Origin of the sequence: Chryseobacterium nepalense, assembly GCF_023195755.1 — a bacterium.
GTDB lineage: Bacteria > Bacteroidota > Bacteroidia > Flavobacteriales > Weeksellaceae > Chryseobacterium > Chryseobacterium nepalense.
In genome coordinates this window covers 1,903,160-2,018,502 of record NZ_CP096203.1, presented here as the reverse complement: position 1 = coordinate 2,018,502, position 115,343 = coordinate 1,903,160, and the positions used below count along the sequence as shown (strand labels likewise).

Below are 115,343 nucleotides of genomic sequence, written 5' to 3'. Positions count from 1 at the left end.
TCGACAGAAAAGAACCTGTAGTATATGATATCCTTGAAAACGTGATGAAAGGTCACCCGGTACTATTGAACAGGGCACCTACGCTTCACAGACTGGGTATTCAGGCATTCCAGCCTAAGATGATCGAAGGTAAGGCAATTCAGCTTCACCCATTGGTAACGACAGCATTCAATGCGGATTTCGATGGTGACCAGATGGCGGTACACTTACCGTTAGGTCCGGAAGCAATCCTTGAAGCTCAGTTATTGATGTTAGGTTCTCAGAACATCCTGAACCCGGCAAACGGTTCTCCAATTACGGTACCTTCTCAGGACATGGTTCTTGGTCTTTATTTCATGACCAAAGAATTGAGCTCTACAGAAGATATGAAAGTAAAAGGTGAGGGTCTTGCATTCTATTCTCCTGAGGAAGCGGAAATCGCTTACGCTGAAGGAAGAGTATCTTTAAATGCTAAAGTAAGATGTAGACTTCCGGTTAAAGAAGACGGTGAAATCGTTACAAGACTGATCGAAACTTCTGTAGGTAGAATTTTGTTTAACCAGATTGTACCGAAGCAGGTAGGATATATTAATGAGCTTTTAACGAAGAAATCATTAAGAAACGTTATCGGTAAGATCCTTGCTGATACGGATTTCCCTACCACTGTGAAGTTCCTTGATGCGATGAAAGACTTAGGATATTCAAACGCATTCAAAGGAGGTCTTTCTTTCTCATTAGGTGATATCGTAGTTCCTGTTGAGAAAAAGCAGATGATTGCACAATCAATCGAAACTGTAGACGAAATTAGAGCTAATTATAACATGGGTCTAATTACCGATACAGAACGTTATAACCAGGTAATCGACGTTTGGACAAACACCAACGCAGGATTAACGGAGATGATCATGAGCAGAATGAAAGTTGATCAGGGTGGTTTCAACTCTGTATACATGATGCTTGACTCCGGGGCGAGGGGTTCTAAGGAACAGATCCGTCAGTTATCAGGGATGAGAGGTTTGATGGCAAAACCGCAGAAAGCCGGTTCTACCGGAGCGGAGATCATTGAAAACCCGATTCTTGCAAACTTTAAAGAAGGTCTTTCCATCCTAGAATACTTTATCTCTACCCACGGTGCCCGTAAAGGTCTTGCGGATACCGCTCTTAAGACGGCCGATGCCGGTTACTTAACGAGAAGATTGGTAGACGTTGCACAGGACGTTATCGTTACAGAAGAAGACTGTGGAACGTTAAGAGGAACAGAAGTTACTGCACTTAAGAAAAATGACGAGATCGTTGAAAAAATCTCCGAAAGAATCTTAGGTAGAGTTTCTTTACATAATATTTACGATCCTGAAAGTGATGAACTAATCGCTGAAGCTGACCAGGTAATCTCTGAAGCATTAGCTAAGAGAATCGAGGAAGCAGGATTAGAAGCTGTTGAAGTTCGTTCACCATTAACTTGTGAAGCTAAGAAAGGTATCTGTGCGAAATGTTACGGTAGAAACTTAGCAACAGGTAAAATGATTCACATGGGTGAAGCGGTAGGTGTAATTGCAGCACAATCCATCGGGGAACCGGGAACTCAGCTTACGTTGAGAACATTCCACCAAGGGGGTACTGCAGGAAACGTATCAGAAAACCCATCAATCGTTGCAAGAAGAGACGGTATCGTTGAAATGGATGAAGTAAGAACCATTACTTCTGAAGATGAAAACGGTAATACTGCTGAAGTGGTTGTTTCCCGTTCAACGGAATTCAGATTGGTTGCTGATAATGAGTCAAGAACACCATTAATGGTAGCCAACGTACCTTATGGTTCCATATTAGCAGTAAAACCTGGTGATAAAGTGAAAAAAGGAGATGTAATCTGTAGATGGGATCCGTATAACGCCGTTATTATTGCTGAAACAGCAGGTAAGGTAGAGTACGAAGATATCATCCAGGGGGTTTCATTCCAATTGGAAATTGACGAACAGACAGGATTTGAAGAGAAAGTAATTTCTGAATCCAGAAATAAGAAAGCCGTACCAACATTAAAAGTGGTAGATTCTAAAGGAGTTGAGCAGAAAGCATACAACTTACCGGTAGGAGCCCACTTAATGGTAAACGATGGTGAAAAAATTAAGGCTGGTAAAGTCTTAATTAAAATCCCTAGAAAATCTGCAAAAGCAGGGGATATCACCGGAGGTCTTCCGAGAGTTACCGAATTATTCGAAGCAAGAAACCCTTCAAACCCAGCGGTGGTTACAGAAATCGACGGGGTAGTTTCTTACGGAAAAATCAAGAGAGGTAACCGTGAATTGATCGTTGAAGCTAAAACTGGGGAGAGAAAAATTTATTTGGTTAAATTATCCAACCAGATCCTTGTACAGGAGAATGACTTCGTAAGAGCTGGTTCGCCACTTTCTGACGGATCTATCACACCGGACGATATCTTGAGAATCAAAGGCCCAACAGCTGTTCAGGAATATTTGGTAAATGAAATTCAGGAAGTTTACCGTTTACAAGGGGTAAAAATTGACGACAAGCACTTCGAAATCATCGTAAGACAGATGATGACGAAAGTATCTATCGTTGACGGAGGTGATACTCAGTTCCTTGAAGGTGCTCTTGAACATAAATATGATTTCTTGGAAGAAAACAACAGAGTATTCGGTCTTAAAGTTGTAGTAGAGGCGGGAGATTCTAAAGTATTCAAACCGGGTCAGATGATTACGGCAAGAGAATTAAGAGACGAAAACTCTAAGTTAAAGCGTGAAGATCAGGCTTTAGTGGAAGTAAGAGAAGCTTTACCAGCTACGGCAACGCCAGTATTGCAGGGTATTACAAGAGCAGCTCTTCAGACTAAATCATTCATGTCTGCCGCATCGTTCCAGGAAACAACGAAAGTTCTTAATGAAGCAGCAGTTGCAGGTAAGGTTGATGATCTGCACGGTCTTAAAGAAAATGTAATTGTAGGACACAGAATTCCTGCAGGTACAGGTCTTAAAGAATACCAGAATGTAATCGTTGGTTCTAAGAAAGAATTCGAAGATCTTAACTAAAATTTATAATTTGAAATTTGAGGTTTGAAATTATTTTTATACTTTCACAATCTCAAATTTCGAATTTTTTAAAATATAATTTATAACAAATGGACAACAATCAAAACCCACAAGACGGAAACATCAACATCGAATTAAACGAAATGGTAGCGGCTGGTATCTATGCTAATTTAGCTTTGGTAAACCACTCTCCATCTGAGTTTGTAGTAGATTTCATCCAGTTAATGCCGGGTGTACAGCAAGCGAAAGTAAGATCAAGAGTTATCCTTGCTCCACTTCACGCAAAAAGAGTACTTTCTGCTCTTCAACAGAATATTGCTAACTATGAGCAACAATTCGGAGAAATCAAAGAAGTTGAACCTTTCGTATTAGGAGGAAACAACGTAAACGCTTAAGATTTACTCATAAACATACAGAAGTGCTCCATTTTTAATGGGGCATTTTTTTATACTGATAGATTGCTGTTATATGATATAAATGCTTTATTTCATACGTTGCTACTAATTAGAATTGTATATTGTTTGTAATTTCCTATTATTTTATAATTCTTATTAATAGATTAAAAAAATATAAAATCCAAGTCACAATTTTATATCTTTGCTTCAAGATATGGTATTAGGATATGGTAAATAATCAGTTTGTTCGTAATAAATTTGGTTTTTTAGGCGAACAATTTTTAGGTGAACTTAATAAAAATGCAGTCGTCACAGAAGTAAAGGCAAAGACTGAAATTATTCGTGAAGGTCAGAAAAACAAATTTGTACCCTTTCTCATTAAAGGGTCTGTAAGGGTTTTTACATTAAATGACGGCCGTGAACTTATCTATTATTACATCAGAACTAATGATAGCTGTCTGATGACTTTTTCATCTATTTTTACAGACTATATCAGCAGGGTATATGCCGTAGCAGAAGAAGATTCTGAAATTATGCTTGTTCCGGTATCAATAATCCACGATTGGCTGATTGCATATCCGGAAATCAATCGTGTTTTTTACCATGAATATGACAAAAGATTTTCAGACGTCATGAGTATGGTAAACTATGCCGTTTTTCACAGACTTGATAAAAGAGTATTAAATTATATCCGGCAGCAGATTTCAATCACCGGCTGCAATCCTATAAAGCTTACCCATCGCGAAATAGCAAGCAATCTGGGGACTTCCAGAGAAGTAGTAAGCCGTGTTTTGAAAAAAATTGAGAATGAAGGCGACATTTCGCAAACCAAAGAAGGCATAAAATTGCCTCTTAATGAAAATGTTATACAAGGCTAATAAATTATATTTAATTAATTTAACAATTTGATTGATAAAAACAATCCGGTCGGTGACTTTTATCACGCACTTTTGATAGCATAAGTATATAAGTTTGTCATACTAAACTTTAATAGAAATTGTATGACAAAAACCTTACTATTTTTGTCGGTATTGATCTCAGGTTTCACCTTTGCACAGGAGGATCTGCTGAAAGATATTGACACCATTCAAACAAAAAATACCGATACTTCCCAGCCTGCTTTTAAGGCATTGCAGATTGTAACCGGACAATCTACTAAATTACCCGCAAAAAAAGAGTGGTACATTGTTGTGGCACACCGTTTTGGTGATGTAAGCAAAGGCTTCAAAGATTTTTTCGGACTGGATGATGCCTCAACCAAACTTGGGGTTATTTATGGAGCTACAGACTGGCTATCATTAAATTTATCAAGAGAAACCAATCAGAAAACTTTTGAGGGCGGCGCAAAATACAGATTGGTGAAACAAAATGATAATTTCCCGGTGGATATTGTAGGGTACAATGTATTGGCCGTAAATACAGATCTGAGCACGGATAATTATCCACATCTGAAGTTTGCAGACAGACTTTCTTATCTTACTCAGGCTTTGATTTCCAGAAGATTTAATGATGATTTTTCACTGCAGCTAACTCCTTCTTATGTTCATAAAAATCTTTACGAACCGACAATTGAAGATAAAGATCAGTTTCTGGCGGGTATCGGGGGAAGATACAAGATTTCAAAAAGAATATCGATTAATGCAGAATATTTCGTGAATTTTGATAACCACAGTTTTTATAAAAATCCTCTGTCTGTAGGGATGGATATTGAAACGGGAGGCCACGTTTTTCAACTGTTGTTTACCAATTCGCAAATCAATTCAGATATTGGGTATCTCACCAATGCTACGGGAAAGTGGGAAAAAGGACAGATTTTCTTCGGATTTAATCTTTATAGAGTTTTTTAATATGAAAAAGTTTGTATACATCATTTCAACGGCAGCAGTATTTATTGCCTGTGAAAGCAGAACCTATGAAGAGATATCGGATAACACGCCTATTGCTGAAAAAGTAACTTATAATAAAGATGTTAAAGCGATTATTGATGCCAACTGTGTGAGTTGCCATTCTCCCGGTGCTCTGGCTTTAACCAATTATAATCAGGTGAAAAATAATATCAACAATATTATAGACCGTATCAGCAGGCCCAATGGAGATCCTCTGAAAATGCCGCAGGGCGGAAGTTTGTCACCTGCACAAATCAATATCATCACCAAATGGAAAGCCGACGGACTTTCCGAAAACTAAATATCTATTATGAAAAAGCTGATTATTTTCATCATGTTAATGATAACGGGCAACTTGTTTTTTGCCCAAAAATATATGTCTAAAACAGGAAAGGTTACCTTTGAAGCCTCAGTTCCTCTTTTTGAAGATGTATTTGCACAGGACGACAATAATATTGTTGTTCTCAACGCCGATAACGGAGATGTTGCCTCTGTTTCAGTGGTTAAAAACTTTCATTTTAAAACCAAACTCATGGAAGAGCATTTTAATGAAAGCTATGCAGAAACGGCTAAATTTCCAAAAACTACATTTACCGGTAAAATTGTGAATTTTGATAAGTCGAAAGTTACGGCTTCACCTCAGAAATTTACGGTTCAGGGAACTCTTAATTTCCACGGAGTGGCAAAGGCTTACACCTCAACTGCAACAATATATGCCAAAGACGGAAAAATTTTTATGTCAGGAGGATTTACGGTAAAAGCTGCTGATCATAAAGTGACAATCCCTAAAATGGTAATGAAAAAAGTAGCGGAAACAGTGAATGTTGAATATAATTATATTTTGGTTAAACAATGAAAAAGATCATTATAATATTAAGTATATTCCTGGGACTTACTTTGACATTTGCCCAGGACAACGCAAAATCAATTTTTGATGTCGCCCGTACCGGAACTGTTGAGGAAGTAAAAGAACTGATGAAAAAGGACCCGGATGTCATTAACCAAACCAATGAAAACGGATTCTCACCACTCATTCTTGCATGCTATAGAGGAAATGTTGAGGTGGCCAAATTTCTGATTGATCATGTAAAAGATGTAAATTATAAAAGTAGGGAAGGTACCGCTCTCGCCGGACTCGCCTTTAGATACAATAAAGAATTGGTAGAATATATTCTGAAGAAAAATGCGAATCCTAATATTGCTGACGCCACAGGAATAACTCCGTTATTTTGGGCAGTAAAGTCCGGTAATAAAGAATTAACTGAATTGTTACTAAAGTACAAGGCTGATAAAACCTTAAAAGATTCACAGGGAATGACTCCTTTCGAGTATGCCTTGCAGACCAATAATAAAGAAATCATTAATCTCTTAAAAAATTAACATATGAAAAAAGTTTTACTTACTTTATCAATGGCTCTGGCATCTTTGATCGGAGCACAGACTTTTTCGACAGGAACAGTAAGTCTGCCGACGACAGGTATGACAGTAAGAATCGTTACCAATCCTACTACAGTGACTCTGGTACTCACAGGAGACAGCAATTCTATGCTGGCCATAGGTTTTGGAACAAGTGGAATGGCCTCCGGAGCAGACGGATTTATTTATAATTCTTCTGCAAACAGGGATTACACATTTAGTGGAATAGGTGTAACTCCTTCTGCTGACTCTTCCCAGGATTGGACTGTAACATCGGACACGGTTTCCGGAAGTACAAGAACGGTTATAGCCACCAGAAGCTTAGCAGGAGGTGCAGGAGATTTCGCATTGTCCAACACCAATTCAAATATTGATATTTTCTATGCAAGAAGAGCTGGTGCGTTAGGCCTTGCTTATCATGGTTCTTTAAGAGACTATGCTACTCTTACCAGAGCTTCAGCGCTGGCAACCGGAGAAGTTGTAGCGGAAAAACAGAAGATAATGCTGTATCCTAATCCTGCAAAAGAAACGGTAAGCTTCAAAAATGCTGATAAGATCAAATCGGCAGACATCTTTGATTCTGCAGGAAGAAAAATCAGAACCGTGAAAGTGGATGGGAAAGAAATCAATATTTCAGATCTGAAATCCGGAAATTATTATCTGGAAATCACTTTAAAAGACGGATCAACTACTTTTGAACAGCTTATTAAAGAATAATAACAAAACTCTTTATAAATAATTTCGGGGCGGCGGCTTTGCCGCCGAAATTTATCCCATCATTACCCATACTTACTACAGTTTTTTTTGGATAATATTATCAGTTTAATTTTTCAGACGTTATTTGTTTTTATGTGAATAAAGCCGTCTTTAGCTTTGCAGCAATAGACGTTCAGGTAAATAATTATTATCGTCAAGGCACTTTCATTGCAAATTTTACTCAACCATCTTTTACATATATCGAAAAAGAAATATCTTTCCGGCATGAAAACTACTCAAATCACTACCGCTGGGAGAATAAAAGCTATTGTAGGCGGATCCATCGGAAATCTTGTTGAATGGTACGACTGGTATGCGTACGCCGCATTTGCCATTTACTTCTCAAACTCTTTCTTCCCCGATTCTGATATGACGGCACAACTGCTGAACACAGCGGGAATTTTTGCCGTTGGCTTTCTTATGCGCCCTGTTGGTGGTTGGCTTTTCGGAAGTATTGCAGATCGGATCGGACGGAAAAAAGCCATGACGTTTTCAGTATTGCTCATGTCTTTCGGATCGTTGCTGATTGCAGTAACACCAACGTATGATGCAATAGGAGTTTTGGCTCCGTTACTTTTATTAACAGCACGTCTTCTGCAAGGTCTCAGTGTGGGAGGAGAATATGGTGTATCTGCAACTTACCTCAGTGAAATGGCAACTTCCGACAGACGCGGATTTTATTCCAGTTTTCAGTATGTGACTTTGATTGGCGGACAGCTCATCGCACTCGGAATTCAACTGATTTTACAAAAAATATTACTTACGGAAAGCCAGCTTGAAAACTGGGGCTGGAGAATTCCTTTCGTCATCGGGGCATTGCTTTCCGTAATTGCGTTGTACCTGAGAGCAAATCTCCACGAAACGGAAGCTTTTGAAAGTAAAAAAAAGATAGAGGAAAATAAAAAAGGGACTATAAAAGAATTACTGAAACATCCTAAAGCACTACTGACAGTAGTAGGTCTCACTTTAGGCGGAACGCTTGCATTCTATACCTATACTACTTACATGCAGAAATTTCTGGTAAATACTGTTCATCTTACAAAAGAAGATTCTACATTGATCTCTTTTGTTTCGCTCTTTATTTTTGCCTGTCTGCAGCCTCTTTTTGGAGCCCTCTCGGATAGAATAGGAAGAAGACCTTTGCTGCTGGGCTTCGGGATCTTGGGAACAGTATTCACTTATCCCCTGCTGGACGCTTTAAGTACGACCACTTCCATGTGGGGTGCTTTCTTTCTGATCATGGCTGCACTAATTATTGTAAGTGGTTATACATCTATCAATGCAGTCGTAAAGGCTGAGCTTTTCCCGTCTGAAGTAAGAGCTTTGGGAGTCGGGCTTCCATATGCATTGACGGTAGCGGTTTTCGGAGGAACGGCAGAATATCTGGCATTATGGTTTAAACAGCAGCATGTAGAGCATTATTTTTATTGGTATATTACCGGCTGTATTTTCTTTTCACTGATCGTTTACTCAAGAATGGGAGACACGAAGAAAACATCTTCTCTTGATAAAGATTAAAACAAAATATATAAAAGACCCGCGGCTCAGAGAATCTGAGCCGCGGGTTCTATTTAATGATAGGCTTGCTTAAATTTTTGGAGAATATTATCCAGATTATGTCTCTGAACATATACGCTCTTTACATCTTCATATCTCGGCGATTTGTAAAAAACTTCATGGAAATCCATACTGCCATTTCCAACTTTTACCACTTTCTGAACCTCAATATTCAACTTTCTCAATTCATCTTTAAAAACCTGAAATTCGTCTTGGATATTTTTCATCTATTTTTTGGATTTTAATTAAAACTATACTTTTATATCAAACACCCTACCAAAATTCAGGGGTGTAAATGAAAATCAGTATAAAGATAATGAATTTTTCTATATAAAAATAAGAAATGCTTATAATTTTAGCAATGAATTATTTGTTTTAAAATCATTTTAATAAATTTTTCATGAATTGAATAATGTTATTACCGAACAAAAAAATTAAACAAAAAATTTTATAATATGAAAAGTCCTTTAAAAATAAGCTTTGTACCTGGTTAACCGATCAATTAATACAGAAAATAAAATATGAATTAAAACAAAAAAAGGTTAAAATCACCTGAGATTCTAACCTTTTATTCTATATAGATTTCATTGTATTATTTTTTGCTATCCCTCTTCTTCCAGTTCAATTTCATGTCTCAGCTGGGCCTTGTACAAGGTAGCATAATATCCGTTTTTATCCAGAAGTTCAAGATGCTTTCCTTCTTCCACAATTTTACCGTGCTCCATAACGATAATTTTGTCTGCCTTTTCAATAGTGGAAAGCCTGTGTGCAATGATAATGGATGTTCTGTTTTTTGTGATTTTTTCCGTGGCTCGCTGGATCAGCTTTTCACTTTCATGGTCAATAGATGAGGTCGCTTCATCGAGAATCAGGATTTTAGGATCTGAAAGATATGCTCTCAGGAATGATAAAAGCTGTCTCTGACCCAGGGAGATGGAAGAACCTCTTTCGCTCACTACATAATCATAACCTCCCGGAAGGCTTTCAATAAACTCGTCAACTTCAATTTCCTTTGCTCCGGCTTTGATCTGCTCAAGCGTAATGGAATTATCACCAAACGAAAGATTTTCAAAAATACTTCCGTGGAACAGGAAAACATCCTGTAGCACTACACCAATATGACTTCGGAGGCAATAGAGTTCATAATCTTTAAGATCCACATCGTCAATAATGATATTTCCTGAATTAATGTCATACAATCTGGTGATCAGGCTGATAATCGTGGATTTTCCCGCTCCGGTAGCACCAACAATAGCGACAGTCTCTCCCGGATTTACTTTAAAATCAATCCCCTTCAATACTTCCTGTTTTTCATCATAAGCAAAATGTACATTTCTGAATTCAATTTTTCCTTCAAAATGATCTTTCTGTACGGTTCCTGTATTCGGCATCGAATTTTCCTCGTCCATTAATCCCAATACTCTTTCAGCTCCTACGATACCCCGCTGGATATTGTTGAACCGGTCTGCAATCTGTCTTAAAGGACGGATCAGCATAGAAATATACTGGATAAATGCTATAACCACGCCGGCACTGATCGTGATATAGCCTCCATAAAAGAGGATAAATCCGATGAAGAGCGAAGAGATTAATTCAACCACCGGGAAGAATAAGGAAAAAATAAAAACCGTTCTCAGTAATGCGCCTTTCAGTGTGATATTGATTTCATCAAACTTTTTAAATTCAGATTCCTGCCTGTTGAATACCTGAATGATCGACATTCCGGCCAGTCTTTCCTGAACAAATGAGTTCTGGTTAGACGTCCAGTTTCTTTCATCCCCGAATGCTTTTTTAAGTCTTTTCTGAAAAAATCGTGTAATAACAACCATTAAAGGAAGAATGGCCAGCGTAATGTAGCTGAGATGAACATTGGTACTGAACATCATCACCAATACAAAGAGAATTCTCAGAACATCCCCGAAAACCATCAGGAAACCATCCGTATACACCGTGGCAATGGTTTCAACGTCTCCTACTGCTCTTGTCACCAGCTGCCCGATTGGTGTTTTATCGAAGAATGAAGTTTTAAAATAAATAAGTTTATTATAAAGTCTCTGTCTGATATCCCGGATCACATTCTGTGAAATATAATTGGAAAAATAAACCAGGAAAAAATTTAAAACAGTTTCTGTGAAAACCAGACCTACCAAAATGTAGATATGCTTCATCATTAAAGCCTTATCTTTCAGCTTGGTGATGTCGTTATCTACCACTTCCATGGTGAGGTAAGGCCTGTAGGTAGAAACCATAGCCAGTATGATGGAGATGATCAGCGTAAGGATGAACCACGAACGGAATTTCATTCCGATAAAGAACAGCCTTTTGATAATTCCCCAGGTATCTTGTTTTTTCATTGTACGAATTGAAGAAAGAATTATATTGAAATTCTATGCAAAAATAAGATTTTAAAATTTGACAATCTTTACCAGCTATAGAAATAGTCATAGAAAATTTCAGATCGCTGTCATTTATGACATAGATTAATTATTCAAAATCATAGCCCACATCAACAAGATATAATCCGTGAGCCGGGGCAGAAGTACCCGCTGAGTTTCTGTTTTTGTTTTCAATGACTTTACGAAGGTCTTCAGGCTGTAATTTTCCGGCACCTATTTCTACCATTGTTCCTACAATGGCTCTTACCATGTTTCTCAGAAAACGGTTCGCTGAAACAGTAAATTTTAGCTCACTCCCGTTTTGTTCCCATCCTGCCTTATAGATTTTACAGAGGTTGGTTTTATTATCGGTATGAAGTTTGGCAAAGCTGGTAAAGTCTTCATATTCAAATAAAATGCTACAGGCTTCATTCATTTTATTAATGTCAAGCGGTCTTCTCCAGTGCTGCCAGGCAGATTCTTCCGTGAACGGGTTTTTTTCCAGAGAGATATAATATTCGTAAGTTCTGTAGGTAGCATCAAATCTTGCATGAAAATCATCTTTCACCGGAAAAATTCTTTTCACCGAAATGTCCGCAGGAAGAAAACTGTTTAATTTTCTTGGCAGATCTTCGTCAAGAACTTTCTCGGTTTCAAAATGTGCGAAAATTTTCTTGGCATGCACGCCGGTGTCCGTCCTTCCTGCGCCGGTAGTTTTAATTTCTTCTCTTAATATTGTGGAAAGTGCCTTCTCCATTTCTTCCTGTACAGAAACAGCATTGGGCTGGATCTGATATCCGAAATAATTCTTGCCGTTGTAGGAAAATTCTATAAAATACCTCACTGTGATAAAATAAGTAAGCAAAATTACTTTAATTAATGATAATCATCAACACAATTTAGAAACCGCTTTCAACTTTTCCTGAAATTTTCAATAAAGAGGCAAGAAATTAAAATTAAAAAAGAAATGGTAAAGGTTGACAAGTAAAACAAGTGGCGCAGCGCCCTATAAAATATCAAAGATATTTCCTTAATTCTCTTAAAACCTTTTAAAATCTTAATGTTTAAATAATTGCAGTTTGAATTCAGATTGAATACTTTTAAAAATAATCTCGAAAAGTAAGTACCATAGTAAGCTAAATCCATACGAAAATTCCTATTTTTGCAAGGTATGAAAAGATGGTACCTTTATCCCTTTTCCCTAGGTTATCGCATGGTAACGGGTATCCGAAACACAATGTATGATCTGGGAATCTTTAAGTCAACAAAATTCAAAACACCGATCATTTGTGTCGGTAACCTTTCTGTAGGCGGAAGCGGAAAATCTCCTATGGTAATGTATCTTGCGCAGTTTTTGTCAAAACATTACAGAACGGGAGTCCTTTCCAGAGGCTATGGAAGGCTTACAAAAGGCTATGCTGTCACCAATTATGAAAGCAATTATAAAATGGTGGGTGATGAAGCCATGCAATTGTTCGAACGTTTTAAGAACCGCTTTGTTATTGCTGTTTCCGAAGAGAGAGTTCCCGGCGCCAAAAAGGTAATTGCCGATATGGACCTTGATGTTCTGGTTTTGGATGATGCGATGCAGCATAGAGCCATAAAACCGGGATTCACCATTATGATGACCGATTTTAATGATCCTTATTTTAAAGATCATCTTCTTCCTGCAGGAGATTTGAGGGAGTCACGGGCCGGATCCGGAAGAGCAGACATTATCATGGTCAGCAAATGTCCGGATGAACTTACTGAAGAAACCAAGCAATATTATATTTCAAGAATAAGACCTACCGGACGTCAGAAAATATTTTTTTCATCCATAGGTTACGATGAAAATGTTTACGGGAAAGAAAAAATGCTTCCGGATAACAACCTGAATTATTACGATATTCTTCTGATCACAGGAATTGCAAATCCGAAACCTTTACTGAATCATCTTGCTAAATTTTCGCAGAGAGTAAAACATTTGAAATTCAGAGATCATCACAACTTTACGGAAGCGGATATTAAAAATATCGTGGCAGAATATAAAAAGATGGGCGAATATAAGTTGATTTTAACCACTGAAAAAGATTATGTACGCCTTAAAACTTTTGATTACCTAAGAGATATCGTTTATTACTGGCCTATCAATGTAATAATAGATAAGAAGGAAGAATTTAACCAAATCATCCTGGATTATGTTAGAAAAAATTAAAAAAATAGCAGCCTTCATACAAGGCGTCATTAACGATACTCCTGATTTTGCCATCGTTCTGGGCTCAGGATTAGGAAAACTCCAGGATGAGGTAGAGACAATTCATACCCTGGAATATGCTGAAATCCCTGAGTTTCCTCAAACAACAGTTGCCGGCCACAGCGGAAAATTAATCTACGGAATGCTGGAAGGCAAAAAAGTATTAATGATGAGCGGCCGCTTTCATTATTATGAAGGCCATTCTATGGAAAATGTAGTGTTGCCGATCAGGGTTTTTCATCTGCTAGGCATAAAAAATCTGATCCTTTCCAATGCTTCCGGCGGCGTAAACTCTGAATATAAAATTGCAGATATTGCCATCGTCAAAGATCATATCAACATGATGCCTGAACATCCGCTTCGTGGCAGAAATATTGATGCATTCGGTCCGCGATTTGTGGATATGAGCGAAGCATACAGCAAAAAGATGATTTCAGTGGCAGAAAAGGTTGCCTCGGAAAATAATATCAACATTCACCAGGGAATCTATGTGGCACTGCAGGGACCTACTTTTGAAACCCCTGCGGAATACGGAATGATAAAAGCCATCGGTGGTGATATGGTGGGAATGAGTACTGTTCCGGAAGTTATTGTAGCCAGACACATGGGAATAAATGTTTTCGGAATCTCCGTAATTACTGATCTGGGCGGACCTGATATCGCGTTCTCCGTTTCTCACGAAGAAGTTCTGAATGCTGCCAATAAAGCAATGCCTAATGTAATTACGGTGGTAAAAGGTCTCGTTAAAAACTATCCGCAACCGTTATAGAATTTTTCAATAGTACAAATTTCCGGCTGAGGCTTTCTAATTATTTTTCATTGTTTAGATTTGCAGAAACGATTTTTAAAATGAAGAAACTGTTTTTATTATTAACGATAGGAATTTTCGGTTTGGGCTGTTCACAACAAGCTCCCGAAGTTCTTAAAACAAGTTTTTCCAAAGAAGCATTAATTCAGAAGGTTGAAAATGAAGAGGGTAAAACAGTCACCATACAGCAGATCCTGGATCAGCATAAAGGAAAAGTTTTAGTGCTTGATTTCTGGGCGGGCTGGTGCAGGGATTGTTTAAAAGCGCTTCCGAAAGCCAAAGAATTAGAAGACAGCAATAAAAATATCGATTTTGTGTTCCTTTCATTAGACCGTTCCAGAGAAGGTTTTGAAAAAAGCCTGGAACGATTTGATATGAAAGACAAAGAAAATTACTGGTTCGCTTCCGGCTGGAAAAATGATTTCAACAACTATATCGATCTCAACTGGATCCCGAGATACATGGTGATTGATCAGAAGTCTGCCATTGCCAAATATTACGCCATCTCGCCGGAAGATCCGGATATTCAGGCAACCATTGATAAGCTTTTGAAATAAAATGACATAGGAAATGGAGACGTTAAGAAAATAAAATCAGCGAACGTTAAAAAAATTCTACTGTTTGAGCGCGACAATTAATTGAAATGAAGAACAGATTTTGATTCGCGCGAGTTTTAGAATTTTTAGAGAACAGAATTTATTTTTAGTCGGAGTTTCCAAGTCTTGAACTTTTGTTTCTTTTGTTTCAAGACAAAAGAAATTAGCTTGAAATGAAAACATAAAATGAATCCATATCTTTGCGGTATGGATTCTTCTTTTCTCCTTCGCAAAATTATTCATGTCGATATGGACGCATTCTATGCTTCTGTAGAACAGCATGATAATCCTGCATTAAAATGGAAAGCTATTGCAGTGGGTGGAGAGCATCGGGGAGTTGTCGCAGCGGCAAGCTACGAAGCAAGAAAGTTCGGGGTACGGTCTGCGATGCCGAGTAAAACTGCGAAAGAAAAGTGTCCGCATCTTATTTTCGTCTCACCCAGGTTTCAGCGGTACAAGGAGATTTCAAGGAAAATACGGGAGATTTTTTATGAATATACCGATCTGGTAGAGCCTTTATCATTGGATGAAGCCTATCTTGATGTTACGGAAAACAAAAAGGGAATAGAGTCTGCTAACCAGATTGCCAGGGAGATTCGCCAGAAGATTTTCGAACAGACAGGATTAACGGCTTCTGCGGGAATTTCTATCAACAAATTTTTGGCTAAAGTAGCATCAGATATTAATAAACCGAATGGCCAAAAAACCATACATCCGGATAAGGTAGAAAGTTTTCTTGAAGAATTACCAGTCGAAAAGTTTTACGGAGTGGGGAAGGTGACGGCGAATAAAATGTTTAGCTTAGGCATTTACAAGGGAAAAGATCTGAAAAAAAGATCTGTAGAAGACCTCACAAGGATGTTCGGAAAATCCGGAGCCTATTACTATAATGTCGTTCGGGGAATTCATCATTCTGAAGTAAAACCTCACCGGATCCAGAAAAGTGTAGCGGTAGAAAGAACCTTTTTTGAAGACCTTTTTGATGAACATCAGATCAACGAGAAATTACAAAGTCTCAGTGAAGAGCTCCAGAGCCGTCTTCAGAAAAATAATATTCTCGGACGTACGCTTACCCTGAAAATTAAATACAAAGATTTCTCCCTTTTTACAAGAAGCATCACCCGGGAAGAATATTTCTCTTCCGCAGAAGAATATTTTAATACCGGAAAACAGCTTTGGGAGCTACGCCCGTTCGACAAACCTGTTCGGTTACTCGGTTTATCCCTTTCCCAGCTCAATACTGAAGAAAAAAAACAGGTGTCGGTTCAACTAAAAATTCCGTTCAAAGAATTTGAAGACCAATAATCTCGAATATTTTCATTAAATTGTAGTAACCAAATTTTACAATTTTATGAATGAAACGATGATTCAATACTTCCACTGGTACTCGGAAGGAGAAGGGAAACTATGGAAAGAAGCAGAAAATAACGCACCATATCTGGCTGAATTAGGAATTACATCAGTATGGTTTCCACCCGCTTACAAAGGAACGGGAGGTGGTTGTTCTACCGGATATGATGCCTATGATCTTTTTGATCTGGGAGAATTTGATCAGAAAGAAACTATTCCCACAAAATACGGAACAAAAGACGATTATATAAAAGCCATAAAGGCTTTAAAAGAACACAACATCAAGATTATTGTTGATATCGTTCTCGGCCACAAAGCCGGAGGGGACGAACTTGAAACATTCAAGGCCCTGAAAGTAGATGAAGAAAACCGGGATAAAATAATTTCCGGCGAAATCGAGATACAGTCATACACCAAATTCACTTTTCCCGGCCGCGGAAAAAGATATTCGGATTTTGAGTGGAACTATACCTGCTTCAGTGGCGTAGACTATGCAGAAGGCATGGATTCTCATATTTTTAAAATTAAAAATGAATACGGAACCGACTGGGAAGAGATGATTGATGATGAAAAAGGAAACTATGATTATCTTATGTTTAATGATGTGGAACACCGCAATCCTTTCGTAAGAGAAGAGCTCAACAACTGGGCAAAATGGTATTTTGATCAGACAGATTTTGACGGCGTAAGGCTGGATGCCCTGAAACATATTTCATTTGATTTTTATAAAGAGTGGCTTACGCTGCTGCGTTCCAACTCCGGCAAAAATATTTTTGCGGTAGGAGAATACTGGGCTCCGGGATATCTGGGTCTTCTTCAGAAATATATTGATGTGACGGAAGGTTGTATGAGCCTTTTCGACAGCTCATTACAGAATAATTTCCATACCGCTTCCAATGAAGGGGATTCTTATGATCTCCGCAGAATCTTTGATGAAACGCTTACCCAGGCCGATCCGCTGCATTCGGTGAGCCTGGTTGATAATCACGATACCCAGCCTTTACAGGATCTTGAAGCACCGGTAGAACAATGGTTTAAACCATTGGCGTATGCATTAATTTTACTTCGTCAGGACGGATATCCATGTGTATTTTATCCGGATTTGTATGGAGCGCATTACGTTGATAAAGACAGGGAAGGGAATGACCAGGAAATATTTCTGGATAAAGTAGACGGTATCGAGGAGTTGCTGAAAGCCAGAAAAGATCATGCGTACGGAGAACAGCGGGATTATTTTGAAGACGCCAATTGCCTCGGATGGGTTCGTGAAGGAGATGATGAACATTCGGGATGTGCAGTTGTGCTCAGCAATAAAGAAGCCTATGAAAAGCCTATGGAAATGGGCGAAAGATACATCGGGAAAACCTTCTATGATGTATTGGGAAGATTTGAAGATAAAGTTACAATCGATGAAAATGGCTGGGGAAATTTCCCTGTTCCTGCAGGGAACGTAAGTGTCTGGATCGAAGAGTAGCCTTGTAACTGCAAAACCAACAATATTTATAATGATCATCCGTAAGTTTTGTCATTTACCGGCAAGAGTATAAAAGCTGTGTTGAATGACAAACCTTGCGGATGTTTTTTAGGATGAATCCTTTTAATTCTTAACTTTTTTAAGCTTAAGGATTTCAGGCCTTTCTGAATCTTCTGAGATTGAACCGGATCTCGCAAATTCTGCCCAGAGCGCCCGAAGCTTTTTCCCGTTTTCCTGAATATATTCCCATGGAACATCTTTCAGCAGCTCTGCTGATTGCCAGGCTTCCCTGTTTTCAAATAACAGAGGCAGATCTACACAGTGCGATGCGCCGATGTTATTGCTCTTTAGGGTAGACCGAATAACAAACTGGTATACATTTCCGCCACCGGCTGCAAGATTTTCTGCAAACGCCTTGGCCGGTTTTTCATAGATTGACGCCGTAGTTTTTCTTACAATCTTATTCAGAATTCTTTGGGGCAGATAAGTATAAATGCCTGTTTGCGAGGTTTTCACGTAAAAAGCCGTTTCATCCTGATTGGAGCCTATTAAAACATCATACTTCTTTGCATTTTGTTTCCAGTTCGCCATGGTTTCTTCTTCCCGGCATAACGGAGGATGGCCATATTGCGTGCAGAATGGCATGGAGGTCTTCAATCCGTATTTTCTGAAAGAAGGTAAAAAAGTGCGATACCCTGCTACCATTTTAAGCGCATCCGGCTCATCTTTTAAAATATCCGTCTTGAGGAAAAACTCATGGGACATCTTTTGCCTGTTGATCCTGAATCCCAGCGGAGCACTATGGATAATCACACGGCGGAATAAATTTTCCGTTTCTTCCGAGATCATGAGATGTGCAATGGCATCACCTCCGGATGACTGTCCGAACAGGGTAATGTTTTCAGGATCTCCGCCAAAGTCGCGGATGTATTGTTTTATCCATTGGAGAGCGGCAATCATATCATACAATCCCAGGTTGGCCGGCCTTTCTTCATTACCTCCCAAAAAACCGAAAAGCCCGAGCCGGTACGATACCGAAACAACAATGATGTGCTGTTCCTTTACCCACACGGAAGGATCAGACGTGGGAAGATCACCGCATCCGATTTCGTAGGAGCCGCCATGAATCCAGACGATAACGGGAAGCTTTTCGTTTTCATTAAAGTGTTCGGGGAGTGTAATGGTAAGAAACTGCGGGGATTCATCCGGTTCAAACTGTTCCACATCTGTTTTCTGGATCAACCTGTCCAGCAGAGGACTTACATTTTGTGGGCATACCGGGGTTTTATCAGGAATTTCATTATGCTCCGGATATGGTAAGGGTTCCGGCTTTTTAAATCTTTGAGAGCGGGCATAACGAATACTTTTCGCCCTGATGACCCCATTTTCCTTTAATGCCGGAATGGTTCCGAAAGAAGTATGAAAGGTATGGATTTTCTTGTGTTGCTGTGTTGTCATCCAACAAAATTATGATTACCTTAAATGTAGTAATTAATCTTTTTTAAGCCAAAAAAATACTTAATATCTTATCCTACTGAGATAATTATTGCAACGCTTTGTATGCGGTAGGAGATACTCCTGTTTTACTTTTGAATAATCTGGTGAAATGCTGCGGATACCTGAAACCAAGGTCATAAGAAATTTCACTGATGGATCTTGAAGGATCGGTGATCTGCCGTTTTGCGGCATCAATAAGCTTATTATGAATAAATTCCTGTGCCGAAATGCCAAGCTCCTTTTTCATGACATCTCCGAAATAATTGGCTGAAAGGTTAAGCTGTTCGGCAAAATAATGAACCATAGGAAAACCGATGGTCCTGGGCTTTTCAGAGTTCAGATAGTCATCCAGCAGTGTTTCGAATTTTCCTATCACGCCGCGGTTGATATGGTCCCTCGTGATGAACTGGCGGTCATAAAAACGCATGCAGTAATTGAGGAAAAGTTCAATGTTATTAACGATCAGGGACTTGCTGTGCTTGTCAATAGCCTGTTCCAGCTCAAGCTGTATGTTTTTAAAGCAATCCAGGATGATTTCTCTTTCTTTTTCGGAAAGGTGGAGGGCTTCGTGAACTTCATAAGAGAAGAAATTATAATCACCGATGGAAGTGCCCAGGCTGGTCCCTTTGATCAGGTCCGGATGGAACAGCAGTGCAAAACCTGCGGACTGTATAGGATTTCCGTCATTCGTTATTCCGTACTCCTGTTCCGGGGCAATGAAGACCAGCGTTCCTTCCTGGTAGTCGTAGTTATGTTTTCCGTAAAACAGATCTCCGCACAGGACATCCTTCAAAAAAACGGTATAAAAGCCGAAGGCTCTCCTGAACTGGCAGACAGGGCCGGATCTGGAAAAATCAATGATACTCACCAAAGGATGCAGCGTATCATGGTTTACCATTTTATTGTATTCGGAAATACTTTCGATAAAATTAACCTGATCTTTCATATATTTAATTCTTCAGAAACCAAAATTACCATATTTAAGGCGCAGATTTTGCGGTCACGGTAAAATTGGTATATCATTCTGTAATTTATATAAGCTTAATTCATCATAAACATACGATTTTTGCCATAACATTATTAATTTTAGTACAAACTTAAATACGATATGAATACATTCACAGTAAAAGCGTTCGGTGCAGAATCCAACACTGCGGACCTGGCCGAAATGAATATTGAAAGAAGAGAAGTAACCCCTAAAGATATTGAGATTGAAATCCTGTATTGCGGAGTATGCCATTCTGATCTTCATACGGCAAGAAACGACTGGGGAGGATCCATGTATCCCGTTGTTCCGGGGCATGAAATTGTAGGGAGAATTACCAAGGTCGGTAGTGAAGTTTCCAAATTTAAAGTGGGGGATCTTGCGGCAGTAGGATGTATGGTGGATTCCTGCGGAGAATGCGAGAGCTGTAAACATGATCTGGAGCAATATTGCCAGAAGGGGTTCACAGGAACGTACAACGGAAAAGATAAACATCTGGGAGGCCACACATTCGGAGGGTATTCCCAGAAAGTGGTGGTAGATGAAGGCTTCGTTCTCAGCGTTCCGGAAAACCTTGATCTTGCTGCAGTGGCACCGTTGCTTTGTGCAGGAATTACCACATGGTCTCCTCTACGACACTGGAACGTAGGTCCGGATTCTAAAGTCGCCGTAGTGGGATTAGGCGGGTTAGGACATATGGCCATTAAACTGGCTAAAGGATTGGGTGCTGAGGTCACCCTGTTTTCCCGTACGCCCGGTAAATCCGAAGATGCCAGAACGTTGGGCGCGGATCATGTTGTGATTTCAACTGAACAGGAACAGATGGATGCGGTAAGGGGTAAGTTTGATGTAATTATTGATACCGTTCCCTATGAGCATGATATCAACCCTTATATGCAGACCGTGGCATTAAACGGTACTTTAGTTCTTGTAGGTTTTGTGGGAGAATTCCAGGAAACCGAGCCCAGCACAAGACCGCTGATTTTCCAGCGCCGTTCCGTAGCAGGATCACTGATTGGCGGTATCGCTGAAACCCAGGAGTTGCTGGATTTCTGTGGCGAACACAATATCGTTTCAGACATTGAGCTAATCAAAATGAGCGAAATCAATGAGGCTTATGAAAGAATGCTGAAAAGCGATGTGAAATACCGTTTTGTAATTGATATGCAGTCTTTGTAATGATTGACAGGATATTTTAAAAGAACTCTCTCCGGAGAGTTTTTTTTATGCGGCATATCTGCGGAAGCTCTTTCTATCTGCCACAGGGTGAGTGTACGAAACTAAGGAGTTATAAAACAGATCATTGTAATTTCGTTGTTTCAATTATTTATCTATCTTTGTAAGAGAAAACAGTCAAATCCCGGGCTGTTTTTAAACACACAATGAAGACACCCGTGATGAATACAGTACAGTTTCCCTCGTTCCTGCGTTTCTGCGCAAGGATGATAGGGGTGCTGCTATTCTTTTCCGGGATTCCACAGTTCTTCCAGGCCTCTTCTCCGCCGGATTCCGTTATTTTTATTTCAGAAGGCAGCTTCCTGCATGGAGATTCAGCGGTATATGTGATGAAAGCGGAACGAAGAAACGTAGGCATAAGCCTTAGAAAGAAAGGCAAAACAGACACATCTTTACAGGGCGTTTCTGCTTCCCTGGCCTCTCCTCAAAAATATCATGTGAATCAGCATGTTCCGGCAATGTACAGAAACAGCCCGGAAGGCAGATTGTTTTTTGGAAATGCAGATGGCTCTTCATCCATAGCTGTTCCGGTAGATCCTCCTTCTTTCAGGAAACATCATAAAACGGCAGTCTCTGTGGTTTGGAACGTTCTTCTGCCACTCTGCCTGAAAGACAATCTCATCCATATAGCAATATACCCTTTTCGGGTTTCAAAGACCATAGCCTGTCATCTCAGCAGACCTCCTCCTGTTCGGTATTCTTTTACCGGCTGTAATCATAAATAATTTGTAACCAATAAAAAAATAACAAACAAAAACATATTTTAAATAACACACGATGAAGAAACTTATCATACTCCCTGTTTTACTAGTAAGCTCAGCTTTTTTTGCGCAGGTAGGAATCAATACAATACGTCCTCAATCTACGTTGGATATCGTAGCCAAAACAACAGACGGAAGCAGACCGGAAGGTCTTATTGCTCCGAGGTTAACCGGTGATCAGCTGAAAGCCGGCGACGCACAATACGGATCTGCACAGAAAGGTGCCATTATTTATGTAACCACCGTACCCAGCGCTCCGGACGGCAAAACAGCAGATATTACCAAAGAAGGCTATTATTTTTTCAATGGAAGCAAATGGCAGGAAATAGGGAGTGGTGCAGGAGATACCACGAATGATGCCTGGATCAATGACACCGGCACCGGTATGGTAAAGCTGGGCAGCCAGGCGGATGGTACGGCAAGAGCCGCCGGAACAGAGGTCGTAATAAAGGATAATGGTGCTGTAGGTATCGGAACAGGTGCTCCTGATGCCAGCGCTGCGCTGGATATTGTCTCTGCCGGCAAAGGGGTACTCATCCCGAGAGTAGCATTATCAAGCGCCACGGATGTAGTGACGATACCATCTCCTGCAACAGGATTGCTGGCCTATAACACGGGTGCCGGTACGCTCACCTATAAAGGCTTTGTATTCTGGAATGGTAAGGAATGGAGGAAAATAGATAATACCACCACGGTAAATCCTGTTATTACAGGTTTAAACTGCAACACGGCATTTATTACTCCGGCCGCATTTGCTGCAGGTACCGCCTATTCCGGGACTTTAACGGTTTACTATTCCGGGGGAAACGGGGGAAGCTATTCCGGCGGGACAACCTTTACCCAGAACGGTCTTACGTTCACTTTAGATGAGGGTACGCTTAACAAAGGGAACGGGTATATTACCTATTCAGTGACGGGAACCCCCAACTTTAGCTCCCCAACAACCATAACGGTACCGGTAAACTTCCTGGGTTTCAGCTGTAATGCAACGATCGGACAAAATACCACGCCTTTCGTGATCGGTGAAATAAGATCCGCGATCATTACCGTACCGGTATCGAAATTTTTATCCAGGGGCGGTAGCAGGGGAGAAATGACCGGAAAAGCGGTGAACAATACCACCAGCATTAACCGAAGGTCTGCGTATGATGAAACAACGGCCGCTCAGAAGGCAGATTTTATCTTTATTAATGGATTAAGGATGGATTTTATCGAAAGCTGGTACAATACCGGAAATACAAGTCCGAAGTTGTACAATATTACTTCATCCCCTGTTAATTATAATGTATCTTCCCTCTCTAGCCATGATGCCTATACCGATGGGATTGATACTACCATTGCATCCGGGTATTACAGTTATGATATTGATGGCGATGATAATTTCAGTACCGCGATCGGGCAGGGGGAATATGTTAATGCAATGCTTACCTTTCCAAATAAAGAATGGTATAACTGTACCTGGCATGCCAGGAGGGATGGTACCAATTATTATTTCTATTTTACGGCACAGCGTTTAAAATAATCCGATGTCGAAGGATTATATACAGTAAGACAAAGCCTGCACAGGTGATGGAAACTGTAAAGTATTAATTAAATAAAAATTACGAGCCAAGCTCACGTAACAAACAAAACCAACAACAATGAAAAATATCATTACCCTGGCTGCATCTTTATTCAGCCTTACCATATTTGCACAAGTGGGGATCAATAATAATACCCCGAAGGCTACTTTAGACATTACGGCACAGACTACAAATGGCAGCAAGCCGGAGGGACTTCTTATCCCAAGATTAACCGGCGACCAGATCAAAGCCGGTGATGCGCAGTACGGTACCGCTCAGGCTGGTACAATTGTTTTTGCAACTTCTGCGGCTTCACCAACAACAACAAAAACTTCAAAAATTACGGAAGCAGGATTCTATTATTTCACGGGCTCTGTTTGGGAGAGGATAAGCAGTACGGCGAGCACCGTAAGTTATACGACCGTCGTTGATCCTAATATTTTAGGATATGTACCCAGCACTACTGCAACTGCTTCTGTAGATGCTCCGGCAACCTTAGCTGTTGGTGCTACCACTGCAACCAGAAGAAGTATCGGTACTTATGGTGGACATACGTATGCAGCATATTCAACCAGTGGTGCAGTTACATGGTACCAAGCATATAATGCTGCTAAAAACATGGGTGGCTATTTAGCGACTTTTGCATCAGATGCAGAGTGGCAATATGTTGAAACAAACTTACTTACTCCTTTTGCTATATTTAATACGAATGGTACCTGGATCGGGATGGCAAAATTTTCATGGTTTGCAGGTGCAGCAATGACACCTGATCCAGAGATTAAATGGATTACAGGAGAACAACCAGGACATGATTATTCTGCTGGTGGAACTACTGCTGTAAGAAAAAGCAACTGGTTCCCAGGTGTACAGCCAGATAATTTATCAAACACCGAAGGATTTGTTCAATGTGTGGCTAAGAATAATAATTACACTAAGACTTATAATAGCTATACTACTACCCATGGATGGAATGACAGCCCTGCCAATTATTTTGATGTTGCATTTACCGGAGGCTTCATCGTAGAATTTCAGCAATAAATGTTAGAAATAGATTAAGATTTATAGTACGATATCGCGGATTTTTAATCCGTGATCAACTACAAGCAAACTTTCAGGGTTTCAAAACCCTGAAGGTTTTATAAAAGCAATCAAAGAATTATTATCATACGATACAGTTCAATATTCAACAGCAGCGCATGCACGTGCGCTGCTTTCATCAACAATTTAATATTAACCCTTTAACAAATGAAAAACAAAGATGTTTAAAAAATTATTTCTTTTATTAACGTTTTCAGCAGCGTTTACCGCAAAAAGCCAGATCACAAATCCGGCACCCTATTGTGCATGCACCTATTTTTCCGGTTATAATATGTTCAAGGACATTACCATCGGCGGAGTAACCCTTTCGTTTGGGAGTTTAGGCACGTACGGAACAGCCAATACGTATAAATATTTTAATACAACCGTCTTCGGAGACCTTACCAAATCAGGGAACAATACCATTACCATTAATCCGTATACGACACCGGACTTTGAGCCTATTTATTTTGCACTGTGGATAGACTATGACCACAGCAATACTTTTGAAACCTCTGAGATTGTACTGCAGAACAGCAATACCATCAATGCTGCGCTTCCTGCATTTTCTGAGACCGCCGTTCCTCTTACAAGAACTTTTACCGTTCCCGGTACGGCACTTACAGGAACTACACGGGCAAGACTCGTAAGAACGCAGGCGAGCTATCCTTATAGCAGTTCCGTAGTTTTAAGCCCCTGTTCCAATGGAAGTTTTGGATCGTTCGGAAATCCATATGACTTTAATGTCAATATTGTAACGTCATTATCAACAGCGGAAGCTGCCGTAAAAAACAGCTTCAGAATTTATCCTAATCCTGCCCATGATTTTATCATGATCGATACCAGCAGAAAGATTACTCAAGCCACGCTGTTCAGTACTGAAGGAAAACAGGTAAAAAGCTATCCTGGTGCAAACCGCCTTGATGTTTCTTCTCTACAGCCCGGCGAATATATACTGGAAGTCTATTATAAGGACGGTACTTCGGCTTCACAGAAAGTACTTGTTGCAAAATAAAAGGCAACAGAACTGTAAAGTTATCTGCCGGCACGGTATCACGCCCGGTCCGGTGGTTTACAACAATAAATATAGTAATCCCTAAAAATAACAATCGATGCTTAAAAAATTACTTCTTTTATTAACGCTTTCAGCAGCATTCACAGCAAAAAGCCAGATCACTCTGGTCAATCCACAGCCTGATTTTTCTTTTACGGCCGAGGCACCGCCTTTCTCAAACGCTTCACAAAATGATATCTTCCCGATTGATCTGAACAATGACGGCACCAATGAATACTCTTTCCGTTGGGATGCCTTTCACACGGTTGCATGGAATATCCATTTCTGCTCCAATCCGGGGAGTGATCCCACGAGGCAGTTTATTATGGAAAACAGTCAGGAGCTGAAAGCGCTGAGCTTCGGAGCGGCCATCAATTCTTCGGCCACGTTTTCGAATAGCTGGGATCCCTGGATTGATGATCCGGGGCAAACCAACTTCCGGAACCAGGGGAATAAATATATCGGCTTTAAAGCGACCATTTCCGGAACGGTGTATTACGGCTGGATCCTGGTAGAGCTGGTCAACAGAACGCTCACCATAAAGGAATACGCCTTTACCACAAACTCTGCCGGGCTTACCGCAGGGCAGGGAGGAACCTTATCGGTGACGGAAACGATGCAGCGTAATGAAGGATCCGCAACATTCGCTCCCAATCCTGCGGAGTCTTCCATAACCATAGACCACAGCAGACACACAGGGGCTGTCATAAAAATAACAGTGCATGATCTTTCCGGTAAGCTGATGATGAAACAGGAGGCACAATTTGGAAAGCCGGTGGATGTCAGCAGCCTGCAGAGTGGTACCTATATGCTCAGGATAGAGCATGAAGGGATTACTACCGTAAGAAAAATGATCAGGAAATAATGACCTGGAAAGCAGACCCGTCCAAATGGATTTGCCATCCGTAAGTACATCAAGCTGTCTTAAAGACTTCACCCCGTGAGGGTTCAGATAAATCAGTAACTAACATTAAATTTTAAAACAATGCCTATTTTACACAAAATTAAAGCGTATCTCTACGACAATGTTTTAACCAAAGACAATCCCAATGATTATATCGCGAGAACCGTGAGCGAACGTCCTCTTACGGTACAGCAGATCTGCGAAGCCGCCGTCAACAGGGGCGGTGCCGATGTCTCCGCTTCCGCGATGGCCCATGCCACGGAGCTTTTCCTGAAAGAAATGGCCTATCAGCTTTGTGACGGGTATTCTGTCAATACGGGCTACTTTACCGCCAGCACTACCATCCGCGGGGTATTCGACAGCCCTTCGGAGACTTTTAATAAGGATAAGCACAGCATCATCTTCCAGTTCAACCAGGGAGAGAAGCTCAGGGCAGAGATCCCGAATATTGAAGTCAACATCCTGGGGATCGCTGATGCTTCTACGGTGATCCTCCAGGTGAAAGATGTGAAAAGCGGCTCGGTAAACGACCTGCTGACTCCAGGAAGGAACCTCAGGATTTCCGGAAGCAAGCTCAAGATCGCCGGAGACGATCCTGCAGTAGGAATATTCTTCACAGACACTGTTTCGCAGGCCAGCACTCAGGTAGAGGTCAGCGATATCGTCACCAATAATCCTTCCGAACTGATGGTGGTTATTCCGGCATTACCGGCAGGAACGTACCAGCTGAAGGTGGTAACGCAATTCTCGGGGAGCATGATGCTCAAAGAACCGCGTACCGCATTATTGGATAAGGTGCTGACGGTACAGTAGAGCAGAGGGTCTGCATCGGTGCATGCAGAGGGTCTGCACCGATGCATGCAGGAGGTCTGCATCGACCGATGCAGGGTGTCTGCACCGTACGATGCAGACCACCCAAAGTTCGGGAACCTATTCCTGAACGTAATTTTAAAATACTCATCATGTTTTTGATTGCTCCGGCATGGGGTAAAGCGTCCACTGATTTTAAGTGTTTTTTTTCAGTCCGCTTTGCAATCCCGGCCGGAGTTTTTTTGTGACAAAGAGTAGTGGTACTGGTGGTTTCTAGGGCTGCAGCCACCCGGGGACTGAGGCTCTCGAAGTCCCCGGCTGTTGTCGTCGTTGTCGTTGCGAGGTGATTATTATTTTCACATTTGTCATCCTGAAAGGATCTAAACACAGATTTACCTCACTGACTTTACGAATAATACCTAAAAATTCCCAAGGAATGACAAAGAGTAATGGGTACCGGGGACTGAGGCTCCCGAAGTCCACGGTTGTTGTGGTTGTTTTTGTGGACACCAGTTAATTATTATTTTCGCATTGTCATCCTGAAAGGATCTCAACGAAGATTTACCTCACTAGCTTTACAAATAATACCTAAAAATTCCCAAGGAATGACAAGGAGTGATGGGTACCGGGACTGAGGTTCTCGAAGTCCACGGTTGTCATTTCGATAGTCGCTTCGTCACTTCGAGTGTTTTTTCGCAACAAAGTGGAGAAAAAATGTATCGAGAATGGAACCTGTCTTTAAAATTATAAGCTTCTCGATACGCTTTTTCAAAGCTACTCGAAGTGACGAAAAGAATCAAATGCACAACGGGTTTATTTTATGATCTGTTTCAGCACTTTCAGCTTTCCGTCCACGGGCTGGCGGATCTTTAAGCCTAAAATATCTGCAACCACCGGATAAACGTTTACATTTTCAAATTCACCAATAGTCCTATGGCTTTTGAATGCCGGACCCCATGCCATAAAGGTGGCTTTCATTTCAGGAACCACTGCCGGATTATAGCCATGCTTTCCTGCGGAAGGCTTTTTGCCTTTTTCCAGGAATATCTTAGGAGCGTTGGGAACCAGGAGGATTTGTCCTATTCTGCCATAGTAATCATCTTTTGCGGAGAAATGCAGGTATCGGGGAAACTTTTTATCAAGATACACTTCATAATCTGAGGTTTTATGAACCTGTAATTCTTTGAAAACGCTTTTAACCTCAGCCGGATTTTTGACGTACACTCTTAATAAAGTCTGGGAATTGTAAATATCAAATCTGTTTTTATCCAGCAGCAGCTGCGGGATTTCCAGGGGATTGCTGCCGTCTACTTTGATCATTCCGTGGTCGGAGACAAAAATAAAATTGACATTCTGCAGACCCAGTTCGCCCACTTTCCGTACCAGTTCGCCCACGGCTGCATCCACCTGGTGAACGGCATTTTCGGTTTCTTTTGCGTCAGGCCCGAAATGATGTCCGCCTGCATCCACTTCGGGGAAATAAAGCGAAATAAAATGGGGTCTTTTGTCCATGGGAAGCTTCAGCCAGCTAATCACTTTGTCAACTTTCTCCTGCGGTGAAAATTTTTCGTGGTAGGGATAATAATAGGTTGGGCGTGTTCCTCCGGCATCGCTTGCCGAGCCTACCCACATTAAAGATGCGGAAAGCATTCCCTGCTGCTCTGCCAGTCCCCAAAGGGGAAGGCCACCGTACCAGCTGCCGTCTTCGGCATTGGTTTTATCACTCATCGCATAGGGTGCCTTTCTTTTATAATCGTAGAAATAATTATCAATAAGCCCGTGGTGAGAGGGGTAAAGCCCGGTGATCAGGGTCCAGTGATTGGGGAAGGTAATGCTGGGATAACCGGGAATCATGGCTTCGGCCCGCACTCCTTCGCCGGATAAATTCAGAAGGTTCTCCGCATTGTATTTCTTTGCGTAGTCATAACGGAATCCGTCTGCAGAGATCATAATGACATAGGGTTTTGCCCGGGCTTCAACAGTGTTGTACCGGTTGGGGATCACCACCTGTGCGGTGTCCGTGCTTCCATGCTGACTGAAAAGGGAGAGTGAAAAAAGCAGCGTTATTATTGCTAATCCTTGCTTCATTGGGTAAGTTTTGTGCAAAGTTAGGGTCTCCGGTCATTACAGAAAAGTTTAGCAGGTTAAAAAAATATTAAACTCGGGGTAAGGAGGTGTTGTCATGTTTTTTGTCTCCCGAGGATTACGCAGATATCGCTGCAGCGTAGTATCATATCACAATTCCCACGGAATGGCAAAGAGTAGTATCACACCGGGGACTGAGGCTCTCGAAGTCCACGGGTGTTGTCGTTGTTGTCGTTGCGAGGTGATTATTATTTTCGCATTTGTCATCCTGAAAGGATCTCCACGCAGATTTACCTCACTGACTTTACGAATAATACCTAAAAACTTCCATGGAATGACAAAGAGTGATGGGTACCGGGGACTGAGGCTCCCGAAGTCCCCGGTTGTCGTTGGTGTGGACACTAGTTAATTATTATTTTTCGCATTTGTCATCCTGAAAGGATCTCAACGAAGATTTACCTCACTGACTTTACGAATAATACCTAAAAACTTCCACGGAATGACAAAGAGTGATGGGCACCGGGGACTGAGGCTCTCGAAGTCCACGGTTGTCATCCTGAAAGGATCTCAACGAAGATTTACCTCACTAACTTTACGAATAATACCTAAAAATTTCCACGGAATGACAAAGAGTGATGGGTACCGGGGACTGAGGCTCTCGAAGTCCCCGGTTGTCGTTGGTGTGGACACTAGTTAATTATTATTTTCGCATTTGTCATCCTGAAAGGATCTAGCCCCGGATCTTTCCATGCTCTTTACGAATAATACCTAAAAACTTCCATGGAATGACAAAGAGTGATGGGTACCGGGGACTGAGGCTCTCGAAGTCCCGGCACTGGTAATAAAAAGAAAAAGCAGAAGTCTGACTTCTGCTGTAGGTTTCCATTCTGATCTCATTTTTAAAACCGGTATCCGAGGGACAGTCCTGTTCTGAAACCGATCCAGGGGCCGTCTATAATCACGCGGGCTCCGTTGGTATTGGTTTCTACCGTATAATTGACGTAAGGAATATCAAGATCCTCGATCTGCCTTTTTAGTTCAGCCTGCATATCGGGAGTAAGAGGGATGTCACTGGTCATCGTAAAGTCTCCCTTTCCGGCTCCGTAGTGGGCCCCTGCAATCCAGAAATCGAGGACAAGGCTGCGGCTTGTGGTGAGGAAAAACTGGGCGCCTACCATTACACCGCCACTGTTTCCGTTGGCGTTTCCGAAACCTTTGAGAGGAATCTGAAAGGTCGTTCCGCTGAAGGTATAGTCGTAGTAGAAGTCAAAGGTATTGGAGGTAATTTTCGAATAGCGGTAATAGGGGGCCACATAGAATCCTTTTCCGTATCCAGCGCCAAGATAAAAACGCGGCTCTATGGTGAAGTTAAAAGATTTGGCTTCGAGGTTCTGAAATCTTTTTTCGTCTTCATCGTTTAAAAAGGAATTGATAAAAGGAACTTTTCCTTCCGGCATGGCGCCAAAACCCATATTCACTGAAAACCATCTGTTAATGACTCGTTCATAAGTAAGGTTTATATTTCGGAATGCGTATGCCGTAACATTTGTTTTAATGATGTTCATTTTTTCCGACGGCGGAGCGGGGATTTCCTGTGCGTTTGCTGTGGTCAGCATACAGCAGGGGATGATGAGTAAGAATTTTTTCATGATTTAATATGTTAAGATTTGAAGTATTGAGGTACAAGCAAAAAGCGGGCAAAATAATTTCGGTAATCCGTTTTGCTTCATGAATAAGATTCTGTTTACAAGCTGTTTACAGGTTTGTCCGCTGCATGCAAAAGTAAAAAGAAGCATCTGCACCCTGCTTAAAAAGAAATCCGCTCAGAGTTTCTGGCGGATTTATATTGTTCGGGTTTATCTATTTTTTGATAAATTTTGAGGTTTCCGTTTTCTTGTCTTTTGTTGAAACTTCAATAAAATAAGAAGCAGAAGGCAGGTCTGAGACCTGTATTTTTCCGGAGGTAATACCGGAAGTTTTTACAAGCTTACCGTCCAGGGTATAGATGTTTGCCGTTGTATAGCTTTCTGCTGTTCCTTTCAATTCAATAAATTCCTGAGCAGGGTTGGGATATACTTTCAGCCTGTCTTTCTGAACATACAGATCCTTTGTGGCCAGGTTTGCGGTATTCAGGGCCTGTGCCGAATTGGTGGTCTGGTTGTTGATTCCGGCTAACGGAACATTGACTACGGTCTGAATGGTGGTCAGCAAAGGAAATTTATAAGTGCTGTTATAATATGAATAGGAAGTATTTACAATAGAGCCAATCGGAAATAGAAAGAAAGTGTCTGATGCAGCATAGAGGTTGAAGCTTTGAACAGATTTTATCCTGAGAACATTTGTAAAATTAGAAGAACCTAAAATAAGGGTTCCTGAAGCATCTGCAGAAATGCTGACTGTTCCTTTACACAATCCGTTTGCAGCAGTTGAGCTGAATGTTCCCTGTGCCTGATCCGTCTCGGAATATCCGAACGCTGCAGGATAGGAAATAAAAGTCCCGTTGTTTGCGGCAAGATTCAGAGTAGCATCGGTGGTGACTAATCCTGTAATTTCCAGCTTGGAGGCAGATTGTTTGTAATATACCGTATTTCCGGGGCCTGCCATTTTTAAGGTAGAATTCGGGAAGGTGGTAATTTCTGTTGAGGTGGGTGTTGAATAGCTGGTAACAGCCGCCGGACCAAATCCCAGAGAAGCATTGTTGAAGGTTACATTAGAACCTGTTGCCGAGTTATCCGGTGTTCCCGTAACGGACAAATAATTTGCGGTTTCCCCGCTTACAGGATCGTTAAACGCTTTCGTAATCGTTGTCTGTGCTGAAATGACGCCTGAAGCCATCAGCAGAAGGAATAAATTTATTTTCATACTTAAATTTTTAACGAATATACTTAAAAAACAATTGCTCCGGAATTATTTTTTTAGGGATAACTTGTTTCCAATGAGAAATTTAAATCTTAAATAAACTCCTTTTTTCAGAATCGCTGCTGTATGCACTATAGCCGAATAATCAGCAGAGATAATGCTGCCCTCAATAGGTCATGTTGTTATGGTTATTGGTTGTGATGTAAAGGTTCATAGATCAGCTGTACGACTCCGGATCTGAAAATATTGGTTTTGATCAGCTTCAAATATAATCTTTCCTTCAATTCTTCAAATAAAGGTTTTCCGTCTCCTAAGGCAACCGGATGAACGGAGATTCTGTAAATGTCTATCAGGTTCAGATTAATACACGTTCTGATGAGTCCGGCACCGCCATACAGCCAGATGTCTTTCCCCGGCTGCTGTTTTATTTCCTGCACTGTTTTCTCAATATCATTGGTGAAAGTGGCATTCTGATCTTCCCTTTGATGATGGGAGAATACTACTTTTTTCTTAGCATGTATTTTTTTCCAGAACTGTACTTCTTCTTCTCCGGCATCTTCTCCCGGATGATAATTTCCCCAGGAATCATAGCTTACCCTTCCGTAAAATATGGTATCGATGTTTTCAAGAAAGCCATCAAAATCCATATCATCATCCATGATACACCAGTCGATTTCGCCGTTTGGCCCTTCAATAAACCCGTCTAGTGTTACAGCAAGGTCTAAGATTATTTTTTTCATAAGACTAAAGAACTGTTGTGATGATTTAATTGATAATTTCCGCACCTGGATTTTCCCTTAGTTTTGCGATTCTTTCCTTCCAGTTTTGGATTTCTTCATCGGTAAGCCTGATCCATTCGGTTACTTCGCCCATAATTTTAAGAGGAGCCGTGCTGCGATAGGAGCGGGTAGGGTTTCCGGGGAATTTTTTATCGGTTACGTTCGGGTCATTTTCAAATGCTCCGGTAGGTTCCACGATGTAGACACGTTCCTTTCCATCACCTTTTGCCAGTGCCGCTGCAAGTCCGGCCCCGTTCTGTAAAGCTGTGAAATAGATGTGGTTCATCATAATCTCCGGATAATAATTGGATTCAAATCCGGCGGTAAGCAGGTCTCCGATTTTCAGGTCAGCTTTTGTCCCGTGATAGAATGGACCATGATCAGAAATGTGCTGCTCTTTGTTTTCCATTGTGATTTGTTTTGAATTTTGAGTAACCTGTAAACTTAAGAATTTGTTTTTACATGGAAAAATAAGCTGAGATCAGAATCATATGAACATTGCTATAATCTTGAAATTATTTTATTGGGTCTTGCTATGGGTAATGTAATTGTAGTTGATGTTTCCTTCAAATTCATTGGAAATGATATTTCCTAATCTGTATCTGAACCGCGTATGAAAATCACCGCTCAGGCGCGGCTCAAATACTGTAGCAATTTCATCAGGTTTTAGGACAAAAAACTTAATGCCCGTTCCACAAGCATAGTAGCGGTAAGGATAGATTTTCTGCCATTTATTTTCTTTATCGAGCGCTTCCAGTTCCAAAGCTACCGTATTTCCGAAGCCTATGATGTTTTCTTTATTTCCTGAGTTATATATAGTTACCGGAAAGCCCTCATAATAAGTTGAAAGGAAAGGAATGGGATGGACAATCTGCATTCCGGAGTTTAGACTGTCGAGTTTAGCATCATATTCTTCGAAAGAAATTTTTAAGGTGTCCAGTTCTGTTCTTTTTAAAGGCGTCTTTTGGGATATATCCACAAAAATGATAATGTTTTCATATTTCCGTGTCATAAACTCCTTATTCAGTTCGTTATGATTTTTGGTTCTGTAATTATTTTCAAGGATTTTGCTATATCTATCCGAATCATTATACTCCAGCGATATTTCTTTTTGAAAATTGCCGATATACTGTACCGGTTTTAAATAAAATAAATTGATATCTTCCGTTTGGTAAAGAGAATCAATTTCTATGGTTTGTGGAACAATATATTTCGGATGATATGGCTGCTGTGAAAATAAAGCTATAGAAAAACACAGTAATACAAGGCTGATAAAGTATTTCATAATTATTGTTTTCTAATATAAGTAATTACAAACACGTATTCTTTTTTAAAGATTAAATTTTAATGTTTTCTGAGCAGTTCCTGAAGGATCAGATAAAGTTTAAATTAAAGATTCCCCGTTCAGATCCGTAGTAAGCACTCCGCTCATGTAGTCAAAGAAAGGGCGCATGGCGAGGAAAGTGAGTAATGCTTCTTTCAGAAACCCTTCCGATGCAACTTCCTGATCGGTAAATTTTCTCATCACCACATATTGCTTTTTCCGGATCAGCTCAATCGAAGGGTGGTTTTTATCAAAACCCCTGGGTGCTGTTTTCACCGCATCACCCTGAATTTCTTTAAAATACCTGATGAACGTTTTGTCCGAAGTAATTTTTTCAATTTCAGAGGTGCTGATTTCAAATTCTTTCCGGATACGGAGCAGATCTTTGGCATCCGGTCCCCAGAATCCGCCGCCTACAAAGCTGTTACCGGGCTCCAGGTGAATATAATATCCGCCTCTCAGCATTGGTTTAACACGGGAGTACCCGGCTCCGAAATTGGTTTTGTACGGTACCTGATCCTTTGAAAACCGGACATCTCTGTATATCCTGAAAATATGAATTCCTTTTATATTGTCGTATTTCTGAAGTTCAGCATGCACCTTATTGAAAAGCACTTTGTTTTCTCTGACTGCTGATTCATATTCTTCTTTGTGCGATGCAAACCATTCGCGATTATTGTTTTTCTCAAGTTGTTTCAGGAATTCAAAGGTTTTTTTCATGATGTCTATTTTAAACAAAATTACAATATTGTTCCTGTTAAAAGTATTATTAATAATGATTGCTGTATGAGGCACCAGCGCCGACGGTGAGTATGGTGATAAACATTAAGGGTTTGGAGGTACAAAACTTTACCAGAAGCACAAAAGCTGAAGTACAAACTTCAGCCTTGCATTTAAATAGTTATGCTTAATGGATTATACGATTTTCAAAGACCGGATCAATCCGTCTTCAAATTCATAATAATAGGTAAGGATCGCCGGACTTCCCGGAAAATTGCCTGCAACTTCCGCTTTTAAGGTATGTTCCGCTTCCGAATAGTCTAACGGTTTCATCGTTGCCTGGTATTCTTTATTGGCTTTGTCGATCCAGTCTTTTATTTCGGTTCTTCCGTTGTGTGTCTTTCCTTCATCAAACACTACGGCTGTTTCGGTAAAACAGTTGGCGTATGCTGCGCTGTCGAAATTGTTCTGCGCTTTTACTAATTCGGTTACTGCGTTTGGTAAATTCATTGTATTAAAATTTTAAGTTGATTAAATGGTTGGTATGGTTCCGCCGTCGATGACAAAATTGGTTCCTGTTAAATAAGCAGCTCTCGGCGAAACAAGAAAGCCGACTAATTCCGCTACTTCTTCCGGTTCGGCGGGTCTTCCGTAAGGGATTCCGCCTAATGCATCCATGACACCCTGCTGCGCTTCTTCTACAGTAGTATTTGCATTTCTTGCGATCTCGCCCAGCCATGCTACCGATGCCTGTGTATTGATCCATCCCGGAGAAACCGTCAGCACACGAACCCCTTTTGGCGTTACTTCATTGGATAAGCTTTTACTGTAATTGATTAATCCCGCTTTGGCAGCGGCATAAGGCAAAGTAGAATCATACAGCGGCAGTTTACCCTGAATAGAAGCAATGTGGATAATAACACCGCTTTTCTGACCGATCATTTGGGGTAAGAATCCTCTGTCCAGACGAACGGGAGCAAGCAGGTTGGCCTGAAGCGTTGATTCCCAGTTTTCATCCGTTAATACGGCAAAACCTCCCGCGGGTGTTTCGGAAGAACCGAGGTTGTTTACCAGGATATCGAGCCTTCCATAGGTTGTCAGCACTTCGCTGACTACTTTTTGTGAACCTTCTGATTTGCTTAAATCCGCTGCAATAAAATGCAGGTTTCCATTTTCCTCTTCGGGAGTGTTTCTTGCGGTAATGATGACTGTTGCACCGGCCTGTAAAAGCCTTTCTGCAATTGCTTTTCCGGCTCCTTTTGTACCTCCGGTTACCAATGCGATTTTGCCTGACAGTTCATTGTTGAAATTAAATTGCTGTTCCATTTTGATTGTTTTGTTATGGCAAAGTTGAGACTTATGTACGCGCCTCACAAGTACGGAATTACGATTCGGATAGGGAACAATTTTTCCCCTATTGCACAATTTGGAACATAGGTATACATTTGCTTTATGTATGAACGGAAAATTTTACCCAACCTGAATTGCGGTTTGGATCTAATAGGCGAAGTGCTGTACGGCAAATGGAAAATCCGTTTGCTGTGGTTTATTCATCAGGGACATCTGCGTCCGAGCGAGCTGCAGCGAAAAATCCCGGATGCCACCAGACGCGTATTGAATATTCAGCTGAAAGAACTGGAAGATCATGAATTGATTACCAAAAAAATCTATCCGGTAGTCCCGCCCAAAGTAGAGTACAGCCTAACGGATTTCGGAAAAACATTGATTCCCGTCATTGCGGCGTTGGGAAATTGGGGCGATACCCATGAAGAACATTTGCGGACGGTTATTCTGAAGCGCCTGAATGGTGAGAATGAATAGTTTTAGTTGGTAGGCACGAGTGAGACACTCGCGCCAGCGGAGGATGGTAAACACTTATTGATAACAAGTGTATTTGATTATTTACCATATTTAATTGCTCTTGTACTTTCAGATTCTTTTATAGTCTTTCCATTAACAAATCTGTAATAAACTTTTTTGATCCAATTACCAAACTTATCATACTTGATTCTAATTTCAAATTTAATGGATTTGATCACATCTCCGTACTCGTTTACAGTATCTCTGGGCTGACTCTTTTGAGAATTCAATTTTAGACCTTTGAGAATTAATAATTTCATCATTTTTATTGAAGTATTGAATTGTAACTTCATTTTTTTCGTAGTCATATTTTGCAATTTCTTTTCCTTGAACTTGATTTCCAATTAAGATAGTAAGTTCTATTGGATTTCCCTTATCATTGTTAATTACAATTGTTTTTCGGACTATTTTACCATTTTGATCTTTTTCAATAATACTATTAAGAAAACCTTTATTATCATAACCATAATAATAAGTGTCATAAAAATGGCCTAATAAAGGATGCCAGTTTTCTATCTTCCTGTTTAGACATCGCGTACCTGTACTGTCATATACTCTTGTTAAGCGCTGTTTTAGATCACCGTTTTCATCATATCTAAGTTCAGAAGTAACTTCGTTCTTTTCATTATAAATTTGCACATCTCTCTTCTGCTCAATACCGTTTGTATTAAAAAAAGTTGTTTGGGTTGTTGTTTCTAAAACTGGATTTTCAGACTTGAATTCATTTTTTTTATTGAAGTTCAGAACTGTTAATATACTTTGAGAGTATATATTATAATTCATAAAAAACAGAATCACTAAAAATAGTTGTCTCATACGGATATTGATTGATTGCTGGAAGCGTCTATATTTACGGATTGATTCATAAGTGGCAATAGGAATACCTAGTTATTTCTTACGAATATTTGGATTCAAAACTTTTTCTAAATCATCAATTGTAAGTAAATCATCAATAGTACTGTGAATACATTCTCTTGTTAATTCCTCTACAAATAAATTCGGCGGTTTTTGGTTTAGTCCGCTCAGGTTTAGTCCGGTTTTTTTGTCTTCCCCGAGAGAGTATACCGCAACTTATGTAAAGCTATTTATTTAATTCTTTTCAATGCGGTGGCATTCAGAAGACCTGCTATAGCATCAAAAACCTCATCCTGATCTTTTTTATCCGACCATCCTTTTTCCGCAAGTTCTCTTCTGATTTCCTCCTCTGATTTATTTTTAATAGAATGATAACAGGCAAAATCTACTACTTCGACCGGTACTCTTTCAAGGATATATTTTGTAAGAACAACCACTATTTTCAGATAAGTGATAAGGCCGGTTAATCCTAACTGTACAATCCAGATAAGGATCCAGCCGATCCAGCCCAAATTTGTCTTGTTTACAGTAAAACCACCGGAAAACCTGATCAGTAAAAATCTCCAGAATCCAATCCTTTCCAGATTGTTACTACGAAGAATTATTTCGTACTGAAAATATTGATTTGAGGCATATACTAATATGATCATAGTGGCTAGCAGATACTGCAGCTTTTTTAAATCGGTATAGTTTGAAAATCTTATGAAATATTTCATGGCAAAAACAAGCGCTGTTGCTACCAGAAATTCAAATAAGCCGATTAAGTAAATCCCTTTTGCTGAAAGAAATGCTACTGCAAACCCAAGAATAAGGGAAGTGAATAAACCACCGAATAACGGAATGGCAAAGTCAGGATTTTTTGTCTGTACTGGTTTTGGTAAAGTTTCCGGAATGATATAATCATCCCAGTTTTTTTTTCTCTCTGCTTCCTTTTCCAGTTCCTGGAGTGCTTTTTGATCGAAGGTTTTTAAGGTTTCCTGAAAGGCATAGATAAACAATTTTACTCGTTTTGAGTTTTTGCCTGCATCCCAGATTTCGTTACCCAGAGATTCACTTTTTACAGAAATATTCCCGTTTTTGTAGGTTGCGGTAATGATTTCCGTCCAGCGGTCATTCATCCAGCCTGCTTCCTTACGTTTTGCTTCTATGTTGAAATCATCCGTATAAATGATGTCCCATCCCAGTTTTTCACAGGCTTTTTCTGCAATTGCCATAAAGATAATCTCATTAACGGATGTTTTAAATTCTTCTTTGTATTTTGGAGAAAAACTGATTCTGTGCTTTCTTATAATTGTTTTCTCATAGTTCTTAAAATTTTCTTCCATCGATAGTTTGAATGTTTTTATCAGTTTGATTTTTGCAGCAAAAGTAATAAAATAGAACTTTGGTAAATAAAAGATGATGAAATAATTGAGAACGATATTTAATTGTTTCACATTTCCGGAGATCTACGGAAGTCTCGCACAAACTGCGGGAAACCAACTGCAATTGCAGAATGTCTTCCACAACTTGCAGGGAACCAATGCTGTTTTCAGGATGTTATTTGGAAACCCTAATGGTGAGCTCATTTTTCTTTTGCCGGATGTGTATTGTTGCTTCTCATGGCTTCTCACTAATTACAAATCCGCGAGATTGGGTTTGTGTTGTAGGCACGAGTGAGACACTCGCGCCAGCGGTTGGTAGGTACGATCGGGACGCTTATGTCTGCGGAAATCAGTTTTTCTTTATCAATTTTTTCAAAGTATTTAAAATTCCTTTAGGTTTTTGGTTTTCGTCATGCTTTTTTTTCCAATTAATATCAAACCTTCCATCAACTTCTATTTTTAAATTGTCCGGAGGTATTGCAACTTGTATGTGAAATGGTGGAACTCCCGGATGCATCAATTCGGTTTCATCTCTAAGCCGTCTGCTACAAAGCAAATCTATTACGGTTATATCAGGTCTTGCTTCATCTATTGTCATATTAATCCAGACAGGTACTTTATTATCATGGTAAAGAAGATCAATTATCTGCTCGGCTGTTAAAAGTTTACCTTCATATTGATTCCATGTTTTTAAGATAACAATTTCTTTTTCATTTAAGTGCTCATCAACTGTCCGTGAGTTTGGAGTTATTATGTATCTAGAGTCGTCTTTAAGATTATTATAGCAAAGTGTCTTTGTTAATTCAAATAAAAGCTTTGTTGCTTCATTGAGATGATGTCTGAATTTTACTTTATTCATAACTCAAAATTCTGTTTTCTCAAATATCTGGGCTTCCAGTTTTGTGGGCGTCCAGTTTCCTTTTTTTCCTTGCGTTTCCTTTAGCTTGTTAAAAATATTTTTTGAACCCGAAACCGTCATGGTGTACTGATCTCTGTTTTTCATGTTAAATTCTGTCAGGACATAGCCAATGCTAAATTTTTCATCTTTGGCTATTTTCTCTATTTTGGGTCTTAAATATTCATCAATAGCTTTTGGGTGAAGAAATGTTTCATTTTTAGGGAATTGGATCTCGAAAGATCCCTCATAGATAAAGTCCGGTTTGTAAATAAATAATGTATTCTTATCCTTTATTTTATTGCTGTAAAACTTTTCGAACTCTGCTCTGTTTTTGAATTCCTGCTTATACCAGTTGTATTTGAATGGAAATTTTTCGGCAAGCCTGGCCAATGTTGAAATATCAAATTTGTGAGACTTTCCTTTTATATTAATATTTTCAAATTTGGGACTTACAGACCATCGATCAAGAATTTGATTATTCTTGGTTACAATAATTGAAAAATTGTTTTGTTCAGATATATTTTCTGTTAATCCATTATAGTAGGTATTATTAATGAGAGAATCGATGGTTTTTTTATCGGTTATGTAAAAATTATATTTCTCATATGTTTTGTTTTGATCCCAGTTATAATACATCCCGATTATTTTCAGTGAATCTGAATTTTCATTTTTGATACTTTCAAAAAGTTTTGTTTGTGAAAATATGTGAGAAAAAACCAATAGAAGAATGGCAAAAGTTAATCTGAATTTCATGGTTAGCGAATGTTATTTAAATTATGTGTGACACAGAAGTATGTGCAACGAGCCTTCAAATAATTTGAATAAAAAAGAAGGAATGAAGCCATATTTCTATAGCACAAACTTAAACCAAAATTTTGAAGTGAAGAATAGAAAAAGCAAAACAGCTGCACGTTTTTAATCTTGCCTATGATACCCGATTTTGTAAAACAAAAAACCATTCTGAAAAATCAGAACGGTTAGCAGTATGAAACTGTTTCAGTGATACGCCGTTAAGCTTCTGTTTTCTTTGCCAGCATACTGATTGCATTTTTTTCTTCCGTATTCATTTTTTCGATGGCTGCATCAATCTGTTCAAAAGCTTCTTTCTTTTTTAAAAGCAGTTCATCTCTGATCGCAATAAGGTTGATATCTTCACCCTGATCACCCTTTATGGATTCAGGATTTAAGCCATTAGCTCTTAACTGGGCAATACTGTTTTCAATTTCTGAAACAGAGGTTGAGAATTCACTTTCCAGATTTGTCCTGGAAACAATCAAATCTGTTCGCTGACATTCAAAACTTTTATGGATGGCCTGTGCAAATTCTTCGTTTTGAGATTCCTGAAGCTTTTCACTTTCCACAGAAATACCTTTTGCACGGTCTTCTATTTTTTTTACTTCTGCTGATATCTTTTTTACCGTTACCGATGGCAAATTGAGAGACATGTCCTTTTTCACCATTTTTATTTCAGGGATGGCGGTTATAATGTTGGTGGTTTCTACTTTTACTTCGGGTATTTTTGTTTTAATTTCCTGTTCTTCCATGGTCACTACCGGCACTGAAGTTTTTATGTCTTTCCATTTTACAGTCCATCCTTTGAACACCGGATATTGTCCCGTTTTCTTTAGTACCATCTTGGTTACAGGTTTTTTAAATTTTATGGATTTCAGTTTCATGGTAACCTGTGGTGTGTCGAATGATAGTTTTTTGTCCTTCATCGTTATCTGCGGTATGCTGCATGAAAAGTCTTTACGGACCATTTTAAAATCAAAGTCCATATTTATTGCAGCTCCTACAGCATTGGGATTCGGCGCTTCGTCTGCAATGTCCTGCGATCTTTTTTCTAATGTAGTAAAGTCATTTTGATACTTTGCAGCAATACCGTCAAATGCGGTCTGGTCAAAATTGCATTGAGAATAGGCAATGCAGCTTGTGCATAATGTAATGGCGATCAATAAGTTTTTCATAGCTCTAATTTTTAGTTGTGGCTTACTCTGTTCCCGGTTTTTAGCATCCCCGTTTTTATTTGTAAAATTAGAGCCGGAACAAAAGTGAATCAATAACCCATTAGGGTACTATTTGCAGGAGGTTACCAACAGATGTGTTTATGATGAAATGCAGCTGCAGGAAGTCTCCCACAGCTTGCAGGAAACCAAATGCAATTGCAGGAGGTTACCAACAAGTATGTTTATAACTAAATGCAGTTGCAGGAAGTCTCCCACAACTTGCAGGAAACCAAATGCAGTGTACGGAGGTTACAAACACCCTTGTTTTACACTTCCGGAGATCTACGGAAGTCTTGCGCAACTTGCGGGAAACCTCCGGAGGACTACGGAAGTCTTACGCAAGTTGTGGGAAACCAACGGAGATGTACGAAAGTCTCGCGCAAGTTGATTGAAAAGCTTGAGAACGGAAAAGTAAATCCTACGCTTTATACTTTGCTGGAATTGGCGAATGCTTTGGAAATTTCTTTGGGGGAGCTGGTGGATTTGAAATGATTTTTGCTTTGAGAGTGAAATGACAAGTTTAGAAACTTTTGCCAAGAGGTATTTACATTAGTTTCACAATGCATTATGCCAATGTAATGCTAGCTACATTTTATTTTTCTGATTAAATATTTATCAATTTCTGCGTATATTTTTTTAAAATCTTTGTTCAATCCTTTCTTTTTAGAATTCCAAATGATTTGATTACTAGCTGAAAATGAATATAAATATTGTTTTCCATTAATTACCATATGTTTTCTATATATAAGATAACCTTCTCCGTTTTCATAATCACCTTTTTTGTAGTTTTCTATATCATCTTCAAATATTTGTAGTTTCTCTTTAATTTCTTCAAGTGTGTTTTTTATATTCTGTTTAAAAAAACCTTCATCCAATATAAATATATACGATTCATAAATTTTCAAGAATATTTTTAAACAACACAATATGATTAAATAAGAATTTTGAAATGCTTTATACTCAAATCCATATGTTCCCATAATATCAAATTTATGAATAGAATAAATATTTAAATTTAATTTGTGTGAATGAGTTGATCGATTTAATAGATTGTAAAATTTATCTATTTCTAATAAAGTACTTTTCATATCGGAATTGACCTGATTTTTTAATTTTCCAGTCATTTTGAATATTTTTTCTATACCTCTTTTCCCATATTTCCAGTTAGAAGTCTCTTCAATGTTATGAGTAAAATAAAGTTGCATTGTGCATAATTCCAATATATTTCGAACTACTTGTAAGGATTGTTTAAAATATGCTGTTTTTAGTAAATCAAGTGAACAAAAAAAATCTTCAAGAATTTCATTGAAAATAATTTTAACATTATAGTGATTAGAATCTGAAAGATTTATTTTTAAAATTCCATCTTCCATTATACCTTCAGATTTTGTCAGTGAGATTGAAGACATTTCTAAATCAAATTCAATTTTTGCGAAAGTCTCTAAGATTTTATAAATGAAATCAATTCTATCTTGATAAAAATAACTAATCTTTTCTATGACATTATTTCTCATAACTTACATTTCGTATCTAAATTTACATATTTATTAATCATTAAATTAATATACTATTTTCGTACTACCTTACGAATCTTTTTATGTGGTTACTTATAAATTAAACAATAGCTACAGTTTTTTCTTTATTCTTTCAATTCCTAATTTGATGTTATTTTTTATTCTTTGTATATATTCATCTTGATATGTATAATCTGAAAACATACCAACATCAATCAATGAATATAGTGAATAATCTAAATGTGGTTCAAGTCCTTTATGACATGTATGACATAATGTTATAAGATTCTTTTCTTCTGTTAAACCACAGTGAGAATGGGGAGTTATATGATGTAAATGTAATTCTACGTGCTCATTATTTTGAGGAGAAGCTCCACAAACTTTACATCTTAAGTTATCTCTCTTAAGAATTCTCATCCTTAATTTGGGGTTGGCTGCTCTGTTGAATTTAGTTTTTGGAATCGACTCTATGTTGTGATAACCTCCATAATAGGTCTTTACATTTTTTTTGGGTTTAATTAATTCTGATAGATATAATTCACATAGTTTTTTTGTAATTAGTCCATTACCGCCAAATAAATTCATAAAATATCCCAAATCAGTTTTGTTATTAATAACTAACAATGGTTCTTTAACATCTTTAAAAAGTTGAATTGCAATATCTGGCATAATTAGAGAGGGCTCTCTTATTTCAATCAATGGATTATTTTCATCATTTCCACACCAATTTGTCATAATGGTGTAATTGAATTTGTTATTTTCCTCAGAATATACTGAAAGTTGATAATAATCAGTGTTTTCTAAAGGTTTTTGAGAAATCAGTCTCTTTAATTCTATACCTAAATTTTTCTTTTTTTCCATAGTATTGTTGTGAAATTGCAACGAATATATAAATTTACATATTACTCTAATATATAATTGCTATAGTATTTTTTTTGTTTTAGCTATTTACTTGTAGATCTTTAGACATAAATATATTATTTCCTTTGCAAAATAATAATTTAAACAAAAAACCGCTCTGAAAATCAGAACGGTTAGTATATAAATTGTCTTGGCGACACGCCATTACATCATTCCTGGCATTCCTCCGCCCATTGGCATGGCCGGTTCGTCTTTTTTCACTTCAGTGATCACACATTCAGTGGTTAATAACATTCCGGATACGGAAGCTGCGTTTTCAAGAGCTACTCTTGTTACTTTCGTAGGGTCGATGATTCCTGCTTCAAGCATGTTTACATACTCGTCGGTTTTTGCGTTGTACCCGAAGTCACCTTGTCCTTCTGCTACTTTCGCAACGATTACAGAACCTTCACCCCCTGCGTTGGCAACGATTTGTCTCAATGGCTCTTCAATGGCTCTTTTTACGATTTTGATCCCTGTACTTTCGTCAGAATTGATTCCTGTAAGGTTTTCCAAAGCAGCAATCGCTCTTACCAAAGCAACACCACCACCTGCAACGATACCTTCTTCAACGGCAGCTCTTGTTGCGTGAAGTGCATCATCTACTCTGTCTTTTTTCTCTTTCATTTCTACTTCAGAAGCAGCACCAACGTAAAGAACAGCAACACCACCGGCTAATTTAGCCAATCTTTCCTGAAGCTTTTCTCTGTCGTAATCAGAAGTAGTCGTTTCCATCTGCGCTTTGATCTGGTTTACTCTACCTTTGATCTTGCTGTCTTCACCACCACCGTTTACAATAGTTGTGTTGTCTTTATCGATAGAAACTTTTTCAGCAGTTCCCAGCATATCCAAAGAGATGTTTTCCATAGTGAAACCTTGCTCTTCAGAAATTACCTGTCCACCAGTTAAGATTGCGATATCTTCCAACATTGCTTTTCTTCTGTCCCCAAATCCAGGAGCTTTAACGGCAGCAATTTTTAGAGAACCTCTTAATTTGTTTACCACTAAAGTTGCCAAAGCTTCACCTTCTACTTCTTCAGAGATGATTAATAGAGATTTACCTCCCTGAGCAATCGGCTCAAGAACAGGAAGTAATTCTTTCATAGAAGAGATTTTTTTCTCCACTAAAAGGATGTATGGATTTTCAAGTTCAGCCAACATTTTTTCAGGGTTGGTCACGAAATACGGCGACTGGTATCCTCTGTCGAACTGCATTCCTTCTACAACGTCTACCGTTGTATCGATTCCTTTTGCTTCTTCTACGGTGATTACTCCTTCTTTACCTACTTTTCCGAAAGCTTCAGCGATCAAAGCACCGATTGTTTCGTCGTTGTTAGCAGATACGGAAGCAACCTGTTTTACCATTTCCGTAGAATCACCCACTGTTTTAGACTGAGATTTAAGGTTTTCAACAACAGCAGTTACCGCTTTGTCGATTCCTCTTTTAAGATCCATTGGGTTGGCACCAGCAGCTACGTTTTTAAGACCTTCTCTTACGATAGCCTGTGCCAAAACGGTAGCGGTAGTCGTACCGTCACCCGCGATGTCATTGGTTTTGGAAGCCACTTCCTTCACCATCTGAGCACCCATATTTTCAACTTTGTCTTCAAGTTCGATTTCTTTTGCAACAGAAACCCCGTCTTTGGTTACGTGAGGAGCACCGAAAGATTTTTCGATCACCACGTTTCTTCCTTTTGGACCTAACGTTACTTTTACTGCATTAGCCAATGCATCTACCCCTCTTTTTAAAGCGTCTCTTGATTCAATATCGAATTTTATTTCTTTTGCCATTGTTTTAAGCTTTTGGCGATTTGCTTTTAGCTTTTGGCTTCAGCAATTCGCGGTTTATTTTTATAATTTGATTTTTTAATTTCCGTTTAGCCTGTTCCAAAGTGTTGCAAGCTTCTTTTTTAAGGTTGTTAATCCGGATAAAAGATTTTGATAATCATTTTCCTCAATGTAATCCAAATCTTTAGCAAGAATTAACTGGTTTTCGGCTTCGTTGGACGATCCTAATGCAATATTGATGAAATTAGCAAATTCTTTATCAGAATTTCTTCCACTTCCTTCTGAAATATTAAATCCGATTGAAGCAAAATGATCTTCTGATCTGAGAGTTTAATCCAAAAATTTCTTCTTTAGAAAGTTTTTTTTGGTTGCAGTATAAATTTTTAAAGTTAATTGATAACTCAATTGCCAAACTTCAAACTTTTTAAAATCTCTTATTTTGCTAGTTTCAATGCTGGAAAGCCATTAGCCAAAAGCCATCAGCTATTAGCCGATTATTCCTAAAAGATCTCCTTCTTTTACAATTAAATAATCTTTTCCTTCCAGTTTTAATTCAGAACCTGAATATTTTCCATAAAGAACTTTGTCACCTACTTTAACAGTTGTAGGCTCATCTTTTTTTCCAGGGCCTACTGCCACCACAGTACCTTCCTGCGGCTTTTCTTTTGCGGTGTCCGGAATAATAATACCTGAAGCTGTTTTAGTTTCTGCAGCGATCGGCTCGATCAAAACTCTGTCTGCTAATGGTTTAAAGTTTACTGACATAATATATTTAATTTTTTAATTATTTCTGTCTTCTAATTCGCTAATTGTATGCCAACCATTTTTGAGTGGCTGAAATGGCAGATTTTTATTTTTAATGTGAAATTTTGACACTTTTTATTTTTAATTTAAACAAATTTGTACATTTGGGGTTCAAAAAAATATAAAATGATGAAAAACAAAGTCTTATTACTTTTGTTTTGCCCCCTGCTATTCAGTGCTCAGGTGGGTATAAACACTACAACACCTAAAGGTATTTTTCATATTGACGGAGGTAAGGATAATGCTGCCATTTCTACGGCTACCCAGGAACTCAATGATTTTGTCGTAAAATCGGATGGAAAAGTTGGCATTGGTACTGCTGATCCTATAGATCTGTTGTCTATAGCCGGCCAGGGCGATGCTGATATCAATGTCGGGCTGTTTTCGGGTTCCAGTACTTCGCAGTCTATCGCGTATCACAATGTGATGACGGGTGGAACACCTGCTTCACCTACGGTTGTGGGAAATGGAAGATCTATTGCTGCATTTGAAGGATATGCTTATAATGTTGCTGCTGCTGCGCCCAATTTATTAGGCTCTTTGGTATTGAGAACAGGCCGTAACGGAGGTGGCGAAGTCTGGTTCGGAACATCGCCTACCAATTCAAGCAATTATGTCAACCACTATAACAGCTCTATAGATAAAGACGGTAATTTCGGCATCGGAGTAGACCCAACGGTAAGAACGGCCAATACCAAGCTGGAAGTAAATGGCGTGATCAGTTCGACACCGCAGACATTAACTGCAAACGGAAGCAACATCACAAGCACAGTGGTAAGCGTAAATCCTGCCGTTAATGACGATGATTTTTTCCTTCCGAATCCCGTTTCAGCACCCGGAGCAATTATTTTTGTGAGGAATATTTCAAATTCCAACACGGCTGAAATAAAGACTTCCGCAGGAACTATTATTAATGCATCAAATGTAGGCGGGGCAAGCAATTTTTTCATGGTCGGACTTGATAATAATGCTGCTAAAACAAAAACGGTTATGTTTGTCAGTGATGGTGTAAACTGGACTGCTTTTAAACCAAGTAATTAATAACAAACAATCCCTCACAAAATTTGTGAGGGATTATTTTATCAGAATATATTTTTTATTTTGTATTAACTGAAGCTTATCACTGCTTTTTTCCTGAAGCCTGCATCGGATTTACTTTTCCGTTGGAAGCTCCTCTGGTATTTCCGCCTTCTTTTTGTTTGAATAATTCAAATTTGGAAACCTGGGCATTTCCGCCATCGCTGCTCCAGAAATTATTGGATGTATCAATATCGGCTGTTTCTCTCATCGGGTCAAGCTGAATTGATTTTAATTTTTTGTCGAAATAATACGTTCTGGAAACTTTCTGTTCATTCAGTCTCCAGATCTGTGCTGAAGATTTATCGGTAAGTTTTGTACCGTCTTCGAAAGTAAATTCAAGAATAATCGGCATTACGAGGCCTCCTTTATTTACAAAGTCAATCTGGTATGCGGTAAGATTTTTAAACTTATCTTTTTCCTTTTGCGTTAAAGGTTCGGTCCCTTCTATTTTAAAGGTGTATTCTTTATTGTTGTCAACTTTTTCCTGGCCTCTGTCGTAACGGTAATAGAAATCCTGAGCATCCTTGTCTTTCTCCACATAGAACGTAATATTTTTATCTTCTCTGTTTCTGATTTTTGAAATATCTTCAAAATCATTTACAGCAGGCTTATCAACTTTATATTTTGTCTCTTTGGCTTGTCTGGCAGGCGTTTCAAGATCCGGAGTTGCAATGGTTACCTTATCGATGACAATATCTACAGGATCTGTTCCGTAGAACCATCCTCTCCAGAACCAATCCAGGTCTTCACCGCTTGCATCTTCCATTGTTCTGAAGAAATCTGCAGGTTCAGGATGTCTGAAAGCCCATCTTTTAGCATAGGTTTTAAAAGCTTTATCAAAAAGCTCTCTTCCCATGATGGTTTCACGAAGGATGTTCAATCCTGTTGCCGGTTTCGAATAGGCATTCGGACCAAACTGAATGATGTTTTCAGAATTTGACATGATGGGTTCCAGCTGATCTTTAGGAAGTTTCATGTAATCCACAATAGTCCATGCCGGTCCTCTTTTTGACGGGAATTTATTGTCCCATCTTTCTTCGGTAAGATATTCCACAAAAGTATTCAGTCCTTCATCCATCCAGCTCCATTGTCTTTCATCCGAGTTAATGATCATCGGGAAGAAGTTGTGTCCTACTTCGTGAATCACTACGCCCAGCATGCCGTTTTTAATTCCCTCAGAATACGTTCCGTCTTTTTCTGTTCTTCCATAGTTGAAGCAGATCATAGGATATTCCATCCCGTTGGCTGCTTCCACAGATTGCGCTACAGGATACGGATAAGGAATGGTAAACTCCGAATATGTTTTGATGGTATGCGCTACCGCTTTGGTTGAGTATTTTCTGTATAAATTATATGCCTCTTTGGGATAAAAGCTCATCGCCATTACCTTGTTGTTATTCTCGGGAATAAGGACGCCCATTCCATCCCAAACGAATTTTCTTGAAGAAGTCCATGCAAAATCTCTTACGTCATTGGCTTCAAACGTCCACGTTTTTCTCTGTTTTGAATGGTTTTTCTCTGCTTTTTTCGCTTCATCCAGCGTTACGATTTCAACAGGTTCTGTTGAAGTTTTGGACTTGTTATATCTTGCTAACTGTTCTGAAGTTAAGACCTGATCATAGTTTTTACATTCTCCCGTTCCGCCTACGACATGATCTGCAGGAACATTCATGGAAACTTTAAAATTCCCGAAAACGAGGGCGAATTCTCCTCTTCCCGTAAACTGGTGATTCTGCCAACCGTGGAAATCGCTGTATACGCACATTCTGGGATACCATTGGGTCATGGTATAAAGATCGTTTCCATCTTCCGGGAAATTTTCGTAACCACCACGGCCACCCATTTTTATTCTGTTCGGGATGTTGTAATTCCAGTCTATTTTGAAAACAAGCTTTTCTCCTTTTTTTAATACTTTAGGTAAATCAATACGCATCATGGTTTTGTTTACCGTGTACTTTAAGGGGTTTCCTGAAGCATCCGTCACTTTTTCAAGATTCACGCCGTATCCGTTATCCGAAACAGGAAGTTCGGTAGGACGTAATTGCTGATCGTTTGAAGCCTTCGGAAGGGTAGAAGAGTATGGAAAGTCTGCCTTTTTTACGCTTGACTGCTGGTTTTCATCCAGCTGCAGCCAGATGTAATCGAGGTCATCCGGAGAATTATTATAGTAGGTGATGGTCTCGGAACCTTTCAGATTTCTTTTATCTTCGTCAAGATAGGCGGTAATGTTATAATCGGCTTTGTTTTGCCAGTATCCGTGACCGGGCGCTCCGGAAGCGGTTCTGTAAATATTAGGAGTGGGAAGAATAGTCCCAAGCTGTTCGAATTTATTTCCGTGATTGCTTCCGGGATTATTCTGAATATTTTGTGCGGTGAAACCCGTATATGCAAATACAGAAAGGGAAAGTATGACAACTTTTAGTTTCATAACCGAAATTGTTTTAAAGATTTTCAAATATAATAATAAGTAGCTGAAAAATTGAAAATGTTTCAGGCTTAAAATGGAATTCTTTCTAAAGTCATTTTTAAGGATAAGGCAAAGACTCCTGAAGACACGAAAAGAACCCAATCTTTCTGATTGACTTTAAAAACTTTTAACAAAATGAACAGAATCATTAAAATTCCGAAGACAATTGCAATTTGCCCCAGCTCCAGCCCGATATTAAAACCCAACAGCGGAACAGCAATACTCTGGCTTTTGGCAATCATGACCCGCGCCGTATTGGCAAATCCCATCCCGTGGATAAGGCCGAAAACTAATGCTAAATAATAATTGGCGTTATTTTGAGATTTCTTTTTATTTCGGATGAAAATATTATTCAGAGAAGTTAAAACAATGGTAAGCGGAATGAGAAATTCTACCCAAGCAGAATTAATTCTTATAATATCAAAAGTACTTAATGCTAACGTTATTGAGTGACCGATAGTGAATGCCGTAACAAGAATTAAAATTTTCTTCAGATCATTAAACGAATATACCGCGATCAATGCCAATACAAAAAGCTGATGATCGAGAGCGTCCAAAGAAATAATGTGTTCCCAACCGAGATTCAAATAGAATAAAAAATCCTGCATTTCCAATATTATTTTTGAAATGCGATGATACAAAATTTATTTTAACTTTGTGTAAAATTGAATTGATGAACCTTACAATAGAAATAGATAACAAAGAAGATTATTTTTTCGTCAAACAACTTTTAGAAAGATTGAAAGGGGTAAGAATTGTTAAGAATGATTATGAAACGCTTGAAGGTCTGCCCTCTCATGTCTTTGAAGAGATCGAAAAGTATGGAGAATCGCTGAAGAATGATGATATGATTTCAAAAAAAGATTTCTTTAAATTTATTGATGAAGAAATATGCAGGTTGAATTCTCAGAAATAGCTAAGAAGACTTTAGCCGAAAATATAGAATTTCTCAAGAAAGTATGGACTAATCGTGAAATTGTAATTTTCTTAGAGGATGTAAAAAAAATAACAGATGATCTTGAAAATGGAAAATATTCTCAGTTCCAGAGTTCCTTTCAAAAAACAAGAAGTGTATTAATCGGCAAAAAGCATGTAAGAATGTTCTTCCAAAAAGAAAATGATTCTCAAATCAAAGTTCTTCTGTTTTTCGATATGCGGCAAGATCCTCAAAAAATACTTGGTTTATTACAATGAAAAATCTCTTTTTTTTCTTTTCCGTTCTCATTCTATTTTTCTCTTTCACGGAGTTGAAACATCCTTATCATGTTGGTTCTGTAGAAATTAATTACAATCAGAAATCAAAAACATTTGAAATGACCGGCCGTTTTTTTCTGGATGATCTGGAGAATGGATTAAATAACAAATATGGAAAATCACTGCATTTCAATGATCCGAAATTTAAACCACAGCTTAATGAAGCATTGAAAAATTATTCTGCAGAATATTTTAAGCTAAAAGCAAATAATAAATTACTGAACGTAAAGTTTATTGGTTACGAAGAAGACCAAGAATCCGTAAATATTTACCTCGAATCTGAGAAAATAGAAAATCCTAGGAAGGTAGAAGCAGCAGTGAGTTTTTTATATAATTTATTTGATGATCAGATCAATATTGTACACATTATCGTCAACGGAAACAGGAAAAGCGAGAAAGTGACCTATCCGAATCGCTACTTATTTCAACAGTTTTAAATTAATTTTCCAGCTGTAAAAGAGCGTTAATACCTTTTGCATGTTCCATAAGATCGGGAAAAAAATCATCGTAACATTCCTGAAGGAAATTTTTATTCCTTAAAAAAGCATCATGAACAGCAATATCTGTGTCTAAATATTTTGCTTTGTTCAGAACATTTCTCATGCTGTAACCGATATTTTTTTCAAAACGGTAATTATACAGCCAGTCGCCTTCTTCCATTTTTACAAGCATGCTTTTGAAATTTTCCGGAAGGAAGTCATAATTTTCATTTAATACGCGATAAACCTTTTGGGAATGATTTTTCCAGCCTTCCAAAGAATTAAGGCTTAAATCATTCGCTACAAAATAATCCATTGCCACATCTACAAAGGCTCCGGCGTATAATCTTACCAAAGGTGCAAAAACTTTTTTTGCCTCATGAATGGCGGGATGTGCATCTGTAAAAGTATCAATTGCGCGGTGCAAAGTAATACCATCCTGAATATCTTTCGGGAAAGAAAAACGGTCTTTATTGCGGATAAAATCTTCCAGAAACTGCCCGACAATCTGTCCGTCGGTGAAAGTAAGGAAAGAATGGGCCAGGTAATTCATAGCGTGAAGATAAGAAATTTTCCGCTGAAAAAGCTGGGTGCAGGGAAGGCTGTTAGAGCTTAAAGCTCTAACAGCCTTTTGAACTTTCCAGCAAAGCTTTAATTGCGTCCAAAGATACCAATGGATCATTAATTCCATTTTTAATACTAAATAACGACGAATAGCGATAATTTTCTGCATTCATGTTTATTCCGTGTTTTACCGGATTGTTATGGATGTAAAGGATGGTATTGGTCAACTGCTCATGAGAGCCAATGAGCTTTCTCCTGAATGGCAGTTCAAATAATTTTCCTGTTCTTCCGTAATGCTTATTGATAGCCTGGGTATAGCTGTTAAACATATTGGAAAATTGCTGACTTATGATCTTGGAAACTTCAATTGTATTTTTGTGAGGGAATATTAATCGGATTTCCTTTTCTGATTTAATCTTAACAAGAATGTGAAAATGATTTTGTAGCAAGCAATATGCATAGATATTGACAACTGAAGATAGTTTGGATTCCATTAGTTTGATAAAATAATGATAATTTCTATCATTAAAAAATATCTTTTGACTATTAATTCCTCTGTTGAAAATATGATAGAAGCATTCTGCCTCTAAAGGGTAAATATTTTTTTTCATGCGTGTGTTTTTTAGTTTGGCAAAGGGCAAGGCTGATAGAGCTCTAAGCTCTAACAGTCTTAGAAAAGGCGTTCATGGAAATCTTCAATTTTGCTTACTTCTTCGATCTTGATTCCGAATTTTCTTTTTGGAAGTTTATTGAGATTGGAAATAAAAATTTTCTCATAGCCTAATTTTTCAGCTTCTGTAATCCGCTGTTCCGCCTGTGCAATCGGACGAATTTCCCCGCTTAAGCCAATTTCTCCTGCAAAACAATAATGTTCGGAAATCGCAATATCTTCATTGGAGGAAAGAATAGAGGCGACAACGGCTAGATCCAGTGCCGGATCATCTGTTTTTATTCCTCCTGTGATATTTAAGAAAACATCTTTTGCACCCAGCTGGAAACCTGCTCTTTTTTCCAGAACAGCAAGAAGCATATTTAGTCTTTTTGCATCAAAACCTGTGGAACTTCTTTGTGGGGTTCCATAAACGGCCGTACTTACCAATGCCTGAATTTCCAGCAGCATCGGGCGGTTTCCTTCCAAAGTCACGGCTACAGAGTTTCCGGAAAGTTCTTCAAATTTTTTGGTAATCAGGATTTCAGAAGGATTTTTAATTTCTTTTAATCCCTGGGAAACCATTTCATAAATTCCGATTTCCGAAGTGGATCCAAAACGGTTTTTGTTGGCTCTTAATAATCGGAAGAGATGATTTCTGTCGCCGTCAAAATTTAAAACGACATCAACCATGTGTTCCAGCACCTTTGGCCCGGCAATCTGCCCGTCTTTGGTAATATGACCCACTAAAAATACAGGAACATTGTTTTCTTTAGCATATTTAATAATTTCGTTTGAACATTCCCGGATTTGAGAAACCGTTCCGGGCGAGCTTTCAATTAATTGAGACTGCAGCGTCTGAATGGAATCGATAATAACGAAATCAGGGTCCAGTTTTTTGGCTTCATGAAGAATTTTTTCAAGACTGGTTTCTGTGAACAAAAAACAATTGGGATTCTGAATATCCGTTAATCTGTCGGCTCTCATCTTGATCTGCGAAGCACTTTCTTCCCCGGAAACATAGAAGATTTTTTTCTTCATTTTTAAAGCCAGCTGAAGAAGCAGGGTAGATTTGCCGATTCCGGGCTCTCCGCCAATAAGGGTTACGGATCCTAAAACAATTCCGCCACCCAAAACGCGGTTGAGTTCTTCGGAAGGGGTTTTTATTCTAGGTTCTTCGCTGGTTTCAACCTCAATGATGTTGATCACGTGCTGTTTTGATTTTGAAAACGGAGGTGTTTTTGATGAGGTTTTTTCTACTACTTCTTCCACCAGGGTATTCCATTGCCCGCAGTTTTTGCATTGCCCCATCCATTGGGAATATTGTGTTCCGCAGTTCTGACAGAAATATGCTGTTTTAAGTTTTGCCATACTGCGAAGTTCAAAATTTTTTTTGAATTTTTCTTTCGAATTTTAGTTAATTTTCGGGCATGAAAAATATTTTTTTGAGTTTGATGGTTTTTGTGGTGATGTCACTTTTGCATGCGCAGTTAACAGATTATATTGTGAAATACCTCAGTCTTCCCGGAGGAGATTATGGTATGTACTCAATATTTATTCTTATTTTTTGTTCTGTTATTACTGCAATTGGTTTGCTAACGGTGATTATTTTCCGAAAACATTATTATTCAATTCTTCGGATTGCAATGTTGTTTGAAATTATTTATTTGTTGTTTTTAGTAATTTCAGGAAATAATCCTTTTATTTATTTTTCAGACTCCACTAGTGAAAATCTCCTGAAAATTTACATGTATGTAATTTCATTTGTCGTTCTATTTATTATGTATTTGGTTCATCTAATTTATTCTAAAATAATTTTATCCAAATCAAAAAACTAACATAGATCAATGTTAAATTACAAGAACGGACTTACTTTTGTATCATAATTTTAATCTAAAAAATAAATCCAATGAAAAAGGTATTTTTAACTTTTGTATTTGCGCTTTTAAGCATGGTAGGCTTTGCACAGACAGGGTGGCAGGTAGATCCGATGCATTCTTCTGTTAATTTTAATATTAAGCATATGGGAATCAGCTTTGTGCAGGGGAGGTTTGATAAGTTTGACGGTAAGGCAGTTACTAAAGGAAATACCCTTGATAATGCGGAACTGAGCTTCAATGTAAATGTAAGCTCAATCAACACCGGCGTGGAGATGAGAGATAACCACCTTAAAAGTGCCGATTTCTTTGATGCAGAAAAATTTCCTGCCATGACTTTTGTAACAAGTTCAGTTGTTAAAGAAAAAAACAATTCTTATGTGGTTAAAGGAAAATTAACGATAAAAGATGTTACCAAAGAAATAAGCGTTCCTGTTACTTTCGGTGGGGTTACCAAAAACCAGCAGGGTAAAGAAGTGATGGGCTTTCAGGCAGCATTTAAAGTAAACCGTCTGGATTACAACATTAAATATGATCCTACGGGAGCCGGTGTTGCAAAAGACGTTGACGTGAACTTATATTTTGAAATGGTGAAGCAATAATTTTCATATATAAATTTGATTTAGAAAAAGGTTTTCAGTTTCTGGAAACCTTTTTTATTTATTTCCTGCGAGCAGATCAAGATAAGTGCTCTCTAAATCGATGTATTCATTTTTCCAGTCCTGAGCAGTTTTCTCCATTTTTTCAAACTTAACATTTGAAACTTCAATTTCTTCGAGATGGTCTACCGTATTTCTATCTTCAATATGGTCAAAATATTCAGCATACCAAACATTAAGAAGCTGATTTGAAATTTCGATGTACAGTTGTTCCCCAATCAGGCTTTTAAAAATCATATGATAGTTTAGGACATTTTCTTTAAAATGAATATATATACATTCGTAATAATCATGATGACGCTCTGTAAAATAAATATTAAACCGATTATTTTTCCAAAATGGCAAATTGTCGAATTTTAGTAACAACCCATTTTCATTTACCAGTTCAATATATTTCAGATAAACTAATTGATTGATAATTTCCATTGTAAATTTTATCTTCTCTAAAATACACAATCAAATTTTAATACAAAATTGCTTTGTATTTCTTTTTCCCATAACTTTGCACAAACCTAATCTAATGAGTAAAAAGAATACAAAGTACATCTTTGTGACAGGAGGTGTAACTTCATCTTTGGGAAAGGGAATCGTTTCTGCTTCTCTGGGACTTCTGCTAAAATCACGTGGCTTCAACGTAACCATTCAAAAGCTTGATCCTTATATCAATATCGACCCGGGAACATTGAATCCTTATGAACATGGAGAATGTTATGTAACCGAAGATGGTGCGGAGACGGATCTGGATTTAGGTCATTACGAGCGTTATCTTGATGCTCCTACTTCTCAAAACAACAATGTTACTACCGGCAAAATTTATCAGACGGTCATTGAAAAGGAAAGAAAAGGAGATTTTCTTGGAAAAACAGTTCAGGTTATCCCTCATATCACCAACGAAATTAAGCGAAGAATTAAAATTTTATCCAAACAGAACTACGATATTATCATTACAGAAATCGGAGGAACTGTGGGAGATATAGAATCTTTACCTTATATTGAAACGGTTCGTCAGCTAAAATGGGAGCTTGGTGAGAATAATTCGATGGTAATTCATTTAACATTGTTACCATATCTTGCTTCCAGCGGAGAATTAAAAACAAAACCTTCGCAGCATTCTGTTCGTCAGTTAATGGAAAGCGGAATTATGGCAGATGTTCTGGTTTGCCGTACCGAACATAAAATCCCGAAAGATCAGAGAGCAAAACTGGCTCAGTTCTGTAATGTCCCTTTGGATAATGTAATTGAGTGTAAAGATCTGGAAACAATCTATGAAGTTCCGATGTATCTTCAGAAACAGAATTTTGACGATGTAGTTCTCAAAGAACTAGATCTTAAAAGTGATAAAGAAGCGGACCTGAAAGATTGGAAATCATTCTTAAAAAAATTCCAGAACCCTAAAAAATCAGTGGAAATTGCTTTGGTTGGAAAATATGTATCTCTTCAGGATTCCTATATTTCCATTGCGGAAGCTTTTAAACACGCAGGGGCAGATCTTGAAACGGAAGTTAAAATAAGATGGGTATACAGTGGAGATTTAACGGCCGAAAATATTAAAGAAACGCTAGCCGGTGTTTCCGGGATTCTTATTGCGCCGGGCTTCGGTGACAGGGGGATCGAAGGAAAGGTTCTTACCGCTCAGTATGCACGGGAAAATAAAGTTCCGATGCTGGGGATATGTCTGGGAATGCAGATTATGACCGTTGAATTTGCCAGAAATGTTTTAGGTTATACAAAAGCCAACTCCATGGAGTTCGATACTTCCACGGAACATCCTGTGATTTCATTAATGGAGGAACAGAAAAATGTAGTAGATAAAGGTGGAACTATGCGTCTAGGGGCATGGAAATGTACTTTGAAAAACGGTTCTAAGTTAAATGACATCTACGGAGCTAAAAACATCACAGAAAGACATCGTCACAGATACGAGTTCAACAGTGACTATATCGGTGAATTTGAAAAGAACGGCTTCCTGGCAACGGGTACAAATCCTGAAACGGGATTGGTTGAGGCGCTTGAAATGCCGGGCCATCCTTTTTATGTAGGCGTACAGTATCATCCGGAATATAAGAGTACGGTTGCAACACCGCACCCATTATTCAGGGCTTTCATTAAAGCTTGTACATCGAAATAATTAAGATATGAGAAACCTTCAAGATTTTGAAAACCTTGAAGGTTTATAGTTTTATAAAGTAATTTATTACTGAAAACGTCTTTATAATAAACTCAGACTGATTATTCTCAGCCTGAGTTTATTATATAGTAACACAGTATTGTATAGAGGTTTGATAAAAAAACAGTATTTTTGTCGACTCGAAAAAATGTAAATCAGTTTGATATACATTAAATTTAAACAGGTAAAAAATTAATTAAAATAAAATGCAACAGAACAACGGACTCGATAAAAGTCAGATTATCAGTTTTGCGGTTTTATGTTTGGTGCTTTTCGGATTTATGTTTTATTTTCAGAATAAACAATCCAAGGAAGAACAGATAAAGGCTGAACAACAAAAAACCGAGCAGGTAAAAAATGCCGTAAAACCATCTCAGGCAAACAATATCAATCCTAATGTAACTCCGAATGCTATTCAGACAGCCAATCTTTCCAACAAAGAACTGAAGGTAGAATTCAACAGTCTTGGAGGACAGGTTTCGAAAGTGGAGCTTGCAGAGTATAAAGCATACGATCATAAAACAGATAAGGCAGATCTTCCGCTTTATTTAATCACAAAAAATAATTCGAATTACGGTTTTCAGTTTAAAGATAAAACAGGAAAAGTAATCAATACAAAAGATCTTGTATTTTCTCCTACAGTTAATGGAAATGCGGTAACGATGACGGCAAATTATAATGGTGCTGTTATTCAGTTTATTTATACTTTACTTCCGAAATATACGCTTGATTTTAAAGTAAGAACACAGGGGCTTGCAAAAATTACTTCGGATAACAAAGCTGATTTTATCTGGGATTACAATGTAAGAAACCTTGAAAAGGGTAGAGCTCAGGAACAGTCTCACTCGGAATTCTCCTACGCCTTTAATAATTATAAAAATTATGATTATGACGGAAGGACGACGATGGAAGAAGATAAGGAAACCCTGAACTGGATCGGGGTAAAACAGCAGTTCTTTGCTTCTGTAATTGAATCTAAAACAGGATTTACCCAAAGTAAGGGAAACCAGGAAACGATTGAAGAAGGAGAATATCTGAAAAAACTGAATTATGAAGGTTTTGTACAGATGACGGGAAGTGAGCTGAACCAGGATTTCACATGGTATTTTATGCCGCTGGATTTACCTTTATTGAAATCTTACGATAAAAATTTTGACGAAATTCTTCCTCTAGGCTGGTCTTTCATTGGTGCAATGAACCGTTATTTCTTCATTCCGATGTACAATATCATTGCCGACTGGGGAATTACAGCAGGTTGGGTAATCTTCCTGATGACGATTATTGTTAAACTGATCTTGTCTCCAATCATGTACAAACAGCACAAGCTGAGTGCCATGATGAGAGTAATTCGTCCTGAAATCGATGAGGTGAATGCAAAACTGAAAGATGCCGACCCAATGAAAAAACAGCAGGCCACAATGGAAGTTTACCGTAAAGCCGGAGTTAACCAGATGGCGGGATGTTTGCCGGCCTTGGTGCAGATTCCTATTTTCTACGCGTTATTCCGTTTCTTCCCGAATTTTATTGATTTGAGAGGACAGGGGTTCTGGTTCGCAAAAGATTTAACGGCTTATGATGATTTGATTAAATTGCCGTTTAAAGTTCCTTTCCTGGGAGATCACCTGAGTATTTTTGCGATTGCATGTACCATTGTGATTTTAATTTATACCATTATGACTTCAGGAAATATGCAGCAGCCTCAACAGGAAGGAATGCCGAATATGAAAGTATTAATGTATATTTTCCCGGTTACATTCTTATTCTTCCTGAACACTTCTGCATCCGGTCTTTCATGGTATTATTTTGTATCAAATGCCATTAATATCTTAATTATCCTTGTGATTAAATATGTCATCCTGGATGAGAAAAAAATTCATGCGCAGATTCAGGCTAATAAAGAAAAGCCAAAAACTGAAGGAAAGTTTCAGAAACGAATGAGAGAAATGATGGAAAAGGCTCAGGAGCAACAAAAATATCAGGAGCAGCAAAAAAATAAAAAGAAATAATTCAATAAAACTAAAAAGAGAAGCAAATGCTTCTCTTTTTTTATTAATAACTTAATCAAGACACTCATCTTGAATGCTGTAATCCAAACGAAATGATCTTCTGTGATACTTTGTTGGTCCAAATTCTACTAATGCCTGCTGATGTTTTTTCGTTGCATAACCGAAATTTGTATTCCATCCATATTCAGGATGCTCATCATGAAGTTCAATCATTAATTTATCTCTGTAATTCTTCGCTAAAATAGAAGCCGCGGCAATAGATAAAACCTTCGAATCGCCTTTTACAATACATTGATGGGGAATAAAATTGTATGGGTGGAACCGGTTTCCGTCTACCAGAATAAGTTCGGGGCGTATACTAAGCTTATCCAAAGCCTGATGCATCGCATGGATGCTTGCATTAAGAATGTTATGTTCATCTATAAATCCGGCAGGAAGTTCAGCAATCGCATAATCTTTCACATTGTCTTTTATATACTGATCGAGATCCATTCTTGTCTTAAAATTCAGTTTCTTGGAATCATTCACCATGTTTTGGTTAAAATTTTCATCCAAAATAACTGCTGCTGCTACCACCGGACCACTTAAACAGCCCCGGCCTACCTCATCGCATCCTGCTTCAACGTAAAAAACCGACCATTTTTTAAGTAAATCCATGTCTGTTGTTCTAAATTAACGTTGTAAAATTAAAAAATTAAAGTTAATTTATTTGTAGTTATATGAATTAAAAAACAATGAAAAAAGTAAAAAAGTTTGGGTAATTATCATTAACAAAAGAGTGTTGTATTTAATCAAATTTTAAAATTTATTTTAGCAGTCTAAATGTTAAAATTAAGAAATATTAAAAATAAATTATATGCAGTGCATGGTATGTTGTTTATTTTTCGTTTTCTTATTAGTGAAATATTAAATTGTAACATATTGTTTATCACTTATTATGGATATTTTTTTCATCACAAATAAATATAGAAAATAACAATTAGAGAAAATTGTTTTATATATAATTTAAAATCCATTACATTGTATGCTATTTGTTAAAAAAAATATAATTAACAAAATATTATGATTTATTTAAAGGGATAAGTGTTTTTTTTTGAATAATTGTTAATTTTTATCAATTTTCTTTTGCCATTTTAAGAAAGTTTTTAAACTTTGTTTAGCAAAATTTAATTAGATATGAAGAAACTAACAATGGGTGTACTTGCATCCGTACTGTCATCGTCTTTTGCTATAGCACAGGTACAGCCAAAGAGTGATACAGTTAAAACGCAAGACATCGAAGGTGTGGTTGTTACCGCACTGGGAATCAAAAGAGAAAAAAAATCTTTGGGGTACTCTTCTCAAGAAGTAAAAGGAGAAGATATTAGTACTGCTCCTACTACAAATTTTTTGAATAATTTATCGGGAAAAGTTGCAGGTTTAGAAATTAAACAAGGAACTAATTTTGGTGGGTCAATCAATGTTGTTTTGAGAGGCTTTAAATCCCTAAAAGGAAATAATCAAGCCTTATTTGTTGTTGATGGAGTTCCTATCTTAAATAGTAATTTAAACTCGACAGATCAGGTAACTGGTAGAGCGGGGTATGATTATGGAAATACGGCATCGGATATAAACCCGAATGATATTGAAACTATTAACGTGCTTAAAGGAGCCGCAGCTACGGCTTTGTATGGTTCCAGAGCTCAGAACGGAGCTATTATAATTACCACAAAAAAGGGTAGTAAAAGGAAAAAAGGAATAGGTGTAGAGTTTAACTCTTCTTTTACCGTTTCTTCAATTGATAAGGAAACTTTTCCAGAATATCAAACAGAATACGGACAGGGATATACAGGCACAAGTTTTAGTAGCACATTATATCAAGGCACTCCGAGAGTGGTATTTGGAAATGATGCTTCGTATGGATCAGCATATAATGGTCAGTTAGTTTGGCAATATGGAGCATTTATCCCGGGATCACCAACTTTTGGACAAAGGACACCTTGGAGAGTGGCAGAAAATGGACCAATAGAATTTTTCAATGTTGGTACAAATACTGTAAATAATATCTCATTAAACGGAGGAAATGATGTTGCAACTTATAGATTCTCTTATGGAAATACTTATGCAACTGATATAATGCCTAATAGTAAATTAAACAAGAATAATTTTTCAGGAAATGCAAGCTATAAATTTACAGATAAACTAACGGCTAACTTATACACAAATTTTGTTACTCAAAGAACACAAGGAAGAAATTCTACCGGATATGGAGATAACATAATGTCAAACTTTAGACAATGGTGGGCTACCAATGTAGATTTGAAGGAGCAAGAAGCTTTATATAATTTGTCTCGCCAGAATTATACATGGAACATAAGAAGTATTACTAACATTGCACCTCAATATTGGGATAACCCTTATTTTAAGGTATATGAAAACTATCAAACTGATGCAAGAGACAGATTAGCAATCAATGCAAGTTTAAACTACGATCTTACACCGGATATTAATTTATTGGCAAGAGTTGGTAGAGATGGTTATACAATGAAAGTGGAAGAAAGAAGAGCGGTTGGTTCAGTTGCAGCAATTTTTGGATTAAATGATGTCGATCAGCCTTCCGGCTATGCTTTATCAAACTATAATGCTTCTGAAACCAATTATGATTTTATAGCGACATACAAAAAAAATCTTGGAGATTTTAACATTAATGCTTTGTTAGGAACTAATTTAAATGTTCAGTCATTTGAATCAAATCAACAATCAACATCTGGAGGGCTCTATATTCCAGGGTTATATACAATAAGTAACTCTGTATCAGCTCCAGCACTACCAGTTATAGTTTCTACTGAAAAAAGAATATTTGGAGCATTTGCTCAAGCTTCCGTTGGATATAAAGGAACTTACTATATTGAGGGAACGGTTAGAAGAGATCAGTCTAGTACCTTACCGGATAATAATAATGTATATTGGTATCCTTCTGTGTCAGGAAGTTTTGTCTTTTCCAACTTAATAGATCAATCCTGGCTATCTTTTGGTAAATTAAGAGCCGCTTATGCACTAGTCGGATCTGATACAAATGCTGATAACATCAGAGATAGATATATAGCTCAGAATCCTTTTACAAGTCCAATGTACGCATCAAGTACACTGGCAAGGAACCAGGCAATTAAACCGCAAAGGTTAAACAATATTGAGCTTGGACTAAATATGGAATTTTTAAAAAATAGAATCGGATTTGATGTGTCTTGGTATAGAAACAGAGCATTCGATCAGATTTTGGAATTACCAGTTACTACAAGTAGTGGATTTTCAAATCGAGTTGCTAACACAGGAACGTTAGAAACTAAAGGATTTGAAATTTCGGGACACATAATGCCTATTAAAACAACAGACTTTACATGGGATATCAATGTTAATTGGGCAAATCCTAACACTAAAGTAACAGAATTGGCTCCTGGAATTGAAAATCTACAATTAGGAAGTTTACAAGGGGGAGTTTCTATTAATGCGCCGTTAGGATATGATTATGGTACTATTTGGGGAGCAGATTTTGTTTACTCACCTGACGGACAAAAAATTGTTGGTAGTAACGGAGCATATTTATCTACGGCTTCATCAGATAATAATCTAGGTTCATTCCAGGCAAAATGGATGGGAGGTTTAAGGAATAGCCTTACCTTTAAAGATTTTTCTCTTAGCTTTTTAATTGATTTTAAACAAGGAGGAAAAGTATTTTCATTAGATCAATTTTATGGTTACGGAACGGGTATTTATCCTGATTCGGTTGGATTGAATGATTTAGGAAATCCTGTCAGAAATACGCTGGCTAACGGTGGGGGTGTGATTTTACCAGGTGTAATGGTTGACCCTACTAATCCTAATAATTTTGTGGCAAACACGATAAGGTTAGATAGATCACAATCAAGTCAGGTTTTAGGGACAGACCCGCCACCAGCAGCATTTGTTTATGATGCAAGCTTTGTTAAATTAAGAGAAGTTTCAATTAGCTATAAATTACCAGACAGCTTGTTGGGCTCAACTTTTTTGAGGGATTTAACTGTTGGCTTAGTTGGAACTAATTTATGGATTATCCATAAAAACCTACCTTATTCTGATCCGGAAGCTGGTTTATCATCAGGAAATATCCAAGGGTATCAGTCAGGACCTATGCCAACAACTCGTAATATTGCGTTCACTTTAAAAGCTAACTTCTAAACAGGAAAAAATGAAAAAAATAATAATAGGCAGCTTATTCTCAATGCTATTGCTAAATAGCTGTAGTGTAGACGATAGCATTAATGAAGATCCAAACGTTGCATATACTACAACTGCTGAATCTGTAGTATCTTATGCTCAAAAATCTTTATCAGACTATGTTAATACTCCAAGTGTTAATGAAAATAACTTTAGATTAACAATGCAATATTGGCAAGAAACAACATATGTTAATGAAAGTAATTATGACTTTGTTAACAGAAACGTTTCAAATAACATTTGGACAGATAATTATGTTCAGGTGCTTAATAATCTGAGCAAGGCTAAAGGCCTGATTGAAGCTTATACACCTGCTGCTGCAGAAGTATCAACATGGCCGGTGACAAAAAAGAATCAATTGGCAATCGTAGATTTAATGATGGTATATACCTATCAAAATTTAGTGGATACATTTGGAAATATTCCTTATTCTCAAGCATTGCAATTAGATGCATATCCTCTTCCAGTTTATGATGATGCAGCTACAATATACAGTTCTCTAATACAAAGAGCTAAAGACGATGTGCTGGCGCTTACCAGTGGAAGTTCTTTTGGCGCAGGTGATTATTATTATCAGGGAGATACCGCAAAATGGAAAAAGTTTGGGAATTCTTTATTGTTAAAATTAGGTATTGCTATTGCTGACTCTAATCCTTCACTAGCACAATCTACTGTAGCAAATGCTATAGCAGGCGGAGTAATGACTTCTGCAGGAGACAATTGCCAATTACCTTACCAAACGGCTTCTCCGAATTATAATCCTCTTTACGATGCATTAGTAGCTAGCGGTAGAGATGATTATATTGCTGCAGCCCCTTTTGTTAATTTTTTAAAAGCTAATGCAGATCCAAGAATATCAGTATATTATCAGCTGAATGAAGACGATGAATATCTAGGACAAGATGTAGGTCAGCCAGGCGAAGTTGATGTATATTCTAGGATTGGAGAATTTGCACATGAACCAGACCATCCGGGTATTATCTTGAATTACACAGAAGTAGCATTCTATCTTGCTGAAGCTGCAGCTAGATGGGGTACTTCAGCTCCTGCAACGGCTTATGCAACTGCTGTTCAGGCTTCAATGAATGAATGGGGAATAGCTTCTGCAGATGCTTCTGCATATCTAGCAGCACATCCTTATAATGCTGGTAATTGGAAAGAGTCTATAGGTTTACAAGCTTGGGCAGCTTTCTTTAATCAAGGGCAAACATCTTGGAACTTTTATAGAAGATTGGATTATCCGATTTTATCTGCTCCTTCTACAGCTGCTCCTGAAGCAGGTGGCAAAGTTCCGGTAAGAATGACATATCCTGTTAGGGAACAATCTGTCAATGGATCTAATTGGTCTGCTGCTTCAGCTGCTATTGGAGGTGACAAGTTAACGACCAAAATATTCTGGGACAAGTTTTAATTTTAAGCACATTAGTTAACATTCATATTTAATCCGCCTCCGGGCGGTTTTTTTATTTCCGTATATTTGCATTTGAGAATAAGAACGACAGGTTTTTAAATAACAGATAATGAATATTAAAAATATAATAGAAGAAAAACTTCTGGAAATAATCCTCAATGTCTATCAACTGAAAGGAATTATGCTGGAAGTTCAGGAAAATAAAACAGAGTTTGAGGGCGATTTTACCATCGTCACTTTTCCTTTGGTAAAACAACTGAAAAAAAATCCGGAAACCATCGGTACTGAACTGGGGCAGGCTTTAACGGAACAAACCGAACTTCTGGAAAGTTTTAATGTTGTGAAAGGATTTCTGAATGTTAAAGTTAAAAATCAATTCTTTATTGATAATTTCAGCGCTTTAGCGGAAAACTTTGACACTGTAGAAAAAAAGGATTCAACAGTAATGGTGGAATATTCATCACCGAATACCAATAAACCGCTTCACCTGGGGCATATCAGAAATAATTTATTAGGCTTTTCTGTTTCTCAGATCCTTGAAGAAGCAGGTTATGAAGCGATCAAAACACAGATCATCAATGACAGAGGAATTCATATCTGCAAATCAATGCTGGCATGGGAAAAATTCGGAAACGGTGAAACGCCGGATTCTACCGGCATAAAGGGTGATAAATTCGTAGGAAATTATTACGTTAGATTTGATCAGGAATATAAATTGCAAATTGCAGAGCTTCTGGCTCAGGGAATGTCCGAAGATCAGGCTAAAAAAGAGGCTCCTTTGATGAAAGAAGCTCAACAGATGCTTCTCGATTGGGAGAACGGCAATGAGCATGTAAGAAACCTTTGGAATGAAATGAATTCATGGGTATATAAAGGATTTGCCGATACCTATAAAAGACTGGGAGTAGATTTTGATCAGGTTCAGTACGAAAGCAATACCTATATTTTAGGAAAAGATCTTATTCAGGAAGGATTGGATAAAGGAGTGCTCTATCAGAAAGAGGATGGTTCCGTTTGGTGTGACCTTACGGATGAAGGTCTTGATCAGAAATTATTATTACGTTCAGACGGTACTTCCGTGTATATGACCCAGGATTTGGGTACTGCAGTAGAGCGTTTTAAGCAAAATGATATTCAGAAATTAATTTACACCGTTGGAAATGAACAGGATTATCATTTCCAGGTATTGTTTAAAATCTTAGGAAAACTGGGATATTCATGGGCAGACCAGCTGTACCATTTGTCTTACGGAATGGTTGAGCTTCCGAACGGTAAAATGAAATCCCGTGAAGGCACGGTAGTAGATGCAGATGATCTGATGCAGGAAATGCACAATATCGCAAAAACAGCAGCGGAAGAACTTGGGAAGCTGGAAAACTTAACGGCAGAGGAAAAAGCTGAAAACTACGAAAATGTAGGAATGGGTGCCTTAAAATATTTCATGCTCAAAGTGGATCCGAAGAAAAAAATGCTCTTCAATCCGGAAGAAAGTATTGACTTTAATGGAAATACCGGACCTTTCATTCAGTATACCTACGCCCGTATTCAGTCATTGCTGGCTAAAGCAGATTTTGAGTATAAAGAAGTTCGGAATGTTTCATTGAACGAATATGAAAAGGCATTGGTCATGCAGCTGGCCAATTATAAAGTTGTCGTTCAAAAAGCGGCAGAGGTATTAAGCCCTGCACTGATCGCCAATTATGTGTATGATCTGGTAAAGACCTACAACTCTTTTTATCAGAGCAATCCTATTATGATTCAGGAAGATGGAAATATAAAGCAGATCAGATTAAATCTGTCTGATCTTACCGCGAAAACAATAAGAAAATCCTTACGCTTGCTGGGAATAGAAACGGTAAACAGAATGTAAATTAATGTAATTTTCAACTAGTAATTTGGATTAAAAATAGTTTAGCAGATTCTATTTTTGTACTTAGATAAGAATAAAATTAAAAAGAGACCGTTTCACAACTGGTGAAACGGTCTCTTTTGTTTGTGTAGGACAATTTTTTAACTGTTAAAAATTTGTGAAAATACTTGAGTCACCCAATTTATACAATAATTTCATGTTAAAGCTTGTTCATTACATACTCTCCTCTGGGCATCTCATTGAAAGGAGCACATTGTGAATCGTCTGTTACAATTGTTTGGTTTGTAATATACTTCCAGTACAATTGTGTTTTTTCATAATTAGTAAAATGAATTAAGATATCTCCTTCTATGCATTTATCAGTGAATGAAAGCCATAGTTTTGTTTTATAGTCTTTAAAGCCTATACTTAAAATTTTTACTTTATTGTCTGTAAGATTATATGTCGAGTATAATAAGTTTCCATTTGAATCCAACATTTTATATTTGCCGATTATTGAATCTTGGAAATAATCACTAAATGAACTGTAGTATTTAATTTTAGTAAATGTAATAATAAATGTTTTTCCCTGAAAGATTCCTTGCCAAGTTCTTAGAAAAGGATCAAGTTCATGATCTAAATCTTTATAATATGCACCTTCCATTCTTTCTCCTTTTGTTTTTAATGGTAGAATTTGTTCCTGTGCCTTAGGATAGGAACAAGAAATGCACAGTATAAATAGTAATAGTAAGCTTTTCATATTAAAGCTTGTTCATTACAAACTCTCCTCTAGGCATCTCATTGAAAGGGGCACATTGCGAATCGTCTGTTACAATTGTTTGGTTGGTAATATATTTCCAATACAATTGTGTCTTTTCATAATTAGTAAAATGAATTAAGATATCTCCTTCTATGCATTTATCTGTAAATGAAAGCCAAAGCTTTGTTTTATAATCCATAAAGGCAATACTAGAAATTTTAGTTTTATTGCCTGCCAAATTATATGTAGAATATAATTCATTTCCACCCGAATCTAACATTTTGTATTTCCCTATTACTGTGTCCTTGTAATAATTACCTAGCGAATTAAATCTTTTAATCTTACTAAATGTAATAATAAATGTTTTTCCCTGAAAGATTCCTTGCCAAGTTCCTAAAAAAGGATCAAGTTCATGATCTAAATCTTTATAATATGCGCCCTCAGCTGAAGCACCTTTAGTTTCTAATGGTAGAATTTGTTCCTGTGCCATAGGATAGGAACAAGAAATACATAATATAAATAGTAATAGTAATCTTTTCATAATATATTTTTTGAGTTTATGCGCATATTTCTTCTTTTGGGTCTCCATTTTCGTCCAGCGTTATCTTTTTTCTTATGCCATTTTTAATTTTAAACAGAACACAATTTTTAAGATTTATTTGCTTCAATGTCTTGAAAAACAATTTTTGCATATTATAATGGCTAATATCAAAATCTTCTGTTAAGTATTTTGTGGCTTCCTGTAAATAATCGTTTTTAAATGTCTCCTTTTGTTCCTCTGTTAACTCTGGAGGCAAATCTGTCCCGTCACCATTGTATTGCAGCTGGTAGATAAAAAATTCTGTTCCGCTTCCATTATATTCTTCAGCCAGCAAGCCCCCAAAAATATTACCAAGAGAAGTATTATTTTGTTTGGCATTATGAAGATAAGCCAAGAAGGTATTAATATCTGCCGGAGAAAATATTTTTACAGCCAATTTTGGCTGTGCCTTTTCGATGTGGGTATGTACATAACCGAAGCTGGAAGGCTGCAGAAGTATTCTCATTCTATCCGGACTTACTGTATCCGGGTTTAGAGGTTCTGTTTGAGTGGTTGTGATACCGTTAGCAGAAATTACTTTAAAGCCATATCCGGTCTCTTGTGCATCCCTTGTATGGCTTTTCAATAATTCGTACCGAGATTTTACAGCGGTATTATTATAGATTGTCTTTGCCTTATCACAATCAGAGTCGTTTTGCAACATCGGAGGTAAGTTCATATCAAAACCGTCATTTCCGTTTTCTGCACTTCCGCCTCCGCCCCCGATTTCCCCGTTTGTGGGATGATCCGGGCCCCCCACTGTACTGTCATCACACCAGATGGAAGTGGTATTCCAGTGCCAGCAATCTCCGCAGTCTCCGTCATTAGGATCGGTATGCCCTGCGTAGCAATGGAAGGCCGGGGTGGCAGAAAAACCGCAGATGTAAGCCCTTGCTTGAGCGCCCGAAGGGTAAATTCGGGTAATATTCCCGTTAAAAGGGGCATTAGGCATTGCCTTTAGAGAAGAGAGCCATCCTTCGGAAACAGTATACTGGTAGATTTCTTTTTGCCAGGTACCGTCTTTCTTTACAAAAGCCATATTGTAGAAGGTTTCTTTCCCGTCTTCTGTTTCTACTATGCCTTCTTTTTTGGGATGCACGCGGAAGGAGAAGGCCGTAACATTCTGGTTCCTTATGGTTTGCCTTATCGCCGTAGTATCGATTTCAAAATCTTCTGAAGACGCCCTTCCATGTGCAGATGAGGTGTTGAAAACCTCTTTTTTGCTTACCCTCGTTATGGTAAGGAATTTCTTTAGGGAAACATAATATTGCGGATTGTGCTTTCCCGGGGAATCGTTGGTGGTTTCCATTTCATTCCTACAGGAAAAAAGCGTGAGGAATACTGTCAATAAAAACAGCCATGAAATTTTCTTTCTCATCATTTGCATTTGTTGTGTACTAAATTAATTCTTACCTATAGATGCATGTTTTATCCGTAAGGTTGGAAAGAGATAAAAACCAATCTATAGTTGTGCGGCAAATCTAAAGAAAAAAAATTTCTGAGATCATTAATATTTTAATATTTTTTATTAAAATATTAATATGATGAGTTTAGGAACTAAGGTGAGACAATACAGGGAAGCCAAAAGATTATCCCAGGACGATCTGGCACTGCGTTTAGACGTTACCCAAAGTACAATTTCTAATATAGAATCGGATAAAAGTATTCCTAATTCAATGTTATTAAAAAAAATTGCTGATGAGCTGGAAGTAGATATTAATGATCTTTTAAATGATTCAGTAAACAACATTATGAGTAATAATGACTTTAGTGATCATGCCGTTGCTGCTGTAAATCAATATAATCCTGTATTCAATATGCAGTCGCTGGAACTCATCGAAAGCATCCTGAAAACCAGGAACAGATAGCTTATCTTATCGAATCACAAAACAAGCTCATAGAGAAGCTTTTGAAGAAATAAAAGGGAGCTTTTATAGACACCCCAAAACAACTATATAAAAAGATACGGACGTTTTATTTAAAACGTCCGTATCTTTTGAGCAAAACGTGCGTATCTTTTTATTAAAACGTCCGGGCGTTTTTTATTATATCAAAAAGCAACTTCTTAACAATATACCTTTAGTCGCAAAAGCATTTAACACTTAAGCCACATTAGATTAAGTATAAAGTGCTGCGAATATTTTAGAGCATATAAGTTTTTAAACATCTTTGATTTTTTTCTGATGTGTTCTGAAATGTTTTCAAGGTTTATCAAAAATTCTTCTATGACTAATGTGTTAATTTCTCTTTGAAGATCTGTAAGAAATCGGCTAAATCAGAACTTCAAGACTTGTGTTAAAATAAGCATAGTGATTAATAACAAATATTCAAAATTTTCTTAATTTAGTTTTGCTATTAAAATATTGTTTAACACAAATAATTAAAAAAAATGCCTATAACATTCAATGTTGTTCCTAAAAAGAACCCTCAGCAGCCCAACAATCCTCCAAAGTATTATGCCAATATCATTGGCGACGGGAAAACTACTCTTGCAGATCTTGCGAAGCACGCTGCCTCAGTTTCTACGGTATCAAAAGCCGATATTCTCGCCGTTCTCGAAAGCACGTTTTCTAAAATTGCAGACGATGTAGCCGATGGTAAGATTGTCTATGTTGGTGAATATTTTACGCTACAGGCAGGTGGTTCCAGCGAAGGGAGAAATACAGCGGAAGAAGTAAATGCTTCCAGTATCAAAACGGTAAAAACCATTTTCCGACCGGGTAAAATGATTAAAGATGCCCTGAAGCTGGCTGAGTTCAAAAAGAAAGCGTAAGCCAATAAAAAATCCTCCTGAATTCGGAGGATTTTGTTTATGGATTATTTTGAATGCTTTCTTCATACAATTTAGCATCACTCCATTTTGCATGTTTGGAAGGAATGATCCTGAAGCCTCTTTTCAGGGCGTATATTTTGGTAAATTCTGCACCGAAGAAAATCAACATGCAGGAATAATTGATCCACATCATAATCAGGATTACCGTCCCCGCCGCACCGAATGCCGAGGTTGGTTTTGCCGTTCCGAAATAAAGGCTCAGCAGGAATTTTCCTAATGTAAATAAAACAGTGGTAAGAAAAGCGCCTCGCCATACAGGTTTCCAGCTGATTTCTACATCCGGAAGAACCTTAAACATTAAAGCAAAAAGGATCATTGTGACAACAAACCCGATAATGTAATTGATAAGTTCTACGAGTACATATGTTTCTACACCGAAATAATTGGTAATCCAGTTATTAAGAAGGCTGATCAAAGAAGCAAGAACCATGGTGATCATCAGCAAAAAGCCTAAAATAAGGATCATTCCTAATGAATTGGCTCTGTCCAGAAGAAATTTCACGAACGCTTTTTTGGGAGCGGGCTGCACATCCCAAAGGCTGTTCAGCGAGCGCTGTAGCTGGAAAAATAAGGTAGTAGAACCGAATACCAGAGAGCCGATTCCTATAATTTTCATAAAAATATTTTCCTTATCCACCAGAGCTCCCGCAATCATATCCTGGACACTCTTGGCAGCGTCCTGTCCCATAATACCGCTGATCTGGCTTGTGATCTGCCCGCGTATCGCTTCTTCACCAAAGAAATTACCGGCGATCCAGATAATGATGATGAGCAGACCTGGAATAGAGAAAATAGCATAATATGCCAGGCTCGCAGAGTCATTGGATGCTGAAGATTCGTTCCATTTTTTAAATGTTTCGCGCAGTGCTTCCCAGAAAAATTTTATTCTTTTTATCATGTATAAAAATTTAGAAAGGATACCCGATTGCAATGTTCAGGATAAGATTATCTCTTCTCCAGTTGGAATCGCTGAAATTAATCTTATCAAAAGTCCAGCGGTCGCCCCTTTCATAATAAGGCACTCTCAATGGCATTGCGAGGTCGAGTCTCAGAATTAAAATAGAGAAATCAAGTCTCAGACCAACTCCGGCTCCTACGGCAATTTCACTTAAAAATTCCTTGGAAAACTTGGCACCCGGTCTTTGGGGATCATCATTGATTAACCATATATTTCCCGCATCAGCAAAAACGGCAACATTCAGAAATTTGTATAGATTCGCACGGTATTCAGCATTTAATTCCAGTTTCACATCACCGGACTGATCAAAGTAGAATCCCTCAGGAATGGTTCTGGGATCAAAACTTCCCGGACCCAACGTTCTCGCCCGGAATGCTCTTACACTGTTGCTTCCTCCGGAAAAGAACTGCCTTGAAAAAGGAATGTATTCTGAATTTCCATAAGGATAGGCAACTCCTGCAATAGCACGGGTTGCAAGAGATGTTTTTTCATTGAATTTATGGTAAAACCTGAAGTCGTTCTCAATTTTGGCGTACTGACTGAATGGGACTCCAAAAATACTTTTCTCTTTATCTTTTTTAACATTCGCCCCTGTCAGAAGGCCTGTAATATTTCCTGCAAGATCAAGGGTTCCTTTATAATAAATCGTATTGGCCTTCGGCAACATGGTGTTGGTATAAGTGTAGGAATAAGTAGGCCCGAAAATCAGCTGTTTTTCAACAACTCTTTGCATTGCATCATTACCTGCTGATCGCTCTCTATATAAAGGCGTAACATTGGCCGGAGAAACATAGGTAATGTCCAGGATTTTCAGGTCATGTTCTTTTCTTGCATTTTCTTTCCAAACATATCCGAAGGAACCGCTGAAGGTATTGAGCGTGTAATATTCCGTGCGGTTCTGGAATTCATAACCCAGCGTGATATTAGTTCTCGGGACAAATGCACTGGAAGAATTAAATCTGAATGGCGCCACAATTCTCGGGATGGAAAGTTGCACATTGGTTCCGGCCCTGAAAATATTTTTGGCATTTTCCGGTCCGCCGATCTGCACATCAAATGCACCATACACAGATGCCTTGAACTGTTCCGCACCTCTGAAAAAGTTCCTGTGGGTCCAGTTCAGATTGAGCTCACTTCCCGCATAGTTGGCGGAATTGGTTCTTCCTAATGCTTCCAGGCGGAGCGACTGCAGTTCGCGCGGAGTTAATAAATAATAGGCATCAAATTTATGCTGCAAAGAATCTGAAACAACAAATTCATTTTTTACAAATTTAAATACCCCCAAACTGATCAGTCTGTTCAACGTAAGATTATGATTGGTACGGTTGTAAAGGTCTCCTCTTTTAAAATACAGAGCCCTGTCAAAAATTTTGGGTTTGAATTTATGTTCAGGATCGATCACATAGATGTCTTCATGAGCGTACTTCTGAAGGGAATCCGGATTCATAGGGACGCTGTATTTCCCTTCTTTCACGTCCCGGATATTATAATTCGGGAAAACAACTACTTTATCTATACTGAACTGTTGGGTGGAAAGATCCGGAGTGTTGTCTTTCAATTTTACATTCAGTTCCACCTTGTGGTTTTTACTTACCGTACTGTCTGCCTGAACAATAATATTGTCGGGATGAAAGTAATAAAAACCGCGTTCCTTCAGGCCGTTGTCAATGCGTTCCCTTTCGGATTTGATAACGTCAAGATCAAAAGGCTGTCCTTTTTTCAGTAACGTTTTACCGGTAAGATTCTGAATTTCCTGATTAACCAGTGTTGAATCCTGCTGAAATTTCACATCGCTGATAAGATATCTTGCTCCCGGCCGTAAAGTGTAAATTACTTTTGCTTTCCTGTTATGGGACACCGTATCATAAGTAGCTTTAGCATTAAAATATCCTTGGTTTTCAGAATAATTTTCGATGATGTCTTTATTGAATTCACGGTCTACATCACCAAGCAGTACAGGTTTTTCACCCACTTTGTATTTCAGCCAGTAATTGAATCCTTTTTCTTTTTTAGGCTCTTTGGCAATATTATAAAAGAAAAGTTTTGGCCTTAATCCTAAAAAACTGGAATTGGGTTTGGGAGTAAGATTGGCTTCCAGGGCAGATTTAAGATCTTTTTTCTCTTTTTTGGAAACCGTATCATTTTCAATGTTGATTTCTGCTCCCGTATAAAGCATTTCGCCATCCTTCAGGTATCTCGTATTGCAGGAAACCGCAACAGAAGCCATTCCGAATGTGATGATATATTTGAAATAGGTCTGATAATTTTTTTTCATTTATTTAAATTCTACAACTTGGTTTTGGTTATTTTTTCTCGTTACCTTCTGCTTTTTATCCTTTCCCGATCTTTTGAAAATATCCCGGAACTTGTCATAATCCAGCGTAATGATAAACCCTAATCCTGTTTCCACAATCTGTCCCTGAAGTGCTACCTGATATTCGTTCTTACGATATGCCCGAAGCATATATCTTCCGTCTTTGGATAAACTGTAATCTACCGTAACATCTCCTGCGATGTTGGTCATGTTTTCATTCTGGCGCGCTTCCCCTTCCAGTCCGAAATTACTGCCTACGGAAACCTTCAGACGATCGTTCAGCAGTTTTTTACTGATGTCTACGTTCAGGTCGGTTCTGGTATTTTGGGTTCCTGTGGAATAGTCTTCTGAGGATTCCAGGTCGAAATTAAGATCAACTCCTTTGATAAGATCAGAAGCAAGATTATTCAGTTGCTGGGAAAGAATTTTACTCACACTTTGTCTTGCCATCATTTCTCCGGAAAGTCCGGCTCCGGATTCAAAAGGATTTTCACCAATAAACCTGTTCAGTAACAATAAAGCAAAAACCTGCTTATTCATTTCAGATTCCTGGGTTCTCAGCTGTGCCAGCTTCTGGTCTACGATATCGGTAACATTGGAAGAAACAGCGTTGTTTTTCTCATCGGTAGTAATATCGAATGTAATAACAGGTTTCAGCAATTCACCCTGCATTTTCAATAAGGTATTGAAAGGGATTCTTTGCTTAAACTGATTCAGTGTTGATGCTTCTTCGCCGCTGATTTGCTGTTCTACAAGATCAATAGGGGCAGCTTCCGTTTTATAGACGGCTGTAATATCAAGAGTGGCAGTGGTCGGTTCCCCGGTCCAAGTAATGGTACTTCCTTTCTGGATATCGAATTTTCTCTTTAAGACGCTTACAGACATTTCATAACTTCCGGATTCCACTTCATAAACGCCTACTAAAGTTGTTTTCCCTGAAGGGTCAATTCCGCCCGTAAGCTCTGCTTCCCCTTGAAGTTTTACGAAATCTCCGTTTGCTTTATCAATCAGCAATGAAAGTTTCGCTTCTTTGCTCAGCTCAATATTGACGTTTACATCCATTCCTTTAATTCTGCTTTGGGAATCTAAAGAATCTGCCTTGATGGTTTTATTTAGAGCAACCTGATCCTGATCAATGAATTCAACAATGCCTTCTCTTTCCTGTAAAGTGGGAGATGACTGTGGAAGGACAAATGTGAAATCAGTATTGTCTGCAACGGCTAATCTTCCGTCAACTTTCGGTAGATCCAGATTTCCGCGAACCTGCAATGCAGCGTCTATGGAAAGAACGCCGTACATTATCGCTTCATTGGATTTTTCTGAATTCACCACCTTGAAATCTTTGGCATTCAGATCAAGATTGAAGGCAAAATCTCTGTACGTCTGGGTAAGAACCTGTCCGTCAATATTCATAGAATTTCCGTCTCTGTCCTTAATTTTGAAATTGGTGAATTCAATTCCTCGGCTCGTAAAATCAATTTCATCATCAAGATTCCTGAAGTCACTTCCAGTTTTCGCAATTTCTAATCCGGCATTATTGAATTTTACTTTACCTAAAATATTCGGTTGAGCAGTTGTTCCGGTGATTTTCAGATTTCCTGAAATATAACCTTCCGTATTGGTGATGGCGTTCATCGAAAAGCCCTGTACAGATTTCATCTGAAGCTGGTTGATGGCCATATTAAGGTCAAACGTGCTTGAAGAAGTGTTATAATCTCCGACAATTTTTACGTCATTATTATTTCCGGAAAGGGCAATATCCGCATTAAGAATATTTGGTGAGGTATTATTAACTTTTACGGCAAGATTTCCTACAGGGTTTTCGTAAACAATAAGATCTGAGATATTTAAATCTGAAGTGAACGTCATGTTTTTGGTCAGATTCCGTAATTGGGCAGTTCCGTTGATATTTCCTCTTGCCAGTAAGGTGTCTTTTTTAATAAGCTCGGTTATGGTTTCAATCTTAAAATCCTTCAGTGAAACATTCAGCGGTGCGTTCGGAGACTGCGTTTCGGATTGTAAGAGAATCTCACTGCCTCCGTTAGAGAGCCTGAAATTATCCGCGAGAATACCGGCATTGCTGATCTGGATTTTATTGCCTTCGGCTACAGTCCAGTTTGTATAGTTGAGTTTTAATCCATCCGGATTGAGGGAAATTTCTGTGATATCATTCATCGATTTTGCATTCCCGGCAATCAGGAATTGCGTTTCGTCTTTCGCATCTTTTGTGGTAATATTATAATTGATGATATTTTGCGCAATATCTCCTCCAATATTTACTTTATTTAAAGCAAAGCTTGAGCTCTTTAATGCGGCAACATTCAGATTATATTGTAAAGCCTGATTTTCATTCGTAACCTGCAATCTTGCATTTTCAATAGAATTTTCACCGTATAAAACCTGCGGAATCTGCCCGTCAATTTCTATTTTCTGGGAATCAGCATCGTAATTTCCTGTAATATTGATGGTTTCAAAGCTTTTCAGCTCCGGTACAAATTTTCTGATGAGATCATCATTTTTAATTTTAGCATTAAAAGTAAAAAACTGTCCCGCTTCGATCTTTTCATTTTTCGCCGGTTTCTGAAACTGGTAATATTGGTTGATTGTCTGGCTTAGAGCTCCGAATATCTGGGTAAGTCTGTATTTTCCTCTCAGTTCTACATCCGCAATCTGCGAATTGAAAATGATGTTGGTAGAATCAGCAGTTGATGATGCTTTTAAGTTGATTTCCTGAACAGGATAAATTTCTTTGGTGTCCGAGAAAGCAAAATCTTTTAAATTCAGATATCCGTTTAGGTGGTCCGGATCTAAATTGGTGAAATCTCCGTCTATTTTCCCTGCGAGAATCATCTGGTCTTTATAGAATCCCAGTTTATTAAGATCGAGTTTCAATATATTTCCGTTTACTTTTACCGTAGGATTTTTTTCGTTATACACTCCGGATGCCGTAAGCTGCATGTTGGCATTAGGATCTTTGGAATTTAAAACAATATTGTAAGCGCCACGTCGTATTTTTCCGGTAAGATTCATATTCTGATAGCGGTAACCTTTGTACACTGCGGATGCAACATGTCCTCTCAGGTCTGCATTGGCATTTTTGAAATCGAAGCTTTCTCCTTTCGCATAAATCTGTGCAGAGACAGAACCGATGTCCTTGTTTTTAATAATTCTTCCGATCTGTAATCCCTGAAGATTGGCTTTTACATCATACAGTTCGCGGTTTTTCCTGCGCATATCCACTTTGGCTACAATGGATGCATTTCCTGAAGTAGAGTAGAGGTTAAGGTTGGCATCTACGATTTTAGTTGTGCCTTTTGCTGTTCCTTTAATGCTCATATTGGAAGGCAGGGCAATATTGGAAGGTATCGTGTTTTTTGGAACCAGATTGTAAATCGTTCTCGCTGAAGAAGACAATTCCGCAATTCTCAGATCGTAATATAAATTGTCGGGATTGGTAGCGTTTTTAATTCTTCCTGATGCTGCTACTCTCAGCTGATCAATACCTGATACTTTAAGATTGTTGATCAGAAGGTCATTTACATTTCCTTTTACGTTGGCATTAACATTTAACACAGCATTTGGGTATCTGTTAAATGGTGCAATATTTCTTAAATTAGGAGCCAGATTCAGGATATCCGCAAAACCTACTTTTGAATCTTTAATATTTGCTGAAATTTTAACAGCTCCAAGATTTGAAGAGAGCTGTTCGATAGAATTATAATTTAAAACCACCTCATCACGCAAAATTGTTCTTGAAGTTTCCAGGTAAAGATCTTTTAAATAAGCTTCTTTTTCATTGTAGACAAAATCGGTATTGAATTCCCGGATATCTAATCCTCTTGCTTCCTGAATTTCAGCAGAATTTACCGATCCGGCAAACGTATTGTTCTGCATTTTGAATTTTCTCACCTCCACATTAAGCTTTGAAAAATTCAGGTGGTTAAAATCCATGCCCTGTCTTGTAGGAGCGATTGCAGTATTGTTATAAGCTACTTTTACGTCATTAACAACAAGTTTTCCCAACAAAAGACTAAGTGCTTTCTGCTGTTCGGACGTTTTAGGATCTTTAGATTCATCATTTTTGGGATTGGCATTATTAGCCGGAAGATAAAGATTGGCATTGATGTTGGCTCCGGAAAGAAATACATTGTCAACATCATAAGCGTTATTTTCAAGATCAAGTTTGTTTACTCTTGTGCTGAGCTCTTTAAATAAAACTTTAGCGAAAGTTCTGGTATTGTCGTCCCCGTAATCAATATCGAAATTGGTGAGTTTTATACCTTTCAATCCAAGCTGCATCGGTTTTTTATTGTTGAGAGAATCTACTTTTTTTTCAACTTTTTTGGAAACTTCTTCTACGAGATCTTGCTTGAGTTTAAGTTTCAGGCCGTCCAGATTAATATCATTAACGGCATAAGAATTATTCTGAAGATCAAAAGTTTTCACCCTCGTATCAAAAGATTTGAAATAAACTTTGATATCATTACGCGACTGCTGATCATTAAACGTAACACCGATATCTTTAAGTTTGATTTTATCTAATGAAATAATAAAAGGTTTTGAAGGACTTTCTTCTTTGTCTGTTGTAGCAAAGGCATCGAGGATATAATCGAAATTGAATGTTCCGTCCGGTTTTCTCACGACATTCGCGCGGGCTCCTTCGAGGTCAATGGATGTAATGTCTGCAGTAGAACTGATCAGTTTGATCATATTCAGCCCTACGTCAAGCTTTTTTACTGCCAGAAGAGTATCGATATTCTGACCTTTTAAATAAAGGTTTTCCATCACAAGACTGTTAGGAAATCCTATGTATACTCTTTCCAGGCTTACTTTGGTTTTGATTTTCTTTTCTAGGTAAACAACCAGTTTGTCTTTAACAAAGTTCTGAACGGCGGGAAGTCTTAAGCTAAGGATTAGTAACACGATGAATACCAAAATGGATATAATGGTAATAACAAAACGCCGAAAGAGTTTTCTTTTGTTGATTTTCAGTTTCAAGAGTGATTGGGTTTAAAACAAATATAGCAATACTTATCGTACTGCTCATCTGTTGTGGTACCCTTTGCGTATGCAAAAATCCTGCCTTGACTGCCAATCTAATGGAATTTAGTTTAGTTGAGTGTCAAGTGAATAGTTGATGCTGACAGTCAAAGCCTGGATTTTGTGTTTATAAAAAGCCCCTTTTTTTCATTTTCTTTACTGAAAAGGTTTAGCAAAAATGAATTTATAAATGTTAGTTTAGTTATTCAAAAAGGGGCTTGGCATGGTTTAAGATAATATGTTGAGATTAAAAGTTTTTAATCATTTCCGTTTTCCCATTGTACTTCCTGGCCCTGAGGAGCTGCACCTCCCTGCGCTGGTGTGATGGAAGCGGTCTCCTGGTTGATGTGATAAATGTACGCTGCTATTTTTTCGGCATCTCTTCCGGTGATGGTTCCTTCTTTGATTAAAGGCCGCATCGTAGGATTATTCGGTGATCCATTTTCAAGCATCCAGAACACATTTTTAAACAGGCTTTTTTCTTTCACGTTGATCCAGTATTTATCAGTAAGGTTCGGACCGATACCTCCTTTTGCCCCTTCTCCGTGGCAGGTTGCACAGTTGGTTTTAAAGAGTTCCTGGCCTTCTGTTACATTATCTGCACTGTATTTTGCGGACTCAAGGTTAATTTGCGGAGCTGTTTTTTCATATTCAGCAATGGACGCAAGCATGGTTTTGGTTTCATGATTTAATTCTGCTTCGGGGTGCGCATATTCGGTGAACGAAAACGCTGTAAGATACACGGCACAGAAAATACATCCGAACCAGAAAAGCCCGATCCACCATTTTGGGAGCGCGTTGTCAAGTTCTGTAATCCCATCAAATCCATGATCGATAAGAATATCTTTCTCCTCTGTAGCAGACTGTTTTTTGAAGGCCGAATTCCATAGTTTCTGAAAATAAGGTGTGCTCTTTTCTTTGATATATAAAGCTTTTTCTTCATCCGAAAGTCTGCTGAAATTCTGATTTTCGATGAGGTCGCCGATAGAATTCATAATCAGCAGCAGGATAATGGCAATCAGCATCAGTCCCCAGAAAAAAGGAGAAGAAAAATATCCTGAATCATGAGCGAACATTTCGAATGCCATGATTGTCAAACCTATGGTTACAATAATGTATACTGAAATTGGAGTTCTTGTTTTCATTGCTAATCAATTTTAATTATCTGCACTTGCGGTTTGGATCTGAGTGGTCTTAATATCTGTTCCGAGTCTCTGCAGATAGGCAATCATTGCTACGATTTCTCTGTCTTCAAGCGGAACGAAAGATCCTCCTTTTGCTATTCTGTCTTTTTCCACCTGCTGTTTTACATCTGCGGCTTCAGAATAAATTCTTTTAACAATACCTTTTGCCTGGTTATCTGCCCACTGATTGGCGGAATCTATTTCAGCTTTTGTATAAGGAACATCGAAATAATTTTTCATCAGTTTCATTTTATCTACCATCTGTTTTTTATCCAATTTGTTGGTAATCAGCCATGGGAAACGCGGCATGATAGAACCTGCTGAAGTAATTCTTGGGTTGTACATATGTTTAAAGTGCCATGAATCAGGGTTTCTTCCGCCTTCTCTGTGAAGATCCGGTCCGGTTCGTTTTGATCCCCAAAGGAATGGTCTGTCGTATACAAACTCTCCCGCTTTGGAATATTGTCCGTTTTTACCTTCAAATCGTACGATTTCATCACGGAACGGTCTGATCATCTGGGAGTGGCAAGCGTTACACCCTTCTCGAATATATAAATCTCTTCCTTCCAGTTCCAGCGGAGAATAAGGTTTTACGGCAGTAATGGTTGGTACACTTTGTTTTAATGTTAATGTAGGAATGATTTCCACCAGGCCACCGATTGCAACGGTAATAAATGCCAGTATGGCCATAATTCTCGGGGTTCTTTCTATCCAAAGGTGTAGTCCTTCGCCTTCTTTTCTTGCGCTTCCTGTATTTGCTAAAGCTGGTGCTTCTGCAGGAACATTTTTCTGGAATGAACCGGCTTTGATCGTTTTGATTACGTTGACAACCATTAAGATGGCCCCTGAGATATAAAACAAACCTCCTAAAAACCTCATTTTATAATAAGGAATAATTGCCGTTACGGTATCCAGCCAGTTTTTCCATACCAAGGTTCCGTCCGGGTTGAACTGCTTCCACATTAATCCTTGAGTAAATCCGGAGATATACATTGGTACTGCATAGAAAATAATTCCTAAAGTTCCCAGCCAGAAGTGCAAGTTGGCCAATTTTTTAGACCAAAGCGGAGTTCTCCACATCACCGGAATCAGGTAATAGACAATTCCGAATGCCATGAAACCGTTCCATCCCAAAGCCCCGATATGTACGTGACCGATTACCCAGTCGGTGTAGTGTCCTATTTTATTTAAAGATTTTGTAGCTAATAATGGTCCCTCAAACGTTGCCATACCGTAGCAGGTTACTGCAACAACGAAGAATTTAAGAATAGGATTTTCTCTTACTTTATCCCAGGCTCCTCTCAAAGTTAGTAATCCGTTCAGCATACCTCCCCAGGATGGTGCAATAAGCATAATAGAGAAACCTGTTCCCACCGCTTGTGCCCAAGCCGGTAAAGCGGTATATTGAAGGTGGTGAGGGCCTGCCCAAAGATAAACGAAGATCAATGACCAGAAGTGAATAATTGATAATTTATACGAGAATACCGGTCTGTCTGCCGCTTTAGGTAAGAAATAATACATTAAACCTAAAACAGGTGTCGTTAGTACAAATGCAACCGCATTGTGACCATACCACCACTGTACCAAGGCATCTTTAGCACCTGCGTAAATAGAATATGATTTCCATGAAGTAAATGATAATGGTACTTCAAGATTATTGAAAATGTGCAGCATCGCTACGGCAATCCAGGTCCCCAGATAAAACCAGATGGCTACATAAAGGTGTCTTACCCTTCTTTTAGCGATGGTTCCGAACATATTAATTCCGAAAATCACCCATGAGATGGTAATTAAAATATCAATAGGCCATTCGTGTTCTGCATATTCTTTAGAAGTATTGATCCCCATCAGGAAAGTAATAACTACTGAAACAATCATGATCTGCCATGTCCAGAAATGCAGCCAGGACAGGGTGTCACTGTACATTCTTGTTTTCAGTAAACGCTGCATGCTGTAATATGCTCCACAGAAAAAAGAGTTACATACAAAAGCAAAAATAACAGCGCTTGTATGCAGCATTCTGATTCTTCCGAAGCCCAAAGCTCCCTGTGTATTTATTAACCCCTGAATATTTCCTGAAGCCAGACTTTTAATGGTGCTGTCATCTGTTCCAAATAAAAACTCCGGAAGCTCGGGGTAAAAAAGCATAAGTGCAGCGGTAAGACCAAGTAAAAAACCTACCAGACCGAATGCAATTGTAGCATAGAGAAATGCTCTGACAATATTATTGTCATAATTAAATTTTTGCGTCTCCATAATTCCTAAGGTGTTGTCCTGAAGTGATAATCCTTATCTTAAAACAAAAGTTTTACTGTAAATTTTTAACCTAAGTCTTAATAAATAAAAATATCATGTAGCGTAATAATGTTTTGCCAAAGGTATTTACTAACTTTGTCTAAGGCTAATAGATATCCTTCTAAAATATACCGAAAACTACTAAAACGGCATGGCATGAAAATATGTGGTCAAAACATAAGGAAAATCCGCAGGAGTAAGGATTTAACACAAGAATATATGGCTTTTGAGATGGGAATATCGCAGAAAGCGTATTCTGATATTGAAAATTCAAAAGTAAAAATCAATCTGGAAATTCTTACGAAAATATCCGACATTTTAGGCATAAAACCTTCCGAGATTTGCAGTATTTCCGATAAGTGCGGAACCAATGATTACGAAGAAAAATATAACGGACTTTTGGAATACATGAAGAAAAAGGGAATATCTATTCCGGAAGATCTTTGATAAACTATAACTAATTAATTTAAAATGAATTTAAGAAGAGCGGGAGTTGTTCTGTTAGGAGCTTTGGCAATATCAATTGTAATATTTTTTATTGATATCAATTTTTATAATGATTATGATTTTACCAAAGATAATGTAAACGAAATTCTATTTTGGTCGTTTGTAAGAGGATTGGTAATCTCTGTTGCTGTTAATATTGGAAATTATTACCGGTCGGTTCAGAAAAAATAATATTTGATTTTTGTAAATATACAAATCAGTTTAGTTCTTTAATTGAACCATTATAACGATAAAACAAAAACAGGAAAAATGATAAACATTTCTCCTGTTATGTAGACTCACAGGGATTCGAACCCCAGATGACTGAACCAAAATCAGTAGTGTTACCGCTACACCATGAGTCTTTCTCTGTTTGAGTGGTGCAAATTTACAGCTTTTTTCATTATTTGCAAGAACTTTTTCAAGTTTTTTTTAAATTTACACTTCCTTTATTTATGATCATTATGATGATAGACTTCAAAAATCTCAATCTGAGTCATTTACCCTCCGAAACCGAATTTGAAAAGAAAGTTAATGCTTTTTTAGAAGAATGGTTTTCTGATAAAAAAACGGTGTCGGTACAGACTTCCGGATCTACGGGGACTCCTAAGATTTTTGAAATTGAGAAAAGAAAAATGATGGCCTCCGCAGAAATGACCTGTAATTTTTTAGGATTAAAATTTGGAGATAAAGCTTTACTATGTCTACCGGTTGAATACATCTCCGGGAAAATGATGATTGTTCGGTCTGTTGTCAAAAATTTAATACTTAAGGTTACAGAACCTTCTGTAAAACCTTTGCAGAATATCAATGAAAAAATAGATTTCTGTGCCATGACACCGCTGCAGGTTGAAAATTCATTGGAGCATCTGTATTGGATAAAGAATGTAATTATTGGTGGAGCGGCTGTGTCGGAAGGTTTAAAAGATAAAATTTTCAAAACACTCGGATCAAAAAGTACTCAACGGGTTTTTGAAACTTACGGAATGTCAGAAACACTTTCCCATATCGCTCTGAAACAGATTTATCCGGTTTCAGAATCTTTTTTCACTGCTTTTGAAAATGTTAATATTTCCATGGATGAAAGAGGATGTTTAGGAATTTTTGCACCACATCTTACTACAGAAGTATTGCAGACTAACGATTTAGTCGAAATTAAAAATAATAACCAGTTCAGGTTTTTAGGAAGAATTGACAATGTAATTAATTCAGGAGGCGCTAAAATTTTTCCGGAACAGCTGGAAGTTTTAGTAAAGAAAGAAATCCCAAATGAAGCAGTTTTTATAGGAAGGAAAGATGAGAGTTTAGGACAAAAATTGATACTCATTATCGAAGGACAAAAATCTAAGGAAATTATTGATAAAATTTCAAAAATACCTTTTGAAAAAAGTTATCACAGGCCAAAAGAAATTATTTTTACAGAAAAAATTCCGAGAACACCAAATGGGAAGGTTAACAGGATAGAATTAAAAAACATACTGTAGCCGATTAACACATACGATAAATTATGAAAGATTTTTCAAAAGAACTTGTTTTTAAAACTTCCCGAAGCAGCGGGGCAGGAGGGCAGAACGTTAATAAGGTTGAAACTTCTGTAACGGTTCTCTGGAAAGTTTCCGATTCAGGATTTTTTAATGACGAACAGAAAGATCGCATTCATCATAAACTGAACAACAGAATCAATGCCGAAGGTTTTCTGTTTTTAACGGTATCCGAAACCAGAGCCCAGCTGATGAATAAAACCAGAGCCATCGAAAAGATTCTCGAGCTTGTAAACCAAGCGCTGATTATTCCAAAAAAGCGGCTCGCTACAAAACCTTCAAAATCACAAAAACAAAAACGGCTGGACACCAAAAAGAAACTGTCTGATAAAAAAGAGAACCGGAAATTCAGGTATTAACTCAACTGCTGTTATAGTTTGACTGCGAAGGGTGTTAAATTTTTCTTTTCTATGGGATAATTCACCTTAATACTATATTTTTGCGCCCAAAATAGTAAACTAATGATCAGAAAACTTTTTGCAGCCGCATTCATTTCTATATCGGTGCTTTCATCTGCACAGAAATTTTCAATTATTCCATCGGTAGGATATGCCTGGAGAACAGCTAAAACGGTTTCGGGACTTTCCAGAGAGGAAGAAGAATACGTAAAAGGATTAAAAAGCGGAATGAATTTCGATATTTCTGCATACTATCAGGTAAATCCTATTATATCTGTCGGGTTAAAATATTCCAACTTCAGCGCTTCGAGTGACGGATATATTTTAGGATATGTGAATAATATGCCTGTCTCGCTTCCCGTAACGACAAAAGATCAGATCAATTTTTTCGGTCCTGCTGTTATGATTTCCAATTTTATTGAGCAGACCAGGCATAAAATGTTCGTTGATGTAGGTTTGGGTGTAATTTCGTACAGCACTAAAACGGCAAATGTGAAAGGAACAGGATCTAATTTAGGAGCCGAACTTAATTTTGCTTATCAATACCAGATCACAAAAAATATTCTGATTGGGCCAAAACTCGGACTTACTGCCGGAACGCTTAATAAAATGAAAATTAACGGTGTTACCTATGATTTTGGCGAAGACCAAAAAGAAGGTTTACACAGAGTTTCTTTGAGTGCAGCTGCTACATTCCGTTTTTAAGTTTTATCTTTGCAAAAAATAATTAAATGAGCAAACCGATTACTGAATTCATAGAAAAGTATTATCTGCACTTTAATGCAGCGGCATTGGTGGATGCTTCAAAAGGATATGTGGCGCATCTTAAGGATGGCGGGAAAATGATGATTACACTGGCAGGAGCAATGTCTACGGCAGAATTAGGAAAAATTCTTGCAGAAATGATCCGTCAGGACAAGGTAGATTTTATCTCTTGTACAGGAGCCAATCTTGAAGAAGATCTGATGAATCTTGTAGCGCACTCTCACTATGAAAGAGTTCCTCATTACAGAGACCTTACGCCGCAGGAAGAATGGGGTCTGTTGGAAAGAGGGCTGAATAGGGTAACAGATACCTGTATTCCTGAAGAGGAAGCTTTCAGAAGACTGCAGAAACACATTTATGAAATCTGGAAAGATGCCGACAACAAAGGAGAAAGATATTTTCCTCACGAATATATGTACAAAATGATCCTTTCAGGAGTTCTGGAGCAGTATTACGAAATTCCTAGAGAAAACTCATGGATGATCGCTGCAGCAGAGAAAAACCTGCCGATTGTTGTTCCGGGATGGGAAGATTCTACCATGGGAAATATTTTCGCATCCTACTGCATTAAAGGAGAACTTAAATTTTCTACCATGAAATCAGGGATTGAGTATATGGCATATCTTGCAGACTGGTATACAAAGAACTCTTCAGGAAAAGGAGTAGGTTTCTTCCAGATCGGTGGAGGTATTGCGGGGGATTTCCCAATTTGTGTTGTACCGATGCTGTACCAGGATATGGAAATGCATGATATTCCGTTCTGGTCATATTTCTGTCAGATCTCAGATTCTACCACTTCTTACGGTTCTTATTCAGGAGCGGTTCCGAATGAGAAAATTACTTGGGGTAAGCTTGATATTACCACACCGAAATTTATCGTTGAAAGTGATGCTACCATCTGTGCACCTTTAATGTTCTCTTACATTTTAGAAAATTCATAAGCTGGAACTCGAAGTTCAAGCTTAAACTTATACAAACGTTCCAATTTTTGGGACGTTTTTTTATTTAAAAATCTTAATCTGCAAATCAGTAAGAGGCATTCAAATAATGGCGTGCCCTTCCCCAGACCAATCCAAAGGCTCAGGTTGGGCTTCTCCGGGCTCCACTTCGTTCCGGTCTCAGGAGACTGCTCGCTTCGCTCGCACCCTTCATATCCCTCACGCAAATCAGTCCAGGGAATTTACCAGTACAAAATACCGGTAGGCGAGAATGCCCTTTTGAATCTTGGTCAGCTTATTGGGGTCTTTATTGCTCAATTTTGGGAGAATGGCTTTATTAACTTTGTTCAGCCAACGGAAAAATGTTTTTTTCATAGCAGATATTTTTATGTTGATATTCAAAAATTATGCAATGTTGATATAGATAAAGCAAATAAAAATTGCCGGCATTTCTGCAGGCAATCTTAACACTTCATCACACTATGTACGGGTTTCCGTATATTTTTTAAATTCACTTTGATTATGTACTAAATTTACAAATTACAAACAAATTGAATCTTGATCTATGGTAAGTAATTACCTGAAGTTGTACAATTTTCTTATTTTTGATTGATGATCCTTTATTATGAATGAAGTTTTTAAACAACAGGTCTGGGAAATTTCAAAACTAGTTCCCAAAGGAAGAGTAACAAGTTACGGAGCTATAGCGAAAGCTGTAGGTTTTCCCAATCATTCACGGCATGTGGGCAAAGCCATGGGAGGATGTCCACCGGATGTTCCTGCCCATCGTGTGATTTCAAGTTCAGGAACTTTGTCAGTTCCTGAATTTCAGCAAAGACTCGAAGCGGAAGGAATTGTTGTCGAAAATTTCAGGATTAAAGATTTTAAAAAATTATTCTGGGACCCGATGAAGGAATTGTAAGATAGAAATTTCGTTAAAAAGTTTCGGCGGAGCCAAAGGCTCCGCCGAAACTTTGTATTTCGGGCGACGAAGTCGCCCCGGAAACCAGTATAAATCATTGTATTATTTCTCCAGCTGCTTATAGCTTCTTTGAATAAAATCTGTCAGTTCTTTTCCTTTTAATAAATTCTGAGAAAGTTTGGCCAGATCCAAAGCATGCTGAATCAGTCCGCTTTTTTCTTCTGTATTTTCTGCTTTCAGAATTTGATCCGCGAATTCACTATTGGAGTTCACTACCAGATTGTACATTTCCGGGAAGCCGCCCATGCCGAACATACCGCCGCCGCCCGTTGCCTGCATATCCTTCATCCTTCTCATGAATTCCGGCTGTGTTATCGTAAATGGCGCATCTGTGCTGTCCAAATCTTCAAGCTGAACAGTGAATTTTTTATCATTGATCGATTCTTCAACATATTTCTTTAATGATTCTTTTTCAGTTTCATTCAATTTAGAAATAACAGGCTCATCTTTTTTGATTAAATTATTAATATGATCTGCGTCAACCCTCGCAAATGAAATCTTCTCTTTTGACGTTTCAAGCTTCTGGATCACATGCGGAATGATCGGAGAGTCTAAAAGAAGGACTTCATATCCTTTATCTTTTGCTGCCTGAATATAGCTGTGCTGTTCATCTGCATTAGAAGCGTAAAGAACGATGAGATTACCGTCTTTATCGGTTTGATTAGGCTTGATTTTTTCTTCTAATTCACTCCAAAGGAAATATTTTCCGTCCGTTGTAGGGTAGAGCGTAAATTTATCAGACTTTTCTGCAAATTTTTCTTCTGTTACAATTCCATACTCGATAACAACTTTGATGTCATTCCATTTCTTTTCATAATCTTCACGGTTTTCATTGATGAGAGAAGACATTTTGTCGGCTACTTTCTTGGTGATGTATGAAGAAATTTTCTTTACCGCACCGTCTGCCTGCAGGTATGAACGAGAAACATTCAACGGAATATCCGGAGAATCAATTACTCCACGAAGAAGCATTAAGAAATCCGGAACAATTCCTTTTACCTCATCCGTTACAAAAACCTGGTTCTGGTACAGCTGGATTTTATCTTTTTCAATATTTAAATTGTTATTTAATTTAGGGAAGAATAAAATTCCGGTCAGGTTGAACGGATAATCGACATTTAAGTGGATATTAAACAATGGTTCTTCAAACTGCATCGGATACAATTCATGATAGAATTTCATGTAATCCTCATTAGTCAGTTCACTTGGAGCGATTGTCCATGCCGGAGTCGGATTGTTGATGATATTGTCAACTTCTTCTGTCTCTGCAACAGCATCTTCAGGAGCATTTTCCGGTAAAGGCAATGTGTGTGTTTTTGTTCCGAATTTAATAGGAACAGGCATGAATTTGTTATATTTTAATAATAATTCACGAATCTTACCTTCTTCTAAAAACTCTGTTGAGTCTTCAGCAATATGAAGAATGATTTCTGTACCTCTTTCAGTTTTGTCAGCTGTTTCTTCTAAAGTGAATTCCGGACTGCCGTCGCAGATCCATCGAACTGCAGGTTCATCTTTGTAGGATTTCGTTATAATTTCAACTTTTTCGGCAACCATAAACGCAGAATAGAATCCAAGCCCGAAATGCCCGATAATTCCGGCATCTTTTGCAGTGTCCTTGTATTTTTCTAAAAATTCCTCAGCTCCGGAAAAGGCTACCTGGTTGATGTATTTTTCAACTTCTTCGGCTGTCATCCCGATTCCCTGATCGATAATGTGAAGAGTTTTGTTTTCTTTATCGATCTTTACTTCAATTTTCGGATTTCCGTATTCAACTTTTGCTTCTCCGATGCTTGTCAGGTGTTTTAGTTTTAAGGTGGCATCTGTTGCATTGGAAATTAACTCTCTTAAGAAGATTTCGTGGTCACTGTAAAGAAATTTTTTAATTAAGGGAAAAATATTTTCCACCGATACATTAATATTTCCTTTAGTCATAATATTTAGTTTTAATTTTTTGTATTCTTTCTCAAAAAAAATACCGTTCGACAGAAAGTGACATTTTGGCATTAAAGTAAAGTGAAATGAGATGTTAGAAGTAAGAAGTTAAAGGCATAATTTGATTTTGCGATTATAATTTTTTTGATAACAATAAAAAAGACAGCCTTTTCGGACTGTCTTCGATATTTTAAAAACTAAAAAACTTATTTGTTTTTCAATTCTTCCTTGATTTTATTTTCAAGTTCTTCAGCAAGTTCAGGATTGTCTTTCAACACATCTTTTACTGCATCACGGCCTTGTCCGAGTTTTGTATCTTCATAGCTGAACCATGATCCGCTTTTCTTAACAATTCCCTGTTCTACAGCCTGATCAAGAATTTCCCCTGTTTTAGAAACTCCTTCACCGTACATAATGTCGAATTCTGCCTGTTTGAAAGGTGGTGCTACTTTGTTTTTCACAATTTTCACTTTTACACGGCTTCCGATAGCTTCGTCACCTTGTTTGATTGGCGCACTTGCTTTTCTGATATCCACTCTTACAGAAGCATAAAATTTCAAAGCGTTACCTCCGGTTGTCGTTTCAGGATTCCCAAACATCACCCCGATTTTTTCTCTCAGCTGGTTGATGAAAATTACCGTACATTTTGTTCTGGAAATCGTCGCTGTTAATTTTCTCAAAGCCTGAGACATTAATCTTGCGTGAAGACCCATTTTAGAATCTCCCATTTCTCCTTCAATTTCAGCCTTTGGGGTAAGAGCTGCTACAGAGTCAATAACCACAATGTCAATTGCTCCGGAACGGATCAGATTATCAGCAATTTCCAAAGCCTGCTCACCGTTGTCCGGCTGTGAAATGATCAGGTTTTCAAGATCGATACCCAGTTTTCCGGCATATCCTCTGTCAAAAGCATGCTCTGCATCAATAAATGCGGCAATTCCTCCTGCTTTCTGAGCTTCTGCAATCGCATGAAGAGTTAATGTTGTTTTACCGGAAGATTCAGGACCATAGATCTCAATGATTCTTCCCCTCGGGTAGCCACCCACTCCTAAAGCGATGTCTAATCCCAAAGATCCGGAAGGAATTACTTCAATGGTACTGTCCACAGAGCTGTCGCCCAATGTCATTACCGTTCCTTTTCCGTATGTTTTATCTAGCTTGTCAAGCACCAGTGCCAGTGCTTTTTTCTTGTCGTCTATATTACTCATCTGTTGTTTAAATAATTTATCAAAAATACAAAAAATTACAGTCAAAAACTAATATTGCATACCATTAAAACCAGTTTTTATAGTTAAAAAAATGATAAATTTTTAACACAGTAATTCATTTTTCAATTTCCGGATAAAGTTGTTTTTTTTTAATCTTTTCATGTATGAATCATCAAGACTATCAGGTGTTTACTAATGGAAAACTGAATTGTCGGTAATCCTGAGATAATCTTTCAATACTTTCATCTGGTCTTTATTTCCTTTTCGGATTCGTAGTTCCCGGCTTATTATTCTATTGTAAATTTTGTTGATCATTTTTTTGGCAAACGGAAATGCTTTTCTGCCGCTTACTTCCGGAATCTGGAGTCTTTTGCATACCTCGTCGTCCAATAAAAACCAGGTGCAGCAAATATGTAAATAACGTAGATTCTTTCTTTGAAATTCGTACTTTAAGATAGGATTTTCAAGCGATTCATTTAATAAAGAATGAGCAAGCAGAACCGAATCTTTATCCGCAGGAGGCTGAATAGATGTCCACATATAGAAAAATTCAGTAGCCTGTTTTTTATTGTCCGGTAATAGTTTTTCAGGGATTCCCAGAAGGTATCCTACATATTTCCAAAGATGAAAAAGGCCTTGTTCTTCCTGTGCAGAATAAGCATTGCCCAGCTTATGAAGACTATGAAGAAAAACCAGGCTGAATCCAATATACGTGGCCATCATATCCCAGGAGTTGATGGGTTCTCCCCAATTTTCCGTGTCCCAATCTTTATAATGTTTTCTGATGGAAAGTCTTGCGTAAGAGTGAATCATTCTTGTTTTAATCGCAAACTCATAGCCTTTATGATGGGGTTTCAGTGCGTCGTACCGGGTAACATTTACCCAGAAATCCAATGTTTCGGAAAGTCTTTTAACGGCACCTTTCTTTAAAGCTTCGGTTATGATAAGCGGTTTGTTAAGGTAAGCAAAATCATATCCTCCCATCAAGCAATAATCCCGAAGGGAAATCAGGGAATCCAGGTTAGCTCTCATGCAGAGTTCGGCACCGCTTTTTAATAAACCATAATCCAGCCATTCCGGAATAGTTTGCGTTTGCAAAAACATTTGTTTAATGCTTTGTGGAGTGTTTTCGTCTTCCGAAATGCCGTTTCGAATATACTGCTCCATTTCCTTTGAGGCTTCGCGAAAGTTTTTAGTGAAATAAATATCTTTTACAACTTGATCTCCTGTTTCGTCCACGTGATAAAAATAAGATGAGAATTCTTCGAAATCTTTAAAACTTACTTCTGCACCGGAAAAGTCAATCAGCTGCTTTCCGTTGCCTTTTGTCCAGAAGTCTTTAAAATGTGGATGATCTTTGAACCTGGGCTGTAAAATAGTGTTTTTCATTATGAATAAAAGTACAAGTTTTGCGCCGAAAAAAGAAGCTGAAATTTGTCAGCTGCACTGGATTAAAAATACTACAAAAGGGTAATTTCTTGATGTTGATGGATTTTGAAAATTTGTATAACAAATTAATTTATTATGAAAACAAAAATTTTATTGATGTTGCTGATGTTTTTCGTTGGTATGGCCTTCGGGCAGGAAAATTATATTAAGAAAGATGGTAATTATTACTTTAATTATATCTCTTTGGAAGATCTTAGAAGTTTCAAGAGTAAATCTGAAACTGCAAAATCAAAGAATATTGATTTGGTAAGAGAGCTTGTTAATGGCAATAAGTATAGAATTATAGTGAATAATGTAAAAGACGATAAGGTGTATTTTAGGTTCTGGAAATTCATTGATTTTGAAAAGAATAAGATTGTAAATGATGCAGAAAGTAAAAAAGACAATTCTAAGGTAATTTACGTAATGTCTTTACAGGATTTTAAAGATAATACTAAAATTTTGTATAATAGAATAGACTGGAGAGTCGGCGTTTATACAATACCATTTAAACTTCGTTTAAGCAGCTTTAACTTCGACGCTAACGTAAATCTTGGTGCAAATTTAGGCGCAAAGATCAGATGGAATAGGGAAGTTGAGAGTGGTTTGTCTTTTGAGCCTATTCTCGGCTTTGGTTTGGCTAGTATAAAACTTGATGAATCAAATAGTAAAGCTGCTGGAAGCAATAATACAAATGTGAGTGCTTTTACCATTAATACAGGTCTTTTGGTCCATGTCACTAAATCTATCAATGTAGGATTTACGTTTGGGTTCGATTATTTAAGCAAAAATGATCAAAATAATTATGACTGGAAATACAATGGAAAAGGCTGGCTTGGAATTGGTATTAATGTGGCTTTTAGTAACCAGAATGATAATACCAGAAATGAAGGTAGTAATAATGGAGGGAAATAGTGTACTAACTAATGATTTATCTGGGACCTTGATAACTAAACAGTCCGAAAATATAAAAACCTTCCCGGCGGGAAGGTTTTTATATTCATTGCTGATGATTTACCAGTAATTACAAAGAAGCAGCATGCACCAGCATATCTACCAACTTGTTTGAGTAACCCATTTCGTTGTCATACCAAGAAACAAGTTTTACAAAGTTTGGAGAAAGCATGATACCGGCATCTTTATCGAAGATTGAAGTTCTCTTATCTCCTACGAAATCTTGAGAAACAACAGCATCTTCAGTGTATCCTAAAATACCTTTCAATTCACCTTCAGAAGCAGCTTTGATTGCAGCACAGATCTCATCGTAAGAAGTCGCTTTTTCTAATCTTACCGTTAAATCCACAACAGAAACATCAACAGTTGGTACTCTGAAAGACATCCCTGTTAATTTTCCGTTTAATGATGGAATTACTTTTCCTACCGCTTTTGCAGCACCAGTAGAAGAAGGAATAATGTTATTTAAAGCAGCTCTACCACCTCTCCAGTCTTTCATGGAAGGACCGTCAACTGTTTTTTGAGTTGCCGTTGTAGCGTGTACGGTAGTCATCAAACCTTCTACGATTCCAAAGTTATCGTGGATTACTTTAGCCAAAGGTGCTAAACAGTTTGTTGTACAAGAAGCGTTTGATAAAATTTTGATATCGTCAGTAAGTTCAGTATGGTTTACACCCATTACGAACATTGGCGTATCATCTTTAGAAGGAGCAGAAAGGATTACTTTTTTAGCTCCTGCGTTGATGTGCTTTGCAGCATTTTCTTTATCTAAGAATAAACCTGTAGATTCAACGATATAATCGGCACCGATTTCGTTCCATTTTAGGTTGTTCGGGTCTCTCTCGGCAGTTACTCTGATTCTTTTTCCGTTTACCACAAGGTCATTTCCCTCAACGGAAACTTCACCCGGGAAAATACCGTGTACAGAATCGTATTTTAACATGTAAGCCATGTATTCTGCGTTGATCAGGTCGTTGATTCCTACCACTTCAATGTTATCTCTTTCTGTCATTGCTCTGAAAACAAGACGTCCGATTCTACCAAACCCGTTGATACCTACTTTAATTGTTGACATAATAGTTTGTTTTAAATTATATTAAAATATTAGATTGCTAAAATTTTCGAAATCAAAAGAAGGTCTTTATTGATTTCATTGTGTTTTTTAATGGCTTCTTCAATCGGTGTGTATACCAAATCATTAGAACGCATTCCGGCCATTACGTTGGTTTTTCCTTCCATTAATCCCGTTACCGCGCCGTAGCCCAGTCTGCTTGCCAAAACCCTGTCTGCACAGCTTGGAGAACCTCCTCTCTGCATGTGTCCCAGAATAGCCACGCGAATATCGTAATCCGGAAAATCCTTCTTTGTTTTTTCTGCCAGTTCGTAAACATTTGCCAGTTTTTCACCTTCTGCTACTACCACAATACTAGAAGCTTTTCCCGTTTTTTCGGCATTTCTGAAATTGGTGAACAGTTCATCAATACTGTCTTTTCTTTCAGGGATTAAAATATCCAGAGCTCCTGTTGCCAGTCCGCTGTTTAGCGCAATAAATCCGGCATCACGGCCCATTACTTCCACAAAGAAAACTCTGTTATGGGAAGTTGCCGTATCACGGATTTTGTCAATAGCATCCATAGCTGTATTTAAGGCGGTATCATAGCCAATCGTATTATCGGTTCCGAAAATATCATTGTCAATAGTGCCCGGAATACCAATTACCCTGATCCCGAATTCTTCATTAAAGATTTTGGCCCCTGTAAAAGTTCCGTCTCCGCCGATACATACCAATCCGTCAATGCCAAGTCTCACACAGTGGTCATACGCTTTCTGGCGGCCTTCTTTGGTTTTAAACTCCATGGATCTGGCAGATTTTAGAATGGTTCCGCCCTGGTTGATTATATTTTTTACGGAACGGGGACCCATCTTGAGAAAATCTCCGTTTATAAGGCCGTTGTAGCCTTCTCTTACTCCGTAGCATTCGATATCATAATAATTTGCGGTTCGCACTACCGCCCTCAATGCTGCATTCATACCCGGAGCATCACCTCCTGAGGTAAGAACTGCAATTTTTTTTACAGCACTCTCTTTCATCTAGTAAAAAGTTTCGAACACAAATTTACAAAAACAAGTTCAGATAATAACAGTAACTTGAGAAGAGTTTTGAATATAAATTATTTAAATCGTCTAAAACGTGAATGTTTGAAAATACCTGCAAAAGTGTTAAGATGAAGCATTTCTGCAGAAAATGTGATTTACCATTTTTCCGTTAAATATTTCCAGTACCGTTTAGGAACATGCTGAAGATGCAATTTTAAATTTTTTCTTTCAACAATATTGGTTTTTATAAAATACCGCTGCCACAATGTCTGGTAATTTTTTTCCTGATCATGAAATTTCTGTTCATATTTATTGAGGTCAATTTTTTCATCGGGATAAAAAAAGTCGCAGGTTTCCAGATCATAGAGGAGTCCGTAGTTTCTGCGTAAATCGTAGATCATCCATTTCTGATCCTGGTAACGGTCTTTAAAATGTTTCCTGATCAGCGGAAGTACATTGAAATCGGGGTCTATTTTAGCAAAAAACACATCATCCTGCATTTTTTCAAATCGTACAAAAGCAGTCATTCTGTGTCGTTCCCGACTTACGGATTTACAAATTTTAGATATTTTTAAGATGGCTTCATCAGCATAATTCTGAAGAATATTTTCATCCGGATGTTTGATAGACTGTCTTACGGCCGATAAAATAAGCTGTTCTGCTTCCGGATCTTCGGAAAGATATACTTTAAGTAATTCGTGAATACCCTGTTTGCCAATATTTTTTTCAAGTTTATTTAAAACTCTTTCAGATTTATCATTTTGTGTAATTACTTCGTGAATTTCAGCAAAAATATTTTCCTGATGAAACCTTTCCCTGCTGATAATTTCCACATCCTTATAGCGGTACTCAAAAATCTCAAATACTGCGGTAAAAAGTCCGTCGAAACTGCCATCGTAGAGTAGGGTAGTCATTTGTGAGAGAGTTTTAGTCTTTTTAAAGTTTAGGATTTTTTGAGTTAATTGTGAATATTCATGCAATTTGTCTTTAAAAAAGAGTAAGTTGCTGCGAAAACTGATTATGAAACTTCGAAGAACTTCCGCCAATTAATAATTTTCTAAAATTTTTATCTGTTAAATATTTTAGATAAGCATTTCCGGCATTAAAATCTATAAAATACCGGGCGCGGTTAACCGCTGCACCCAGTTTGCTGAGATGATCCATCGTAAGAACCTGGAAACGTCTTGCACTGACAATTTTTTTTGCTGTTTTTACACCAATCCCCGGAATTCTTAAAATCATCTGGTAATCGGCAGTCTGGAGATTTACCGGAAACTGATCAAGGTGTCTAAGCGCCCAGCTCATTTTCGGATCCATTTCAAGATCGAGGAAAGGCATATTCGGATCAAGGATCTCTTCTGCTTTGAAGCCATAGAACCGCATCAGCCAATCCGATTGATAAAGCCTGTTTTCACGGAGCATAGGAACTTCTGTCGTTAAAGAAGGGAGCCGTTTATCTTCCAAAACCGGAACATATCCCGAATAATACACTCTTTTCAGATTAAAATTTTTATAGAAATGATCCGCTACTTTAATAATCTGAAGATCGTTTTCATTGGTTGCCCCCACGATCATTTGGGTAGACTGTCCCGCAGGAGCAAATTTCGGAACTTTTCTGAAAATCTTCTTTTCATCTTTATACTGGGCAATTCCGTTTTGGATATATTTCATTGGATTCAGCATATCCTGACGGTTTTTTTCAGGAGCGAGAAGTTTTAGTCCGCTTTCCGTGGGGATTTCAAGATTAATGGATAATCGGTCTGCATACAATGCGGCTTCCTGCATCAGCTCATCACTTGCGCCGGGAATAGATTTTAAATGAATATAACCATTGAAATTTTCTTCAAGACGAAGCTTTTTAGCTACTCTCACCAGACGTTCCATCGTGGTGTCTGCATTTTTGAAAATCCCTGAGCTAAGAAACAACCCTTCGATATAATTTCTTCTGTAAAAATTAATGGTAAGATCTACTACTTCTTCTACCGTAAAAGCTGCTCTTTTGATATCATTCGAACTTCTGGAAACACAATAGGCACAATCATAAATACAATGATTGGTAAGCAGAATTTTTAAAAGTGAAACACAACGACCGTCTTCGGTATAAGTATGGCATATCCCACTTACGGAACTGTCTCCTAAAGCACCCTTTTTATTTTTTCTCGTACCTCCGCTTGAGGAGCAGGATACATCGTATTTCGCTGCGTCAGCAAGGATTTCAAGCTTTTCTTTCAGGCGGTCAAAATTCATATTGTTAATTGATTATCTTAAAGTTGAATAAGATGAATGGTTCAAATTTAGCTCCAAAATTGATAAATATCAATCTTTTTCGATTGAAGTTATCAACAACGGAAAGTTACAAAATCACTATATTTACATTTCTTTAAAGATATACTATGAATCATCAACCGGTTGAAGGTTTTTCCAAACTTTCCAAACAGCGAAAAATCGATTGGCTTATCTCAGAATACCTTAGTGACGATCGCAGTTACGAACAGATTTTACAGCAATACTGGAACAATAATGCCGAAATTCAGAAACTCCATGAAGAATTTTCTGAAAATACCATTTCCAACTTTTATATGCCGTACGGAATAGCCCCGAATTTTCTGATTGACGGAAAATTGCTGGCTTTGCCTATGGCTGTTGAAGAAAGTTCTGTGGTAGCGGCAGCATCCAAAGCAGCAAAATTCTGGATTGATAAAGGTGGCTTTAAAACAACCATTATCAACACAGAAAAACTTGGCCATACGCACTTTATATTTAACGTAGAATCCCATAAATTATTACATTTTTTCAACTTTAGGCTAAAGAAAAAACTTTTTGAAACTACGGAAGATATTACCGCAAACATGCGGAAACGTGGCGGCGGAATTTTAGATATCAAATTAATTGATAAAACCTCCGAAATGCCAAATTATTACCAGTTAAAGGCCAGCTTTGATACGGTAGACTCCATGGGCGCGAATTTTATCAATTCCTGCCTGGAGCAATTCGGGAAGACCTTGAAGCAGGAGGTTGCAGAAAATGAAGATTTTACCCGGGAAGAAAAAGATTCATTACAGATTGTGATGAATATTCTTTCCAATTTTACACCCGACTGTATCGTAAGAGCTGAGGTGTCATGCAGGATTGATGAACTGAAAGATGACAGCGGAATTTCCAATGAAGAATTTGCATGGAAGTTCAAACAGGCAGTTACGATTGCTGAAATTGAACCTTTCCGCGCTACCACCCACAATAAAGGAATCATGAATGGGGTAGATGCAGTAGTTATTGCGACAGGAAATGACTTTAGAGCAACGGAAGCCTGTGCACACGCTTATGCTGCGAGAAACGGGAAATATTCTTCTTTAACGCATTGTACAACAGATAACGGAATCTTCCGGTTCTGGATTGATCTTCCTATTTCAGTGGGGGTTGTAGGCGGCCTTACGAATCTTCATCCTTTGGTAAAATTTTCTTTGGCTTTGTTAGGAAAACCTTCTGCGCAGGAATTAATGAGTATTTTGGCGGTATCCGGACTGGCACAGAATTTTGGGGCATTACGCTCTCTGATCACCACGGGAATTCAGAAAGGACATATGAAAATGCACTTGCTGAATATTCTTAATCAAATGGGAGCTACAGAACAAGAAAAGCAGTATTTTGTTACCTATTTCAAAGATAAAACGGTAAGCCATCACGAGGTGATCTCTGAATTTAACAGGTTGAGAGCGCAATAATGTTTGGAATTATTGTCTCTGCATTGATGCTTGCTTTCGGAATATTTCTGAAAGTAACCAAAAATCCAGGTTTTGCCCAAAATAAAAAATTTGCCTGGATTTTTATAGGAATCGGACTCGTGTCATTAATATTCAAAATTTTAAATTATAAATGAAAACAATAACATTAATTTTTGGAGCGGTATACGGTATGCTATCCGTAATTTTAGGAGCCTTTGGAGCACACGCTTTAAAGAAAATCCTTTCTGTGGAAAGACTGGAAAGTTTTGAAACAGGGGTACGCTATCAAATGTACGCTGCCTTTTTCCTGTTAATTGCCGGTTACATTTTAAAATTTGAAACGAAAACCGAAAACTGGATTTCATGGCTGATGATTTTCGGCACTATGCTTTTCTCATTTAGTATTTACGGTTTGAGCATGCAGGATTATTTCGGGATGAATCTTAAATTTCTTGGACCCATCACCCCGCTTGGAGGTCTTTTGATGATCCTCAGCTGGACACTTCTTATTTTTTATTTTGCTAAAAACAGAATATAATCATTAAATTATTAAGGTTTTCGACAGGCTCATATGCGGATAATTTGAATTATGGCGCGAGCGAAGCGAGCGTCGAAACGTGTAGTATTAGCAGTGTCATGCTGAGCTTGTCGAAGCATCTCAATACGATCTTAAGAAACGATGCTTTTTGTTTTTGAAGATTCATTCAATGAAAGTTTTCAAATAGTCATTCTTATAACAACAAATGATGATCGTAATTTTAAAAATAAATTAAAATGAAAATCAACAGAAGACGGCGTATTATAAGAACATTCAACCTTTTGGATCAGCCGATCCGGTTTAACCCGTTTGTGTTCAGCCGTACTTTTTTCATGTGGGCCATTACAGGATTGGTCGGCGGTGTAATTGCCGGGTTGTATTGGATTGTCCTTGAACATTTCACGGAATTCTTAGCTGAATTTCAAGGATGGATGGTAATTCCTACGATGGCAATAAGTGGTCTGCTGGCTGGTCTGGTTATTCATTTCATCGGTGATCCGGGTGAGATTCATCTTATTGTTAATAACATCCGTTTCAATAAAGGAAAACTTGATCCTAAAAACAATCCTTCCATGATCTTATCTTCCCTGTTTTGTGTGGCATCGGGAGGGAGTTTAGGACCTGAAGCCCCGTTGGTACAGGTTACTGGTTCTACAGGAACATGGCTCGGAAAAATTTTCAGACTGAAAGGGGAAGAGCTGCGTTCTCTCAGTATTGCAGGAATGGCCTCCGGTTTTACGGCACTTTTCGGGGCTCCGCTTGGCGGAAGTCTTTTCTCCCTTGAAATCCTTCATCATAAGCATGCTGTCGAATATTACAAAGCAATTATTCCGGCTTTGGTAGCAAGCTGTTTCAGTTATCTTATGTTTGCACTGATTATCCACTTGGGAATAGGAGCCACCTGGAACCTGAAAGCCTATCATTATACAGGAGTTTATGATTTTGCCTATGCAACGGCTTTCGGGATTATCGGAACTGTTTTCGGATGGATTTTTATTTTTGTGGTGAAATTTTTCAAACGCATTTTTGAATACAGGAAATTTCCAATCTACATTAAAACCCTGGTTGGCGGAGTTATTCTCGGAATCATCGCTTTTTATTTTCCCATTACAAGATATTTCGGGCATAATGAAATTAATCAGCTGATCAATGGTGATTTTGCGCTAAATTTTTTAATTGTTGTTTTGGTTTTTAAAATTTTAGCTATTGCTATTACGGTAACTTCCGGATGGAGAGGTGGCTTTATTATTCCGCTTTTTTTTGTGGGGACTACTTTAGGGTTAATCATCCACCAGCTGTTTCCATCTGTTGATACTACGCTTGCCATTGTGAGCTGCATGGCTGCCATTAACGCTTGTGTTACCAGAACGCCGATGAGTACAACGATTATTCTGGGAACATTAACCGGTTTTACCTATTTCGTTCCAATACTTTTTGCAAGTCTCACCGGGTATTTCCTGGCTCCGAAAATTCCGTTTATTGGCTCCCAGTCGGAAAAATTATCCGAGGAATAAGATTTTCCCTAAATAATTTTAATTAAACTGAAAATTTTCTTTCATCCACTTTAGTTTGTTGTAGCTTTTCAGGAATTTATTGTTGAGAAGAATAAATTTTTCCTGAGCGTCAATCATCTTATTTTCCCTTGAGTTGATAAGGAACAGTGAGCTTTCCCCATTGTTATAGCGGATCTCTTCAGCCTGAAGAAGCCGCTGGTAATTTGTAAGATTATCCCGAGCAATATCAATCTGCGAATGATAGTTAGTCACTTCATTTTTATAAGTAAGGATTTTTGTTTCAAGTTCTCTTCTTTTCACCTGGGTATCCAATGTGTTTTGTTCAATTTTAAGTTTTGCAATCTGGTAATTGGCTCTCGCCTCTCTTTGGAAAATAGGGATTTCCAGCTTCAGTCCGTATTGGAAATTATTGTCAAAAAGCGGTAGGTAATCTGCTCTGTAATTTTCTTTGTTAAAAAAATTATAGGTAAAATCAAGCTTAGGAAGAAAGCTTTGCCATTTTAATCTTCTTTCGCTTTCAAGAATATTTTGTTTTTGAAAATAATATTGTAGCGAAAAATGATCGCTCAGATTTTGATTTTCCACCTGCTGTATCAGCATTTCAAAGTTATTGAAAGCTTCACTGCTGCTCATTGTATCTGAAGGATAAATCATAGCAGCCAAGTCATAAAGATCTCTGTTATCTTTCCATAAAAAAAGCTGTAAATCCTGTGTGCTTTTCACGAAATTCAGGAAGGCATCCCGCTCCTGAAGCCGGAAGCTCTGTAGCTGTGAGGCTGCTTCTACGGTATCAATGGCAGGCCTTTCACCAAAATTAAATGTCTTTTTTGTGAGCTCAAGACGTTCTTCATTAATTAAAACAGCTCTGCGCTGAAGCTGGTAAATTTCAAAGTTCTTGACCCATTCCCAATAGGTGTTTTCGGCCTCCAGAAGGAGATCGTTGGTAAGAACTGCCTGTTCTGCTTCGGTCATTTTCAGGGCGTATTTAGCCTGTTCCAGCATGGCTCTTCTTTTATCATACAAAAGGTTTTTAGCCAATGGAACAGTAACCCCAAACTGATAGAGTCCGCCTTTAGTATCGCTGTTATTGAGTTTTTCCCCATCTATGTAGTTGTAGCTAGCCGTAAGATCAATCCCGTACCATGTTGGGATGCCAAGCTCCAGATTCCTTTGTCGATAGTATTGTATTCCGTCAATGTTTTTTTCTCCAAGCTTTCCGCCAAGAACCGGATCGAAATTTCCTCTTGCGCTGGTAATTTCTGCTGTTGCAATTTTATTCTGAAGCTGATATTTTAGGGCTAAGGGATGGTAATTTTTTACAATGGAAATAAATTCCTTTGCGGATATTTTCAGTGAATCCTGTGCTGAAAGCATTCCACAAAACAGTATGGCAAAGAGAAATATGATTTTATTTCTGTTTTTCATTCTGACCGTTTTTTGCAGTTTTAACTTCATAATAATCTGGCGGGAAACCATTGATATTCCGCCATAGTTCGTACCAGACCGGAACATCATTCAGAATGGCAATTCCCTGAACTCCGGTGCCCATTCTGATTTTTGGAGGCCATCTTTTCTGGGTTTTATCTTCCACGATCAGGGCTTTGAAAAGGCCGTTCGCACTAATGTTATTTTCAATGGCAATTACTTTTCCGGCGAATGTTCCGTAGCTTGAATCCGGCCATCCCGAGAATACGATAGCCGGGAACCCATCAAAAATACACATTACGCGCTGTCCTTCTTTAATAAGCGGAAGATCAACCGGTTTAATGTAAATTTCAACAGCATAATCTACCGTTTTCGGAACAATAATCCCGATGCTTTCCGTTTCTTTAAGAATTTCCCCGATTCCTGCTTTATTAAGCTGAACAACCTGGCCATCCTGGGAAGCAACAATAAAGTAAAGTCCCTGGCGGAATTTATAATTGGCTACCTGGTTTTCCAGCTTGGCAATATCTCCTTCGCTGCCTTCAATCTGTCCCATGCTCTGAAATCTCTCTCCTTCGGTTTTACTTAGCTTTTCGGTATAATCCTGAATTACTGCGTTCTGCTCGATCGCCATATTCGAGATTTCCTGACGGGTTTGAGCTACCTTATTTTCGGAAGCCGTTTTTTTAGCGATAGCATTCTGATAAGATATGCTTCGTTGCTGGAACTGAGTTAAAGAAACCAGCCCTTCATCATACATTTTTTTCTGTCTGGTATATTGGTCTTCAGAAAGCTTAAGCTCATTGGTTGCAGCGGCAAGTTCTGCTTCTTCACCTGCGAGCTTGTTTTTAAGCTGGCTGATTTTTATATCAATTTGATTCAATTTAAGATCTTTGGCTGTGGCAAGCGCCTGAAGCTGATTATTGGTGGTTCCTACTTTAGCTTCGTAATAATCCCTTACTCCTTTTTTTGCTTCTACCTGCTGCTCAGTTCTTTTTACAAGCAACGGATCAAAATAATCATCCTTTACTTCAGAAAGCTGTAGAATAGTGTCTCCTTTTTTAATATAGTCCCCGTTTTTTACATACCATTTGATTATTTTTCCGGGAATGGGGGAGTTTAGCTGTTGCGGGCGCTGTTCCTGATAAAGTGTAGTTACATTCCCCACTACCTTGATATTTTGGGTCCATGGAAGAAACAGTACAATAATCGCCAAAATGAAGAATGACAAAAACCATCTTTTTACGTATGATTTTTTGTGGATATTATATATATTATCAAAAGACTGAATTTTCATACCTGTATTTTTAAGATAAAGTTTTTAAAGTTCCGTTTTTCAAATGCAGATGATGATCTGCGTAATCAATAATTTCGGAATTTTGAGAAACAATCACGATGGTCGTTTTATAGCTGATCTCCTTAAGATACTGCAGCATTTTGTTCTTGAAAATTTCGTTCATTCCGTCAACCGGATCTTCAAGCAACAGCAGCTTTTTCTCTCCGATTAATGCACGGAGGAGCAGGATTTTTTTCTTGGAACTGAATGAGATTTCGGGATCTGTTTCACTTATTTCGGTAAAGAAACCGCTTGTGAACTGACTTGAAATATTTTCCGTACCAATTCTTTCCGATAATTCCATTACATCTTCCATATTAATATTTTCATTCCCCATTAAAATATTATCCTGAACGGTTCCCTGGATCATTCTCATATCTTCGAGATACACGCCCATTTCCGTCCGGAGTTTTTCTTTATCAATATTTTTTAATGGAATTTTATTAATTAAGACACTTCCTGCAGGCGGTTCGTAAAATCCGGCCATCATATTCAGGAGGAGTGATTTTCCTGATCCCAGCTCACCGGAAATTACCGTTATGGCATTCTCCCTGATAATACAATTGATATCCTGAAGTATATGGACATTGCTGTTGAAGTAAAAGTCGACGTTTTTAAATTCAATTTCAATACCTTCATTTTGGTTGGCGAAAATAATTTCTCCGTTTTTCTCTTCAGCAAGCTCTGTCACTTTGTTAAGTTTGGCGAGGGAAGCAATTACATCATAATAGCTTTCTAAGCTTATAATGAGTTTTTCTACTGCTGCCATAATACTTAATACAACAATTTCCGTAGCGATAAACGCCCCGATATTAAGCTTTTGGTTGACGAGAAGATAAGTTCCTATAACCAGCATTGCCAGTGTGATAATAACTTTAAAAGCAATAATTGTCTTATATTGAATTTCAAGAACTTTAAAATGGGAAGTTCTGTGTTCAAGATATCCTGTTACGCGTTCATCAATTCCTTTAAGATGAATCTCTGTTTCTGAGTTTATTTTAAAAGATTTTACCGATGCGGCCAGATCTTCTATCCATGCTGCCGTTTCATACTTTTTGTCGCTTTCCTCAATACTGGATTTTATCCCGCTTTCCATGGTAAAATTAAAAATAAGCACGACACTCAGTACTACAAGTGCTCCAAAGATCAGAAACCAGGGATGATAAAAAGATAATAGAAGAAGACCGAAAATGATCTGTATCAGTGCGGTAGGAATTTCCAGTAAAATTTTTGAAATTCCCTTTTGCAGATTCTGGGTGTCGAAAAAACGGTTTACAAGTTCCGGAAGATAGTATTTCCTGGTACTTGAAAGATTTACTTTAGGAATCTTTTCGGTAAAGGCGACGGAAAATTCCACAAATATTTTCTGCTGGATTTTTTCAATAATCTGCATCACCTTAAGCCTGAAATACCCTACGAGCCAGGTTCCGATCACAACAAAAATAATCAGGATATAAATGGATGTTGCCATGGTTGCTCCCATAACAAAGCTGATAATAGACTGTATTCCCAGAGGAACACTAAGCTGAACCAGACCGTTTAAAATAGCGTAAAAATAAATATTGGTAACGTCTTTCTTTTCTTTTGTAATATATTTAAAAAGATTATAACCGTATTGTTTAGGAGAGTTTTCCATTGATTTGCTGTTATTTTATAAGATTATAGGTAATAAAACGCAGATAATCAAGTACATACTTTTTATGTTCTGTTCTTTTTATATGATTATCGGTAAGCTTAGGCAAATGTTCACTGAAAAACTGCTGATCGTGCGCTGTTTCCAGCAAAGTACTGGCAAATGACTTAGGATAGGGAAAATCCGGTTTTGCCTGGGTGATTACTTCTCCAAAAAAATTGCACAGACTTTTAAGTGGACTAAAAACCATTTCCTGATTGATTTCGTCTACTTCTTTTACCAGATAAGATTTGCTGCTTTCTGCAATAACAATACTGTGAAGTTTGCTGAGATCATAGTCTTCAATGCTGTCTTGGGTAGTATCATTATGGGTGATAATTTCCAGAATTTTCTCCATTTTTTGCTGAGGTTCTTTAATTTCCTGCAACCTTAGCTTAGAAATAAATTCAATATAAGACCAATACCAGTTTAAGATATAAGTGAGTAATTTATGTTTAGACGGAAAATATCTGTAAACCGTGGCTTCCGTAGAGCTGATTTTCTGTGCTAATTTTTTAAATGTAAAGCTTTCAAAGCCTGTTTCGTATATCAGTTCAATAGAATTCTTCACGATGGCCTTTCCGATCTCACTGTTTTCGGGGTTTTTTAAGTATAATGTTTCGTTGACTTTAAATTTTACCTGGAATTCCATTTTTATATATAAAGTAGTTTTATTTACTTTAGCAAAACTTATACCAAAAGTTATTTAAATATTATTTATGATAGTAATACTATTATAGTATTTAATCTGTTTAAAATTATCAACTAATCTCAAAATATTAAATATATTAGGTTGACATATATTTGCAAAAATTATAGAATAATGCAAAAAATTTTATTATCTCTTTGTTTGTCTTTTCTTTTTCTAAAATACAATGCGCAGATTCCGAATGTTGTTAGTGGCAGAATCGAAAGAACAGCAGATTTTAAATCTCAATATGTAACACCGAGAAATGTAGATGTCTGGCTTCCGGAAGGCTATTCTGCGTCCCGAAAATATGCGGTGTTATATATGCAGGACGGCCAAATGCTGTATGATCCGGAGACAACATGGAATAAGCAGTCGTGGAATGTGGATGATATTATTTCAGATCTTATTAGAAACAAGAAAATTCAGAATACAATTGTGGTGGGAATCTGGAATGATTCGAAATTAAGGCATTTGGATTATTTTCCGCAAAAACCTTTTGAAAGTCTTACAGCAACACAAAAAGATACGGTTCGGGCTCAATTGACAAAATCGGGAAGTTCCGATCTGGTTTTTTCTCCTAATTCGGATAATTACCTCAAGTTTCTGGTAAAAGAACTTAAACCATTTATCGATAAAAAATATTCAACGTATAAAGACAAGGCACACACTTTCATTGCAGGAAGCAGCATGGGAGGGCTTATTTCCATGTATGCCATCTGCGAATATCCTGATATTTTCGGCGGAGCCGCCTGCCTTTCAACACACTGGCCGGGTACTTTCACTCTAGATAATAACCCTTTTCCCGATTCGGTTTTAAAATACTTGAGTAAAAATCTTCCGGATCCTAAGAGTCATAAAATCTATTTTGATTGTGGAGATAAAACTTTGGATGCGCTTTATCCGGATATTCAGAAAAAAGCCGACCGGATAATGGCAAAAGCAGGCTTCTCGGATGCCAGCTGGAAAACGATGTATTTTCCGGGAGAAAACCACAGCGAAGAGGCATGGAATAAAAGACTTGCAATCCCTCTTGAGTTCCTGCTGAAGAAAAAATAGCAGATTTTGCAATAAAGTGACTTTAAACATCAATAAAATACTTTCCTGCCTTATTCATTTTTATTAAATTTGTCAACCTTTAAATATTAAAATAAAATAATAAAAATAATATGAATCTTCACGAGTATCAATCAAAAGAGATTTTATCAAAGTATGGAGTAGCTATCCAACGTGGTTTCGTTGCAAACAACGTAGATGAAGCTGTAGCTGCTGCTGAAAAGCTAACTGCAGAAACCGGAGCTCAGGGATGGGTGGTGAAAGCACAGATTCACGCTGGCGGACGTGGTAAAGGTGGCGGTGTAAAGTTTTCTCCGAATATGGATAAGCTTAAAGAAAACGCTCAGAACATCATCGGAATGCAGCTGATCACTCCACAGACTTCTGCCGAAGGTAAAAAAGTAAACTCTGTATTGGTTGCTGAGGATGTATATTATCCGGGAGAAACTGAAACAAAAGAATTTTATGTTTCTATCCTTTTAGATAGAGCTGAAGGTAAAAATACCGTTGTATATTCTACAGAAGGAGGGATGGATATCGAGCATGTGGCTGAGGTTACGCCTCACCTTATTCATAAAGAAATCATTGATCCTGCTTTAGGGCTGCAGGGATTCCAGGCAAGAAAAATTGCTTTCAACCTTGGTCTTGAAGGGAATGCTTTCAAAGAATTTGTAAAATTCATCACAGCTTTATACAATGCTTATACAGGAATTGATGCTTCTCTTTTTGAAATCAACCCTGTGTTAAAGACTTCTGACAATAAAATCATTGCAGTAGACGCGAAGGTAACACTTGATGACAATTCATTATTCCGTCATAAAGACTTAGCTGAACTTAGAGATACGAGAGAAGAAGATCCAATGGATGTTGAAGCGGGTGAAGCAGGTCTTAACTTCGTAAAACTGGATGGTAACGTTGCTTGTATGGTAAACGGAGCAGGTCTTGCAATGGCAACAATGGATATCATCAAATTATCTGGTGGTAATCCTGCAAACTTCCTGGATGTTGGTGGTACTGCCGATGCACAGAGAGTACAGACCGCTTTCGGAATTATCTTGAGAGATCCGAATGTAAAAGCAATCCTGATCAATATCTTCGGAGGTATCGTAAGATGTGACAGAGTTGCCCAGGGAGTTGTAGATGCTTACAAAGCGATGGGAAGTCTTCCTGTTCCGTTGATCGTAAGATTACAGGGAACAAATGCTGTTGAAGCTAAACAATTAATTGATGATTCCGGACTTCCGGTTCACTCTGCAATCACTCTTGAAGAAGCAGCAAATAAAGTAAAAGAAGTTTTAGCATAGTCTGAATTTCTTATCAATATAAAAACCGTTTCAATTCCGAAACGGTTTTTTTGTGCAGATGATTTAGAATAATTTCAATTAAAACTATAAAATATTCATCTTAAAATTGTTATATTTACAATAAAGGATGTTAAAATGAGACCGTTTCTATACTTTTTTCTCTTTTTATTTCTTAGCTGTCGGTCTCAGATTGGCGTAGATAATGCGATGCAGCAAAAACCAATTTCTTTCGAAGATAAAAATCATTACTCATTTACCATAACTTCCGGGAACTATTTTATCATCAACACTCAGCAGAAAATGGATGAGGTTTTCAGGATCATTCATCAGAAAAACAGCGGTAACAGATTTTCACCAATTCCTGCTGTGGTTGAAAATGAAACGTATATTATTCTTAAACCTGCGTTAAAAAATTCCAACGATGTTTCAATTGATTCAGTATCATTTTATAAAAATGTATTGTACGTAAAAGTGAAAGAGTTTGAAAATCCGGATTTGAACAAAACAAGTAGAATTTCACCTGATATTTTATTAAAGTTAAATGAAAAATTAGACATAAAAGAAGTCATTATTCAATACTAATATACAACTAATATGAAAAGTAAAACATTTATCTTCTCGTGCTTATTGATTGTAGCACAGGCTTTTGGCCAGCAAAACTACTGGTCGAAGCTTAAAGATCCCAAGATCAGCAAGGAAAATCTCAATCCGAGATGGACAAATCCAAACACTTTTACTTTGTACCAGGCTGATTTGGAAAAAATTAAAACAGATCTTAAAAAAGCCCCGCAGCGTTTTTCCGGAAATGAAAGTGTAGTTATTAAATTTCCGGATTCAGACGGTAACATCCGGGACTACATCATTCAGGAAGCTTCCGTAATGGAACCTGAACTGCAGGCAAAATTTCCCGAGATAAGATCATATACAGGATGGCAGAAAAATCATCCTGAAAATACGATCCGTTTCAGTGTAACTCCTTCAGCAGGAATCAGTGTAATGTACTTTGATCATTGGGACATCAGCTATTTAGATAGTTATACGAAAGACAATTCTGCCTTTATCTTATATAAAAGAAAAGATTTACCTCCCAATAACCGACTGTTCGAATGTCATGTTGAAGATAAACTGGATGAACTAAAAAATAACAGCTCTGCAAACAAAGCACCGTTAGTTTCAGACGGGCAGTTCAGGACCTACAGACTTGCGCTTTCCGCAACGGGAGAGTATACAACCTTTCACGGAGGGACCGTTGCGCTGGCAATGGCCGCAATGGCTACAACAATGACGCGGGTAAACGGTGTGTATGAAAAAACGATTTCTACCACAATGGTCATGGTAGCCAATAACAATCAGCTGATCTATACAAATGCTGCTACTGATCCATTCACCAATGGAGATCCCGGAACAATGATCAATGAAAACCAGACTAATACAAACAATATTATTGGTTCTGGCAACTATGATATAGGTCATGTTTTCGGAACTAACAGCGGAGGTCTGGCCGGTTTGGGAGTTGTTTGCGTTTCAGGGAATAAGGCAAGGGGTGTTACCGGTTCCGGAGCACCAATCGGAGATCCGTTTGATATTGATTATGTGGCGCATGAAATGGGACATCAGTTTGGAGCCAATCATACTTTCAGGGCGGCCAGTGGTTCGTGCAACGGGAATTTTAACAATGCCACAGCGTATGAGCCGGGAAGTGGCAGCACTATTATGGCGTATGCGGGAATCTGCGGAGCCAGCAATAATGTTCAGAATAACAGTGATGCGTATTTCCATGCAGCAAGTATTTTGGAAATGTATGCTGTTCTGCAAAGAGCCAGCGATTGTGCAAGTAAGATATCCAATGGTAATGGTGTGCCTATTGCTGATGCGGGGGCAGATTATATCATTCCGAAGGGGACTGCTTTCGTTTTAACAGGTACGGGAACAGATCCTAATGGAGATCCTTTAACCTATTTGTGGGAGCAATACGATAATACCAATAATACGCAGCCTCCCGTATCTACTGCAACAGCGGGTCCTGTTTACCGGTCTTTAACCCCGACAGCTTCTCCTTCGAGATATTTACCTGCATTAAGTTCTGTGTTGGCTAATAATCTGGTTCCGAAATGGGAAGTTACTCCAAGTGTCGCCAGAACGTTGAATTTTTCACTTGTAGTGAATGATAATAAAGCAACCGGAAATCAGGCTGCAAGAGATGTAATGGTGGTTACGGTTACTAATGACGGACCATTTGAGGTAACTTCACAGGGGCTCGCAGGAGAAAGTTATTCCGGAAACACAAACATTCCTGTGACATGGAATGTGGCAGGAACCAATACCGGAGCTATCAATACACAAAATGTGAGCATTCTTTTATCCAAAGATGGCGGATTGACATTTAATACAGTTCTTGCCGCAAGTACACCGAATACAGGTTCTGCTAATGTAACATTGCCTAATGAAAATGTTGCTTCTGCAAGAATCATGGTGAAGGCTGTCAATAATATTTATTATGCTCTTAATGCTTCGTCCTTTGAGATCACACAAGTTCTCTCAACTGCCGAAGCGGGTATAAAAAGCTTGTCTATCTATCCGAATCCTTCCCATGATGTGGTAAATATCAGGCTGAAAAATGCTTCTGAAAAAGCAGACTTTAAGTTATTTGATGCTTCCGGAAGGCTGCTGCAGACAGGAAGTTTCAAAGGAACAACTCAGGTAAATGTAAACAGTCTAATGAATGGAAACTATGTGATCTCGCTAATTCTTGAGAATGGTGAGAAAATTTCAGAAAAATTAATTATCAAAAAATAGTTTATCATCATCAGTATAATAAGAAAGCAACCCGACAAGGGTTGCTTTTTTTTTAGCCTTTCTTCTCACTGGTCGTACTTTCGGTAATACTAATGCTCGTTGGAGTTACGAGCTGAATGCCTTCCGAATCCAGTCTTTTCTTTATTTCGAAATAAGCAATGCTTTTCAGCAGCATCATGTCTGCTCCTACAACCATTGGAAATTTTACCTGAAGATTAAAAATACCCTGCTTCAGGTCGGTAAGAATTGCTGTTGCGGTTTCCGGGCGGTCTACATTTTCAAGACTTTTCACCACTTCAAGAACAGATTGCTGAGCTTTTGCAACATTCTGGTCAGCCGGAATTTCAAAATTCAGGTATATTTTTCTTTGCGGAGAGGCGGTGAAATTATAAAATGGAGAATTAAAAATAACCTGATTGGGAATATAAACTTTCTTGCCGTCATCAGCAATAACTTTTGTTGTGAGAAAACCAATTTCGGTAACCGTTCCTGAGTTATTTCCTATTGTGACATAATCGCCTACTTTAAAAGCTTTATCAATACCGATCAGCATCCCGGAGAATATACTGGAAACCAGATCTTTCAAGGCAACCCCGGCAATAACCCCCGCAACTCCGAGACTTCCGATAAACTTCCATAAAAAGCCGCTTAAACCCATGATTTCCAAGGCAATGAATGTTCCCATCAACACAATAAGAAACCGGAATACGCCTATAAGAGTTATTAAAGAGCTTTCTTTTTTACTTTTAGGAAAAAGCTTGTGAAATATTTTAACCGAAACTAAACTTAAATATTTACTGGTCAAAAGAAACAATGAAAATATAATAATCCCGACAATAAGTTTTGGAGTAATCTCTGCAAACTTCAGATACCAGTTTTCAAGTACATTGTATACAACATCTACATAGCTTAAGCCACTTTTCTGCATAATATCTTTTTAAAATAATTACAATTTTTTAAACAAAAATTTTGCCAGTTTCAAAAACTCTACTAAATTTGTAGACTAATAAGAGCAAAATATTATGTCAATTAAATTAGGAGATACAGCACCGGATTTTCAGGCGGAAACGTCATTGGGAAATCTTAGTTTTTATGAATATTTAGGAGATTCCTGGGGGATCTTGTTTTCTCATCCGGCGGATTATACACCGGTTTGCACAACGGAATTGGGATATACTTCAAAACTTAAATCGGAATTTGATAAACGGGGAACTAAGGTAATCGCTTTAAGCGTAGATGGAGTGGAAGATCATCAGAACTGGATTAAAGATATTAATGAAACCCAGCAAACTGATGTACAGTTCCCGATTATAGCCGACAAAGACCGTAAAATTTCCGAACTGTACGATTTTATCCACCCTAATGCTTCAGCCACCGCTACGGTACGATCACTTCTGATTATTGACCCTGAAAAAAAAGTAAGGCTCATTATTACTTATCCGGCGTCAACTGGAAGGAATTTTAATGAGATTCTGAGAGTTCTTGACTCTCTTCAGCTTGTAGATTCCCACAAAGTGGCAACCCCGGTGAACTGGCAGGATGGCGACGATGTCATTGTTCCGCCTAGCGTTTCAACAGAAGAGGCGAAAAAGATATTTCCGAAAGGCGTAAAAGAAATTAAGCCATATCTGAGATATACGCCTCAGCCAAATATATGATTTATTTGATTTTTTATAGTTTAGTTTTAATTTGTACGAAAATCGCCGCGGAAAATTCTTTCCGCGGCGATTTCAATTTTACGTGTATATAATGTGTGTGAAGTGATTCTTATTGTGCAACATCATTAGCTACCTGTCTGGCCTTTGATGTCGGGATATAGATACTGAAACCTACATTGAATGTAATGTTGGAATTCAATCCTTCATTTCCAAAACCTGCTCTTCCTCTGTATTTTACTAATCCTTCCAGACCGATATTCGGAGTGATAAAGTAAGAATAACCTGGCCCTACTGCGAAATCTAACCCAGTAGTAGAATCTCCGTTTTCAACAGATCTTCCTCCGATTCCTACATTTCCTTCAAAAAACCAACGTCCGTGATTTAGAAGATTATCAACACCTTTTTCTCCTGGTGAAAGGAAATAGCGTCCTAAAGCACCAACTCCATAAGTGAATTCTGTTGGGCTTCCATTGGTAACCTTATTGAATCCAAGATCTACATAACCTCCTAATGCTACGTTATCTTCAATGAAATATGCTCCTTTTGGCTGAATAGCAATGTTATAACCTCCACCAGTGTTTAATCCGAAGTTACTTGATATTAAACTACTTCCAACCATCCAGTTTCCTTTTTGAATTTGTGCATTCATGGTTGTAGCTAGACCTGCTACCGCTAGTATCCCTGATAAAATTAGCTTTTTCATAATTTATTATTTTAATATTTATATTT

General features: G+C 38.0%; 104 protein-coding genes and 1 tRNA gene (1 of these 105 cut by a window edge). 51 read left to right on the top strand and 54 right to left on the bottom strand.

Features of this window, described 5'->3' with window-relative positions:
• The 9 genes from rpoC to M0D58_RS08665 form a co-directional block, all read left to right on the top strand.
• Positions 1 to 3,023, top strand: partial view of a DNA-directed RNA polymerase subunit beta' gene (rpoC, locus tag M0D58_RS08705; RefSeq protein ID WP_248388421.1) — the 3' portion only. It extends 1,243 nt beyond the left edge of the window; the window shows 3,023 of its 4,266 coding nt (coding positions 1,244-4,266); its start codon lies off the left edge, out of view; it ends in the stop codon at positions 3,021 to 3,023.
• 89 nt (positions 3,024 to 3,112) lie between these two features.
• Positions 3,113 to 3,418 carry a DUF3467 domain-containing protein gene (locus M0D58_RS08700; protein ID WP_029295596.1) on the top strand — a complete coding sequence of 102 codons (306 nt, stop codon included), beginning with the start codon at positions 3,113 to 3,115 and terminating at the stop codon, positions 3,416 to 3,418.
• Between the two features lie 227 nt (positions 3,419 to 3,645).
• On the top strand, positions 3,646 to 4,296 hold the full coding sequence (locus M0D58_RS08695) for a Crp/Fnr family transcriptional regulator (RefSeq protein ID WP_248388419.1): 651 nt from the start codon (positions 3,646 to 3,648) through the stop codon (positions 4,294 to 4,296).
• A 123-nt stretch (positions 4,297 to 4,419) separates the two neighbouring features.
• Positions 4,420 to 5,265 carry a DUF5777 family beta-barrel protein gene (locus M0D58_RS08690; protein ID WP_248388417.1) on the top strand — a complete coding sequence of 282 codons (846 nt, stop codon included), beginning with the start codon at positions 4,420 to 4,422 and terminating at the stop codon, positions 5,263 to 5,265.
• Between the two features lies 1 nt (position 5,266).
• Positions 5,267 to 5,605: a hypothetical protein gene (locus M0D58_RS08685; protein WP_248388415.1), complete on the top strand. Its 339-nt coding sequence runs from the start codon at positions 5,267 to 5,269 to the stop codon at positions 5,603 to 5,605.
• 9 nt (positions 5,606 to 5,614) lie between these two features.
• A complete protein-coding gene (locus tag M0D58_RS08680) occupies positions 5,615 to 6,160 on the top strand; it encodes a YceI family protein (protein ID WP_248388414.1) in 546 nt (181 codons plus the stop codon).
• Complete coding sequence (locus tag M0D58_RS08675) at positions 6,157 to 6,684, top strand: ankyrin repeat domain-containing protein (RefSeq protein ID WP_248388413.1); 528 nt, start codon at positions 6,157 to 6,159, stop codon at positions 6,682 to 6,684. The genes M0D58_RS08680 and M0D58_RS08675 overlap by 4 nt, the downstream gene beginning before the upstream one ends.
• Before the next feature lie 3 nt (positions 6,685 to 6,687).
• Positions 6,688 to 7,437, top strand: coding sequence for a T9SS type A sorting domain-containing protein (locus M0D58_RS08670; RefSeq protein WP_248388411.1), 750 nt, complete (start codon positions 6,688 to 6,690; stop codon positions 7,435 to 7,437).
• A gap of 264 nt (positions 7,438 to 7,701) precedes the next feature.
• Positions 7,702 to 8,994, top strand: coding sequence for an MFS transporter (locus M0D58_RS08665; protein WP_248388409.1), 1,293 nt, complete (start codon positions 7,702 to 7,704; stop codon positions 8,992 to 8,994).
• 53 nt (positions 8,995 to 9,047) lie between these two features.
• Here M0D58_RS08665 and M0D58_RS08660 read toward each other — a convergent pair whose 3' ends face one another.
• The 3 genes from M0D58_RS08660 to truA all read right to left on the bottom strand — a co-directional run bounded on the left by M0D58_RS08660 (position 9,048) and on the right by truA (position 12,252).
• On the bottom strand, positions 9,048 to 9,260 hold the full coding sequence (locus M0D58_RS08660) for a hypothetical protein (RefSeq protein ID WP_072883545.1): 213 nt from the start codon (positions 9,258 to 9,260) through the stop codon (positions 9,048 to 9,050).
• A 375-nt stretch (positions 9,261 to 9,635) separates the two neighbouring features.
• A complete protein-coding gene (locus M0D58_RS08655) occupies positions 9,636 to 11,387 on the bottom strand; it encodes an ABC transporter ATP-binding protein (protein WP_248388406.1) in 1,752 nt (583 codons plus the stop codon).
• Positions 11,388 to 11,517: 130 nt separating this feature from the next.
• Positions 11,518 to 12,252 (bottom strand): tRNA pseudouridine(38-40) synthase TruA, encoded by a 735-nt coding sequence (gene truA / locus M0D58_RS08650; protein WP_409515140.1) that lies wholly within the window; start codon positions 12,250 to 12,252, stop codon positions 11,518 to 11,520.
• Between the two features lie 327 nt (positions 12,253 to 12,579).
• Between truA and lpxK the strand changes: the two genes are divergently transcribed.
• The 5 genes from lpxK (at position 12,580) to M0D58_RS08625 (ending at position 17,872) form a co-directional block, all read left to right on the top strand.
• Entirely contained in the window at positions 12,580 to 13,605 is a 1,026-nt protein-coding gene (gene lpxK, locus M0D58_RS08645) for a tetraacyldisaccharide 4'-kinase (RefSeq protein WP_248388402.1), read from the top strand.
• Positions 13,589 to 14,413: a purine-nucleoside phosphorylase gene (locus tag M0D58_RS08640; protein ID WP_248388400.1), complete on the top strand. Its 825-nt coding sequence runs from the start codon at positions 13,589 to 13,591 to the stop codon at positions 14,411 to 14,413. The genes lpxK and M0D58_RS08640 overlap by 17 nt, the downstream gene beginning before the upstream one ends.
• Before the next feature lie 80 nt (positions 14,414 to 14,493).
• Positions 14,494 to 15,009 carry a TlpA family protein disulfide reductase gene (locus M0D58_RS08635; RefSeq protein ID WP_248388397.1) on the top strand — a complete coding sequence of 172 codons (516 nt, stop codon included), beginning with the start codon at positions 14,494 to 14,496 and terminating at the stop codon, positions 15,007 to 15,009.
• A 246-nt stretch (positions 15,010 to 15,255) separates the two neighbouring features.
• Positions 15,256 to 16,353: a DNA polymerase IV gene (gene dinB / locus M0D58_RS08630; protein WP_248394969.1), complete on the top strand. Its 1,098-nt coding sequence runs from the start codon at positions 15,256 to 15,258 to the stop codon at positions 16,351 to 16,353.
• Between the two features lie 46 nt (positions 16,354 to 16,399).
• Positions 16,400 to 17,872 carry an alpha-amylase gene (locus tag M0D58_RS08625; RefSeq protein WP_248388394.1) on the top strand — a complete coding sequence of 491 codons (1,473 nt, stop codon included), beginning with the start codon at positions 16,400 to 16,402 and terminating at the stop codon, positions 17,870 to 17,872.
• A 123-nt stretch (positions 17,873 to 17,995) separates the two neighbouring features.
• Here the strand turns inward: M0D58_RS08625 and M0D58_RS08620 are convergent, their stop codons facing one another.
• Complete coding sequence (locus tag M0D58_RS08620) at positions 17,996 to 19,330, bottom strand: carboxylesterase family protein (RefSeq protein WP_248388391.1); 1,335 nt, start codon at positions 19,328 to 19,330, stop codon at positions 17,996 to 17,998.
• A gap of 85 nt (positions 19,331 to 19,415) precedes the next feature.
• The gene (locus tag M0D58_RS08615) at positions 19,416 to 20,315 is read right to left on the bottom strand and encodes a helix-turn-helix domain-containing protein (RefSeq protein WP_248388387.1); all 900 of its coding nucleotides are present in this window, start codon (positions 20,313 to 20,315) and stop codon (positions 19,416 to 19,418) included.
• Positions 20,316 to 20,477: 162 nt separating this feature from the next.
• Between M0D58_RS08615 and M0D58_RS08610 the strand changes: the two genes are divergently transcribed.
• From M0D58_RS08610 to M0D58_RS08580, 7 genes are all read left to right on the top strand, one after another.
• Positions 20,478 to 21,533: an NAD(P)-dependent alcohol dehydrogenase gene (locus tag M0D58_RS08610; RefSeq protein WP_248388385.1), complete on the top strand. Its 1,056-nt coding sequence runs from the start codon at positions 20,478 to 20,480 to the stop codon at positions 21,531 to 21,533.
• A 203-nt stretch (positions 21,534 to 21,736) separates the two neighbouring features.
• Positions 21,737 to 22,315: a hypothetical protein gene (locus tag M0D58_RS08605; protein WP_248388383.1), complete on the top strand. Its 579-nt coding sequence runs from the start codon at positions 21,737 to 21,739 to the stop codon at positions 22,313 to 22,315.
• Positions 22,316 to 22,367: 52 nt separating this feature from the next.
• Positions 22,368 to 23,873 carry a hypothetical protein gene (locus tag M0D58_RS08600; protein WP_248388380.1) on the top strand — a complete coding sequence of 502 codons (1,506 nt, stop codon included), beginning with the start codon at positions 22,368 to 22,370 and terminating at the stop codon, positions 23,871 to 23,873.
• A gap of 118 nt (positions 23,874 to 23,991) precedes the next feature.
• Positions 23,992 to 24,951 carry a C-type lectin-like domain-containing protein gene (locus tag M0D58_RS08595; protein WP_248394950.1) on the top strand — a complete coding sequence of 320 codons (960 nt, stop codon included), beginning with the start codon at positions 23,992 to 23,994 and terminating at the stop codon, positions 24,949 to 24,951.
• A gap of 220 nt (positions 24,952 to 25,171) precedes the next feature.
• Positions 25,172 to 26,005, top strand: a complete 834-nt coding sequence (locus M0D58_RS08590) for a T9SS type A sorting domain-containing protein (RefSeq protein ID WP_248394949.1) — start codon at positions 25,172 to 25,174, stop codon at positions 26,003 to 26,005.
• Positions 26,006 to 26,102: 97 nt separating this feature from the next.
• Positions 26,103 to 26,909 (top strand): T9SS type A sorting domain-containing protein, encoded by an 807-nt coding sequence (locus M0D58_RS08585; protein WP_248394948.1) that lies wholly within the window; start codon positions 26,103 to 26,105, stop codon positions 26,907 to 26,909.
• 120 nt (positions 26,910 to 27,029) lie between these two features.
• Positions 27,030 to 27,761, top strand: a complete 732-nt coding sequence (locus tag M0D58_RS08580; RefSeq protein ID WP_248394947.1) for a DNA-binding domain-containing protein — start codon at positions 27,030 to 27,032, stop codon at positions 27,759 to 27,761.
• An 810-nt stretch (positions 27,762 to 28,571) separates the two neighbouring features.
• Here the strand turns inward: M0D58_RS08580 and M0D58_RS08575 are convergent.
• From M0D58_RS08575 to M0D58_RS08535, 9 genes are all read right to left on the bottom strand, one after another.
• Positions 28,572 to 29,846, bottom strand: a complete 1,275-nt coding sequence (locus M0D58_RS08575) for an alkaline phosphatase family protein (RefSeq protein WP_248394946.1) — start codon at positions 29,844 to 29,846, stop codon at positions 28,572 to 28,574.
• An 896-nt stretch (positions 29,847 to 30,742) separates the two neighbouring features.
• On the bottom strand, positions 30,743 to 31,492 hold the full coding sequence (locus tag M0D58_RS08570; protein WP_248394945.1) for a DUF3575 domain-containing protein: 750 nt from the start codon (positions 31,490 to 31,492) through the stop codon (positions 30,743 to 30,745).
• A gap of 211 nt (positions 31,493 to 31,703) precedes the next feature.
• Complete coding sequence (locus tag M0D58_RS08565; protein ID WP_248394944.1) at positions 31,704 to 32,705, bottom strand: T9SS type A sorting domain-containing protein; 1,002 nt, start codon at positions 32,703 to 32,705, stop codon at positions 31,704 to 31,706.
• A gap of 185 nt (positions 32,706 to 32,890) precedes the next feature.
• Positions 32,891 to 33,442, bottom strand: coding sequence for a dihydrofolate reductase family protein (locus M0D58_RS08560; protein ID WP_248394943.1), 552 nt, complete (start codon positions 33,440 to 33,442; stop codon positions 32,891 to 32,893).
• Between the two features lie 25 nt (positions 33,443 to 33,467).
• A complete protein-coding gene (arr, locus tag M0D58_RS08555; protein ID WP_248394942.1) occupies positions 33,468 to 33,890 on the bottom strand; it encodes an NAD(+)--rifampin ADP-ribosyltransferase in 423 nt (140 codons plus the stop codon).
• Between the two features lie 111 nt (positions 33,891 to 34,001).
• A complete protein-coding gene (locus tag M0D58_RS08550) occupies positions 34,002 to 34,766 on the bottom strand; it encodes a hypothetical protein (protein ID WP_248394941.1) in 765 nt (254 codons plus the stop codon).
• 99 nt (positions 34,767 to 34,865) lie between these two features.
• Positions 34,866 to 35,525, bottom strand: a complete 660-nt coding sequence (locus M0D58_RS08545; protein WP_248394940.1) for a DUF2461 domain-containing protein — start codon at positions 35,523 to 35,525, stop codon at positions 34,866 to 34,868.
• A gap of 195 nt (positions 35,526 to 35,720) precedes the next feature.
• Positions 35,721 to 36,035 carry a nuclear transport factor 2 family protein gene (locus M0D58_RS08540; protein WP_248394939.1) on the bottom strand — a complete coding sequence of 105 codons (315 nt, stop codon included), beginning with the start codon at positions 36,033 to 36,035 and terminating at the stop codon, positions 35,721 to 35,723.
• Between the two features lie 21 nt (positions 36,036 to 36,056).
• Complete coding sequence (locus M0D58_RS08535) at positions 36,057 to 36,851, bottom strand: SDR family oxidoreductase (RefSeq protein WP_248394938.1); 795 nt, start codon at positions 36,849 to 36,851, stop codon at positions 36,057 to 36,059.
• Between the two features lie 126 nt (positions 36,852 to 36,977).
• Between M0D58_RS08535 and M0D58_RS08530 the strand changes: the two genes are divergently transcribed.
• Positions 36,978 to 37,346, top strand: a complete 369-nt coding sequence (locus tag M0D58_RS08530) for a winged helix-turn-helix transcriptional regulator (protein ID WP_248394937.1) — start codon at positions 36,978 to 36,980, stop codon at positions 37,344 to 37,346.
• 201 nt (positions 37,347 to 37,547) lie between these two features.
• Here the strand turns inward: M0D58_RS08530 and M0D58_RS08525 are convergent, their stop codons facing one another.
• The 5 genes from M0D58_RS08525 to M0D58_RS08505 form a co-directional block, all read right to left on the bottom strand.
• Positions 37,548 to 38,201 carry a hypothetical protein gene (locus M0D58_RS08525; protein ID WP_248394936.1) on the bottom strand — a complete coding sequence of 218 codons (654 nt, stop codon included), beginning with the start codon at positions 38,199 to 38,201 and terminating at the stop codon, positions 37,548 to 37,550.
• Positions 38,202 to 38,470: 269 nt separating this feature from the next.
• Positions 38,471 to 39,565, bottom strand: a complete 1,095-nt coding sequence (locus M0D58_RS08520; protein ID WP_248394935.1) for a hypothetical protein — start codon at positions 39,563 to 39,565, stop codon at positions 38,471 to 38,473.
• 388 nt (positions 39,566 to 39,953) lie between these two features.
• A complete protein-coding gene (locus M0D58_RS08515) occupies positions 39,954 to 40,463 on the bottom strand; it encodes a hypothetical protein (RefSeq protein WP_248394934.1) in 510 nt (169 codons plus the stop codon).
• Between the two features lie 3 nt (positions 40,464 to 40,466).
• Positions 40,467 to 41,255, bottom strand: a complete 789-nt coding sequence (locus tag M0D58_RS08510; RefSeq protein WP_248394933.1) for a hypothetical protein — start codon at positions 41,253 to 41,255, stop codon at positions 40,467 to 40,469.
• Positions 41,256 to 41,512: 257 nt separating this feature from the next.
• Positions 41,513 to 42,469: a hypothetical protein gene (locus M0D58_RS08505; RefSeq protein WP_248394932.1), complete on the bottom strand. Its 957-nt coding sequence runs from the start codon at positions 42,467 to 42,469 to the stop codon at positions 41,513 to 41,515.
• Between the two features lie 231 nt (positions 42,470 to 42,700).
• Here M0D58_RS08505 and M0D58_RS08500 point away from each other — a divergent pair, with 231 nt between their 5' ends.
• The gene (locus M0D58_RS08500) at positions 42,701 to 43,000 is read left to right on the top strand and encodes a helix-turn-helix transcriptional regulator (protein ID WP_248394931.1); all 300 of its coding nucleotides are present in this window, start codon (positions 42,701 to 42,703) and stop codon (positions 42,998 to 43,000) included.
• 89 nt (positions 43,001 to 43,089) lie between these two features.
• Here M0D58_RS08500 and M0D58_RS08495 read toward each other — a convergent pair whose 3' ends face one another.
• The 5 genes from M0D58_RS08495 to M0D58_RS08475 form a co-directional block, all read right to left on the bottom strand.
• Positions 43,090 to 44,022: a hypothetical protein gene (locus M0D58_RS08495; protein WP_248394930.1), complete on the bottom strand. Its 933-nt coding sequence runs from the start codon at positions 44,020 to 44,022 to the stop codon at positions 43,090 to 43,092.
• A gap of 111 nt (positions 44,023 to 44,133) precedes the next feature.
• A complete protein-coding gene (locus M0D58_RS08490; RefSeq protein ID WP_248394929.1) occupies positions 44,134 to 44,883 on the bottom strand; it encodes an HNH endonuclease in 750 nt (249 codons plus the stop codon).
• A gap of 204 nt (positions 44,884 to 45,087) precedes the next feature.
• On the bottom strand, positions 45,088 to 46,713 hold the full coding sequence (groL, locus tag M0D58_RS08485; RefSeq protein WP_248394928.1) for a chaperonin GroEL: 1,626 nt from the start codon (positions 46,711 to 46,713) through the stop codon (positions 45,088 to 45,090).
• 75 nt (positions 46,714 to 46,788) lie between these two features.
• Entirely contained in the window at positions 46,789 to 46,998 is a 210-nt protein-coding gene (locus M0D58_RS08480) for a four helix bundle protein (protein WP_248394968.1), read from the bottom strand.
• 198 nt (positions 46,999 to 47,196) lie between these two features.
• Positions 47,197 to 47,475: a co-chaperone GroES gene (locus tag M0D58_RS08475; RefSeq protein WP_029295711.1), complete on the bottom strand. Its 279-nt coding sequence runs from the start codon at positions 47,473 to 47,475 to the stop codon at positions 47,197 to 47,199.
• A 165-nt stretch (positions 47,476 to 47,640) separates the two neighbouring features.
• Here M0D58_RS08475 and M0D58_RS08470 point away from each other — a divergent pair, with 165 nt between their 5' ends.
• Positions 47,641 to 48,555, top strand: a complete 915-nt coding sequence (locus M0D58_RS08470) for a hypothetical protein (protein WP_248394927.1) — start codon at positions 47,641 to 47,643, stop codon at positions 48,553 to 48,555.
• 79 nt (positions 48,556 to 48,634) lie between these two features.
• Here M0D58_RS08470 and M0D58_RS08465 read toward each other — a convergent pair whose 3' ends face one another.
• The gene (locus M0D58_RS08465) at positions 48,635 to 51,022 is read right to left on the bottom strand and encodes a M1 family metallopeptidase (RefSeq protein WP_248394926.1); all 2,388 of its coding nucleotides are present in this window, start codon (positions 51,020 to 51,022) and stop codon (positions 48,635 to 48,637) included.
• A 68-nt stretch (positions 51,023 to 51,090) separates the two neighbouring features.
• On the bottom strand, positions 51,091 to 51,669 hold the full coding sequence (locus M0D58_RS08460; RefSeq protein WP_248394925.1) for a HupE/UreJ family protein: 579 nt from the start codon (positions 51,667 to 51,669) through the stop codon (positions 51,091 to 51,093).
• 65 nt (positions 51,670 to 51,734) lie between these two features.
• Between M0D58_RS08460 and M0D58_RS08455 the strand changes: the two genes are divergently transcribed.
• From M0D58_RS08455 to M0D58_RS08445, 3 genes are read left to right on the top strand one after another with little or no spacing between them, the layout of a single operon-like run.
• Positions 51,735 to 51,977 (top strand): hypothetical protein, encoded by a 243-nt coding sequence (locus M0D58_RS08455; protein WP_248394924.1) that lies wholly within the window; start codon positions 51,735 to 51,737, stop codon positions 51,975 to 51,977.
• Positions 51,953 to 52,255, top strand: coding sequence for a hypothetical protein (locus tag M0D58_RS08450; protein ID WP_248394923.1), 303 nt, complete (start codon positions 51,953 to 51,955; stop codon positions 52,253 to 52,255). The genes M0D58_RS08455 and M0D58_RS08450 overlap by 25 nt, the downstream gene beginning before the upstream one ends.
• The gene (locus tag M0D58_RS08445; RefSeq protein WP_248394922.1) at positions 52,252 to 52,752 is read left to right on the top strand and encodes a DUF6702 family protein; all 501 of its coding nucleotides are present in this window, start codon (positions 52,252 to 52,254) and stop codon (positions 52,750 to 52,752) included. The genes M0D58_RS08450 and M0D58_RS08445 overlap by 4 nt, the downstream gene beginning before the upstream one ends.
• A 1-nt stretch (position 52,753) precedes the next feature.
• On the opposite strand, the gene M0D58_RS08440 is transcribed toward M0D58_RS08445, so the two are convergent.
• The 3 genes from M0D58_RS08440 to radA are packed head-to-tail and all read right to left on the bottom strand — an operon-like array spanning position 52,754 to position 55,378.
• On the bottom strand, positions 52,754 to 53,485 hold the full coding sequence (locus tag M0D58_RS08440) for an acyl carrier protein phosphodiesterase (RefSeq protein WP_248394921.1): 732 nt from the start codon (positions 53,483 to 53,485) through the stop codon (positions 52,754 to 52,756).
• Positions 53,415 to 53,969 (bottom strand): transposase, encoded by a 555-nt coding sequence (locus tag M0D58_RS08435; protein ID WP_248394920.1) that lies wholly within the window; start codon positions 53,967 to 53,969, stop codon positions 53,415 to 53,417. The genes M0D58_RS08440 and M0D58_RS08435 overlap by 71 nt, the downstream gene beginning before the upstream one ends.
• Before the next feature lie 59 nt (positions 53,970 to 54,028).
• Positions 54,029 to 55,378, bottom strand: a complete 1,350-nt coding sequence (radA, locus tag M0D58_RS08430) for a DNA repair protein RadA (RefSeq protein ID WP_169232197.1) — start codon at positions 55,376 to 55,378, stop codon at positions 54,029 to 54,031.
• Positions 55,379 to 55,916: 538 nt separating this feature from the next.
• Here radA and M0D58_RS08425 point away from each other — a divergent pair.
• Positions 55,917 to 56,486: a YceI family protein gene (locus tag M0D58_RS08425; protein WP_248394919.1), complete on the top strand. Its 570-nt coding sequence runs from the start codon at positions 55,917 to 55,919 to the stop codon at positions 56,484 to 56,486.
• 54 nt (positions 56,487 to 56,540) lie between these two features.
• On the opposite strand, the gene M0D58_RS08420 is transcribed toward M0D58_RS08425, so the two are convergent.
• On the bottom strand, positions 56,541 to 56,969 hold the full coding sequence (locus M0D58_RS08420; protein WP_248394918.1) for a hypothetical protein: 429 nt from the start codon (positions 56,967 to 56,969) through the stop codon (positions 56,541 to 56,543).
• Positions 56,970 to 57,063: 94 nt separating this feature from the next.
• Here M0D58_RS08420 and pyrG point away from each other — a divergent pair, with 94 nt between their 5' ends.
• Positions 57,064 to 58,671, top strand: a complete 1,608-nt coding sequence (gene pyrG, locus M0D58_RS08415) for a CTP synthase (protein ID WP_248394917.1) — start codon at positions 57,064 to 57,066, stop codon at positions 58,669 to 58,671.
• Between the two features lie 245 nt (positions 58,672 to 58,916).
• Positions 58,917 to 60,716, top strand: a complete 1,800-nt coding sequence (yidC, locus tag M0D58_RS08410; RefSeq protein ID WP_248394916.1) for a membrane protein insertase YidC — start codon at positions 58,917 to 58,919, stop codon at positions 60,714 to 60,716.
• A 51-nt stretch (positions 60,717 to 60,767) separates the two neighbouring features.
• Here the strand turns inward: yidC and M0D58_RS08405 are convergent, their stop codons facing one another.
• The gene (locus M0D58_RS08405) at positions 60,768 to 61,373 is read right to left on the bottom strand and encodes a ribonuclease HII (RefSeq protein WP_248394915.1); all 606 of its coding nucleotides are present in this window, start codon (positions 61,371 to 61,373) and stop codon (positions 60,768 to 60,770) included.
• A 519-nt stretch (positions 61,374 to 61,892) separates the two neighbouring features.
• Between M0D58_RS08405 and M0D58_RS08400 the strand changes: the two genes are divergently transcribed.
• From M0D58_RS08400 to argS, 3 genes are all read left to right on the top strand, one after another.
• A complete protein-coding gene (locus M0D58_RS08400) occupies positions 61,893 to 64,910 on the top strand; it encodes a SusC/RagA family TonB-linked outer membrane protein (protein ID WP_248394914.1) in 3,018 nt (1,005 codons plus the stop codon).
• A 10-nt stretch (positions 64,911 to 64,920) separates the two neighbouring features.
• On the top strand, positions 64,921 to 66,360 hold the full coding sequence (locus M0D58_RS08395; RefSeq protein WP_248394913.1) for a SusD/RagB family nutrient-binding outer membrane lipoprotein: 1,440 nt from the start codon (positions 64,921 to 64,923) through the stop codon (positions 66,358 to 66,360).
• Positions 66,361 to 66,469: 109 nt separating this feature from the next.
• Positions 66,470 to 68,230 carry an arginine--tRNA ligase gene (gene argS / locus M0D58_RS08390; protein WP_248394912.1) on the top strand — a complete coding sequence of 587 codons (1,761 nt, stop codon included), beginning with the start codon at positions 66,470 to 66,472 and terminating at the stop codon, positions 68,228 to 68,230.
• A gap of 199 nt (positions 68,231 to 68,429) precedes the next feature.
• Here argS and M0D58_RS08385 read toward each other — a convergent pair whose 3' ends face one another.
• The 3 genes from M0D58_RS08385 to M0D58_RS08375 are packed head-to-tail and all read right to left on the bottom strand — an operon-like array spanning position 68,430 to position 70,930.
• Positions 68,430 to 68,969, bottom strand: a complete 540-nt coding sequence (locus M0D58_RS08385) for a DUF6705 family protein (RefSeq protein ID WP_248394911.1) — start codon at positions 68,967 to 68,969, stop codon at positions 68,430 to 68,432.
• 1 nt (position 68,970) lies between these two features.
• A complete protein-coding gene (locus tag M0D58_RS08380) occupies positions 68,971 to 69,510 on the bottom strand; it encodes a DUF6705 family protein (RefSeq protein ID WP_248394910.1) in 540 nt (179 codons plus the stop codon).
• 16 nt (positions 69,511 to 69,526) lie between these two features.
• Entirely contained in the window at positions 69,527 to 70,930 is a 1,404-nt protein-coding gene (locus tag M0D58_RS08375; protein WP_248394909.1) for a hypothetical protein, read from the bottom strand.
• 160 nt (positions 70,931 to 71,090) lie between these two features.
• Here M0D58_RS08375 and M0D58_RS08370 point away from each other — a divergent pair, with 160 nt between their 5' ends.
• Together M0D58_RS08370 and M0D58_RS08365 are read left to right on the top strand one after the other, a co-directional pair.
• Positions 71,091 to 71,417, top strand: coding sequence for a helix-turn-helix domain-containing protein (locus tag M0D58_RS08370; protein ID WP_248394908.1), 327 nt, complete (start codon positions 71,091 to 71,093; stop codon positions 71,415 to 71,417).
• A gap of 521 nt (positions 71,418 to 71,938) precedes the next feature.
• Positions 71,939 to 72,322 carry an HU family DNA-binding protein gene (locus M0D58_RS08365; RefSeq protein ID WP_248394907.1) on the top strand — a complete coding sequence of 128 codons (384 nt, stop codon included), beginning with the start codon at positions 71,939 to 71,941 and terminating at the stop codon, positions 72,320 to 72,322.
• A 37-nt stretch (positions 72,323 to 72,359) separates the two neighbouring features.
• On the opposite strand, the gene M0D58_RS08360 is transcribed toward M0D58_RS08365, so the two are convergent.
• The 5 genes from M0D58_RS08360 to ccoN form a co-directional block, all read right to left on the bottom strand.
• Positions 72,360 to 73,280 (bottom strand): YihY/virulence factor BrkB family protein, encoded by a 921-nt coding sequence (locus tag M0D58_RS08360; protein ID WP_248394906.1) that lies wholly within the window; start codon positions 73,278 to 73,280, stop codon positions 72,360 to 72,362.
• 10 nt (positions 73,281 to 73,290) lie between these two features.
• Positions 73,291 to 75,615, bottom strand: a complete 2,325-nt coding sequence (gene tamL / locus M0D58_RS08355; protein ID WP_248394905.1) for a translocation and assembly module lipoprotein TamL — start codon at positions 75,613 to 75,615, stop codon at positions 73,291 to 73,293.
• Positions 75,616 to 80,652 (bottom strand): translocation/assembly module TamB domain-containing protein, encoded by a 5,037-nt coding sequence (locus tag M0D58_RS08350; RefSeq protein ID WP_248394904.1) that lies wholly within the window; start codon positions 80,650 to 80,652, stop codon positions 75,616 to 75,618.
• Between the two features lie 299 nt (positions 80,653 to 80,951).
• Positions 80,952 to 81,839 carry a cbb3-type cytochrome c oxidase N-terminal domain-containing protein gene (locus M0D58_RS08345; protein WP_248394903.1) on the bottom strand — a complete coding sequence of 296 codons (888 nt, stop codon included), beginning with the start codon at positions 81,837 to 81,839 and terminating at the stop codon, positions 80,952 to 80,954.
• 12 nt (positions 81,840 to 81,851) lie between these two features.
• Positions 81,852 to 84,134 (bottom strand): cytochrome-c oxidase, cbb3-type subunit I, encoded by a 2,283-nt coding sequence (gene ccoN / locus M0D58_RS08340; protein WP_248394902.1) that lies wholly within the window; start codon positions 84,132 to 84,134, stop codon positions 81,852 to 81,854.
• A 195-nt stretch (positions 84,135 to 84,329) separates the two neighbouring features.
• On the opposite strand from ccoN, the gene M0D58_RS08335 reads away from it, so the two are divergent.
• Positions 84,330 to 84,620, top strand: a complete 291-nt coding sequence (locus M0D58_RS08335; RefSeq protein ID WP_248394901.1) for a helix-turn-helix domain-containing protein — start codon at positions 84,330 to 84,332, stop codon at positions 84,618 to 84,620.
• A 24-nt stretch (positions 84,621 to 84,644) separates the two neighbouring features.
• Positions 84,645 to 84,851 carry a hypothetical protein gene (locus tag M0D58_RS08330; protein ID WP_248394900.1) on the top strand — a complete coding sequence of 69 codons (207 nt, stop codon included), beginning with the start codon at positions 84,645 to 84,647 and terminating at the stop codon, positions 84,849 to 84,851.
• Between the two features lie 102 nt (positions 84,852 to 84,953).
• Here the strand turns inward: M0D58_RS08330 and M0D58_RS08325 are convergent.
• A tRNA-Gln gene (locus M0D58_RS08325) sits at positions 84,954 to 85,024 on the bottom strand.
• Between the two features lie 99 nt (positions 85,025 to 85,123).
• Here M0D58_RS08325 and M0D58_RS08320 point away from each other — a divergent pair.
• The 4 genes from M0D58_RS08320 to M0D58_RS08305 all read left to right on the top strand — a co-directional run bounded on the left by M0D58_RS08320 (position 85,124) and on the right by M0D58_RS08305 (position 88,304).
• On the top strand, positions 85,124 to 86,143 hold the full coding sequence (locus M0D58_RS08320) for an AMP-binding protein (RefSeq protein ID WP_248394899.1): 1,020 nt from the start codon (positions 85,124 to 85,126) through the stop codon (positions 86,141 to 86,143).
• 23 nt (positions 86,144 to 86,166) lie between these two features.
• Positions 86,167 to 86,559, top strand: coding sequence for an alternative ribosome rescue aminoacyl-tRNA hydrolase ArfB (gene arfB, locus M0D58_RS08315; protein ID WP_248394898.1), 393 nt, complete (start codon positions 86,167 to 86,169; stop codon positions 86,557 to 86,559).
• Positions 86,560 to 86,661: 102 nt separating this feature from the next.
• Positions 86,662 to 87,303, top strand: coding sequence for a hypothetical protein (locus tag M0D58_RS08310; RefSeq protein WP_248394897.1), 642 nt, complete (start codon positions 86,662 to 86,664; stop codon positions 87,301 to 87,303).
• 26 nt (positions 87,304 to 87,329) lie between these two features.
• The gene (locus tag M0D58_RS08305) at positions 87,330 to 88,304 is read left to right on the top strand and encodes a deoxyhypusine synthase family protein (protein WP_169232222.1); all 975 of its coding nucleotides are present in this window, start codon (positions 87,330 to 87,332) and stop codon (positions 88,302 to 88,304) included.
• Between the two features lie 225 nt (positions 88,305 to 88,529).
• Here M0D58_RS08305 and M0D58_RS08300 read toward each other — a convergent pair whose 3' ends face one another.
• Positions 88,530 to 88,676, bottom strand: a complete 147-nt coding sequence (locus M0D58_RS08300) for a hypothetical protein (protein WP_248394896.1) — start codon at positions 88,674 to 88,676, stop codon at positions 88,530 to 88,532.
• Positions 88,677 to 88,926: 250 nt separating this feature from the next.
• Between M0D58_RS08300 and M0D58_RS08295 the strand changes: the two genes are divergently transcribed.
• On the top strand, positions 88,927 to 89,223 hold the full coding sequence (locus M0D58_RS08295) for an MGMT family protein (RefSeq protein ID WP_248394895.1): 297 nt from the start codon (positions 88,927 to 88,929) through the stop codon (positions 89,221 to 89,223).
• A gap of 102 nt (positions 89,224 to 89,325) precedes the next feature.
• Here M0D58_RS08295 and htpG read toward each other — a convergent pair whose 3' ends face one another.
• From htpG to M0D58_RS08280, 3 genes are all read right to left on the bottom strand, one after another.
• Complete coding sequence (htpG, locus tag M0D58_RS08290; protein ID WP_248394894.1) at positions 89,326 to 91,218, bottom strand: molecular chaperone HtpG; 1,893 nt, start codon at positions 91,216 to 91,218, stop codon at positions 89,326 to 89,328.
• Positions 91,219 to 91,424: 206 nt separating this feature from the next.
• On the bottom strand, positions 91,425 to 92,426 hold the full coding sequence (gene recA / locus M0D58_RS08285; protein ID WP_248394893.1) for a recombinase RecA: 1,002 nt from the start codon (positions 92,424 to 92,426) through the stop codon (positions 91,425 to 91,427).
• 192 nt (positions 92,427 to 92,618) lie between these two features.
• Entirely contained in the window at positions 92,619 to 93,815 is a 1,197-nt protein-coding gene (locus tag M0D58_RS08280) for an oxygenase MpaB family protein (protein ID WP_248394892.1), read from the bottom strand.
• A 135-nt stretch (positions 93,816 to 93,950) separates the two neighbouring features.
• Here M0D58_RS08280 and M0D58_RS08275 point away from each other — a divergent pair, with 135 nt between their 5' ends.
• The gene (locus M0D58_RS08275) at positions 93,951 to 94,769 is read left to right on the top strand and encodes a hypothetical protein (RefSeq protein ID WP_248394891.1); all 819 of its coding nucleotides are present in this window, start codon (positions 93,951 to 93,953) and stop codon (positions 94,767 to 94,769) included.
• A 109-nt stretch (positions 94,770 to 94,878) separates the two neighbouring features.
• Here M0D58_RS08275 and gap read toward each other — a convergent pair whose 3' ends face one another.
• The 4 genes from gap to M0D58_RS08255 form a co-directional block, all read right to left on the bottom strand.
• Entirely contained in the window at positions 94,879 to 95,883 is a 1,005-nt protein-coding gene (gene gap, locus M0D58_RS08270; protein ID WP_248394890.1) for a type I glyceraldehyde-3-phosphate dehydrogenase, read from the bottom strand.
• A gap of 29 nt (positions 95,884 to 95,912) precedes the next feature.
• A complete protein-coding gene (gene pfkA / locus M0D58_RS08265; protein ID WP_248394889.1) occupies positions 95,913 to 96,899 on the bottom strand; it encodes a 6-phosphofructokinase in 987 nt (328 codons plus the stop codon).
• A gap of 161 nt (positions 96,900 to 97,060) precedes the next feature.
• Positions 97,061 to 97,819 carry a TIGR03915 family putative DNA repair protein gene (locus M0D58_RS08260; protein ID WP_248394888.1) on the bottom strand — a complete coding sequence of 253 codons (759 nt, stop codon included), beginning with the start codon at positions 97,817 to 97,819 and terminating at the stop codon, positions 97,061 to 97,063.
• 73 nt (positions 97,820 to 97,892) lie between these two features.
• Positions 97,893 to 99,152 carry a putative DNA modification/repair radical SAM protein gene (locus M0D58_RS08255; protein ID WP_248394887.1) on the bottom strand — a complete coding sequence of 420 codons (1,260 nt, stop codon included), beginning with the start codon at positions 99,150 to 99,152 and terminating at the stop codon, positions 97,893 to 97,895.
• A gap of 146 nt (positions 99,153 to 99,298) precedes the next feature.
• On the opposite strand from M0D58_RS08255, the gene M0D58_RS08250 reads away from it, so the two are divergent.
• The 3 genes from M0D58_RS08250 to M0D58_RS08240 all read left to right on the top strand — a co-directional run bounded on the left by M0D58_RS08250 (position 99,299) and on the right by M0D58_RS08240 (position 102,679).
• A complete protein-coding gene (locus M0D58_RS08250) occupies positions 99,299 to 100,627 on the top strand; it encodes a hydroxymethylglutaryl-CoA reductase, degradative (protein ID WP_248394886.1) in 1,329 nt (442 codons plus the stop codon).
• 151 nt (positions 100,628 to 100,778) lie between these two features.
• Positions 100,779 to 101,165, top strand: coding sequence for a DUF423 domain-containing protein (locus tag M0D58_RS08245; protein ID WP_248394885.1), 387 nt, complete (start codon positions 100,779 to 100,781; stop codon positions 101,163 to 101,165).
• A 236-nt stretch (positions 101,166 to 101,401) separates the two neighbouring features.
• Positions 101,402 to 102,679: a chloride channel protein gene (locus tag M0D58_RS08240; RefSeq protein WP_248394884.1), complete on the top strand. Its 1,278-nt coding sequence runs from the start codon at positions 101,402 to 101,404 to the stop codon at positions 102,677 to 102,679.
• Between the two features lie 18 nt (positions 102,680 to 102,697).
• Here the strand turns inward: M0D58_RS08240 and M0D58_RS08235 are convergent, their stop codons facing one another.
• The 4 genes from M0D58_RS08235 to M0D58_RS08220 are packed head-to-tail and all read right to left on the bottom strand — an operon-like array spanning position 102,698 to position 107,764.
• A complete protein-coding gene (locus tag M0D58_RS08235) occupies positions 102,698 to 104,104 on the bottom strand; it encodes a TolC family protein (protein WP_248394883.1) in 1,407 nt (468 codons plus the stop codon).
• Positions 104,088 to 105,401 carry an HlyD family secretion protein gene (locus tag M0D58_RS08230; protein ID WP_248394882.1) on the bottom strand — a complete coding sequence of 438 codons (1,314 nt, stop codon included), beginning with the start codon at positions 105,399 to 105,401 and terminating at the stop codon, positions 104,088 to 104,090. The genes M0D58_RS08235 and M0D58_RS08230 overlap by 17 nt, the downstream gene beginning before the upstream one ends.
• A gap of 10 nt (positions 105,402 to 105,411) precedes the next feature.
• Entirely contained in the window at positions 105,412 to 107,076 is a 1,665-nt protein-coding gene (locus M0D58_RS08225) for a peptidase domain-containing ABC transporter (RefSeq protein WP_248394880.1), read from the bottom strand.
• Between the two features lie 10 nt (positions 107,077 to 107,086).
• Positions 107,087 to 107,764 carry a TetR/AcrR family transcriptional regulator gene (locus M0D58_RS08220; RefSeq protein WP_248394878.1) on the bottom strand — a complete coding sequence of 226 codons (678 nt, stop codon included), beginning with the start codon at positions 107,762 to 107,764 and terminating at the stop codon, positions 107,087 to 107,089.
• A gap of 171 nt (positions 107,765 to 107,935) precedes the next feature.
• Between M0D58_RS08220 and M0D58_RS08215 the strand changes: the two genes are divergently transcribed.
• From M0D58_RS08215 to M0D58_RS08200, 4 genes are all read left to right on the top strand, one after another.
• Positions 107,936 to 108,859 (top strand): alpha/beta hydrolase, encoded by a 924-nt coding sequence (locus tag M0D58_RS08215; RefSeq protein ID WP_248394876.1) that lies wholly within the window; start codon positions 107,936 to 107,938, stop codon positions 108,857 to 108,859.
• A gap of 110 nt (positions 108,860 to 108,969) precedes the next feature.
• Positions 108,970 to 110,160 carry an ADP-forming succinate--CoA ligase subunit beta gene (gene sucC, locus M0D58_RS08210; protein WP_248394875.1) on the top strand — a complete coding sequence of 397 codons (1,191 nt, stop codon included), beginning with the start codon at positions 108,970 to 108,972 and terminating at the stop codon, positions 110,158 to 110,160.
• A gap of 207 nt (positions 110,161 to 110,367) precedes the next feature.
• On the top strand, positions 110,368 to 110,742 hold the full coding sequence (locus M0D58_RS08205; RefSeq protein ID WP_248394874.1) for a hypothetical protein: 375 nt from the start codon (positions 110,368 to 110,370) through the stop codon (positions 110,740 to 110,742).
• Between the two features lie 12 nt (positions 110,743 to 110,754).
• A complete protein-coding gene (locus tag M0D58_RS08200) occupies positions 110,755 to 112,956 on the top strand; it encodes a reprolysin-like metallopeptidase (RefSeq protein ID WP_248394873.1) in 2,202 nt (733 codons plus the stop codon).
• Positions 112,957 to 113,008: 52 nt separating this feature from the next.
• Here M0D58_RS08200 and M0D58_RS08195 read toward each other — a convergent pair whose 3' ends face one another.
• Positions 113,009 to 113,884: a mechanosensitive ion channel family protein gene (locus M0D58_RS08195; protein WP_248394872.1), complete on the bottom strand. Its 876-nt coding sequence runs from the start codon at positions 113,882 to 113,884 to the stop codon at positions 113,009 to 113,011.
• A 94-nt stretch (positions 113,885 to 113,978) separates the two neighbouring features.
• On the opposite strand from M0D58_RS08195, the gene M0D58_RS08190 reads away from it, so the two are divergent.
• Positions 113,979 to 114,614, top strand: a complete 636-nt coding sequence (locus M0D58_RS08190; protein ID WP_248394871.1) for a peroxiredoxin — start codon at positions 113,979 to 113,981, stop codon at positions 114,612 to 114,614.
• Between the two features lie 109 nt (positions 114,615 to 114,723).
• Here M0D58_RS08190 and M0D58_RS08185 read toward each other — a convergent pair whose 3' ends face one another.
• Positions 114,724 to 115,317: a hypothetical protein gene (locus M0D58_RS08185; RefSeq protein ID WP_248394870.1), complete on the bottom strand. Its 594-nt coding sequence runs from the start codon at positions 115,315 to 115,317 to the stop codon at positions 114,724 to 114,726.
• Between the last annotated feature and the right edge of the window lie 26 nt (positions 115,318 to 115,343).

Bases quoted from the DNA above. Each gene is read 5' to 3' on its own strand.
- M0D58_RS08700 (WP_029295596.1), top strand. From the start codon at position 3,113: ATGGACAACAATCAAAACCCACAAGACGGAAACATCAACATCGAATTA.
- M0D58_RS08695 (WP_248388419.1), top strand. From the start codon at position 3,646: ATGGTAAATAATCAGTTTGTTCGTAATAAATTTGGTTTTTTAGGCGAA.
- M0D58_RS08690 (WP_248388417.1), top strand. From the start codon at position 4,420: ATGACAAAAACCTTACTATTTTTGTCGGTATTGATCTCAGGTTTCACC.
- M0D58_RS08685 (WP_248388415.1), top strand. From the start codon at position 5,267: ATGAAAAAGTTTGTATACATCATTTCAACGGCAGCAGTATTTATTGCC.
- M0D58_RS08680 (WP_248388414.1), top strand. From the start codon at position 5,615: ATGAAAAAGCTGATTATTTTCATCATGTTAATGATAACGGGCAACTTG.
- M0D58_RS08675 (WP_248388413.1), top strand. From the start codon at position 6,157: ATGAAAAAGATCATTATAATATTAAGTATATTCCTGGGACTTACTTTG.
- M0D58_RS08670 (WP_248388411.1), top strand. From the start codon at position 6,688: ATGAAAAAAGTTTTACTTACTTTATCAATGGCTCTGGCATCTTTGATC.
- M0D58_RS08665 (WP_248388409.1), top strand. From the start codon at position 7,702: ATGAAAACTACTCAAATCACTACCGCTGGGAGAATAAAAGCTATTGTA.
- M0D58_RS08660 (WP_072883545.1), bottom strand. From the start codon at position 9,260: ATGAAAAATATCCAAGACGAATTTCAGGTTTTTAAAGATGAATTGAGA.
- M0D58_RS08655 (WP_248388406.1), bottom strand. From the start codon at position 11,387: ATGAAAAAACAAGATACCTGGGGAATTATCAAAAGGCTGTTCTTTATC.
- lpxK (WP_248388402.1), top strand. From the start codon at position 12,580: ATGAAAAGATGGTACCTTTATCCCTTTTCCCTAGGTTATCGCATGGTA.
- M0D58_RS08640 (WP_248388400.1), top strand. From the start codon at position 13,589: ATGTTAGAAAAAATTAAAAAAATAGCAGCCTTCATACAAGGCGTCATT.
- M0D58_RS08635 (WP_248388397.1), top strand. From the start codon at position 14,494: ATGAAGAAACTGTTTTTATTATTAACGATAGGAATTTTCGGTTTGGGC.
- dinB (WP_248394969.1), top strand. From the start codon at position 15,256: ATGGATTCTTCTTTTCTCCTTCGCAAAATTATTCATGTCGATATGGAC.
- M0D58_RS08625 (WP_248388394.1), top strand. From the start codon at position 16,400: ATGAATGAAACGATGATTCAATACTTCCACTGGTACTCGGAAGGAGAA.
- M0D58_RS08620 (WP_248388391.1), bottom strand. From the start codon at position 19,330: ATGACAACACAGCAACACAAGAAAATCCATACCTTTCATACTTCTTTC.
- M0D58_RS08615 (WP_248388387.1), bottom strand. From the start codon at position 20,315: ATGAAAGATCAGGTTAATTTTATCGAAAGTATTTCCGAATACAATAAA.
- M0D58_RS08610 (WP_248388385.1), top strand. From the start codon at position 20,478: ATGAATACATTCACAGTAAAAGCGTTCGGTGCAGAATCCAACACTGCG.
- M0D58_RS08605 (WP_248388383.1), top strand. From the start codon at position 21,737: ATGAAGACACCCGTGATGAATACAGTACAGTTTCCCTCGTTCCTGCGT.
- M0D58_RS08600 (WP_248388380.1), top strand. From the start codon at position 22,368: ATGAAGAAACTTATCATACTCCCTGTTTTACTAGTAAGCTCAGCTTTT.
- M0D58_RS08595 (WP_248394950.1), top strand. From the start codon at position 23,992: ATGAAAAATATCATTACCCTGGCTGCATCTTTATTCAGCCTTACCATA.
- M0D58_RS08590 (WP_248394949.1), top strand. From the start codon at position 25,172: ATGTTTAAAAAATTATTTCTTTTATTAACGTTTTCAGCAGCGTTTACC.
- M0D58_RS08585 (WP_248394948.1), top strand. From the start codon at position 26,103: ATGCTTAAAAAATTACTTCTTTTATTAACGCTTTCAGCAGCATTCACA.
- M0D58_RS08580 (WP_248394947.1), top strand. From the start codon at position 27,030: ATGCCTATTTTACACAAAATTAAAGCGTATCTCTACGACAATGTTTTA.
- M0D58_RS08575 (WP_248394946.1), bottom strand. From the start codon at position 29,846: ATGAAGCAAGGATTAGCAATAATAACGCTGCTTTTTTCACTCTCCCTT.
- M0D58_RS08570 (WP_248394945.1), bottom strand. From the start codon at position 31,492: ATGAAAAAATTCTTACTCATCATCCCCTGCTGTATGCTGACCACAGCA.
- M0D58_RS08565 (WP_248394944.1), bottom strand. From the start codon at position 32,705: ATGAAAATAAATTTATTCCTTCTGCTGATGGCTTCAGGCGTCATTTCA.
- M0D58_RS08560 (WP_248394943.1), bottom strand. From the start codon at position 33,442: ATGAAAAAAATAATCTTAGACCTTGCTGTAACACTAGACGGGTTTATT.
- arr (WP_248394942.1), bottom strand. From the start codon at position 33,890: ATGGAAAACAAAGAGCAGCACATTTCTGATCATGGTCCATTCTATCAC.
- M0D58_RS08550 (WP_248394941.1), bottom strand. From the start codon at position 34,766: ATGAAATACTTTATCAGCCTTGTATTACTGTGTTTTTCTATAGCTTTA.
- M0D58_RS08545 (WP_248394940.1), bottom strand. From the start codon at position 35,525: ATGAAAAAAACCTTTGAATTCCTGAAACAACTTGAGAAAAACAATAAT.
- M0D58_RS08540 (WP_248394939.1), bottom strand. From the start codon at position 36,035: ATGAATTTACCAAACGCAGTAACCGAATTAGTAAAAGCGCAGAACAAT.
- M0D58_RS08535 (WP_248394938.1), bottom strand. From the start codon at position 36,851: ATGGAACAGCAATTTAATTTCAACAATGAACTGTCAGGCAAAATCGCA.
- M0D58_RS08530 (WP_248394937.1), top strand. From the start codon at position 36,978: ATGTATGAACGGAAAATTTTACCCAACCTGAATTGCGGTTTGGATCTA.
- M0D58_RS08525 (WP_248394936.1), bottom strand. From the start codon at position 38,201: ATGAGACAACTATTTTTAGTGATTCTGTTTTTTATGAATTATAATATA.
- M0D58_RS08520 (WP_248394935.1), bottom strand. From the start codon at position 39,565: ATGGAAGAAAATTTTAAGAACTATGAGAAAACAATTATAAGAAAGCAC.
- M0D58_RS08515 (WP_248394934.1), bottom strand. From the start codon at position 40,463: ATGAATAAAGTAAAATTCAGACATCATCTCAATGAAGCAACAAAGCTT.
- M0D58_RS08510 (WP_248394933.1), bottom strand. From the start codon at position 41,255: ATGAAATTCAGATTAACTTTTGCCATTCTTCTATTGGTTTTTTCTCAC.
- M0D58_RS08505 (WP_248394932.1), bottom strand. From the start codon at position 42,469: ATGAAAAACTTATTGATCGCCATTACATTATGCACAAGCTGCATTGCC.
- M0D58_RS08500 (WP_248394931.1), top strand. From the start codon at position 42,701: ATGCAGTTGCAGGAAGTCTCCCACAACTTGCAGGAAACCAAATGCAGT.
- M0D58_RS08495 (WP_248394930.1), bottom strand. From the start codon at position 44,022: ATGAGAAATAATGTCATAGAAAAGATTAGTTATTTTTATCAAGATAGA.
- M0D58_RS08490 (WP_248394929.1), bottom strand. From the start codon at position 44,883: ATGGAAAAAAAGAAAAATTTAGGTATAGAATTAAAGAGACTGATTTCT.
- groL (WP_248394928.1), bottom strand. From the start codon at position 46,713: ATGGCAAAAGAAATAAAATTCGATATTGAATCAAGAGACGCTTTAAAA.
- M0D58_RS08475 (WP_029295711.1), bottom strand. From the start codon at position 47,475: ATGTCAGTAAACTTTAAACCATTAGCAGACAGAGTTTTGATCGAGCCG.
- M0D58_RS08470 (WP_248394927.1), top strand. From the start codon at position 47,641: ATGATGAAAAACAAAGTCTTATTACTTTTGTTTTGCCCCCTGCTATTC.
- M0D58_RS08465 (WP_248394926.1), bottom strand. From the start codon at position 51,022: ATGAAACTAAAAGTTGTCATACTTTCCCTTTCTGTATTTGCATATACG.
- M0D58_RS08460 (WP_248394925.1), bottom strand. From the start codon at position 51,669: ATGCAGGATTTTTTATTCTATTTGAATCTCGGTTGGGAACACATTATT.
- M0D58_RS08455 (WP_248394924.1), top strand. From the start codon at position 51,735: ATGAACCTTACAATAGAAATAGATAACAAAGAAGATTATTTTTTCGTC.
- M0D58_RS08450 (WP_248394923.1), top strand. From the start codon at position 51,953: ATGCAGGTTGAATTCTCAGAAATAGCTAAGAAGACTTTAGCCGAAAAT.
- M0D58_RS08445 (WP_248394922.1), top strand. From the start codon at position 52,252: ATGAAAAATCTCTTTTTTTTCTTTTCCGTTCTCATTCTATTTTTCTCT.
- M0D58_RS08440 (WP_248394921.1), bottom strand. From the start codon at position 53,485: ATGGAATTAATGATCCATTGGTATCTTTGGACGCAATTAAAGCTTTGC.
- M0D58_RS08435 (WP_248394920.1), bottom strand. From the start codon at position 53,969: ATGAAAAAAAATATTTACCCTTTAGAGGCAGAATGCTTCTATCATATT.
- radA (WP_169232197.1), bottom strand. From the start codon at position 55,378: ATGGCAAAACTTAAAACAGCATATTTCTGTCAGAACTGCGGAACACAA.
- M0D58_RS08425 (WP_248394919.1), top strand. From the start codon at position 55,917: ATGAAAAAGGTATTTTTAACTTTTGTATTTGCGCTTTTAAGCATGGTA.
- M0D58_RS08420 (WP_248394918.1), bottom strand. From the start codon at position 56,969: ATGGAAATTATCAATCAATTAGTTTATCTGAAATATATTGAACTGGTA.
- pyrG (WP_248394917.1), top strand. From the start codon at position 57,064: ATGAGTAAAAAGAATACAAAGTACATCTTTGTGACAGGAGGTGTAACT.
- yidC (WP_248394916.1), top strand. From the start codon at position 58,917: ATGCAACAGAACAACGGACTCGATAAAAGTCAGATTATCAGTTTTGCG.
- M0D58_RS08405 (WP_248394915.1), bottom strand. From the start codon at position 61,373: ATGGATTTACTTAAAAAATGGTCGGTTTTTTACGTTGAAGCAGGATGC.
- M0D58_RS08400 (WP_248394914.1), top strand. From the start codon at position 61,893: ATGAAGAAACTAACAATGGGTGTACTTGCATCCGTACTGTCATCGTCT.
- M0D58_RS08395 (WP_248394913.1), top strand. From the start codon at position 64,921: ATGAAAAAAATAATAATAGGCAGCTTATTCTCAATGCTATTGCTAAAT.
- argS (WP_248394912.1), top strand. From the start codon at position 66,470: ATGAATATTAAAAATATAATAGAAGAAAAACTTCTGGAAATAATCCTC.
- M0D58_RS08385 (WP_248394911.1), bottom strand. From the start codon at position 68,969: ATGAAAAGCTTACTATTACTATTTATACTGTGCATTTCTTGTTCCTAT.
- M0D58_RS08380 (WP_248394910.1), bottom strand. From the start codon at position 69,510: ATGAAAAGATTACTATTACTATTTATATTATGTATTTCTTGTTCCTAT.
- M0D58_RS08375 (WP_248394909.1), bottom strand. From the start codon at position 70,930: ATGATGAGAAAGAAAATTTCATGGCTGTTTTTATTGACAGTATTCCTC.
- M0D58_RS08370 (WP_248394908.1), top strand. From the start codon at position 71,091: ATGATGAGTTTAGGAACTAAGGTGAGACAATACAGGGAAGCCAAAAGA.
- M0D58_RS08365 (WP_248394907.1), top strand. From the start codon at position 71,939: ATGCCTATAACATTCAATGTTGTTCCTAAAAAGAACCCTCAGCAGCCC.
- M0D58_RS08360 (WP_248394906.1), bottom strand. From the start codon at position 73,280: ATGATAAAAAGAATAAAATTTTTCTGGGAAGCACTGCGCGAAACATTT.
- tamL (WP_248394905.1), bottom strand. From the start codon at position 75,615: ATGAAAAAAAATTATCAGACCTATTTCAAATATATCATCACATTCGGA.
- M0D58_RS08345 (WP_248394903.1), bottom strand. From the start codon at position 81,839: ATGAAAACAAGAACTCCAATTTCAGTATACATTATTGTAACCATAGGT.
- ccoN (WP_248394902.1), bottom strand. From the start codon at position 84,134: ATGGAGACGCAAAAATTTAATTATGACAATAATATTGTCAGAGCATTT.
- M0D58_RS08335 (WP_248394901.1), top strand. From the start codon at position 84,330: ATGAAAATATGTGGTCAAAACATAAGGAAAATCCGCAGGAGTAAGGAT.
- M0D58_RS08330 (WP_248394900.1), top strand. From the start codon at position 84,645: ATGAATTTAAGAAGAGCGGGAGTTGTTCTGTTAGGAGCTTTGGCAATA.
- M0D58_RS08320 (WP_248394899.1), top strand. From the start codon at position 85,124: ATGATGATAGACTTCAAAAATCTCAATCTGAGTCATTTACCCTCCGAA.
- arfB (WP_248394898.1), top strand. From the start codon at position 86,167: ATGAAAGATTTTTCAAAAGAACTTGTTTTTAAAACTTCCCGAAGCAGC.
- M0D58_RS08310 (WP_248394897.1), top strand. From the start codon at position 86,662: ATGATCAGAAAACTTTTTGCAGCCGCATTCATTTCTATATCGGTGCTT.
- M0D58_RS08305 (WP_169232222.1), top strand. From the start codon at position 87,330: ATGAGCAAACCGATTACTGAATTCATAGAAAAGTATTATCTGCACTTT.
- M0D58_RS08300 (WP_248394896.1), bottom strand. From the start codon at position 88,676: ATGAAAAAAACATTTTTCCGTTGGCTGAACAAAGTTAATAAAGCCATT.
- M0D58_RS08295 (WP_248394895.1), top strand. From the start codon at position 88,927: ATGAATGAAGTTTTTAAACAACAGGTCTGGGAAATTTCAAAACTAGTT.
- htpG (WP_248394894.1), bottom strand. From the start codon at position 91,218: ATGACTAAAGGAAATATTAATGTATCGGTGGAAAATATTTTTCCCTTA.
- recA (WP_248394893.1), bottom strand. From the start codon at position 92,426: ATGAGTAATATAGACGACAAGAAAAAAGCACTGGCACTGGTGCTTGAC.
- M0D58_RS08280 (WP_248394892.1), bottom strand. From the start codon at position 93,815: ATGAAAAACACTATTTTACAGCCCAGGTTCAAAGATCATCCACATTTT.
- M0D58_RS08275 (WP_248394891.1), top strand. From the start codon at position 93,951: ATGAAAACAAAAATTTTATTGATGTTGCTGATGTTTTTCGTTGGTATG.
- gap (WP_248394890.1), bottom strand. From the start codon at position 95,883: ATGTCAACAATTAAAGTAGGTATCAACGGGTTTGGTAGAATCGGACGT.
- pfkA (WP_248394889.1), bottom strand. From the start codon at position 96,899: ATGAAAGAGAGTGCTGTAAAAAAAATTGCAGTTCTTACCTCAGGAGGT.
- M0D58_RS08260 (WP_248394888.1), bottom strand. From the start codon at position 97,819: ATGACTACCCTACTCTACGATGGCAGTTTCGACGGACTTTTTACCGCA.
- M0D58_RS08255 (WP_248394887.1), bottom strand. From the start codon at position 99,152: ATGAATTTTGACCGCCTGAAAGAAAAGCTTGAAATCCTTGCTGACGCA.
- M0D58_RS08250 (WP_248394886.1), top strand. From the start codon at position 99,299: ATGAATCATCAACCGGTTGAAGGTTTTTCCAAACTTTCCAAACAGCGA.
- M0D58_RS08245 (WP_248394885.1), top strand. From the start codon at position 100,779: ATGAAAACAATAACATTAATTTTTGGAGCGGTATACGGTATGCTATCC.
- M0D58_RS08240 (WP_248394884.1), top strand. From the start codon at position 101,402: ATGAAAATCAACAGAAGACGGCGTATTATAAGAACATTCAACCTTTTG.
- M0D58_RS08235 (WP_248394883.1), bottom strand. From the start codon at position 104,104: ATGAAAAACAGAAATAAAATCATATTTCTCTTTGCCATACTGTTTTGT.
- M0D58_RS08230 (WP_248394882.1), bottom strand. From the start codon at position 105,401: ATGAAAATTCAGTCTTTTGATAATATATATAATATCCACAAAAAATCA.
- M0D58_RS08225 (WP_248394880.1), bottom strand. From the start codon at position 107,076: ATGGAAAACTCTCCTAAACAATACGGTTATAATCTTTTTAAATATATT.
- M0D58_RS08220 (WP_248394878.1), bottom strand. From the start codon at position 107,764: ATGGAATTCCAGGTAAAATTTAAAGTCAACGAAACATTATACTTAAAA.
- M0D58_RS08215 (WP_248394876.1), top strand. From the start codon at position 107,936: ATGCAAAAAATTTTATTATCTCTTTGTTTGTCTTTTCTTTTTCTAAAA.
- sucC (WP_248394875.1), top strand. From the start codon at position 108,970: ATGAATCTTCACGAGTATCAATCAAAAGAGATTTTATCAAAGTATGGA.
- M0D58_RS08205 (WP_248394874.1), top strand. From the start codon at position 110,368: ATGCAGCAAAAACCAATTTCTTTCGAAGATAAAAATCATTACTCATTT.
- M0D58_RS08200 (WP_248394873.1), top strand. From the start codon at position 110,755: ATGAAAAGTAAAACATTTATCTTCTCGTGCTTATTGATTGTAGCACAG.
- M0D58_RS08195 (WP_248394872.1), bottom strand. From the start codon at position 113,884: ATGCAGAAAAGTGGCTTAAGCTATGTAGATGTTGTATACAATGTACTT.
- M0D58_RS08190 (WP_248394871.1), top strand. From the start codon at position 113,979: ATGTCAATTAAATTAGGAGATACAGCACCGGATTTTCAGGCGGAAACG.
- M0D58_RS08185 (WP_248394870.1), bottom strand. From the start codon at position 115,317: ATGAAAAAGCTAATTTTATCAGGGATACTAGCGGTAGCAGGTCTAGCT.